Source organism: Pseudomonas sp. LS-2 (assembly GCF_003605735.1).
GTDB lineage: Bacteria > Pseudomonadota > Gammaproteobacteria > Pseudomonadales > Pseudomonadaceae > Aquipseudomonas.
Map to the genome: position 1 here is coordinate 3,352 of NZ_QXTJ01000022.1, position 115,343 is coordinate 118,694.

Consider the following 115,343-nt stretch of genomic DNA (forward strand, 5'->3'; position numbering starts at 1 on the left):
CGTGTGATGAGCCGGGTGACCACCGCGCCGGGTTTGAACGCGCTCGGCGCGTTGCCGGTGACGTCGATGATCTGCGCCGGGGCCAGAATGGCACTGCTGCTGAAACCACTCAGGCGGGTGCGGTCGTTGAGGTAAAGCTCGTGACGCAGACGGGCATAGAAGTAGCCGCTTTCGCTTTCGAGTTTTTCGTACTGATTGAATTTGTCGCCGAGCACGGTGTAGAGCTCGGCGTAGTGATAGGCCTCGCCGTAGGTTGTCGTCGAGCCCCGGCTCTGATCGACGTTGCTGTCCAGTCTGGCGGCAGCGTTGCGCGGGTCGTAGGCGCGAAAATGGATGTTCTTCTCCACCACCTGATGGCTGACCTGCAAGCCCCACACCGCGTCCTCGCCGGTGCTCGCCAGCCCCGATTGCGCCAGGTGCGGCATCTTCATGCCGGGGTTGAGGTAGTGACGCTGATCGTCGTTGAACTCGACCACCTCGAACAGCCCACTCTCGTTGGTCCTGAAGCGAAACCAGATGCCGACCTCGGCGAGAATCCGGGTGATGAACGCCAGGTCGCTTTCACCGTACTGCATCACCTGTTCGCGGCGTGGGTATTCGCGCAGCAGGTTGAACGAGAATTCATAGCCCTCGAATTCGTGCCGGCTGCGCAAAATTCTTGCGACGATCTCCGGCACCGACTGGTGCTGGTAAATGCGGTACTGGCGCCCGCGATCGAGCAGCGCCAGACGCGGCTGCATCACCACCGAATAGTGCGCCTCGTCCCGCGAGGCAGACAGCCGCTTGAACGCGGTGATCCTGCCGCACAGCGTGCGCAGCGGTTTGACCTCGGGCACCGGCAGGCCGCGATAGACCTTGGGCAGCAGATGGGCCGCGACATGCAGGGTAAAACTGGCGTCGCGGGCGAGCATCTGCTCTGGGCCGATGTCCAGATCGGACGAGGTGAATTCCACGCTGTAGCGAAATGGCTGGTTGAGTTGTTCGTCACCCTCGAAGGCGAGGACGTCGATAGGGGAATCGCAGCCGTCGATGTGCAGCTTGTGGCGGCTGTGGTCGAAGAAGGTCACGAGTCTGTCGAGCATCAGCAGACCTCCGGAAGCGTGGTGGTGTCGCTGGCGTCGCAGGCATCACCGAACTCGATGATGACGCCCTCCTCGTCGCTGTAGCCGAGGGTCACATCGCGGGTGTGCACGCGGGCGGCCTGGCGCTCCAGCAATTGCTGGCTGAGCACCGGAAGAATCTGTTGATTCAACAGACTGTCGATGTTGCGTGCGCCGCTGTCGGGCAACAGGCAGGCGGTGACCAGCGCATCGTGCAAGCCTTCATCGATTCGGCACTCAAGGGCGTAATGTCGCCTCAGGCGCTGCACCACCTTGTGCAGTTTGAGCACGACAATGCGCTTGAGCGCCGTGGCGTTTAGCGGGCGATAGATCAGGGTCTGGAAGCGCGCCAGCAGCGCGGGCTGGAAGTGCTCGCGAAGCACCGGTCGCAGACGTTCTTGCAGCGTGCTGTCCGGGGCATTGGGCTCTGTCTGCAGATGGCTTTGCAGCAGGTCGCTGCCCAGGTTGGAAGTCATGACGATGACGGTGTTGCGGAAGTCGATTTCACGACCTTCACCGTCGCGCATGAAGCCACGGTCGAAGACCTGGTAAAACAGGTTCAGCACATCGCGGTGGGCTTTTTCCACTTCATCGAGCAGCACGACACTGTAGGGCCGTTGCCGCACCGCTTCGGTCAGCACACCGCCCTGGCCATACCCGACGTAACCCGGTGGCGAGCCCTTGAGCTGGCTGACGGTGTGGGCTTCCTGATACTCGGACAGGTTGAGGGTGATCAGCGACTTTTCGCCACCGAACAGAATGTCTGCCAGGGCCAGCGCGGTTTCGGTTTTACCGATGCCGCTGCTACCGACTAACAGGAATACGCCCAACGGTGCAGCGTCGTCGGTCAGACCGGCGCTGGCTGCGCGCAATCGCTGCGCCAGGGCGTCCAGCGCCTGGTCCTGACCGATGACCCGATCGGTCAGACGGCGCTCCAGGGTCAACAGGCTGGTCTGTTCATCCTTGAGCAGGCTGCCCAACGGAACGCCCGTCCAGTCGGCGATCACTTCGGCGACACTGCGAGCGGTCACGTCGAGGCAAAGCAGCGGGCTGTCCCCTTGAACCTCATCCAGGCGCTGTTGCAGCGGTGCGCAGGATTGCACCGCACACGCCTGCATCTGACGGGCGTCGAACAGTTGCCGAATCAGATCCTGCTCACGGGTGTATTGCTGCTGCAACTGCGTCAGTTCGCGGTCCAGCGCGGCCTGTTGTACCGCGATCATCGACAGGCGTTCATCGGCGCCTCTGCCGCTGACCCGTGCGTCGTGCTCCAGCGCCTCCCTTTCCAGTGCCAACCCTGCTTGCCGAGCCTTGAGCCGCACCAGTGCCTGGGGCTCGCAATCGAGACTCATGCGAACCCGGGCGCTGGCGGTGTCGAGCAGGTCGACGGCCTTGTCCGGCAATTGCCGGCCGGGCAAGTAGCGACGCGACAGCAGCACGGCGGCCTGGATCGCCGCATCGTGAATATGCACGCCGTGATGACGGGCGTAACGGGCTTTCAGGCCACGCAGCATGAGCGTTGCGCTGGCGTCGTCAGGCTCCTGGACCTTGATCATCTGAAAGCGTCGTTCGAGCGCCGCATCGCGCTCGAAATACTGTTTGTATTCGCTCCAGGTGGTGGCGGCGATGGTGCGCAGTTCGCCTCGGGCCAGGGCCGGTTTGAGCAGGTTCGCCGCATCGGCGCCGCCTGCCTGGTTGCCGGCACCGATCAGGGTATGGGCTTCATCGATGAACAGCAGAATCGGGGGCTGGGCGTTCTGCACCGCCTCGATGATTTTTTTCAGGCGCTGTTCGAACTCGCCCTTCACTCCCGCGCCCGCCTGCAAGAGTCCCAGATCCAGGGTGCGCACACTGACCGGTTTGAGACTGTCCGGCACGTTGCCCTGGACGATACGCAGCGCCAGACCTTCGACCAGCGCGGTCTTGCCGACACCCGGTTCACCGACCAGGATCGGGTTGTTCTTGCGGCGACGACTGAGCACGTCGATGACCTGACGGATCTCGTCGTCGCGTCCGAAGACAGGATCGATTTCGCCCCGTCGGGCCTTGGCGGTCATGTCGTGTGTGAACGGGTCCAGCAGCGCATCGGAGGATCGATCGGCAACTGTCTCGCCCACCGCCACGCCCTCCTCATTTGGCGCTGAGGGTTGAAATTCGTATTCGCGATCTTGCGCGTCGGGGCGCTCGTCGGAGTGTTGATCGAGCAGAGAAAACAATGGCTGCAACTGCGCGTCACTCAGGCTGAGCAACGGCCAGGCCGCCTCGCACACCAGCAGTTCGGGGGTGTCAATCAGCGCCGCGAGCACATGGGCCGAGCGCAGGTGCTGAACGTCCCCGTCGAGCGAGGCGCGCAGCCAGGCGTTCTTGATCAGTCGCTGCAAGCGGTCACACAACTGCGGCTTGCTTTGCACGGTTCTGGGCAGGCTGTCCAGGTGGCTCAGCAGTCCGTTCCACAGCGCGTCCATGTCCCACTCGTAACGGCGCACGATATGCACCAGGTCGCCCTCGCCCTGCCCCAGCAGTTTGAGGAGCCAGTGCTCGATGCTGATCTTCCCGTGGCCCCGACTCTGACACAGCGACGCCGCTGCGCTGAGCGCCTGCGCACAGTAGGGGTTGAGACGGCGGAGCAAACGCGAGGCGTTCTGTGCCATTGGAATTCGTCCTTGTCGTTGCTGGCTGTGAGCAATCGCCACAGCCAGCATCAGGTTGAAATGCGCTGCATCGGTCCGGGGCTTGTTGAAGCGAGCCCGGCCCGGCGCAGCGGAAACCGGCAGGCGAACACGCGCCTGCCGGTGATGGCCTATCAGGCCGTCTGGCGTTCGTTCCAGGCGTCGGAGTGGATGATGTTGCCGTCCTTGTAGGTCCAGGTGATCTTCTCGTAGCGCAGTTCGACGGTTTCCAGGTGGTTGTGCTTCTCCTTGGTCGGGTCCTTGACGTCATGCATCTTCGGTGCGACGCGAACCACCTTCACGTTCTCGAGCAGCGTGTTGAAGTACTCGACCTCCTGCCCGGCGTCGTCGATGCGGTACCACTTGAACTCCGCACTCTTGAGGGTCTGCCCGGTGCCCACCGCCTTGTAGAGGTACGGGCTGCTGGCATCGATTTCCTTGGTGAACAGGAACGGCGTATGCACCCGCGCGCCCGTCAACTTGCCGGTGTTGTTGTCGGTGGGGATGTAGACGCTGTGGTCCTGAGCGACCACCTCGACGCTGCCCTCGCGGGACTGCACATTGACCGAACCCTTGATGTCCGCACCGCCGTCATCTTTCAGCCACAGGTAAACGGGAATTGCCATTTGAAGCTCCTTTTTCACGGTTGAGTGGTCGCCAAAGGCGCCACAGGTTGTCTGTCCGGCGCGGAGAAAAGCAGCTCGCACGCGCCCTCTTCCCGCACCAGACGGATATCGACGCGACGGTTGGCCGCGCGTCCTTGAAGGGTTTCGTTACTGGCGACCGGTTGACTGGCACCCAGGCCCTGCACGGCAAAGCAGCTGTCGGGAATGCCTCCCATGCGTTGCATCCAGTCGCGCACCGCTTCGGCACGCGCACGGGACAGGGCCAGATTGCGGACTGGATTGCCGGTGGCGTCGGTGTGACCGGTGATCACGATCAACCAGCCGGCACGCACCTTGATGTTGACCAGCGCGTCGATCAGCACCCTGGCGGCGTCCGGCTTGAAGTCGGCCCGGCCGGAATGAAACAGCGACAGGCTGTCCAGGCGCACCGGTCGTGAAGGTTCCGCAACCGGCTCCGGGGTCGGCGGGCTGTATCCAGTGATCGCCTCCCAGACCGGCGCTCGCAGTCGTTCTGCGCGGTACAGCCCCAAGGCCATCGACAGCGGCTCGCCGTGGCGGTAGTGATCGTCCAGACGCCGAGCGTCCTCGCGCAGCGCCGCCAGCGCGTCTTCGAGCAAAGCCAGTTGAGGGGGATTGCGGTCGCTCAGCGAGTACACCGAGGCGTAGCGGCTCAGATCGTCACTGACCTCGCGCATCAGCCGCGTGTTCTGCCAGGCCGAATTGATCAGCGCGACCACTGCCGCCGCCGTGAACATCCACAGGGCGATGATCCCGGCGCGCCGCCTGGCCGTGTCACCGCCGTGCCTGGGCAGCAGCGCCAGGACGGGGTCTGGAAACGGCACTGGCGTGACGTTGTCGGGCGCTCGCCCACCGCCGGCCAGTACACCGGTTCTGTCGATCAGCCAACGTTCCCAGAGGCTGCCCGCGTGACTGTCGCCCATCGCCGGAACCAGGGTGATCGCCCACGAGACGGGAAGGTCAATGCGATGTCGCCCCGGCATCGTCAGGTGCGATACCACCGCCAGGTTCAACCAGCTCACCAGACTTCTGAGCTGAACAATGGTCTGCAGGCGTCGCGCCCGATCCGCGCCATTACCCGCCTGCTCTTGCCATGCCTCGACGCTGAGAACTTCGCCGTTGAGTCGCACGTTCGGCGCGGGCCCGGCGGTCTCCCAACTGAACCAGACGCTTTCGCTGCACTGGGTTTGCAGGTAACTGATCAGGACCAGCGGCAGCGACAGAGCCCGCCGGCGGGCCAGGATCAGTTGGTGGTACAGCGCACGCAGTTGTCCTGCCAGAACGGCCTGGTCCGAATGCTGCTGCGGATCGACGATGAGCATCACGCTCAGCTGTCGCCCCCAATCCGGCCGAAGGGTGAGCAGACTGGCGACCATGTCCGGCAGACGCTGCACCTCCGCCACGCGGACATAACACCCCTGACGGGTCACTCGCAGCGCTGCCTGCCCAACCGCGCGTTCATCGAACAACCCGGGGGGCACCACCCCACAGACCAGAATCACGGGTCGACGGTAGCCTGGCGCCGGCAGCGCGGCGAAACCGGACAACGGCAAGGACTGTTGCCGACGCCGCACACGTCGCTTCACCGACCGCCCTGCAACAGCGATCACTGCCACGACCATGACCATCGTGCCCAGCCGTATCGGCGTGGGCAGCGCGAGCAACGCCAGCAGCGCCAACGCCAAGGTGCCGCCCCACAGGACAAGCCCGTAAATCAGTCTGGCTGTCATCGGCCCGTCACCCCTGACCTGTCGCGAGGGCGGCGATCTGCCGCGCCAGCAGCTGGTCGAGCCCCCACCAGACCAGGGTCAGCACCAGTACGGCGATGACGCTGTGCATGGCGAACGAGCGCCAGATCGGGTTGTGCTGTCCGGTCCGAGCTGCCGTTGGCAAGGCCTGATCGACGCTCAACGGGGCCACTCGCGCACTGAGTTCGCTCAGCAGTTGCTGGCGCTCCGGGTGATCGAGGTCCTTGTACCGACCGCGAAAGCCCAGCATCAGCAACCGGTGATAGACCGTGAGCACATGAGGATCAGGGGACGGTTCACGCAGGACCTGGCGCATCTCTTCATACAGAAACTCGCCCGCCTGATGGCGGCTGAAATAGCGCGCCTGCAGCGGTTCTGTCGCCCACAGGGCGCGAGCGTCCGGCCCGCCATGAAGCAGCACGGTTTCGTCGAGCAGCGCGCATTGGGCGTGACTGATCAGGGCAACGCTTTGCGAACTGGCATGGGCGCCCTCAAGTTGTTTGCGCACGCGGTTGATCTGCTCGATGCACAGGTCCTGGAGCGTCTGGCTGTCGATGACCCGGCCACCCTGTTTCAACCCGATGACCAACAGGTAGGTGTCCTGCAGCAGCAGGTCGGGCTCGACGTCCACGGCCTTGATTGGCGTTTCGTTGAACAGGCTCATGTGCGCAGCACCGCGAACAGTTCAAGGCTGATGTCCGGCAGCGTGGCGGGTACATAGAACGCACAGACCCCTTGCGCCAGGACCGCCTGACCCTGAGGATCGCGCAGGTCGAGCACGAAATACTGGTTTTCCAGACGCAGCGGGATCGCGGCAGGAACGTGGCTGAGCGGTCGCAACGGCACGCCGTCGAGGGCAACGTTGATGAGGTGGTCGACATCGTCGGGCGTGCCGACCTTGCACAGACGCGGGAACTGGGCCTGCAACTGCGCCGCCGACTCGCGGCTGCGCACCGACAGATAGAAATCGGCCGAATCAGGCTCGCGCAATCGCGGGTCGTTCAGCGAAACCTTCCAGCGATTGCGACCGGTTTCTTCCAGTTCAAGTGCGATGACACGCGATGGCAGGCTGGCCTCCAGCAAGATCGATATCAGCCGGAACAGGGGTGGAAAAACGTCCTCCAGAGCGTTATGTCGATAGACCGGGATGCTCTCGGCGTCGTGCTCCAGCGAGAAGGTCAGGAGAGCCCCGGCAAACCTGACCATCTCCAGATAGACCTGTTCTGGGTGCCGCGCCGGGTGATCGATGAGATCGGCCAGCACCGGCTGATAGGTGTTCAGGGCGTTGAGCAGCCAGAACAAGGACACATCCGCCACCGCGAAGTCGGCCATGCGCTGGTTGCTTTCGCGGCGCATGCCCATGAGGCGTTGACGCTTGGCCATCAGTTGGGTCAGTAGATTATCGAGGTGCGTGAGCAGGCCAGGGTGCCCGGCAAAACTCAGCAGTGGCGCAACGTACCCGGCGTCCAGCGTCCAGATGCCCTGCCCGTCACGCAGCAGACGCGCAATCGGACAGGTGACGAAATTGGCGTTGTCGTCGCGGTCCAGACGAAGGCTGAGCACGTGCTCCAGCACCGCCACCGATTGCTCCTCGTCGCCCATCAGGTCCGGCACCGAGCGCCAGTCCCGGCGATAGCGCACGGGCCTGTCGCCTTCGGCAACGTCGAACAGGCAGTTGTTGCCGTTGGCGTGCTCGAGCGGCAGCGCCAGCAATACGGTCAAGCCCTGCCCCGCCTCCAGCGGCAACGCGTCCAGTTCCAGCGCCAAAGGCAGGCGGTCGACCTGATCGGTGTCGATCAGCGTACCGTCAGGCAGGCGCAGGCGAATGAGCGACGCCTTGAGTTTGCCCAGGCGCAAGGCCTGAGCATCGAAAGTCACTGCACGCACACCCCACGGATGCACCAGTGAAAGGTAAGACAGACAGTCGTCGCTCCACGCCTCCCAGCGCGACTGCTGCTGGAATTGCTGCTGAGACAACACTGCGCCGGCGGCCCACAGAGGGCGGTCGATTTTCATGATCGGAGCACCTTTGTCGGACGTCAGGCCTTGGCCTTGGGCATCTGGGAAACCAGCGAAAGATTCACGTCCATGCCTTCCACCTGAAAATGCGGCACGGCGTAGAGGGTGCTGCGGAAGAACCCCGGATTGTCGTCAATGTCCTCGACCACCACCTTGCCGTCCCGCAGCGGGTGCGAGGCCTGCAAGTCGTCGCCGGGGTCGGTCATCTCGGTGACCAGCCCGCTGATCCACTTGTTCAGCTCCAGCTCCAGCAGGCGACGATCCTTGGTAGTGCCGATGTTTTCCCGCTGGATCAGCTTCAGGTAGTGGGCGATCCGCGACAGCAGGAAGATGTACGGCAGGCGCGAATTGATCCGGCTGTTGGCCGTGGCCTCGGGGGTGTCGTACAAGGCGGGCTTCTGCGCCGAGTTGGCAGAGAAGAAGCAGCCGTAGTCGCGATTTTTGTAATACGAAAGGGGGATGAATCCGAGGTTGGCGAACTCGAATTCACGGGTCTCGGAAATCAGTACCTCCGAAGGAATCTTGACCTGGCTGCCGGTGCCCAGGTCATACAGGTGGATCGGCAGATCGGTTACCGCGCCGCCCGATTGCGGGCCGCGGATCTGCACGCACCAGCCGTTGGCGATAAAGCTTTTGACCATGTTCGCGGCGAAGGCGAAAGACGCGTTGGTCCACAGGTATTTGCCGTGGTCGGGGCCCTTGACGCTTTCGACGTAATTGAAGCTGCGCACCGGGATGGTGTCCGGCCCATAGGGCAGGCGCCCCAGCACACGGGGCATGGTGAGGCCGATGTAGCGGGCATCGTCGGTGTCGCGGAAGGCTTTCCATTTGAGGTATTCGGCGCGGTCGAAGTAATTGCCGATGTCCTTGATCGCCGCCACCTCTTCCATTGATTCCTTGCCGAAGAAAGCAGGCCCCACCGAGCCGATGAACGGCATGTGCGCGGCGGCCGCCACCTTCGAGATGCTGCGCAGCAGGGCAATGTCCTGCGGACTGCGGTCGAATTCGAAATTGGAAATGGCAGCAGCGATCGGCTCGCCACCGGGGGTGTCGTACTCTTGGGTGTAGGTGTGGATATACAGACCGCTCTGGGATATTTCAGGCGCGTCCTCGAAATCCTGCACCAGGTGATCCTTGCTGATATCCAGTAACTCAATGCGCACGTTCTGTCGAAAATCGGTCTGATCGATCACAGACTTCACGCCCCGCCAAGTGGACTCGACACGTTGAAACTCGGGGTGATGCATGACCGCATCCAGTTGACGGCTGATCTGCGCATCAATTGACGCGATGTGTTCGTCGAGCAATGTTTTATCCAGCCGCTCGACGGTACGTGAAGACTGTTTTAGCAGATCAAGGAATACGCTGACCGCTGCGGTCACGCGTTCATCCGCCGACGTCTCGGATAATGTTTCGTTATTTTGAAATGCTTCAATATCCCCGAGTGCCGCTACCGGACTGAGGTTTATTTTGTTAAACAATGCGCTGTATACACTCTGGTGTGTTTCGGGCAATACAGTGCCGCCGTCCGACACTGCGGAAGTTTGTTTAAATGACATATTGAAAACCTGCTTTAAATAAACGGGACGTTTAAATAGTGTCGCGGGACGACAGCCCTGCCAGTTCGTTGCGAAGTGCGTTACTGAGCCCTTCATCCTTGAGAATGCGCTCCAGTTCCTGACGGAACGTGGCGTTGTCGAGCAGGTTGGACTTGAGGTCGCGCAGCAGGTTGCGGGTGGCCAGAAGCGCCCGTAATTCTGGGATCTGCCGCGCCACCTGTTCGGGTTCGAAGTCCTTCATCTGCTGGAAGTCCAGCGCAACCGAGGTGTCCGAGCCTTCGGGGTCGAAGGTGTTTTCGACGGTCAATTTCAGCGAGGGGGAAAATTCGGAAAGCACACTGTCGAAGTTTTGCTTGTTGACATTGACCTTGCGCCGCTCGGACAGCGAACGCTGTTCGCGGCCGTTGCTGTAATCGCCCATCACCATCAATTTCAACGGAAGTTCGACCTGCTGCTGCGCACCGCCGGTGTGCAAATCGAGTTTTATATTGACTCGGGCCTTGGGCACTTCATTCTGAAAGCTGTTTGAAGCCATAACTCCTCCACGGGCAACACTTGCAATGACGCATTGGGGAAAGGTTCTGGATTGCCGAACCTTTTTATCAGACAAGGGACACTGGCCCAAGCGGCCAAACATCAATAATTGTAAGCACGAATACGGGGCTGAACATTCAAATGAAGTTCAATGAGCGGCAAGCCTAATGGCCTGGAGTTCAAATCGCCAGCCACTGGAGACAGGACAGGAAGTTTCTTACTTTTTTCGAGAAGGGTCTTACAAAATGAGCCTTGTGTGGAACTCATTGAAGAAGGCAGGACCCCGGAAGTTAGAGCGATCCGGGGATTTTCATGCAGATGTTCACGCAAATGATGACAGATGCCACGAGCGAGCCCCGATAAGCGAGGACCTGCCTCAGGCGCGGCCCACGCCCTCGAATGCCACGTCGACGAGCAGTGCAGGATCGAGGCTGCGAATGCGCTGTTCGATATGGTAGGCCCCGGCTTCGGCATAGCGCAGGTAAGCGCGGTTGCAGACCACGCACACCCAGAGTCTGCAGCGGTTGTAGGGGAAGAACTGGGCAGCGATGGGGGCGTCGACCGACCAATAGGACGTGCCCGAAGGATGGTATTCATCCAGGGTCAGGTCCTCTTCCTCGGCGGCGATCAGAGAACCGACTTCCTTCAGTTGGCTTTCCTTGAGCGACACCGGCAGCCCTTCCCAACCGGCAAACGATCTGGACATGCAGGTACAGGGCTGGGTGACGGTGCTGGAGCGATGGGCGTATTGCTGCAGTTGCGCAAACGTGAGCGGCGTGAACATGGGCGGCACTCTTGGCAGATGGAAGCTTCAGACTGGGCATTGTGCAGCGCCGCCGAATTTCTGCCTACCGCAAAACCGCCGTTGTTTACGCCGAATTCAACGCATGACCCGGCGGGTCATATGCCCGCCGGCAAACGGATAGGAAACATACAGGCCCGAGTCGACCTGCGCCCGTGAAGCCTGGGCTGTGGCGCGGACCTTCGCCGACGCGTCCAGCAACTGCTGTCGCGCCAATCGACCGCCCTCGACCGCATCGACGATCGCCTGCGCAATGTCATCCAGCCCGGCATCGCTCGACACCAATAAAAGATGGGCGCCAGCGCGCAATGCCGTGACCGCGGTGTCAGCGATGCTGTTCCCGCGCAGGATCGACACCGCGTCCAGATCGTCAGACACGATCAACCCGTCGAACGCCAGGGTATCGCGCAGCAAGCCGATAATCGTTTGCGAAGTGCTCGCGGACTGATGTGGATCCAGCGCCGGGAACACCGCAGGGCCCGGCATGATGGCCTGCACGCCAGCGGCGATGACTTGACGGAACACCCCCAAGCCATCTTCCAGTGCTTCTGCAGGTCCAGGCACATGGGCGCACGCCACGGCGGGGTCGTGCTCGGTCTGGTAATGGCCGGGGAAATGCTTGGCAGTGGCGATCACGCCTGCCCGTTGCACACCACGAATGAACGCGCAGGCGATGCGCGACACCTCAGCGGGGTCGGGCCCCAGATTGCGGTTGTGCAGCCATGGATTGACGCCGGTCACCACATCGACGATGGGCGCCAGAAACAGGTTGATGCCCATGACTCTCGCCGAACTGGCCATTTCGTAGCTGTGAGCTTCGATTTGCGTGGCACTCAGATCCTTGAGCGCCGAGGCCGTCGGCATGCCGGGGACCAGCTGATGCAAGCGCTGAATGCCGCCCAACTCCTGATCCACGGCCACCAATACCGGCGCGCCCGCACACGCGGCCGCTTGCTCGGCGATCCCCATGAAGTGCGTCTGATTTTCGGAGCGACGGCGTTCGAAACTCATGTGACGGGCGAGGTATTCGTCACGGGTTTCGCCCAACAGGATCGATACCCCGCCCCGGTTCAGACAACGGCGCACGGTTTCGTCGAGCTCCAGCCCGGCGAACGCCGGCAAAAGCACAGAATAGGCGGCCCGCTGCAGTTCGTTCGACATTCGTCACCTCGTGCTCGGTTGATGGCATTTGCGTCCGATAATGAGGGATATCGCGACACCAATGCTCGTTTACGCTCACTTTAATCATTAACCGAGCAAAGTCAACGCTCGTTTCACGCAGGCAGCTCGATCGAAACGAGCACAACAAGGCAATTTCATACGGGTATGGGTCTCACGGCCGTTGGCCAGAGTCGAAAGCCTATAGCGGTCCCGCGTGCCGGCAGCGGCGTCATCAACAGGTTTGGACCACGCGCAGATCCGGCAACGAAAAACGGCCGCCCTCAGGGGCGGCCGTTTTTATTTGCGGGCCTGCTTCACGTCGGACAGCCGACTGCTCCATCATTCAGGTTCTGCTTGTAGTTCTCGTAGTGCAACGTGGCCTTGCCGTTGACCCACTTCAGGGTCAGCACCAGTACCGAGTCGAAGTCGTCGCCCGTCCAGTCCCTGACCAGCTTGAGATCCTTGCCGGAAGCTTCTTTGGCCACTTTGTTGATCAGCTCCGGCAGGTAGCCATGGGACCAGGCGGTGTAGACCGTGGCGTTGTGGTATTTGTCGCGCATCAACTCGTCCGCCAGGTCGCTGGTGTCGTTGGCCGCAAAGTCGATATTGACCGGCAGACCCAGTTTGATGGCGCTCGGGCCCACGGTCATCAATGGACGCAAGTAGCTGTAGGAATGGTCGCCCTCACCCTCCTCCACGTGACGGCTTGGGTTGGCAGCGAAGATGAAGTCGGCATTGCCGAAGGTTTTCGGCAGCACCGTGGACAGGTCGATCGCACGGTTCAGCCCTTGGCAATTCAATTGGCCCAGACCCATGTCGGGCTTTTCCGCGTGGCGCAGAAACACCAGGGTCTGCGTGCCATTCTTTGGTTCCGCATGCACGCCCTTTCCGACGGTGAACCAGAACACTGCGGAACAGATCAACAGGATCGGCAAAAGGAAATAAGCGAAACGCTGCAACGCGGCGGAGAAAAACGGGGATTTGAGAAAGGTCATGATGGCCTGGATTCTTATGGTGCATGAAGGGCTGTGCGCCCTGTGCAACGTCCCTGTTAACTGGCGATCGGCTGGCCAGTGCAGGCTAACGAAGCATTGTGTCCGTATGAAGAATGACCATCAGAGGGGAAATCGCTTCAGAGGTTGCACGCAAACCCCTGATTTTCGGTATTTTTCGCCGAACGGTATGTAAGAGGATGTATCCAGCGGATCTACGCGACGGCCTCACGCGCCTTGTAACGGCTGCAGACCACCGCGCTGACCACCACCGCCAGCCCCGCCAGGCTGTACACCCACGACGGTGACGCGATGGGCAGCAAAACCCCGGCCAGCAGCGGCCCGACCCCGGCACCGACGTCGCGCCAGACAGCGTTGCCGGCCAGCGCCTGCACCCGCCCGGCGCCCGGATTGCGCTCGGCGACCAGGGTGGTCACCAACGGCAATTGCAAGGCCCGCAAGATCAACACACTGCCCGCGCCGATGATCAGCCAGTGGAAGCCAAAGGCGGTGAGCGCCAGGGTCGTCAGCGCCGAGAAGAACACCAGCATGCGCACCGCGCCGAAACTGGCGGCAGCGCGTCCACCCAGCGGGCTCAGGAGCATTTCCGACGCATAGCGCAGCGCGAGCAGAACGCCTGCGATGAACACCGCGTTGCCGCCCAGTACCGACTGCGCCTGCAACGACAGACCGAAAATGAACAGCCCGTCCAGCGCGACACCTTCGATGAAGGACCACATGGCAATGCTGTCCGGCGCCTTGAATCGACGGCCTCCGGCGCTCGGCATGGCGTGAGGAATCTTGGGCAAACCCTTGGCGACCCACAGCGCGGCGAGCGAAAAGAAAGCGAGAATCAAGAAAATCAGACGTGGCCCGAAATGCAGGCTGATCAGTGCGCCGATGGGCAGTGCCAGCATCGGCCCAATGGCAATGATCGCGCGGGACGTGCCCGCTCGCCGTGCAGCGCCCCCCGCCTCGGACGTCGCCAACGCCTGGGTGGACAGATTCAGCGCACCGAAGGTCAGGCCCCATCCAAGGCGCAGGATCAATAACCACCAGAAACCGGTGAAGAACGAATTGCCGAACGCACAGAGTGCTGACACCAGCGCCGCCAGCATCACCGTAGGGCGGTCGCCGTGCCGAGCATAGAAACGCACCACATAGCTGTAGCCGAAGATCCGCACCAGGCGGTTCGCCGCCAGCAAAACCCCAGCCTCGGCCAGGCTGATACCGAAGGCATCGGCGTTCATGGGCAGTAACAAGTAGAGCAGGACATCGCTGGGCAAGCACAGACTGAGGACGGTCGCCGCACGACGGGAAGCGGAATCGGCATCTCGGGCAGGGGCAGACATGCGCAGAAAGGTCCTGTAACACAATTGAATTCGCAGCATGCAGACCGTGGCTATGCCTGACAACCTTTGATTCGGTTTTTTTAGCCCTCGGATGCCGGCTTCCACCTCTGAAGCAGCACCGCTCACCGTCGACAGCGATCATTGCCCAGGCCACCGCCGCCAAGCCGGGCCGCGCCAGCGTGTGCAAACCCCGAGCCCGTGGCCTGAGATCACCTTTCATCCGATCCCGAGTTGACGACGCGCGCGCTTTGGTGTTTCCTGAAACCGGTTTCAGAGCGATGCGCTCTTGGTAAAAGCCTGCTGATAAATCCAAAAAAGGGTCAGGCCTTGAACAACATGTCAAACCCGACGCGTGCCCGCGTCACCATGAATGACGTCGCCGACATGGCGGGCGTTTCGAAGGCCAGCGTCTCGCGCTTCATCGGCGAAGACCGGCAATTGCTGTCCGAAGCCATTGCCCGGCGCATCGAACACGCCATCGACACCCTCGGTTATCGCCCCAATCAAATGGCACGTGGCCTCAAGCGCGGTCGTACGCGCCTGATCGGCATGCTGGTGGCCGACATCCGCAACCCCTATTCCATTGCCGTCATGCACGGCGTCGAAACCGCCTGCCGCAAACACGGCTACAGCCTGGTGGTGTGCAACACCGATCGCGACGACGAGCAGGAACGCCTGCATCTGGCCGCGCTGCGCTCGTACAACATCGAAGGCCTGATCGTGAACACCCTCGGCCATCATCTGGATGAGCTGCGCGAACTGCACACCGAGCTGCCGATGGTGTTGGTGGACCGCAAGGTCGATCAATTGCAAAGCGACCTGGTCGGGCTGAACAACATCGCCGCCGTCGAGCAGGCCATGGATCACCTTTACCAGTCGGGTTATCGCGACATCCTCATGGTCACCGAACCGCAGGACGGCACCAGTTCGCGGATCGAACGTGTCGATGCCTTCAAGGCCGGGGTCGCCCACCGCTCCGGAATGCGCGGCCAGGTGCGCGAAACCGGCGACAACCTGCGCGATCATCTGCGCGACTTCCTCGCGGACAGTGGCCACGGTCACAAGGCGCTGTTCACCGGCAACGGCGTGGCGACCCTGAGCAGCACCCGCCAGTTGCACGAACTGGGTTGTCATCTGTTCGACGACATCGGTCTGATCGCCCTCGACGAACTGGACTGGTACCCCCTGGTCGGCAGCGGCATCACCTCTCTGGCGCAACCGACCCACGACATCGGCGTGACCGCATTCGAGTGCCTGCTCGAACGCCTGCGCGGCGATCAGGAACCGGTCAAGACCTACGATTTCCCGGCTCAACTGATCGTGCGTGGCTCTACGCGGCCGCGATCCTGAATCCCCCTTTTCGTACCGCAGGTCTTCGGGCCTGATTATTTGCAGAACTTTCTTCGAGGCCGTTGTCTCGAACAAAAATGAAACCGGTTTCAGAGGACAATAACAATGAAGCGATTCCCCGTTGCCATCAGCCTGGGCGCCTTCGGTGCCGATCTTGTTCGCGAACGCGGACAGGCGAGTTTCATCCCCCTTCTGGTCAAGGCTGGCGTCAGCCGCATGGAACTGCGCGAAGAACTGTTCACCGGGCGTGAGGATCTGCCGGCCCTTGGTCAAGCCATTCGCGCACAAGGTCTGGAATGCCTGTATTCGGCGCCGCTGGAACTGTGGTGCGAAGGCGAGCATCAGCCCAACCCTGAACTTGAACCGACCCTGAAGCAGGCGTCTGCCTGCGGTGCGGCATGGCTTAAAGTCTCCCTGGGCCATCTGACTGAAGACAGCGACGTGGCCGCCCTCGCCGACCGCCTCGCCCGCTACGACGTACACCTGTTGGTCGAGAACGACCAGACCCCGCAAGGCGGTCGTATCGAGCCGTTCACTGAGTTTTTTGCCCGGGTGGACGCGTTGCAGATGCCCATCGGCATGACCTTCGACATCGGCAACTGGATGTGGCAGGAACAGTCGGCCACACGCGCCGCCCGCGAGCTGGGCCGCTACGTCGAATACGTGCATTGCAAAGCCGTAGTGCGCAATCCGGCCGGCAAACTGATCGCAATTCCACCCGAAGCGAGCGACCTGCAGCAGTGGGAGCAATTGCTCACGCACATGGCCCCAGGCCTGCCCCGCGCCGTCGAATACCCGCTGCAAGGGGAAGACCTGCTGACGGTGACTCGCGTTCAGGTCGATGCCCTTGCCCGGCTCGGCCAGGCGTGCGCTTCAGTGTCGACGTCCGTTCAACGTTCCGCCGAGGTCGCGAGCCATGTCTGATATCGATATCCTTTCGTTCGGCGAAACCATGACCATGCTGGTCGCCGAACAGACCGGCGATCTGGCCCAGGTGCGTCATTTCGAAAAACGCATCGCTGGCGCCGACAGCAACGTCGCCATCGGCCTGTCCCGTCTGGGGTTCAAGGTCGCGTGGCTGAGCCGGGTCGGCAACGATTCCATGGGCCGCTTCGTGACCGACAGCCTGCAACAGGAAGGTGTCGATTGCCGCCATGTCGCCGTCGACTCCGCTCATCCCACTGGCTTTCAGTTCAAGTCACTGGAGCTCGAAGGCGCCGACCCCGTGGTCGAGTATTTCCGTCGCGGGTCGGCGGCCAGCCACCTGTCGGTCAACGACATCGTGCCCGAACTGCTCAAGGCCCGACACCTGCACGCCACCGGCATTCCTGCTGCACTCTCGGACACCTGCCGCGAGTTGTCTCATGTGCTGATGACGCAGATGCGCGACGCCGGACGTAGCGTGTCGTTCGACCCGAATCTGCGGCCTTCGCTGTGGTCCAGCCAGACGACGATGATCCGCGAGGTCAACCGTCTGGCGAGTCTGGCCCACTGGGTAATGCCCGGCATGGCCGAAGGTGAATTGCTCACCGGCTACGACACCCCGGCCGACATCGCGAAGTTCTACCTGGACATGGGCGTAGAAGCCGTGGTGATCAAGCTCGGTCCCAAGGGCGCGTATTACCGCACCCAATTGACCGAAGCCTTCGTGCCCGGCGTGCCGGTGGCCAAGGTCATCGATACCGTGGGCGCGGGCGACGGCTTTGCGGTGGGGGTGATCAGCGCGCTGCTGGACAACCTCGGTTTCGCCCAGGCCACCGCGCGCGGCAACTGGGTCGGCAGTCAGGCCGTGCAAAGCCGGGGCGACATGGAAGGTCTGCCCACCCGCGCCGCCTTGCAGGCCGCCGACCTGCACGAATCACCACGACGACAGACCGCCTGATCACCCGTTATGCGTGCACACCCGTACCCCTTCACCTGCTGCGACAAAAACAACATGCTCAGGGAGCCCTGATATGGAAAAGCTACTCGAAACCGTCAAGCACGCCGGCCTCAAACGCCGCTGGCTGCTGATCATGCCGATCGTCTTCATTACCTACAGCCTGGCTTATCTGGACCGTGCCAACTACGGCTTCGCTGCCGCTTCGGGCATGGCCGAAGACCTGCATATCACCCCCGGCATGTCGTCGTTGCTGGGGGCGTTGTTCTTCCTTGGCTACTTCTTCTTTCAAGTGCCTGGCGCGATCTACGCACAGAAGAAGAGCGTCAAGAAGCTGATCTTCGTCAGCCTGATTCTGTGGGGCGGCCTTGCGACTCTGACCGGGATCGTGTCCAACGCCTACATGCTGATCGGCATCCGCTTCATGCTTGGCGTGGTCGAAGCGGCGGTGATGCCAGCGATGCTGGTGTACCTGTGCTACTGGTTCACCAAGGCCGAACGGTCGCGAGCCAACACCGTGCTGATCCTCGGCAATCCGGTGACGATGCTCTGGATGTCGGTGGTGTCGGGCTATCTGGTGGCGCATTTCAGCTGGCGCTGGATGTTCATCGTCGAAGGGCTGCCCGCGGTGATCTGGGCCTTTATCTGGTGGCGTCTGGTGGATGAGCGTCCGGCTCAGGCCAAATGGCTGACTGCTGAAGAGAAGACCGAGCTGCAAAAACGTCTGGACGCTGAACAGGTCGGCATCAAACCGGTGAAGAACTACGCCGAAGCCTTCCGTTCGCCAAAAGTCCTGCTGCTCGCCGCGCAGTATTTCTGCTGGAGCATCGGCGTCTATGGCTTCGTGCTGTGGCTGCCGACCATTATCAAGAAAGGCATGCAGATGGACATGGTCGAGGCCGGCTGGCTCTCGGCGCTGCCTTATCTGGCGGCCGTGATCGGGATGGTCGTGGTGTCCTGGGCCTCGGACAAACTGCAGAAACGCAAACTGTTCGTCTGGCCGCCCCTGCTGCTGGCCGCGATCGCGTTCTACGGTTCCTACGCGCTGGGCACCGAGCATTTCTGGTGGTCCTACACGCTGCTGGTGATCGCCGGCGCCTGCATGTATGCGCCGTACGGTCCGTTCTTCGCCATCGTTCCGGAAATCCTGCCGTCCAACGTCGCTGGCGGTGCCATGGCACTGATCAACAGCCTCGGTGCTTTGGGCTCGTTTGCCGGTTCCTATCTGGTGGGCTACCTCAACGGCGTCACCGGCACCTTGAGCGCGTCTTACCTGTTCATGAGCGGCGCGCTGCTGGTTTCGGTGGTGCTGACGCTGCTGCTCAAGCCGGACAACTCCGCAAAGCCGGTGCGCGATGAGACGAATGTTCGTCGCACGCCTGCGCATCCCTGATCTGGAAATCATTCGATGAACAAGCACGTCATTCTGTACAAGAAACTCTCGGCACCCCTGATGGAGCGCTTACAGGCGCAGGCCGAGGTCACGCTGATCGAAGACCCGAAGACACCTGACGGCCTGGCCCGTCTGCGTGATGCGCTGCCGCACGCCGACGGTTTGCTCGGCGCCAGCCTCAAGCTCGACGCACAACTGCTGGATCTGGCGCCGAGGCTCAAGGTGGTTTCCAGCGTGTCGGTCGGTGTCGACAACTACGACATCGACTACCTCACCGGTCGCGGCATCCTGCTGAGCAACACCCCGGACGTCTTGACCGAAACCACCGCCGACACCGGGTTCGCGCTGATCATGGCCACCGCCAGGCGGGTAGTGGAACTGGCGAGCATGGTGCGTGACGGCCAGTGGACGCAGAACATCGGGCCTGCGCACTTCGGCACTGACGTGCATGGCAAGAAGCTCGGCATCATCGGCATGGGGCGGATTGGCGAGGCCGTCGCGCAGCGGGGCCATTTCGGCTTTGGCATGCCGGTCCTTTACCACAGCCATTCGCGCAAGCCGGCAGTGGAAGCCCGGTTCGACGCGCAATACCGAAGCCTTGACGCGCTGCTCCAGGAAGCCGACTTCGTCTGCCTGACCCTGCCGCTGACCGCAGAAACCGAAGGCCTGATCGGCGCCGAACAATTTGCATTGATGCGCCCGGAGACGATCTTCATCAACATCGCGCGCGGCAAAGTGGTGGACGAACAGGCCATGATCGAGGCACTGAAGAACCGGCAGATCCGTGCGGCCGGGCTCGATGTGTTCGAGCGTGAGCCCTTGCCTGCGGACTCTGCGTTGTTGCAACTGGATAACGTGGTGGCAACGCCGCACATGGGCTCGGCCACTCACGAGACGCGGGAAGCGATGGCGCGGTGTGCCGTCGACAACCTGCTCAGTGCGCTGGCCGGGGAACGGCCGAAGGACTTGGTGAATGAAAAGGCCTGGTCTTCCCGTCAGGCTTGAAAGATGTGCGGAACTGTGAGAGCTGGCTGGCGAATGCGGTGCATCATTACAACATGGGTGACTGGCCCACCGCCTTCGCCAGCAAGCTGGCTCCCACAGCCTTCGCCCAGAATCAAATGCTCAAACCACACCGCTATCTCGCTTCTGCCCGGAGGGCGTGGGAGCCAGACTTGTCGGCGATCTGCCGGGTACCGGCAGTAAGATCATCCACCTCGGTGCATCAGGCACACCGCATGCGCAGGTTTTGCTGCCGTTGCGCGCCAGATCGCCGAAAAGGTGGAGCGCCACCCCGGTGGCTCCCACGCCCTTCGGGCAGAAGCCGTTCGGTGTGTCTGCCTGCATCACTGCAGCGTGTGGCCTACCGGGCTTCTGTGCTGAGCCCCAAACATCTTAAGAGCGCGCTCGCCCGCGCCGGCCCCCACGGCTTTCGGCCAGAATCAAAAGCTCAAACCACACCGTAATCCTGCTTCTGCCCGGAGGGCGTGGGAGCCACCGGGGTGGCGCTCCACCTTGTCGGCGATCTGCCGGGTACCGGCAGTAAGATCAGCCAGCTCGGTGCATCAGGCACACCGCACACGCAGGTTTTGCTGCCGCTGCGCGCCAGATCGCCGACAAGGTGGAGCGCCAACCCGGCGACTTCCCACGCCCTCCGGGCAGAAGCCGTTCGGTGCGTCTGCCTGCATCATTGCAGCGTGTGGCCTACCGGGATTCTGTGCTGAGCCCCAAACATCGTGACGACCTTACGCATTCGCCAGCAAGCCAGCTCCCACAATTTCAATCCGTGCACAGCCGGATCTCCTCGTCAAATCACAAACCGCGTGACCATCGCCTTCAGGTCCACCGCCAGACGCGACAGTTCGTGACTGGCGGCGCTGGTCTGGTTGGCACCTGCCGCCGTCTGCGCCGCCAGATCGCGGATGTTCACCAGATTGCGATCCACTTCCCGCGAGACCTGCGCCTGCTCCTCCGAGGCGCTGGCGATCACCAGATTGCGTTCGTTGATCTGCGAGATGGCTTCGGTAATGAGCTCCAGCGCATCCCCGGCCGAACTGGCCAGGCTCAAGGTGCTGCGGGTGCTGTCGGTGTTGCGTGACATCGACTGAACGGCATCGCCGGTGCGTGTCTGGATCCCGGCCACCATCTGCTCGATTTCCGTAGTCGACTGCGCCGTGCGATGCGCCAGTGCGCGGACCTCGTCAGCCACCACCGCGAAACCACGCCCGGCCTCCCCGGCCCGCGCCGCCTCGATGGCCGCGTTCAGCGCCAGCAGATTGGTCTGTTCGGCGATGGAACGGATCACGTCCAGCACCTTGCCGATGTCTCGGCCCTGTTCCGCCAGCCCCTCCACCAAGCCGGTGGCCGCTTGAATCTGCTGGGTCATGTCCTGAATCGACTTGAACGTCTCGATCACCCGATCACGACCGTGACGCGCGGTCTGATTGGACTGCTGCGACGCTTCGGAGGTCGACACCGCGTTGCGTGCCACTTCCTCGACCGCGGCGGTCATCTCGTTGACGGCAGTTGCGGCCTGTTCGATTTCATTGTTCTGCTGTTGCAGCCCGCGAGACGATTCTTCAGTAACCGCACTGAGTTCTTCTGCGGCAGAGGCCAGTTGCGTGGCCGAACCGGAGATCAACTCGATGGTCTTGCGCAAGTTCTGCTGCATGGTTGCCAACGACTTCAACAATTGCGTGGCTTCGTCCTTGCCATCCACTTCTATGGGGCGGGTCAGATCGCCAGCGGCAATTTCCTCGGCGACACGCACCGCTCTAGATAGCGGGTTCACGATACTTTTAGTCAACAGCCACGCCAGTAAGATAGTCATTAAAGCGGCAATGACCGAGACCGATATAACCCCCACGTTCGCGCCGTCGTATTGCTGTTTCGACACCAGGGTCGCGTCAGCCGCGTTGTCCTTGTTAATGGTGATGAGTTGGTTGATCTGGACACCCATGAGGTCGGTGGCGTCCTTCATTCGGGTATTGATCAGGTTGCGCATGTCTTCGGTCTTTTCCTGACGGGACAAGTCCAGCACTTGCGCCTGTACGTCGAGAAAGGTCGCCAGCGTGGCTTCGAACTGACGAAACACCGCCAACTCTTCGCCCTCGGCCGGCAAGGCCGCGTAACGCTTCGTGGCGTCCTGCAATTTGCCGATCAGCTCGGCGATACGGCTTTCCGTTTCCCGCAGCGCCGCAGGCTCACGATTGACCAGCGTGCGGAACGAGGTGATGCGCAGACGCAGGGTGTTCTCCAGCATGTTGCCCAGGAAACCGACGCTGGGGAGCTGGTTGGTTTCCATGTCTGTGGTGGCCTGTCGAATCACGGCCATGCGATTGAGCGCGAAAAAGCCCAGTCCGATCACCAGTACGGCGATGAACGCGAACCCCAGGAATGCACGCGGTGCGATGTTCATGTTTCTTATCGACATGGAATGTCTCTCTTCAAAGATCCGGCTGAGTGCATCCGTGCGTCGATCAAACACCAGAAACTTCTTTTCGTCTCTTTGGTAAATGATGGCCACAATCTGAACTGCCGTTTGAGGCAATTACGTTGCGCCTTCCGTGCTATCGGCAATGACCCGCTATTTATTCAGTGGGCTTTAGTGTTTTTTTTAAACAGCTGTTTTGCGGGATCCAATACTGCAAAAGAAAACGTTTGCGCAGTTTCGCCAAGACGTTAGTTCCACTTAGTGCCCTTTCATGTGTTTTTCACATCGGATCGTTATGATTGGCAGCGGCCAAAAAGCAGCATTAGATGATGGCTCTATGCCTTATTTGGAAATAACGATTCAGCAGCAGTTGAAAGCCATCTGTCGCTATAAAGGAATATGACCGCGCGCAAGGAAGTGTAAATTTTTTCTTTCTGTAGGATTTTTTTCCTGTTGATGTCAGTAGTCGGTGCTACCTTTACCTGACTCAACAACCCTGGATCCACGCTTCGATAAACGTCAGACCAGAAAAATGCAACGCGGCGCTCTGGCTCACGTGTTGACCGTTACCGAAGCGAGCGTAAAGAAACCGTTTCCTGCCCTGCGGAGCTTTTAGAATTGCCCGATTGAACGAGGTGGGCCCCATGAACAAAGTCACGTTTCCCAACGCCTGCCAGCTCATGCGCTGGCATTTTCATCCCGTCGGTTTCGAAGCCAACATGGACGCCCCCAGCAGCATGGTCGCGCGCCTGTTCGATCGCGCCAGCGGCGAAACGGTGATCGCCATTGCAGGCATTCCCTGTCAGACGGTGATGAACGCGATGGACGTGGAGCGCATCATCGAGGCGATTGAGCTGGAGCTTGAGACCTTCGTGCCGCATCAGGGGCTTTATCTGAATCGGGCTTGAGTTCACCAGCCGACGCCTCGTCACCCTCTTCCTCATCACGCCCTTCCTGGAAACGCCCTTGTAGCAGTCCGGCTTGCCGGCGGCGGGTTCCTTGGGCTCGCCACCGGCGGCAAGCCGTGCTGCTACAGAGTTATTCTCGCGACGCCTGTGCAACACCGCGCAAATCCTCGAAGAACGGCTTGTCTGCGGTAATCCGCGCCGAGGCCTTCGCAATCGCGGCGTCATCATTGCCCGCCGCATCGATGAACCAGTAACAGTGACGCACCGCTCGGGTGATCGCGACATAGGCCAGGCGCAACACCTCATCCTTCTGCGCGTTGTCGAACGCCTCCAGATCACCCTCTTTGCCCAGTTCGGCCATCTGGTACACCTGATTCTTGTACGGCGATTGCGTCAGGTGCTGACAGTCGCCCAGTAGGAAGACCGCGTCGGCCTGCAATCCCTTGGAACTGTGATACGTCAGTTGCTTGAGGCGTCGCTCCCCAGGCGGTAACGCGTAGTCGGCATTGACCATGGCTTGCAGCGATTCCGGCAATTTGCTGCGTTCACTGCCCTTGCGGTAGAGCAACAGCACCGAATCACCGGCGTTGTAATGCTCGATCAGACTCGCCACCAGGCGATCGTCATCGCGGTCCAGCACCGTCACCGGCAGCAACTCCTGCACCGGCCCGCTGGCCCTGGCCTTCTTGCCGCTGATGGCCGGGGCGGCACGCACGATGTGCTCGGCGGCGTCGATGATGTGCTGATGACTGCGGAAGTTGTCGCTGAGCATGACCTTGGTGGTGCCCGGCGACGGAAACTCCTTGGGGAATTCCATGAAGAATTTCGGCGAACTGCCGCGCCAGCCGTAGATCGACTGCCAGTCATCCCCCACACACAGCAAAGAAGAACGCTGTGCGCCCCGGCCCACATGCATGGCGGGGCCACGGCTGCGGATTTCCCGGAGGCTGGCACGGATCCACGAGACGATCTGCGGCGAGACGTCCTGGAACTCGTCGATCATCAGGTGCGACAGCGGGCGCAGGCCCTCATCGCTGACCAGCTTGAGGTTCTCCGGCGTGTTTTCGCCGAACAGCGAGAACATGCGGTTGTAAGTCATCACCGGCGGGGTCTGTTCCAGCAGGTGATCCTCGAAGGCCTTCCAGAACAGGCTCAAACCCTCGAAGAAAAACCGGTCGGGGTCCTGATCGGAAAAGCTCATCTGCGACACCGCATCGGGAACGTCCAGCCCCAGGTTTTCGATGAACCCGGCAGCCGCCACGAAGCAATCGAGCAACGGCGCCGCGCTCAGCTCGCCCTTGACCTTGTAATCGAAGCCCGGCCCCGCCACGGCCGCACCGGACAGCGACTGCATCATGCCGCGGGACGCTTCGTAGCTCTCCAGCCAGATCACCGGTTTGCGGCAGAACGCCTGGAACAGCGTGCGCTTGATCACCCACTCTGCCCAGACCGGCAGCTTGGCGTCCGGACGACGCAGCTGTTGGTCCTCGCTTGGATCGAACCCGAGCACGATCCAGGCATCCAGTTCGGCGGCATAGCCGTGAACATGGAAGGTCAGGCCGCTGACTTCGACGGTCTGGCGCATCGGCTCGACCCCCTGGATCGGCCAGGCGCCGGCGCGAATCCACAGGTCCTCGATCACGTCGCACAACTCTTCATCGCGCTTGGAGGACAGGCCCATTACCGTAATGCGCTTCTGCACGTCCGGGTGATCGCGGTCCAGCTCCTTGAGCTGCAACGAATGGCGATACAAAGGCGCCATGACTTCGCGAAACCGTTGATTGGCCGCGTAGAGATCGCGGTAGCAAAGGTTCATCTGCTGGCGCTGGGCGTCGTTGATCCGCAGATCGAAGGGGTTGCTGTCTGCCCCGTCGTCCAGCGCCGCGCCAGCGAACAGGTTGCCGCTCTGACTGCTGAGGTTCTCGAACGCCTGCAACTGTTCGAAACCCGGCAAGCTGCGCACCAGCGGCAGAATCCGCGAATGGAAGGTGCGCACCACATCGCGGGCCTGACGCAACGACAGGTCGTGGCCCCACAGCCCCATGATTTCGATCAGCTTGTTGATGAAGTCCTTGCGCGACTCGCGGGTGAAGGTCACCACGGTCATCGAATCCAGCTCGAAACCCAGGTAGTGATTGAGCAACAGGACGCGCAACACCAGCGAGGTCGACTTGCCCGCGCCGGCGCCAGCGATGACGTAGGTCGAAGGCGTGTCGCTGAAGATCATTTTCCATTGCGCCGTGGTCGGTTGCGCATGGGCCGGCAGTTTCTCGGCGACGTCGGCCTTGATGCGCTTTTTCAGCTCATTGCCAAGCGGCAGGCGCCAGTCGTCGAACAGATGGTCGTCGACCCGCGGGCCGCGGTGTTCCTGCGGACGGGTATCGCGAATCACCAGCACCTGCCGGCCTTCTTCGACCCCATCCAGACGCCCTTCGGCGTAGCCTTCGCTCATGCCTTCGACGTGGCCATTGAGGAAACCGTCGGCATGGCCCTGGGTCCACGACGGCACATGCTGGGCCTGCATCCGTGACAAACCACGGCCGATCATCCGCGCCAGCAGCCGTTTGAAGAACGGCAGACGCTCGGGTACAGACAAATCGGGGGGCAGCTGGTGAGGTGGCTCGGTGGGAAAATCGTGCGGCACGCGGGCTCCGGATATCAGCGTTGAACGAGAAGGCGCCTATGGTCGCCCCATTCGCCCGCAAGCTCCAGCGAAATGCTTTCTGGTCATGGGGTTAGCCGATCAAGTGCAGGCAGTGCGATAAAAGGTGATGTCCAGATCATATTTATTATTTCGATTGTTATGACGCAATTCTTCCGCTTTTTATCGATAAATAATTGATAGATGATTGCTCCATCGACTGAAGAGTCATCACCAGCGGCGCTGCTGCCTAGGCCGGCCCTGCTAATGGAGGAACTGATCATGCTGCAACTTCGACCTTTCAAATCCCTTGGCGGCGCCGACCACGGCTGGCTGAACGCTCACCACCACTTTTCGTTCGCCAACTACTACGACCCAAGCCGTATGGCCTGGGGTCAACTGCGCGTCTGGAACGACGACGTGATCGAGGCCGGCACCGGCTTCCCGCGTCACCCACACCGCGACATGGAGATCATCACTTACGTTCGTGAAGGCGCGATCACCCACGAAGACAGCCTGGGCAACCGGGGCCGTACCGAAGCGGGCGACGTACAGGTGATGAGCGCAGGCACTGGCGTGGCCCACAGCGAGTACAACCTGGAATCGAAGGAAACCCGCATTTTCCAGATCTGGATCATGCCGGACGAGGTCGGTGCTCCCCCTTCCTGGGGCGCCAAACCTTTCCCGAAAGCCAATCGCGAAGGCTTCGTGACCCTGGCCAGCGGCAAGGCGGATGACGATATCGAGCTGCGCATTCGTGCCAACGCTGGGTTGGTCGCCGCGAACCTGAAGGCCGGTGAATCCGCCGAGTACGCGCTGGACGAAGGCCGCCGCGCCTACCTGGTGCCGGCAACCGGCATCATCGAAGTCAACGGCCTGCGCGCTGAAGCCCGCGATGGCGTCGCCGTTGCAGACGAGCGAGTGCTGCGAGTGACCGCCCTGGAAGACAGCGAAATCGTGCTGGTGGACGTGGCGTGATTCAAGGCTGGTACTGAAAGACAAAAGCCCCGGATTCATGAGATTCCGGGGCTTTTTCATGCCCTGCCGCTGTCGTCTGCCATTCTCTGTTGCACGAACAGCCTTGCCTGACGGGTCATCTGATCGAGGTGGCGGTCGCGCTGTTTCTCGGCGTCGGTCATCGCGCGCTTGCCGTGCTGTTTGAGCAGGTAGGCGTGAATCTGCCGCACTTCCACCGAGTGGTAGATCGGTGCCACATCCAGCACGGCCAGCAGGCCCTCGGTCTGGTGATCGCGGGTATTCATGACCACCTGCGGACCGCGGGCACTCAACACCTGAAAACCCATGGCCTGGAAGTACGGGACCTTCGCGACGAAGCACGCCAGTTCGGCATGGGGATAGCGCTCGGTCATTTTCTGCAGCATCGCCCGGGCAATGCCCCGTCGACGCTGATCGCTGCGCACCGCCATGTACGCCACCGCACACGCCTGGGGGTCGTCCTGCACCGGCAGGTACAAGAGGAACCCTGCGACCACGGACGGATCGTCATCGTCCAGCGCCACGATCAGCTCGACGGCAAAGCCCCGGGAGCCGTCCATGGCTTGCAGATATTGATGCACCTCATGCCCGACCCCGTATTGATACAGCGGGTACAGCGGATTGCTCGGCGCGATGCCGACCATGCTGATGTCACTCACGTAGTCGACGACCATCTGCATGATCTGGCTGTCGATGGATTCGGGCGGGGTGCTTTCAAGGCGGGTGATGATCGGCATGGGGTTCCTGACTCGGGTAAATGCGGCGCAGCGGTGCGCATCATACCGTGTTCTTCTCCACGCCTCGCGGGGCTCACCACAAGAGTGAGGGCATTTCGAGTAAGGTAACCGACGTTGCCGTGCTGTATGCGCGCCCCGAGGAAGCCCAGGTGGTCGCCCGTCACCTCGCCGACCTGCCCTTTTCTCTCTACGCCAGCGAACGTTATCTGGCTTGCCATGAGCGCGAGGACTTTGTGTTCATCGGTTACGACCAGAGCATGGAGCATTCCGAGCAACAGCAGTGGCTGCGCTCGCACCTGTCTGGCCGGGCGCTGGCGATCTCCAGCAATGATCTGCGGGTTCAGGCGCAAGCGGCGGCCGGTGACGGCGGGCTGGTGCTGTTGCCTGCGTTTCTGGCCCGGGAGTACCGGCTCAGACGCGCCCCCACCTGCGACACGGCGTTGAGTCTGCCGGTCTGGCTGGCCTATCACGAAGACCTGCGCAACGCGGGCAAGATTCGGGTGGTGCTGGATTTCCTCATCGAATGCCTGGAGTCGCCGGACGAACTGTGAATTTTTTCACATGCCGTATGCGCGCCCAGCCAATTCTCTGCCCTCTCCCGGCTCTCTATCCTCGGCGGTAATAGAGAAATCGATGAGAGGGTCCAACCATGAACGATCATTCCCAAGGCGTCAGTACGCTGCCGATTTTCAAGGCAGCCTGGATCGTCACGGCGGTGTTCATTCTGTCCAACGCTGCCACTCCGCTGTACGCCCACTGGCAACAGAGCCTGGGCTTTGCCTCGGGAACGCTGACGCTGATTTTCGGCTGCTACATCCTTGGCCTGCTACTGACGCTGGCCGTGGCCGGGCAACTGGCTGACCACTTTGGCCGCAAGGCTTTGCTGCTTCCGGGCATCGGCATCGCGATCATCGCGGCATTGCTGTTCGAGCACGCCGGCAGCGTAGCAATGCTCATGATCGCCCGCGTGCTCAGCGGCATTTCGGTGGGCATCGTGGTCTCGGCCGGGATGGCGAATGTGGTCGAACAGGCCAGCGAACAGCGCAAGCCCTTCGCCTCGCTGATCGCGTCGGTGTCCATGGTGCTGGGGGCCGGAACCGGGCCGCTGTTGGCCGGCGTGATCGCGCAGTATCTGCCTGAGCCGGTGACGATGGTGTTCAACGTTGAAATCGGCTTGTTGGTGCTGGCACTGCTGGTGGTGCTGGGCATGCCTCAGCGCAGGCTCGGCAGCGGTCCTTTTCGTCCGCATCTGCCATCGGTTGCCCGAAAACACTTGGGCGTGGTCGCGCTGGGCGTGTCGTTCTTCGGCCCGGGCCTGACGGCCACGTGTTTCGTGCTGGCCCTCGGACCGAAGCTGCTGGCGACCCTGCTCCAGGCCAACAGCCCGCTGATCGCAGGTTCCATGGCGTTCGTGATGTTCCTCACGGCGGTCGGCGTGCAATTGGCCGCGAAGAAACGCGCGATGAACCTGATCTTCATCCTCAGCGGCCTTGCGACCATTGCCGCGATGGCGAGTCTGTGGGGGGCGCTGCAGTCAGGTTCCGCTGCATTGTTGGTGGTCGCGGCGATGCTCGCCGGTGCTGGACAGGGCCTCGGCCAACTGGGCGGTCTGACCCTGATCGCCAACAACATCGCACCCCAGCGTCGCGCTGAAGCCAATGGCATTTTCAACATGGGCGGTTACGTCCCGGCGGGGATCATTCCGGTGGTCACGGGTTACCTGATCGACCTGTTCGGCCTTCAGCGGGCGATCGGCGTCCTGACGGCAGTCATCGCGACGCTGGCGCTGGTGGCCCTGTCCATGCTGCTGCGCAATCACAGTAAGCACCTGTCACCTCAAACCCCGCGCCATTCCGCGCATCTGTAGTCGTGGCGCGATGCTCGTTCCCACGCTCCGCGTGGTAACGCTGCGATTGACGCTCCGCGTCAGAGGGGACGCGGAGCGTCCTGCAAGGCATTCCCACGCTGGAGCGTGGGAACGATCATGAACGGTCACAGACTCTCGTTACAACACGCGTCCCTCTGTAGCAGTCCGGCTTGCCGGCGGTGGCGTATTCGGAACCGCTACCGCCGGCAAGCCGGACTGCTACAGGTCGGTAGACCTTGTGGGCGCCCCCGCGGCGGGTTTACACCACCTTACGCCCTTCGATCGGATACCCCGGATCAGTGTACCCCGGTGTCGAGGCATGACCCGGCACGACCAGGCTGTCCACCAGCTTCTCATCTTCGGGACCGAGTTCCAGGGTCAGCGCGTCAAGGTAGCTGTCCCACTGTGCCTCAGTGCGCGGCCCTGCAATGGCCGAGCTGATCAGCGTGTTCTTCAACACCCACGCCAGCGCGAACGCAATGGAAGTCGTGCCGCGTTCGGCCGCATGGGCTGCAATGGTTTGCGCGATCTTCAACGACTCGGGACGCCATTCAGTCTGCTGTAGGCGCTTGTCGCCACGGCCTGCGCGGCTGTCGGCAGCGGGCGGCGCATCGACTGCATATTTGCCACTGAGCACACCGCGGGCCAGCGGGCTGTACGGCACCACACCCAAGCCATAGTTCGCCGCAGCCGGCAGTTGCTCGACCTCGGCAGTGCGGTCGACGATGTTATACAGCGGCTCACTGACCACCGGACGCTCGATCCCCAACTGGTCAGCAATGCGCACCACTTCAGCAATGCGCCAGCCACGGAAATTCGACACGCCGTAATAACGGATCTTGCCCTGACGAATCAGATCGCCCACGGTGCGCATCGCTTCTTCCAGGGGCGCATCGGCCAGAGCGCGATGGAAATACAAAACGTCGATGTAGTCGGTGCCCAGGTTCCTGAGGCTGTTCTCCACCGTCTGGATAATCCACTTGCGCGACTGACCCTGCTCGTTGGGACGTTGCTGCATCGTGGCCGGGTGGGTGGGATAACCGAACTTGGTGGCGACCACCCAGGCATCGCGTTGCTGGGCAATCGCCCGCCCCACCACTTGCTCGGATCGCCCGCCATGATAGGCATCGGCAGTGTCCAGGAAGTTGACGCCTTGTTCGAACGCCTTGTCGATGATGCGTTTGGAAGTCGCCTCGTCGGCCTCGCCGCCAAACATCATGGCGCCCAGACACAGGGGCGACACTTTCAGGGCGCTGCGACCCAGATACCGGTAATCCATGGAGAGTCTCTCTTTTGCGGATGAAGACATCGTCAGCGGAGCGTGAATCAAGGTCCTGCTCGACGGCTGAGACCATCCTAACGAACGAGTCTGCCCGGATTAAGACCCTGCGAAGGGATGCAGTTATGAAGTCTCTTCATGAATGCATCTGAGCGGATTGCGCCCATTTGCGCACCGCATCGGCGAACAACTTCAACGCCATCGGCGGATGCCGGTTCGCCGGGTAGTACAGGCAGACGCCCGGATAGGTCGGGCTCCATTCCTGCAACAGATGCACCAGGCGCCCCTCGCGCAAGTGGTCTTCGATTTGCGCCAGCGGCACCCAGGCGATGCCGATGCCGCTCAACGCGGCCTCGATCATCATGTTGATGTTGTCCAGGGTCATCGGACCGGGAACGTCGATGCTGGTGCTCTGCCCGAGGTACTCGAAGTCCCAGCGAAACAGCGCGCCACTGGCGAATTTGAAACGGATGCAACGGTGGTCCTTGAGGTCGTGAGGCAATTGCGGGGACGAATGACGCAGCAGGTAATCCGGCGAGGCGACAGCGGCGAAATGAATGTCCTGACCGAAGCGCACGGCAATCATGTCCTTGGGCACGTCGTCGAAAATCCGCACGCCGGCATCGAAACCGTCGCCCACGATATCGACCAACCGACTGTCGGCGATCAGCTCGATATGAATCTGCGGATAGTCCGCCAAAAACCCTGGCACCACGTTGCGAAGCAGCAGCCGGATCGACGACTCAGAGGCGCTGATCCGAATCGACCCCGATGGTGTGTTGCGTGCCGAGGTCACTTCATTGACCACATGGGTCAGATCATTGAGCAACGGGCGCACGCCGTGCAGCAGTTGCTCACCGGCCTCGGTCAACGCCACCGAGCGCGTGGTGCGGTTGAACAGACGCATCTCCAGGCGGGCTTCCAGATTGCGCATCGAATGGCTCAACGCTGACGGCGAGACTCCCAGCACACGGGCCGCACCGCTGAAACTCTGGTGCTCGGCAATGGCGATGAACGCCGTCAGTTCCGGCAGATCGGCGCGAATCATTAATGAATAACCCTCATGTAGCGCAGCGGCGTAAAGCAGATTGCTGAATAGGATACAGCGATAAGCGCGTTTTCCGTGCCAGGTCTTTCGACCCGATTAGTGAGTGGGGCTCATGACTCCATCCCGTTTATCCGTCTTATGCACAACAGCCCACTTGTTTAGTATCGCTTTATCGTCGACACGGCGTCACTGAACAGGACCTACGCCCATGAAACTGATCGCCACTGCACTGGCCAGCGTGTTTTTCTCAGCGCTGGTGGGTGCCGAAGAAGGCAAGCCAAGACCCGATCCCAAGCCCTCGCCGGATGTGCTGGACGTCACCCCGCAACTCTATGCCTACACCACTGAGCTGTTATTCGGCGAAGTCTGGAAACGTCCGGATCTGGTCCCCCGTGATCGCAGCCTGATTACCCTTTCGGCCTTGCTCGCCAGCGGGCAGACCCCGCAGATGACCAGCCACATCAAGCTGGCGCTGGACAACGGCGTCAAGCCCAGCGAGATCACGGGTCTGATTACCCATCTGGCGTTCTACAGTGGCTGGCCCAATGCGATGTCGGCGGTCAGCGTCGCCAAACAGGTCTTCGCAGAACGCGGGCTGGATCCGGAACAGATCACCCCGCCGCCGAGCGAGCCCCTGAAACTCGATGAAGAAAGCGAGCGCAAACGCCGCGCTGCGGTTGACGGCTCGGTGGGTGCAACCGCGCCGGAACTGGCGCGCTACACCAACGACGTGCTGTTCGGCGACCTGTGGCGGCGCACCGATCTGACACCTCGCGACCGCAGTCTGATCACCGTCGCCGCACTGATCACCCAGAACCAGTCGGCACAACTGGCCTTCCATCTCAACCGCACCATGGACAACGGCCTGACCCGCGAACAGGCCGCCGAGGTTGTCACCCACCTGGCGTTCTACGTCGGCTGGCCGAAAGCGATGTCGGCGGTACCGGTGCTCAAGGAAGTGTTCGCATCGCGCAGTGCCCACTGAAAAAATGCCCGGATCGCGGCGAACATCGTTCATATGATGTCATTCGCCGCGAAGCCGGGCATCGCCAGGCGGGTGCCGCCAGGCTTGACGCTCAAGCTCACGAAGCTGGTCCAGCAACTGAACGTCCCGCCCTTTCGCCGCCACGACCTGCAACCCGACGGGAAGCCCGTTGACCTGCCCTGCCGGAATATTGATGGCGGGAAGGCCGGTGAGATTCCATGCGCTGGTCAGGCTGAGCACCGCTTCTCGAACGCTGACGGCCTCGCCCCCCAATTTGACTTCACGCTGTTCCAGTGCCGGAGCCGTGAGGGGCAGCGTCGGCATGAGCAGCAGATCGACCTCCTCGAACACCGCTGCCATGTGGGCCATCAGTGCATCACGCGCCTTCATGGCGTGGATGTATTCCCAGCCACGGACCTCGGCTGACATCTGCAGCCGCTCCAGCACTTCAGGGTCGAACAGCTGCGGATTGTCGGCCACGCGTTCGTTGTGCACTTCATACGCCTCCGCGCGCTGAATCGCCGCCATGGCCTTGCGCAGTCCAGGCATCACCCTATCGAAACCCTGCAGCCGTTCGAGCGGCTGCTTGAAAAACGTTTCTGCAAATCGGTAAATGGTTTGGGTCACCACAGGGTCGGCGGCGCCGAAGGCGTGCACGTCAATCCAGGCGACGCGGGGCGCGTGCTCTGATTTGAAGGGCTGCGCGTTGAAAGGCTGTGAGCCCAGAGGGTTCAACCCGCTTGGCGCACTGATGGCCGCGAACACCAGCGCGGCATCTTCCGCACTGTTGGCGATGGGTCCGACGTGGTCCAGGGTCTTGGACAGCGGGAAGATCCCTTGCATCGGCACCACGTCGAACCCCGGTTTGAAACCCACTGCGCCGCACAGACCGGTCGGAATTCTGATCGATCCCCCGGTGTCCGTGCCCAGCGCCAGCGGCACCATGCCCGATGCCACCGCAGCCGCGCTCCCGGCACTCGATCCTCCCGTCATGCGAGTGGTGTCCCACGGGTTTTTCGATGCGCCCTGAAGTGAGCGGTCGCCAGTCGGGCCGTAGGCGAACTCGTGGGTCAGGGTTTTTCCGAGGATCACTGCGCCGGCGTCCCGCAGGCGGCGAACGCACAGTGCATCCTCCAGCGGCTGATGCTCGGCAAAGTGCGCCGACCCGTAGGTCGTGGGCATGTCGAAGGTGTCGATGTTGTCCTTGATCGAGACGGGAATGCCGTGCAGCGGACCGGCATCCTGGCCTGCCGCGAGGGCCGCATCGGCCAGTACCGCCTGGGCCAGCGCGCCTTCTGCGTTGACGTGAACGAAGGCGTTGATCACAGGGTTCAAGCGCTCGATGCTCTCGAGCGCCGCGTGTGTCAGCGCCACGGACGTCAACTGGCCGTTGCGCAAACGCTGGCCGAGTTCAACGACCGAGGCACCGAAGAAGTCGCCAGGGGAATGGGGAAGTACGGGGGTCATGATCGCCTTACTCTGTGATGATTCGTGCGGACATCGGCGCGCTCTGCCGAACGCCGGGGCGGACCAGCAGCATGGCCGTCATGCCGATTCCGGTGGCCACGGCGGCGGCCATGAACATCGCCGAATAACCGTAGGCGACCGTCAGGGAGCCGGTGAGCATCGGCGCAATGAACGACGCAGTGTTGGCGATGAAATGGGTCAGGCCGCTGTAAGTGCCGATGCGGTTGGTCGGCGAGCTGTCGATGACCACCGCCCAGTAGACCGAGTTGGGCAGCGCATTGAATGCGTTGGCCAGCGTCATCAAGGCAATCACGGCAAACACGCTGTGGGCCTGGGAAACCATGACGAAGCACGCGGTGGTCAACAGCAGGCAGCCAGCGGCCAGGCAACTGCGGGCGATGACAAGACTGCCGGTGCGGCGCAGCAGCCAGTCGGACAGCTTGCCGCCGAGCAGCACCGTGAAACAGGCGCCGACCCAAGGGATCATGCCCATGTACCACAGCGACGACAGGTTGTAGTGAAACTCGTCCTGCAGATACTTCGGCGTCCAGCTAAGCAACAGGAAGGTCACGTAAACGAACGAGAAATAGCCGATGGCGTTGAGGATCAGGTTCCTGTTCTGGAAGAAGCTCCACCATGGCAGCCTGGGTTCCAAGGCGCTGTCAGCACGGGCCTGACCGCCACGCTCCTGGCGCAGATAGTCGCGCTCGGCCTGGCTGACCCGAGGGTTGTCGTCCGGGTGATCAGTGAAACGGCGCATGAAGAACAGCAGCAACAACAGACTTGCCACCCCGAGGATGATGAACATGCTGCGCCAGTCGCCGGTCAGCGTCTGGAGGCCCACGGCAATCGGGGCGGTCAGCAGCGCGCCCAATGGCGTACTCAGCAGTCCGACCGACACGACGAAGCCACGCTCTTTAGGCGTCGCCCAGTTGCCGACGCTCTTGTTGATCACCGAATAGGCAGGGCCTTCGGAAAAGCCGAACAAGACGCGAATGGTGGCGAAACCCGCCAGCGCAGACCCGCCCAGCATCGCCAGCCCCATGTCCCCGGCGAATGCGGTGCCGATCTCGAATACCGACCAGGCGCCCCCCGCGATCAGCCATACCCGCTTGGGACCGAAACGATCCGCCAGTATCCCGCCACACAGCGCGCCAACGATGTAGCCGTAGCCAAAGTAGCCAAGCAACGAACCCCAATCCGCTTTGTTGAATCCGTATTCGGGGAGGATGCTTGCCGCTGCGTAGGAAATCGCCCCGCGATCGATGTAGTTGAGCAAGGCCATCAGCATGATCAGGAAGAAAATGCGGTAGCGGTAGTTGTTGGGTTGACGGTTCATGTGCGCCCCTGGAGTAGGTAACGGCAGATGTCAAAAGCCGACTGAAGAAGCCGGAAAGCACGCTATTTTTTTATATTCTGGTTGCGACCCAAACGTTTGGGTTGACCGGAATCTACCAGCGGCAATTTTTTTAGTCAAACGTTTGGGTAACGGGATTTCTTGCTAATCCCTGATGAAATATGTAAAAAAATCGCTCTGAATAGCGACTGACATCCTTTCCTATGCCCCGCTCATCCAAACCTGCGTCGAAACCGCCCACCCTCAAGTCGATGGCAGCGGAACTTGGCATCCATGTGTCCACGCTGTCGCGGGTCCTCAACGGTGATGCCGACGCCGTCGCCCGCGCCGCCTCCCCCGACGTGGTCGCCCGCATCCGACAGTTGGCCGCGGAGCGCAATTACACGCCGAACCTCCAGGCCACGGCGTTGCGCATGCAGCGCAGTCAGGAAGTCGGTGTGTTGATGCCGAGGATTTCCGACCTGGTGATGGCGACGCTGTATGAGGGCATCGACACGGCCGCCGACGCGGCCGGTTACATGGCGTTCGTGTCGAACACCTTCGACGAGCCGGATCGGCAGCGAGCGCTGGCGGAACGTTCATTACGACGACAGGTGGCCGGGATCATCATTGGCGACTCCCACCTGGGGGACAGCCAGTTATTGAGCCACCTGGCCGACAGAAAAGTGCCCTATGTGCTGATCAGTCGCCGGCAACCCGGCCACCCCGGCGTGGCCTGCGATGATTTTCTCGGCGGACGACTGGCCGCCGAACATCTGTTCCAGATCGGTTGCAGGAACGTCGCGGTGCTGGCGGGTGAAACCTTCGCTTCGACCGGAGCGGACAGAACGAGCGGGTTCATCGATTACTTTCGCGAGTACGGCATCGACATCCCCCCCGCCCGAGTATTGACCGGGCACTTCGACTCACGGGAAGGCTACGCCCAAGGCCAGCGCCTGTTGCAGGCCGACCGGACCATCGACGGCGTATTTGCGGTCAATGACTTCCTGGCGATTGGCCTGATGGGCGCTGTCCGGGAGGCACAGCTGAACCTGGGGACCGACATCGCGGTGGTTGGCTACAATGACACGCCACTGGCCGCCGTGCTGCCCGTGCCATTGACCAGTATCCGACTGCCCTTGCACGCGATGGGCGAAATGGCTTTCCGGGCGTTGCTGGGCAAGATCGACGGCTCCCCGACTGACGATGTCCTCGTCCAACCGCAACTCATCGTTCGGGAAAGCTCTGCGCTGTTTGCGCGGTCGTCCTGAGAAACACGTTACAGAGACTGAAACTGCCATCCGAGAACCCGAAACGCACCGGCGATTTCAGCCGTGCACTGACACAGGAGTCCACTCATGGCTTATCTGTCGCCCAAGCTCAAGGGCAAGTCGTCCGGCGTGTTTGAGCTCGAAACCAGCGACACCACCGGCTATGCCGTGGACTGGCATGCCCATGACTGCCATATGTTGCTGTTGCCACGTCAGGGCGGGCTGTTTCTGTCGACCGAATGCAGTCCGACCTCACACCTTTCGCGCCAATCGTTTTCCTTCGTGCCTGCGGATTTCGCTCACGCCACCCAAGCGGCGCCGGGCCGGGAAAAACACATGACCCTGTACGTGGACCCCGCCTACGTCAAACACCAGGGATACCTCCACGGTTACTGCGGTTTCGCCCGGCAGATCGATCGCTCGGGAATCTGGCACGGCACTGAAACACTGGACAGCATTCTCACGCTGCACGATCAACTGCACAGGAGTGCATCGCCCCAAGCCTTCCAGCGCCAGTTGCCGCATCTCAATCACCTGCTGTTCGAGGAGTGCGCCCGGGTGATCGCGTCGCAGCCCACGCTGCCGCAGGTCAGCGAACACCAGCACAGTGCCCTGCTGGTACGGGACATCCAGCGCTACGTGCGGGAGAACCTCGACGCCGACCTGAGCATCGAGTCCATCGGGCATCAGTTCCACCTGTCGCGACGGCATCTGACCCGCCTATTCAAGCTCGTCGCGAATGAAACCCTGGTGGACTTCACCAATCGCACACGCGTCGAGACCGCAGCCCGGCTGGTCTCGGGCACCTCGCTGTCGATCCTGGAAGTCAGCCATGCGGTCGGCCTGGACTCCGCCTCCTACCTTGCCCGCCTGTTCAAGCGCTACCTGGGCCTGACCCCGAGCGCACTGCGTAAAGGCGGCTGACGCAATGGCCCAATAGGACGCTTGCGCGGCCCGATCAGGCGCTTGCCCTGAAGAGGGGGTGCCCACAATAGACCTCGTCTCCAGAATTCAGAGGTCACCGATGCGCGACGCAGGCGCTCCAGAAGTCATCAAGTCCACCCCGGGCGGCGGCAAACCGACTCCCGTCCTGATCGAACCCGAAGGCCTCGGTGCTGACAGGATCATGACCCTCGCCCGCGCTTACCTGAGACTGCTGGAAATCAACCGCGTACGGGCGGGGCTCAGTGCGTGGCAGGAGCGAACCGCCAAACGGCTCATGATGGAACATCTGGTGTCCGGCATTCAGGTGGCGACCGTCGCCAGGGAGTGCGCCCTGTCCCGAAGCCATTTTTCACGGGCCTTCAAGAACAGCACGGGACTCGCCCCGCGAGACTGGTTTCAACTGGCGCGACTGACCCGCGCCAAAGCGCTGCTGGAACAGACGCAGCTGTCCATTTCTCAAGTGAGCTCCGAGTGCGGATTCGCTGACCAGTCTCACTTCACCCGGATGTTTTCGAAGAAGTTCGGAAAGACGCCGGGGAAGTGGCGGCTCTGACCACGCCTGTGGTGAAGAAAGGCAACTGGGCGCCGGCGCTCGTTGCCCAAATGCCGCGAGTCTGAACCCAGGCGGGGCGTCCTCAGGAACCCCCCGCCCGCCTCTTCACTCATGGCAGCGTGGGTCCTTACTTCGGCTCCTCGGCATGGGCCCAGCGGTAATCCAGACGCGGCGCGCGGACCTTGATCTTGCGCTTGATCTTGATGAGGATCGGTTCGTGCACCGGCTCCGGGTCCTGGAGGAAGGCGGTCATCACCGCGCTCAGGGCATACAGGCCAGAGAACGCCATGACCACGCCTTCCAGCCCGAAACGGTCGTGGAAGATCGCAACCACTGCCGGACCGACCCAGGTCGATGCGCCAGCGCCCAGGCTCAGCACTGACAGCGCGGCGGCCTTGTTCTGCGGCGCCAGCGCCGGTGCCAGCGCCGAGAGTGGCACGAAGCAGGCCAGGGTCAGGCCGTAGAACGCACCGAACACCGAGGCGATGAGGAAGTTGTCGGGAAACATCTGCGGCATGAAGAAGAACAGCGGCGTGCTGATCGTGCTGCCTACCGCGCCCAGCCAGAGGATGGTGTTGCGATAGCCGATCCGGGTGCTGATCACGCTGGACGTCAGGTTGCCGATGATGTTGAACACGAAGACGATCGTCAGCAGGCGCAACCATTGTTCGAGGGTGAACCCGACGGTGTGCATGAAGAACCCCGGCATCACCACCAGGAAGCCGAACATCGACGAGGTGTTGATCACCCGCACCAGCCCTGCGAGCGACACTTTCGGACGCGTCCACATGATGGTGATGTTCTTGGCCATCGACACCATCGGCTTCTCGCCTTCGGGGGCCAGGCGTCGCATGCCGGCCGCATCACGCATGCCGATCAGACCGATGGCCCCGCCGATGACCACCAGCGCGAACGACAGCCAGAACGTTTGCAGCGCGCCGATCAGGGGAATACTGATGCTCGCCACCAACGACCCCAAAGTCGGCAGGCCTGCGGCGTAGGCCACCCAGAACCAGCCGACAGCCAGACCCATCTTGCGCGGCGGTGTGGCAGCGGCGATCCAGACCAGGAAGCCATAGGCGAACAGCGGGTAACCGAAGCCGCGCAGGCCATACGTCAGAAGGATCATCGGGTAGCTGAGTTTCTGCAGACCGTAGACGAGGAACAGCACCTCGAACACGCTCCAGATGACCAGACCGAGAAACATGACCCGCTTCGGGCCCCAGATGTTGGACAGTGCGCCGGCGAGCCAGGACGAGATGCCGACCGTGACGCCGTAGAGGGTGAACACCATGGCGATTTCATCGCCGGGCATGCCGCGCTGGCTGAGGAAGGGTGAGAGGTATCCGAGTTCGACACCGTCGCCGATCATGAAGATCAACAGGCCGACGAAGCCCCAGAACATGGGGTAAGGGATACCGATTTTGTCGCAGAGTCTGGCAAGTGAAGAGTTCGGAATTGATTGATCGCTCAATGGTCCGTTCCTTGTGTGCAGCACGGCGTTTGGGCACGCCGAATGAATGGCCTCTATGAGGTTGAAGGGCAGGCTGGTTAGCGCTGATATCTGCTCGGGGCAGCGGCATCGACGGGCATGGTATTGTCAAATGCGGGTCGTTTTGGCACGAGGCTTTTCATCGACCCGACACCCATGTTTCTCTGGGTTTTGCAGCCCGAAGCCTTTTCTTTTATGCCAGTTGAAACGGTTCAGTACAACCGTTGCCGGCCAGCGCGCCTGCGACAACCTGCCCGGTTGCCATGGCGCTAGCGCACGTGTTCCGGGGGCAGACCGGCTGACGAAACATGATGAAAAAAAGTTTGCAAAAACAGTGCGACCACTCGGTTTAACGGTCGAGATCGTCTTGCCCGCTTCGCTTGAGCAAGTAGGTGTCCATGATCCAGCCATTCGCTTCACGGGCGGCCTTGCGCACCCGTTCGATCTCCTGCGCCACGTCCCGCAACTTCCCGGCAATCAGAATCTCATCGGGCGTTCCCAGATACGCGCCCCAGTAGACATCGAGGTCGTGATCCTGCAGCGACGTGTAGGTGTTTTTGGCATCCAGCATCACGACAACGCTGTCGGCATTTTCCGGAAAACCTTCGGCCAGGCGCCGGCCCGTGGTGATCTGCACCGAGCGTCCGATGTGATTGAGCGACGTTCTGTGCCGGGCCGTCAGCGCCTGAACGCTGGTGATCCCCGGAATCACCTCGTACTGAAGCTCGTGACGCCCGCCTTCGATGATCGCCTCCAGAATCCGCATCGTGCTGTCGTACAGTGACGGGTCGCCCCAGACCAGAAAAGCCCCGCATTCGCCCTCGGCCAGCTCCTCTGCAATCAGGCGTTCGAAGGTCTGCTGCTTTTCACTGTTCAGGTTGTCCACGGCCTGCCGATAAGCAACGCCCTCGCGCTGGCGTTCAGGGTTCAACGCCTCGACGATTCGGTAGTGTCGATCCGTGATGTAGCGCTCACAGATGTCCTTGCGCAGACGATTGAGCGCGTCCTTGTCCGAGCCCTTGTCCATCAGGAAAAACACATCCACCCGATTCAGCGCCTTCACCGCCTGCACGGTGATGTACTCGGGATTCCCCGCGCCGATGCCGATGACCAGGATCGTTTTCATGAGAGCCATTCCAGACGTTCTGAGGTGCGCGATGCACGGATGAAGGTGGATGGACTATAGCGTCATCCGGAGTTCGGCTGGCGGTGGGGCGCTGGCGAACAGCTCCACGGCGCGCAGATAGACGAGAAGCGGCCGTCCGGCGTACGACCTTGGTACCGGCCCAGCGCTACTTTCTGCATATTTCGTTGCCCGATGAGCCTTCCTATGCTGGCGCTACCTGCCAGGGAGTCGCTCATGCACCGGTTTTATCGTCCAGGCCTGCCCGTCTTGATCTGCCTCTGGGGGCTGCTGACCCTGAACACCAGCGCGGCCGACGAGCCGCTGCAGGTGCCCATCGGCTATCTGGCGTTCATCCCCCACACCGGGCCGATCCTTTCCAATGTCATCCCCGAACCGACGGACGCCGGGCTGCGTGGCGCACAGCTTGCCATCGTCGACAGCAACAGCACCGGGCGTTTTCTCAAACACCGTTACAGCCTGATCAGCGCCAGTGCCGACAGCTCCGGGGCGTTGCTGGAGCAAGCCAGCGTTCAGCACGACCAAGGTGTGCGGCTGTTCGTGGTCAACGCGCCGGTCGACACGTTGCGTCAACTCAGCCTGGCGATGCCCGACAGTCTGCTGTTCAATGCAGGCAGCCCCGATGACAGCCTGCGCAGCACGTCGTGCCTGCATAACGTTCTGCATACCCTGCCCAGCCGGGCGATGCTGGCCGATGCGCTGGCGCAATTCCTCGCCGTTCGGCGCTGGAAACGCTGGCTGTTGATCGTCGGTCAGACGCCCGAGGATCAGGCCTACGCCAGTGCCCTGCGCCGGGCGGCAAAACGCTTTGGCCACACCATCGTCGCCGAGAAGACCTTTAGCTTCGATAACGACCAGCGCCGCAGCGCCCAGGCCGACCTGCCACTGTTTACCCAGACCGCCGAATACGACGTGGTGCTGGTGGCCGACGAGCGCGGTGATTTCGGCGAGTACGTGCCCTACCAGACCTGGTATCCGCGCCCGGTGGCGGGTACCCAAGGCCTGACCCCCACCGGCTGGCACAAGACCGTCGAGACCTATGGTGCGGCACAGCTGCAGAAGCGCTTCGAAGCCGTTGCCGGGCGCTGGATGAACGACCGCGACTTTGCGGCCTGGATGGCCGTGCGCAGCATTGCCAGCGCCGTTACGCGCCTGCGCGGCACTGACGCCATGCAGATTCGCGAACTGGAACTGGGCGACAACCTGCCGCTGGACGGTTTCAAGGGCAGCAAGCTCAGTTACCGGTCCTGGAATGGCCAGTTGCGCCAGCCGATTCCAGTGGTGCAGCCGCGTGCATTGGTCACCACCTCGCCCCAGGACGGTTTTCTGCACCCCGGCACGGAACTCGACAGCCTCGGTTACGACAAGCCGGAGGTGACGTGCAATTTCTGACTGCTTTTTTTCCTTTAGCAACCCGAGTCAGTACGTATTCCAGACAATGCCAACAACAAGGATCGCACCATGCGCCGCACTCTGATTGCCACTGCTCTGCTTATCGTCGCGGGGCCAAGCCTGGCCGCCACCGCGTTCGTCTCCAACGAGAAGGACAACAACCTGAGCCTGATCGACATGGACACGCTGCAGGTCACCCAGACCCTGCCCGTCGGCATGCGCCCCCGGGGCCTGCTGCTGTCCCACGACGGCAAGCTTTTGTACATCTGCGCCAGCGACTCGGACCGGGTGCAGGTGATGGACGTTGCCACGCACACGATCATCAAGGAACTGCCCTCCGGCAAGGACCCCGAGCAGTTCGCCCTGCACCCCAACAATCGCTGGCTGTACGTCTCCAACGAAGACGACTCGCTGGTGACCGTGATCGACACCGAAACCTCGAAAGTGCTGGCGCAGGTAGACGTGGGCGTCGAGCCGGAGGGCATGGCGGTCAGTCCCGATGGCAAGTGGGCAGTCAACACCAGTGAAACCACCAACATGCTGCACTGGATCGACACCCGCACTCAGACCCTGGCTGATAACACCCTGGTGGATCAGCGGCCGCGTTTCGTCGAGTTCAACAAGGATGGCTCGCAGCTGTGGTCGTCGGCGGAAATCGGCGGCACGGTGAGCGTAATCGATGTCGCCAGCCGCAAGATCCTCAAGACCCTGAAGTTCGAGATCAAAGGCGTACACCCGGACAAGGTGCAACCGGTGGGGATCAAACTCAGCGACGACGGCAAATACGCCTTCGTGGCGCTCGGGCCGGCGAACCATGTGGCGGTCATCGACGCCAGAACCCTTGAAGTCGTCGATTACCTGCTGGTCGGGCGCAGGGTCTGGCAGTTGTCGTTCACGCCGGACCAGAAGCAATTGCTGGCGACCAACGGGGTCAGCGGCGATGTGTCGGTGATCGACGTTGCGAGTCTCAAGGTGCTCAAATCGATCAAGGTCGGGCGTTATCCGTGGGGTGTGGTGGTGGCGCCATGAGCGCCTTGCAGGTGAGCGAGTTGAGTTTCGCCTATGGCGCGCAAGAGGCATTGCGTCAGGTTTCATTCGCCCTCGCCCCTGGCCGGTTCGCGGCGCTGCTGGGACCCAATGGTGCGGGGAAATCGACGCTGATTGCGCTGTTGACCCGGCTTTACGACCTGCAAAAAGGCGAGATCCGCATGGGCGAGCATTCTTTGCGCCAGGCGCCGCGGCCGGCGTTGCGGCAGATGGGCGTGGTCTTTCAGCAGAGCACGCTGGACCTGGATTTGAGCGTGGAACAGAACCTGCGTTATCACGCCGCGCTGCATGGGTTGCAAAGGCGGGAAGTCAGCGAGCGGGTGGAACGGGAGCTGGCCCGCCAAGGGCTCATCGAGCGACGCCGCGAGCGGGTCCGTGAACTCAATGGCGGCCATCGGCGTCGGGTGGAAATCGCACGAGCGCTGTTGCACCAGCCGCGTCTGCTGTTGCTGGACGAGGCCAGCGTCGGGCTCGATCCGGCCAGTCGCCTGGCGCTCAATCAACACGTGCGCAGCCTGTGTCGCGAGCAAGGCATCAGTGTGCTGTGGACCACTCACCTGCTCGATGAAGTCCACAACGATGATGACCTGCTGATTCTGCATCAGGGCCGGCTGGTCGCCAGCGGTCAGGCGTGCGACGTCAGTGCCGAACATGGCGGCGAATTGGATACGGCCTTCACCCGCTTGACCGCTTCATCCGGAGCCCGCCAATGAGCGCTTACTGGCAGTGTTTCAGCGGCATCGTCCTGCGCGAGTGGCTGCGTTTCGTCCTGCAGCGCACGCGGTTTCTCAGTGCTCTGGTGCGTCCGCTGTTGTGGCTGCTGGTGTTCGCCGCCGGGTTTCGCGCGGCGCTGGGCATCGCCATCATCGAGCCTTATGACACCTACATTCCCTACGAGGTGTACATCATTCCGGGATTGGCCTGCATGATCCTGCTGTTCAATGGCATGCAGGGTTCGTTGTCGATGGTGTACGACCGCGAGATGGGCAGCATGCGCGTGCTGCTTACCAGTCCCCTGCCCCGCACTTTTCTGCTGGTGAGCAAGCTGTTGGCGACCTCGCTGATTTCCCTGTTGCAGGTCTACGCGTTTCTTGCGGTGGCTTGGATTTACGGCGTGCGACCGCCCGCGTTTGGCCTGTTCGCCGCGTTGCCCGCCTTGCTGCTGGTGGCGTTGATGCTCAGCGCCCTGGGCTTGCTGCTGTCTAACGCCATTCGCCAGCTGGAGAACTTTGCCGGGGTGATGAATTTCGTGATCTTCCCGCTGTTCTTCCTGTCGTCGGCGCTGTACCCGCTGTGGAAAATGCGCGAGGCCAGCCAATGGTTGTACGGGTTGTGCGCGGTCAACCCGTTCAGTCATGCAGTGGAGCTGGTGCGTTACGCGCTGTATGAACGGCTCAATCCGCTGGCGCTGGCGGTGTGTCTGGTCTTGACGCTGTTGTTCGCCTGGCTCGCGGTGCTGACGTTCAACCCGCAGCATGCGGCGGTGCGCAAGGCAGGTTAAGCACCGCGATGTGCCTGGATGTAGTGATGCCGGTGCGGGAACCGGCTTGCTGGCGAAAGCGTCATGTCTGTGCAGGCTGACATGACCGACACCCCGCTTTCGCCAAAAGATGCGTCTTTGAGGTGTGATCCGCGCGTCGGAAATTACGACTTTGGTACGGGTTTTCCTCTCTATGGTCGCATTCCCAAAGCAGCGGGACTGGCTTGTAATGCAAGGCATAGAACAAGGAATGCTCACCCTGCGGCGTGCGTTGTCATTCGCCGGGTAGAACCTGCTCAACCCGAACCCTTGCGCTGAACGGCATCAACAATAAGAACGGTGAAAAACCATGTACAAGATCCTGATCGCCGACGATCACCCGCTGTTTCGCGAAGCGATTCACAACGTCATCAGCGACGGCTTCCCCGGCAGCGAAGTGATGGAAACCGAAGACCTCGACAGCGCCCTGGCCCTGACGCGCAACCATGACGATCTGGACCTGATTCTGCTGGACCTGAACATGCCGGGGATGCACGGTCTCAACGGCCTGATGAACCTGCGCAACGAAGCGCCGACCATTCCCGTGGTGATCGTGTCCGCCGAGCAGGACAAACAGGTGGTGTTGCAGGCGATCACCTATGGCGCGGTGGGGTTCATCACCAAATCCTCGCCGCGAAAGCAGATGACCGAGGCCATCGAGCAGATTCTCAATGGCAACGTGTACTTGCCCTCGGACATCATCCGTAGCCATAAGAGTACGACCCGGCGCAGTGGCTACGACGCGCCGCACTTTGCGCCGGAGCTGCTGCAGGCGCTGACTCGCAAGCAATTGCTGGTGCTGGAACGCATGACCAAAGGCGACTCCAACAAACAGATCGCCTACAGCCTGGCGATCGCCGAAACCACGGTGAAGGCCCACGTGTCGGCCATTCTGCGCAAGCTCAACGTGCACAACCGGGTGCAGGCGATCCTGAGTGCCGGGGATATCGATTTTGCGGCGTATTTGCGCAGGTAGCGGCTTCCATTATCTGCCCGGCCGGACTGCTACAGATATCTGGGAAGCCAAGACAATCATTCTCCAGCCAGAATCAAAAACAGCCCGTCACCCCTGCTGCGCCAGCGTCTCGAATGCTTCTTCGATGTAACTCACTTTGGTCGGGCGCACCAATCGCGCGACTTCCTGGCCGTCGCGCATGAACACCAGCGTCGGCCACAACTTCACGCCAAACGAACGTCCCAGCCGCCTGCCACTGCCGTCTTCNCCAATCATTGGCTGGGCCGCGGTGCAGTGACCGCACCAGTTGGTGCCGAACTCGATGACACTCGCCCCCTCCAGCGCATCCACTTCAGCGCGAGTCAGGGTTTCGGGGACGTAAGGCTCATTGGTCATGTGAAATCTCCCATCACGATCCTGGGAGTGTAGCGGCCTGCCAAAGCCCGGCGCAAAACCCCGGCTATCACTCCCATTAAAATAGTGACTTGCATAATGAAAGTCACAAGCTTAAATTACGACCATCATTTCTCAGCAGCCTTCGCTCTGGAGATCCGGTCATGAAGAAGAAAAGCTTCGCCGACATGCCCTGCCCGATTGCTCACAGCCTCGAGCACGTCGGTGATTGGTGGAACATCCTGATCCTGCGCGACATGTCCTATGGACTGAGCCGTTTCGACGAATTCCAGAAAAGCCTGGGCATCGCTTCCAACACCCTGACTCGCCGTTTGAGCGGTCTGATCGAGTCCGGTCTGGTGGAAAAGCACACCTACACCGACAAACCTCCGCGTTACGACTACGTGCTGACCGAAAGCGGCCGTGACTTCCGTCCGGTGGTGCTGACCCTGATGAAATGGGGCAGCAAACACTTTTCACCCAACGGTTCGAACATCGAACTGATCGACGTAACCAGTGGCCAGCCAGTCGACCTGGTGCTGGCCGACGCCAACACCGGCAAGCGCATCAACATGCGTGAGCACGGCCTTCGCTACAACGGCCCGACCGAGAGCCTTTCGGCATGGCGTCTGGAGGCTGGCCGTGCCCGCCGCAATGCCTACCGCGACTCGCTTCCCCCTTCCCAACCACTGCAGCTCAACAGGTAATTCGCGATGAACAACCCCCAAACCGTCACCGAGCCCGCCGTTGCCGTGGCATCGCCGAAACCCGCTCGGGGCAAGCGTCTGATCCTGATGTTGCTTGCCGCCGTCATCGTGGTCGGCGCGGTGATCGTTGGCATGCACTGGTGGACCGTCGGCCGTTTTCTGGAATCCACCGACGACGCTTATGTCGGGGGTGACGTGACCGTCATCGGCCCGAAAGTGCCGGGGTACATCACTGAACTGAAAGTGGTCGATAACCAGTTCGTGCACGCCGGCGATCTGCTGGTGAAGATCGATGATCGCGATTACGTTGCCGCGCTGAACAAGGCAGAAGGCGCCGTTGCGGCGGAACAAGCCCTGCTGGCGAACCTCGACGCCACCGAGCAGCTGCAACACGCGGTGGTCAGTCAGGCGAAAGCGGGAATCGATGCGGCGAACGCCGAAACCGTGCGCTCGCGGGACGATCAGGTGCGTTATCAAGTGTTGTCCGGTCGCTCGGCGGTCTCGGTTGAAAGCTTCCAGCGCGCCGATGCCACCTACAAAACCGCGCAGGCCAACGGTGCCAAGGCGCAGGCTTCGATGCTCGCCTCACAACGCCAGCTCGATGTGATCTCGACGCAGAAACAACAGGCTCGCGCCGCGCTGGAACAAGCCAAAGCCGAACGCGACATGGCCCGCCTCAACGTCGGCTACACCGAATTGCGCGCGCCGGTCGACGGCGTGATCGGCAACCGTCGGGCACGGGTCGGCGCTTATGCCGCCGCAGGCACTCAGTTGCTGTCGGTCGTCCCCGCCACCGGCCTGTGGGTCGATGCCAACTTCAAGGAAGACCAGTTGCAGCACATGCACCCCGGCCAGGCCGTGACCATCGAAGCCGACGTGCTGCCAGGCCAGGTGTTCCACGGTCATCTGGACAGCCTCGCCCCGGCGACCGGCTCGCAATTCAGCGTGCTGCCGCCGGAAAACGCGACGGGCAACTTCACCAAGATCGTGCAGCGGGTTCCGGTCCGCGTGTATCTGGACGGCGAAGACGGTCACCTCGGCAAACTGCGTCCGGGGCTCTCGGTCGTCGCTGAAGTCGATACCAAAGCCGACGCGTCACAACCGGTTCACGTCGCCAGCGCTGCTGACGGGAAGTCAGCGCCATGAGTGCCGCCACCGCCAATGCCGGCGCATTTGCGGCAAAACCCAAAGGCCCGGTAGACGCCGCGTCGATGGCAACAGTCGCCAAGGTTTTCGCCTTCGCCAGCATGTGTCTGGGGATGTTCATCGCCTTGCTCGACATCCAGATCGTTTCCGCTTCACTGCGTGACATTGGCGGTGGCCTGTCTGCCGGTTCCGACGAAACCGCCTGGGTTCAGACCAGCTACCTGATCGCCGAAATCGTGGTGATTCCCCTGTCCGGCTGGCTCGCCCGGGTGTTCTCCACCCGCTGGCTGTTTTGTGCATCGGCGGTCGGTTTCACCCTCGCCAGCCTGTTGTGCGGTCTGGCCTGGAACATCCAGAGCATGATCGCCTTTCGTGCCCTGCAAGGCTTTCTCGGCGGTTCGATGATCCCGATGGTGTTCACCTCGGCCTTCATGTTCTTCACCGGCAAACAGCGGGTCATCGCCGCCTCGACCATCGGTGCCATTGCCTCGTTGGCGCCGACGCTGGGTCCGGTGATCGGCGGCTGGATCACCGACGTGTCGTCCTGGCACTGGCTGTTCTACATCAACCTGGTGCCGGGGATTTTCGTTGCCATCGCGGTACCGATTCTGGTCAACATCGACTCAGCCGATTTGAAGCTGCTCAAAGGCGCGGATTACGTCAGCATGGTGTTTCTCGCACTGTTCCTCGGTTGCCTGGAGTACACCCTGGAAGAAGGCCCGCGCTGGAACTGGTTCAGCGACCAGACCATCCTCACCACTGCCTGGGTTTCGGGCGTCTCGGGCGTTGCGTTCATCACCCGCACGCTGATGGTGAGCAACCCGGTGGTGGACCTGCGCGCCCTCAAGGACCGCAACTTCGCCCTTGGCTGTTTCTTTTCTTTTGTCACCGGCATTGGCCTGTTTGCCACGATTTACCTGACGCCGCTGTTTCTGGGCCGGGTGCGCGGCTACAGCGCACTGGAGATTGGCGAAGCGATCTTTTCCACCGGTGTGTTTCAGTTGCTGGCGATTCCGGTGTACGGCTTTCTCGCCAATCGCGTCGACCTGCGCTGGATCATGATGTTCGGCCTGTCGCTGTTCGCCCTGTCGATGTGGGACTTTTCGCCGATCACCCACGATTGGGGCGGCCATGAGCTGTTGCTTCCGCAAGCCATTCGCGGTTTCGCTCAACAGATGGCGGTGCCGCCGACCGTGACCCTGACCCTGGGTGGCTTGCATCCTTCACGGCTCAAGCAGGCGTCGGGGCTGTTCAACCTGATGCGTAACCTGGGTGGCGCCATCGGCATCGCGGCCTGTGCCACGATCCTCAACGACCGCACCAACCTGCATTTCACCCACTTGGCCGAGCATCTGAACGACAGCAACGAAGCCATGAACAACTGGCTGTCGACGGTCACCGGCAACTTCGCAAGCCTGGGCCAGAACGCCGCAGACGCAAGCAACTCGGCGCTGCACCAACTGTGGCTGTTGACCTATCGCGAGGCGCAGACCCAGACCTACTCCGACGCATTCCTGGCGATCATGGTCTGTTTCATCATCGCCGTGGCCATGGTCCCGCTGATGCGCAAGGTCGAACCCCCGAAGGCCCCTTCGGCCGACGCGCATTGAGACCGACATGAATGCTCTTTTCTCATTTTCAGCACCCCGCTTCGAGGACAGCCCCATGAACACCCTGGCGTCTCGTTTCAAACGCACTGGCCTCTTTGCCTTCAGCACGCTGTTCATTGCGCTGGCCGGTTGCACCGTCGGCCCTGATTACCATAAGCCGGAAAACACCCTGACCGCGACCTACCAGAACCAGTCCCTGTTGCAGCAACGCGTGGGCGATACCCCCGCCCCTGCGCTGGACACCTGGTGGACCGGTTTTAATGACCCGGAACTGACCCGCATCATCCAGCGCGTGCTGGATCAGAATCTGGACCTGGCGAAATCCTTCGCCCGCGTCGAACAGGCGCGCGCCGTGGCGCAACAGGCCGGTGCGATTCGCTTGCCGCAGGGTGCGCTGGATGCCAGGGCGGTCCGTCAGCGTCAATCCACCGAGAGCTCACAGGGTCAGGTCGGCAGTACCTTTCCCGGTTACGACCGCAATCAGACGCTGGAAACCATTGGCGTCGGCGCCAGTTGGGAGGCCGACCTTGCAGGAGGCCTGAAACGTGGCGAGGAAGCTGCGGTAGACGAAGCGCAGGCGGCGGAAGCGAGCCATGTCGGCGTGCGGATTTCGGTGGCGTCCGAGGCCGCCGATGCCTACTTTCGCATTCGCGGCGCTCAGCAACGGCTGGCGGTGGCCGAGGATCAGGTCAAGACCCAGAACGGGTTGCTCGATCTGATCAAGGACCGCATGGGCAGCGGCCTGGCAACCAATCGCGAACAGGCGCAGGCCCAGGCGCTGGTCTTGCAGGCGCGGGCGACCATCCCGCCGTTGCGCACTGAACTGGCAACCCAGTTGAACCGACTGGACGTGCTGATGGGCGCACAACCTGGCACGTATTCCCAGGAACTGAAAAACAGCTCGCCACAGTACAGCGTGCCGACCATCAGTGACTCCGAAGGCCCTGCTGAGTTACTGCGTCGTCGACCGGATGTGATCGCTGCCGAGCGCAAACTGGCGGCGTCCAATGCGCGAATCGGCGCGGCGATTTCCGAGTATTACCCCAAGGTTTCGCTGTCCGGTCTGTTGGGCTTCGACACCGCTCACAGCGGGCAACTGTTCACCTCGTCAGCGTTCCAGCCGCAAGCGATTCTTGGCCTTCACTGGCGCCTGTTCGACTTCGGTCGCGTCGACGCCGAAGTGGCCCAGGCCAAAGGCGCCAACGCCGAAGCCCTGGCCGAGTACCGTCAGGTGATGTTGAAAGCCACCGAAGATGTCGAGAACGCCATCGTCACGCTGGTCGAACTGGAATCGCAGCGCCTGGAAGTCGATCAAGAGGTCGCCGCCCACCAGACCGCCCGCGACGCTGCGCAAGACGCCTACAAAGGCGGCGCGATCAGTCTGGTGGAGGTGCTGGATGAGGATCGCCAGTTGCTGGTCTCAAGGGATCAACTGGCGCAACTGCACGCCGACGGTGCCCGCGCTGCCGTCTCCACCTTTCGCGCTTTGGGCGGCGGCTGGCCGCAGGCAACGAAGGAGAACGTGGCCAAGCGGTGATTGCATCTCATCGAGTTACGTAGCCTTACGACTGCTGCGCAGCCGATCGCCGACAAGGTGGAGCGCCACCCCGGCGACCTCCCACGCCCTTCGGGCAGAATCAAAGCCATGCGACCCACACAACACTGCCTCTGCCGAAGGCGTGGGAGGCCGGCTTGCCGACGATGCTTCTGACGGAGGCGTAGGAGGCCGGCTTGCCGACGATGCTTCTGCCGAAGGCGTAGGAAGCCGGCTTGCCGACGATGCTTCTGCCGAAGGCGTAGGAGGCCGGCTTGCCGACGATGCTTCTGCCGAAGGCGTAGGAGGCCGGCTTGCCGACGATCTGGCGCGAAGCGGCAGCAAATACTGGGCATGTGGTGAGTCAGACAGACGCGCCGGGCATCCGTAACTTCAGGGTAGCCAGATCGCGTCCCACAATGGGTAGTCGCCGATTCGCTTGACCAATCCCGCACGTAGTGGGTTGGCGACTACGTAACGCGCGATCCCTTTGATATCTTCCTCAGATCTGAGCGCGCGATCATGAAACCCCTTTTGCCAGACCTGACACTGCCTACCCAGAGCATGATTGATGCTGTGAGCACTGCGAGACTTCGCGCGTCGCATCAGTGCCGATAACGAGCTGTCGCGCAGTTCGATGAGCCAATGAAAATGATCAGGCATCACCACCCAAGCCAACGAATGAGCGGCGCCTTCTGCTTCGGCGAGTCTGAACTGGTCTACCACCAACCTTCCCATGCGCCAGTCTGCGAAGAGTGGGGAGCGGCAGTGAACGGTGGTGGTGAGTAGGTAAAGTTGGTGATGGCCGGAATATCGGCCGGTGCGTAGCTGGCGAGAGTGGGGCGTTGATTTCAGCATTCCTTTGCCTCTGGCGATAACTGTCCAGGCAAAGATTAGAAGGCAGTGACGATCATTCGTGCAGGGGATTTTTGCTTGGTATTTCAAGTGAATAAGCGCAAGGGGGAGCTTTTTGGCAAGCGGCTTGCCAGAGACAATCCAGTTGTCTGATTCTACGACTGCTGCGCAGCCGATCGCCGACAAGTCAGGCTCCCACGCCCTCCGGGCAGAATCAAAAGCCATCAGCCCAGCACCGCATTGCCTCTGTCTAAGGCATGGGGTGCCAGCTTGCCGACGATGCTTCTGCCGAGGGCGTGGGAGGCCGGCTTGCCGACGATGCTTCTGCCGAAGGCGTGGGAGGCCGGCTTGCCGACGATGCTTCTGCCGAAGGCGTGGGAGGCCGGCTTGCCGACGATGCTTCTGCCGAAGGCGTGGGAGGCCGGCGTGCCGACGATGCTTCTGCCGAAGGCGTGGGAGGCCGGCTTGCCGACGATGCTTCTGCCGAAGGCGTGGGAGGCCGGCTTGCCGACGATCTGGCGCGAAGCGGCAGCAAATACTGGGCATGCGGTGAGTCAGGAGGAATGAGTTGTCTGATTCTACGACTGCTGCGCAGCCGATCGCCGACAAGGTGGAGCGCCACCCCGGCGACCTCCCACGCCCTTCGGGCAGAATCAAAAGCCATGAGCCCAGCACCGCATTGCCTCTGTCTAAGGCATGGGGTGCCGGCTTGCCGACGATGCTTCTGCCAAAGGCATGGGGTGCCAGTTTGCCGACGATGCTTCTGCCGAGGGTGTGGGTCCCATTCTGACCTGAGATATCTTCTGCCGAAGGCGTACAAGTCCGCCGGTAAGGCGTTCACCGCGGGACAAGGAGACGCACAAATCAGCCCTTGATGAACCCCAACAATATCTTGTTGATCTCATCCGGCTGCACGGTGCACATGCCGTGAGCGCCGCCCTTGACCACGTGCAACGTCGAGCCTTTCACCAACTCGTGACTCTTGTAACCAGCCGCAACGATCGGCACGATCTGGTCGTCATCGCCATGCAGGATGAGGGTTGGAACGTCGATCTTTTTCAGGTCTTCGGTGAAGTCGGTTTCCGAGAAGGCCTTGATGCAGTCGAACTCGCCCTTGACGCTGCCAAGCATGCCAATGGACCAGAACGAGTCGATGGCGCCCTGGGAGGTTTTCGTGCCGTCGCGGTTGAAGCCGAAGAACGGCACGGCAAGGTCCTTGAAGAACTGCGAGCGGTCGGCGGTGAAGCCTGCGCGGATGCCATCGAACACCTCGATCGGCAGGCCTTCAGGGTTAGCATCGGTTTTCAGCATGATTGGCGGAACCGCGCCAATCAGCACCGCCCTGGCGACCCGCGAGGTGCCGTGACGGCCGATGTAACGCGCCACTTCGCCACCGCCAGTGGAGTGACCGATCATGATCACGTCCTTGAGGTCCAGCGCTTCGAACAGCTGCGCCAGGTCATCGGCGTAGGTGTCCATGTCGTTGCCGTCCCAGGTCTGACCCGAGCGACCATGGCCACGGCGGTCATGAGCGATGACGCGATAGCCGTTCTGACCGAGGAACAGCATCTGCGCATCCCAGGCATCGCCATCGAGCGGCCAGCCATGGGAGAACACGATGGGCTGACCGGTGCCCCAGTCTTTGTAGAAAAACTCGGTGCCGTCTTTCAGGGTCAAGATAGACATGGGACGCAATCCTCGGGAAGTGAGCAGGGAAGATTGAGCGTAGTCCGGGATTGTGAATGTGCCTTGAAGGTATGTGCTTGTTTGATCCGTTGCACCTGCAGAAATGCTCGGCCCGGGGACGCTGTGCCTGATAAAACCCGGTGAATGATGACCGGCCGACGTCATGCCGGGCCGGTCGTTGATCCCTACCTTGCAGACCCACCCGCTACGGCTTCGTCGGGGTGACGTTCGTTGCGATGTAGCTATCCTCTGCATCAGGTTTCTCGGGGTCGCGCTTGCGGTCGAACGTCACCTCTGTGCCGACCTTGGGAAGCTCATCGCGCCTATCGCCCCAGAAAAAGTAAATCTCGTCATCATCGGCTTCGTTATCCGGCTCGTACTTGATCCAGCCGAACCTTTGATCGACGTTTAGCTTTACCACTGTCCCTGTGAACACACTCATGATCATCACCTGTCGTTTCGTGGATGCAGCCGATGTGAAATTCCCGACAGCAATGGCCGCTGACTTGCCGTCGTCCGAGAACGGCAACGGGCTCAGCCGCTCAGCCCCTGTGCCGCCCAGAGATCGTATCGAGGCTTGATATCACGCGGCTTGTAAGGGTTATCGCCGCGAAGCGTGGCGCGTGCCCGCGAGCTGATGGATGAAGAATCATCCCCCTGCGCCAGCGCCTGTGATGACTCTCCTGTCCCCCGCAAGAGATTGCTCTCGATGACCAACCCTTCGATTTCATTGACCCTTGAGGCGAACCGTGACCGGTTGGCCAGCTCGTACAGCCTGGCTGGCCGTCCAGTCAGGTTGAGCGGGTCAGGCCCATCCCAAAAGCTTCTCAGCTTACCGACCCAACCACTGCTGTCGTAGGTGGGCATCGGCTGAAGCGGTGCGGCAGGGGCGTCCATGTAATCGCCCACCTTGCGCATGGTTCCGCGCAGGCGCATCCGCCAGGGCAGGCGCATAGACCCCAGTTGAGCTTTGTAGAGTCGGGTGAGGCCGCCCTGGCCTTTGAGGAATCGGCCAAGACTTCGACCGAGCGCTTTTGCCCCGCGCCCCATGAGCCGCACCGTACGTCCAGCCGCGTTGATCGTCTGCCGGAGCAGACTGACGCCCGCCTTGATGGCCCCCATGAAACAGGCCGCAGACAGCACGCCTACAGCCATCGAGGCAATACCCAAGGCCTTGGACAGTTTCGGATTCGACTCTGCAGTCAATACCGAAGCCACCTCCAGTCCGAACGAAGCGACACTCAGCGCCGTCAGAACACCAAACAGCAACATGGAGGCCGTGCCACCGGAAAATACCGTTGCAACGACGCCTACAACCGTCAACACCAACGACAAAGCGAGCCCTCGCCATCTGCCGCCGACCTCCATGGCCCGGGTTTCCTGGAGCTCTTGGTCGAGGTTCTGTAAAACCTGATTCTGCTCCCAGCGGCTGAGCATGATGGCGCCACTGGGATCATGCAGATTGACCGGATCCGGGCAGTGCTGATAAGGGTTCACACCGCCCTCTCCCACCGGTGCCAGCCAATCCGGCTGGACGTAACGGCACAACATCGGGTCATAACTGCGGTAGCCATTGCCGGCATGGTACTGGCCGGTCACCGGATCACGGCGCATGCCGTTGTAGCCGAGGACCACTTCCTCGAGCGCTGCGCCTTCGCCAAACGGCAACAGGGGCGCCAGGGTCAGTTCACCCTCCTTGAACTGCCCGGCGATCCCGACCTGCGGATCGTCGATCAGCCAACGCACCTGATTCTCGTCATATTCGGCAAGCCCGGCCGAAATGCTCGTGCGACGGGTCACGGCCCTGTTCTTGTCGAACCGGATCTCACCAATCAACTCATCGCCGTCGTAGCGCAGTTCCCGAACGCTCTCATCGGCCTTGACGTACTGCGCCGCCAGGCGTTGATAGCCGTCGTACTCATAGCGCGCCAGCAGCCCGTCATCGACATCCCTGACCTTGCTCAACTGGCCAAAGGCGTTGTACGCGAATGAGCGGCCTGGGGTTCGAGCGGCGTTCAGGTAGCCATTGTCGCTCCAGGTCAGGGCTTGAGAGTCGGCGCCGAGCTCGACCGCAGTCATGCGCACTGGATCGGTGCTATCACCGTAACTGAACGCCAGGGTCGCGTCGGAATCATCGAACTTGGTGGTCACGCAACTGACGAGGTTGTCGAGTGAATCCCAACTGAAGACTTGCGCCTTGACCGCGTTGCCCTGGGCGTCCTTCGGACAATGCGCAGCATCGACGGCATCGCAGGTATAGCGTGCCAGTCGATCCAGTTTGTCGTAGCTGAAGCGTTCGGTAGACGTCAGCGCGCCTCCCGCGTAACTCGCCTTGCTCACCAGCCGGCCGTCCCCGCGCCAGGTCATGCGTTGCTCGAAGCGAGGGGCTCCGTTGTGCAAGAAGGTTCGCGTCACTTCCCGACCAAAGCCATCGTGATCGCTAAGCACCTGCCATTGCTCGCCAGCCCTCAATGCCTGCACCTTGCGCGATTGCAGTTGCCCCCTTGGATCGTAACGGTAGGCCACGTCCTCATGCTCCTGGCAGGTACGCAGTACACGTCCTTCATGGTCGGCGAACGCACGTTGCCAGTGGCCGTCGGCGCGCAGCGCAGCCACGGGGGCGCCTCGCAGGCTATGCCACTCGACACTGTGCGATCCGCTGCGCGCAGAGGTCTGCGTCTCCTTGACGCGGCCAGGCAGGCTCGTTGGGGTAAAACTGTGCTTCCACATGTCGTTGGCCGCACCGCCCGACGCCACGGTGGTGACCCCTTCGTTGCGCGTCAGGCTGGCGATGAGGCTGTCGCCTGCGCCCCATTGAACGCCCGTGGCGTCGACACGCGTGTGCAAGCGCGTCTTGTCGGGCAGGGTCACGGTGTCGTCGTCGAAGGTGTAGGTGCGACCCCCGACCGTGCGTGATTGCAAGGTGGAATCGTTGACCATGTGCTGCGTGACCACCACCTTGCCATCCACCCTGAGTTCGGTGATCTGGTCGCTGAAGCCGTGATAGGTCCGTTCGACGAGCGTGCCGTCTGGTCGCGTTATCCGGATGGCTCGACCCAGTGCGTCGCGTTCGATTGTGGATAGGTACGTTTGGTCGCCGACGACACGCTCGCGGCTGACGACGCGGCCGTTCGTGTCCAGACACTGAATCAGTTTCAGTCGCGGCTGACCGGTACCGTCCGACAGGATCTGCGTGCGTACGAAGGTGCCGTCTGTTTTGGTGAGATATTCGGTGGTGCGTTGGGAGAGGCGTTGTTGATCCAGGCCCTGTTCATCGATCAGCGAGGTTTTTGTGTCGCGAACGGCATCTGGCGTTGCTATGCGTGCTATGGGCGACAGGAGAAAGCTCGCCTTTGCCTTCCTGGCTGAGCCAGGATCGAGGAAAGTTTCAAAATCCAAAAGTTCAACATGTTCCATATCAGGTTCAGTCTTCGATTTTCCAGAGTCGAAATAGACCTCATTGTGCACAACACTTCCGTCATCTAAAACGTCATATCCACTGTTGCCACTATTGGAAATGAATGTAACTCCACTGCGCCCTGCCAAACCTTGGGCAAACTTTATAAACATCTGCTCATCGAAAGTGCCCCGGTCAAAAACTCTGCGTCCCGATTTAACAGCTGAATCAATAAGGTCGATAGCGGGATCCCAGTTGGTCTTGATACTGTCCAACCTCTTACCTCGCAATTGCCTTAGTTTCACCAAATCATCAAAAAACGCTTCTGCCTGTTTTGGGCTTTCGCCGCCGAAGCCCCTAAAACAGACCTCATCGGCTTCTTCATCCTGACTCTGCGCCGTAGGAGTTTCACCCGTGACCACATCCCCCACATCGGCAACCCCGCGCGCTGTCCCCCAAGGCTGACGCCCCCGCTGCAGCTGCACCTGGGCCCTCTCGATCACCGCCTGACCACCCGGCAAATAATCCCACTCCCAACTGCCCATAACGTGCGACTCATCCAGCCCTTGCAACGCACATTCATACAGCGGCAGGTAACCCCCAGAGTCCGCCTTTCGCCAATCACTGCGCCATGTCCGTTGCAAGCCGTCCAGATAGGCTCGATTTTCATCGCGGTTGCGATGGACTTGGGTCGCCAGCTTGCCATCCGTAGAGTATTGAGTCTGGGTGTGTTCAGCTGCAAACTGGCCAACGGCCGTGGTTTTACCTGGCTCGAGTCGATAGTGCACCTCGAGGACCACGCGCCCGGCAGCGTCGTAATCCCAGGTCGTCTCGATCCCCTGTTCGACGCGCGACCGGCAACGCTGACTGTAACGTGAACACCGCTCGGTACTGATCACCTGGGTGCCAGCCTGGGTCTTCGAAACCGTGCGCACTGTAATGAACGGATTATTCGGGTTGTCTTGGCAGAGGCGCGTGGTTTCCAGCGAGAAGGTCTCAGTGCCCAGATGAGTCAACTGTTTATCGCTGAGGCTCCACTCCCTGACCTTGCTCGCACCGCCCGGCGTGGTCTTGGCGGTAACGGGCGAAACGCTGGTGATGCGCTGACGCCAAAGCACTTCATCGGCAGTCTTGACCCACGGCGTACTGCTGGAAAGCTGTCCGCCGAATGCCCCCTCTACGCCTATACCTTCAATGACGATCTGCTGCTCAAGCTCAAGGAACGTCCTGCCGTCACGTTCAACTGCGCGATAGCCAAAGAGTTTCAAACCCAGCGAATGGCCGAAGTCATCACATTGATACTCGGCCATCAGCGGGGGCACGGCGTACTCAGGCAGTTTGGGGCAGCTTAATGGCGGCACCCCCGATACGCCGTTCAGGCCATTCAGGGTCGCGGCACGGACGATGTTCTCCCCGCCATCCGCTGAATAGTAAGCACTGTGAAGGGTGTGCTGACCCTGCGTGACGAGTTTTACTGGCAGGCCAGCGTCGCCTTGTTCGATGATCAGCTTGTCGACGCCCTTGCCCAGTGCCGAACGCCCCGCCGCCGGGCTGACGTGCAGCATTGACTCGATAGAACGGATCAAGCGCGTCCGGCCTCGCCGACCGTAGCGCCAGAGGATCTCGATGATATCCTTCTGATGCTTGACCCGAGACTCGCCCAGGAGCAGCACCGCCTTGTCACGTCTCACGCCCAGCTTGATCTGTCCGATGGACGCGACCAGATCATCCCCGTATCCCGTGTAGCGAATGACTTCGGTTTTGCCCGCTAGCCGTGACTTGAACTCCAGCCACTGGCTGTCGGACGAGGCCGAGCCCGTCAGCAGTTCCTGACGCTGTGCCTGATCGTCAAGACCGAGCACCTGTAGATGGTGCTCCCGTGCCCCATGGGCTCCGCGCTCGCCCTCGACGATGTACAACTGCTCGGAAGTGTCCAGCAGACGCCCGGTGTAGCGGTAGGTATTCACCTGGTTTTCTTGCCCATCACCCGGAATCACCGCATGCAGCACGGCCTGCGGCCAAAGCGGCTTACCGCGTCCCCGTATGCCCGGGCTGTAATGAACGCACTCGACCGACCCGTCGAGCTCGGTCAACCGGCACAGCACCCGATCCAGGGTCGGATCGTCGGCATAGCCACAAACGACCTCCTGCAGGATCTGCGGTGGTAAGTCGCCAGTTTCGTGAGTACGCGTGAGCGTGCGTAATAAACAGTTTTGCAATTGCAGGTGGACCGCGAAGCATTCAACGCTCTTTGGCCAGACCTGCATGTGGACCTGAGCATTGGTTTTTTCCGGATTACTGTATTCCGCGGTGAACAGCGCTTCCTCCCCGCTCTTGATGCTCAGGAGCTGAAATTGCCCCTTCTGGCGCTTCCACTCCAGCTCCACTGTTTCGCCGTACAACGAGACGATGCGTGAGGGCAGCAATTGCACGAAGGGCCGTTGGTAGTAAGCGATACGCTCGTCCAGTTCCTTGGTGCTGCCGTGTTCCGCCCAGGCGATGACGGCTTCGGTGTAATCCAGGTCCGCGGCCATGTAATACCCCTGAGGTGATAGGCCGAAAAGCACCCATTGGGTCCAGTGCGAAGGGACTGCGGGAAAGTCGGGCTTGCGTTTTTGTTTGATGGCCTCGAGCATCTGGACGATTTTAGCGACGAATTCGGCATTGGGCTCCTCCTCGTCGCTGCCTGCCGCGGCGGGTTTGCTCAGTACCTCCCGGCGACCACTCGGCAGGTCGAGGGTGAACTCGCTGTAATCCTTGCTGGATTGCACCACGCAGTTTCTTTTCTTCAGCGACTTGGCGTCGCCGAGCATCTCCCACTCCTCGAGCGTGAATGTGATCCGCGTGCCATCGGCCAGTGTCAGGCAACGCTCACGCACATCCAGGCTGGAGAATCGCCAGGCCCAGCCATCCCCAAGCCCCGCTTCGTTGCCGCGCAAGGCCGAGTAATGCAAGGTCAGATCACAGATCGGGCCGCGTCCGTTCAGGCCTTGCAAGGTGGCAACCGGGTAATGGGCGTGGAACAAACCGGTGCGTGGGTCGACGCCGCTCTCTCCCTGACCGAGGGTGTCGAAGATTTCCGAGCGCTCGGTATTGCCGTAATCCTCGCACAGGGGACTGATCGGTGAGTAAGGCTCCAACCGTTTGGGCGGGGTGTACAAGACGGGTTGAGGGGCTTGCCAGAATTGCGTCTGCGCGGAGGCACCGATATGGCCGACGATTTGTTCTTGCTCGCCGTGCAGGCTCTCCGGGCAATCCAGGCTGACCTCATAGGTGCATGGCCGGGTCAGTGCGCCCCACGTGATTCGGTCCGCCGTCACGGAAATCGGCCAGGGCACCTCTTCACCCGCCCCCTCACCCGACATTACCGGCACACAGGCGGCTATACGCATGCCTTTTTTGAAAGTAGCGTGGTTCAAACGAAACTCAAGCTCACCGGCATGCACACCGGCGGTTAGCCGCAATGAGCCAATACCCGATTCCAGCGTCACCGTGGGCAGGCCCGTAGCGGCAATCGCTGCAGACTCAAGGCCAGTGGCGACCGGGTCGAGATCGACTTGCAGCTCGCAAAAGCGCGGCATCCAGACGTTGGAAACACCCTCAGCCTCGCTTGCCAGCTGTATTTGCAGCTCAGGCCAAGCCTGCTCTTTGAGGAACCCGACGAGTGCCTCACGCCAGACGCGTTGATCACACACCCACTCATCGGGTGCGGCAGGTTCGAATACCGCTTCACGCAGCACCTGGCCGCTGTAAGGATGGCGCACCGTCACCCGGATCGGGTCAGAGGATTGCAATCCTTGCGGTATGTCCAGTCCAAGCCCCACCGAGCGGTTCCCCGTGTCTGGCAGGGAGGTGAAAATGCGTAACCCGTCGCCCCGGTGCCAGAGCCCAAGGCCCCGCGTCGCCGTGACTTTAAGGCCCGCTTCAGCGGGGCTGCCAACAGCGGCCTGCAGGTACGCCGACACCGCTGACGTATTCAATGCACTGGCCCACGGTGCCAGCCATTTTCCGCCAGCTCTCTGGGCGGCACTCGGGGTCCATTCATGCTGAGCCAGCAGGCGGTGGGAAAACGCGTCGTAGACCCAGGCGTGCAGGGTGGTGCCTTCGTCCAGGGCCTGTGAGCCCTCTACTTTTCGGCTTTCCCACCAGCCCGCCAGTGTCAGCGTAACGCTCAGTTCGGCGCATTGCGGCCCCCAGAACGCATTGCCCTTGTCAGCGGGCACCACAGAGCAACCACTGCCCAGCACACCCGCTCGCAGAAGACGGCTGTCTTGATNCAGCCTGGTAAAAATGCTGTTCGAAGAGCGCTTGCGTCTTCAGATCCCGTACCTGGAGGCAGAGCGTCTGTCCGGCGGCCAACGGGAAGTCGTCATTGCAGGCGAGCACCTGGACCTGATTGGCAGAGAACGGTGCGTTGGTGAACGCACGGTATCTGGCATGGCACCAAAGCCGCAAAGGCGTTGTTGCGGTCGAGAAGGTATCGCCCTCGACCCAAGCCCCGGCTGTCATCGCAGCGCCCTGGCCTGCAATGAATTGCGCGAATGCCTCAGGCCACTGCTCGCTTGCGCGTGCTCTCGGCTGCGCAACGTAGTCGAACCGGCTGATCTCGCCGTCGCGACGATTGACCAGAAATGCACTCAGCACCTCACCATCGTCCAGTGATCGGTCGGCCTTGATCGGCACGGTGCTGTACCAGCCATCGTCGACGCTGCCCGCACGCTCCAGGGTGAAATCCTGCATGTCGGGCAGGTAGCCGTCAGGCTGGGTGGTTATCAGGTAGGGGACGGCATACGGTGCGACTGTCTCCGGAGTGACTGTCTGCGGAGTGACCGCAGGCACAGGTTTCTGCTCATTTTGCCCGGCAGGAAGATGTTCCCTATCAGTTACGCCAATCGGAGAACCGGCTGGCGCATAGGACAACTTGACGGAATCGACGTCGCGCAAGGCGTAAATATTGTCCACAGTGGAAAGGTAGAGGGTGTCATTGCCATCAGCCGCTGTCACGCGACGGGCCGACGCCAGCATCGGCAAGGCGAGCGAAATGGCGTCATAGACAGCGCTGCTTTCTTCAGCTGCCGTCAGATCAAGATAGACGAACTCTAGATTGAATTCGTATCTGTACACTCTCCGGACCTGCTTCGCATACCCGTAAATATAATGTCCATCGTTCTGTTCTATGAGAATCGGGCCGACACCCGCATCGAGTGCATCCCAATCCGCCCGCGCAACAACGACGCCTCCTGCATCAACAAGCAAGGCCAACTGCGTGGCCAGTTCACGCTTGCGCTCGTCAATCTTCGGTACTTGATTCACGTCCTTGAAAGCAACCAGTATCTCTTTTCCTCCCCGGTTCAAGCTGAGCTCAACATGATCTGCGACACACCCGGTTGCTCTTACATAAACGTAGCGTTGACCATTGAGTTCAACCGATTCACCGCGTTTTAAGTACTTTTCAAAATCACTTTGTGTGTAGGCCATCCTGGCATTCCTCTGAAACGTTGTGGCTATCCATTTGTTGCCGGATCGTCGCGCGCAGTGATGCATCCAGGTCGCAGTCAAATCGCTGAACTGCAGCCTCAGACGGGTCGGACGATCTTCAGAAAACATTGCACGCATTGCCTCGAAGCAACGGGCAAAACTGATGGGTGCGCAGAGCCGATAAAAACCGCCCTGTCAGGAAAAAGTGTAGTTGCGGAATTTGATGCGCAAGCCATAAACACCGCTGCGGTGACAAGCGGTCCGATTGCATTGCGCAACCCACTGACGATCGAATATCCAGACCGGTGCGCGTCTCACCCCCACACCCTCTGTGACAGCACGGTCGAGTTGGGGGCTAGATTTCCATCCCGTCCCGCGCAACCAGCACATGGCCCGGCAACTCATCCCCATGCTCGATCAACCATGCATCCAGCGTGTGCCCTACGTGGGTCAGCACGCCCCTCTCCGGCTTCAATTCCTCGATGATCGTTAACGCCAGATTCAAGTCGTTGTGATTACGCGGCGCTTGCGGCTGCGGCGGCAGAGAGCAGTCAAGTACAAGCACGTCCAGTGGCTGTTTTTGCAAATAAGCGGAAGTATCTTCCGGTAGCCCGACGGTATCGGTCAGATAAGCCACACGCCGCCCGCCCCCTTCCAGCAAATAACCCAGCGTCGGTTTTGAATGCAGCAACGGCAGCGCCGTCACCTGAAGCTCACCCAACGAGCGCGTTTCAAACGCCGCGAACGGCTGGCTGAAATCCAGAATCCCCGGATGTTTGTACAGGTCCGACAACCCTTCCGGGTCGGCCGGGCCGTGCACCTGAATCACCAGCCCCTGCCCCCAGCGCAGATGCAACAAGCCCTGCGCATGATCGGCGTGGTAATGGGTCTGGAGAATGCCGCTGAAGCTGCGCGGCGGAAAACGTTCGGTGAGGTCCGGCAGGCCGCTGTCGATCAACCAGCGCTGGTCTCCCAGTTCGACCAGCGCCGAACACGGTCGTCGGCGCAGGCGCGGATCGGCGTAAGCCGCCTGACACCCCTGACACTGACAACCGTAAACCGGCACCTGCCGCGCGTCGCCCGTCCCCAGCAAGGTCAGGCGCATGCGTGCTCCCGGTCGATGCGTTGCAGCAAACGGCTGACGGTCTGTGCCAGCTCACCGGAGTTGTCCAGCAGAATCACCGAAGGGGCCTTTGTCGCAGGCGCGGCCAGCAGTTCATCGGCAAATTGCGCATTGCGCGCCAGACGTGCCTCGATCTCCTGCGCCGACTCCCTGCCCCGCGCCAGCAAACGCTGACGCAAGACCGCCTGATCGACGCTGAGCAACACCACCAGCAGGTCCGGGTATCGCGCCTGCGCCTGGGGCAGATGCCCGCGCGAACCGTTGACCAGCACGTCGTGCCCGCCCGCCAGCCATTGATCGATCTCATCGGGAATGCCGTAATGCAGGCCGTTGGCAGACCAGCTCAGGGCAAATGCACCCTGCGCCTGCATCTGATCGAAACGTTCGACGCTGACCGCCTGCGCCGCCTCGCCCTTGGCTTCGGCCGAGCGGGTGATGACCCGGCGCACGATCCGGCAGCCGCGAGCGGCCATCGGTTCGCGCGCGGCATCCAGCAGGCTGTCCTTGCCGGAACCGGACGGCCCGATGAGATAGATCAACCTGCCTGCCATCAGAAAACCCTCTTCGCTTGTCGCCAGACCTGCTGAATTACCGGCAGGGCGCCCACGGCGCGGGCATGGATCAGATCGGCGCGCAGGCCGACGCGGATTTCACCGCGATCATGCAAGCCTGCCGAGACCGCAGGTGCCCGGCTCACGGTGGCGACCGCTCTCGCCAGCCCTGCCCCGGGCACCTGTTGATGTTCGTCCAGCTGCACACCGAGCGTGAACGCCGCCTGCAACAGACTGGCCGGATAATAATCGCTGGAGAGAATATCCAGTAGCCCTTCTTTGGCCAGGGTCGCCGCCGCGATGTTGCCTGAGTGCGAGCCACCGCGAACGATGTTCGGCGCGCCCATCAACACGCTCATCTCCAGGCGCCGACAGGCTTGCGCCGCTTCCAGCGTGGTCGGAAACTCGGCGATGGTCATGCCGTAACCCGCCGATTCCTCGACGTGGGCGACCGTCGCATCGTCATGGCTGGCCACCGACAGCCCGCGATCCAGGCAGATGTCGACGATAGCGCGGCGATAACGGTCGCTGTAGACCTTCGAATTGGCGACCTGCTCGACGATGAACGCGTCCATCTGCTCGGTGCTCAGGTGGTATTTACCCATGTAGTACTCACGGTACTTCGATTCAAGGGCGAACTGGCGCTGACCCGGCGAATGGTCCATTACGGACACAAGCTGCACCAGCGGTTGCTCCACCAGGTCGCGGAACACGCTGAGCGTGTCCGGATGGCAGACTTCGCAGCGCAGGTGCAGTCGGTGCTCGGCGCGGGTCATGTCGGCGGCGTTCGCCGTGGCGATGGCCTCGACCATGCCCGGCAGTTGCTGCATGCGCTTGCCTTTGGGGTTGACGTCGCCAATGGACAGCGCGTCGAACACCGTGGTGATGCCCGCCGCGATGATCTGCGCATCGTGGCTCATAACCGCCGAGGCGGACGGCCAGTCCACGCCAGGACGCGGGCTCAGGTGTTTTTCCAGATTGTCGGTGTGCAGTTCCACCAGGCCGGGCAACAGGTAATCGCCGCCCAGATTCTGCGCCTGCGGCAGGGAACTGACGCCGGTTTCGACTTCGCTGATCAGGCCATCGCGCAGGACCACGGTGCCGGTGAACACCTGATCGGCAGTGACGATACGGGCGTTGGTCAGGATCTGTTCGTTCAGCATGCCAGTAACTCCTTGGCGGTCAGGTCCAGCGGGGTCATGTCCAGATGGCGGTCGGACACCGCCTCGCGCGCCAGCCGGTCATGGAAGATGCCGATCACGGCGGCACCGGCGCGTTTCGCTTCATTGATCAGTTCCAGCACGACCTGGCGGTTGCTGTCGTCCAGCGACGCGGTGGGTTCGTCCAGCAACATCACCGGCCACGGCACCATGAAACCGCGAGCGATGTTGACGCGCTGTTGCTCTCCACCCGAAAAGGTCCCCGGCGCCAGCTGCCAGAGGCGTTGCGGGATGTTCAGGCGGCTCAGCAGTTGCTCGGCGCGCGCTTGCGCCGCCTCGCGGTTCCAGCCACGAGCCAATGCCGGTTCCATCACCACGTCCAGCGTCGCCACCCGGGGAATCACCCGCAGAAACTGACTGACGTAGCCCAGTGTCTGCTGACGCACCGCCAGCACATCGCGGGGCTCGGCGCCCACCAGTTCCAGCCATCGGCCCTCATGCTGCACACGAATGCTGCCGCCCGCGGGCAGATAGTTGCCGTAAAGCGTGCGCAGCAACGTGCTTTTACCCGCGCCGGAATGACCGTGCAACACGAGACACTCGCCACCGTGCACCGAAAAACTCAAACCGCGCAACACATTCAACACCACCCCGTTCTGCTGATGCAGGGTGAAGGTTTTCGAGAGGTCACGGACCTCGATCAGCGTGTTCATCAGGACACCTTGAAAAAGTCAGGGATCAGGGCTGCAGCACCGAAGACACCAACAGCTGCGAATACGGGTGTTGCGGGTCGTCAAGGATCTGATCGGTCAACCCGGTTTCCACCACATGGGAGCGACGCATGACCATCAGGCGGTCGGCCAGCAGCCGGGCCACGGCCAAGTCGTGGGTGACGATCACCACGGCCAGATCCAGCTCACGCACCAGGCCGCGCATCAGGTCCAGCAGACGCGCCTGCACCGAGACGTCGAGGCCGCCTGTGGGTTCGTCCATGAAGACCAGTCGCGGGCCGGAAACCAGATTGCGGGCAATCTGCAGACGCTGTTGCATGCCGCCGGAAAAGGTCCGTGGCAGGTCGTCGATGCGCGCCGGGTCGATCTCCACCTGATTGAGCCAGTCGAGCCCTGCCGCACGCAGTTGCTGATAGTTGCGCACGCCCTGAGCCATCAAGCGCTCGCCGATATTGGCCCCTGCCGAAACCGCCATGCGCAGGCCGTCCCGAGGGTTCTGCTCGACGAAGCCCCATTCTGTGCGCAGCAAGGTGCGCCGTTCGGCTTCGCTGGCGCTGTACAGGTCGAGCCAGTTGCCTTGAACGCCGCGGTAGTCGATGACACCACGATCGGGTGGGCAACGGCCGCTGAGCAACGAGAGCAGGGTCGATTTTCCCGAGCCGGACTCGCCGACGATGCCCAGCACTTCACCGGGGTACAGCTCGAAACTGACGTCCTGGCAGCCCTTTTCGGGGCCGTAGAGTTTGGTCAGTCCGTTGACCTTGAGCAGCGGTTGTGCACGATTGGCCTCAACATCCTGAGGTAGCGTTTGAGCGGCGATCATTGGGCAGCCCTCCCCTCGTTGACCCGCTGGGCGCAGTAATCGGTGTCCGAGCAGACGAAGCTCTGGGTGCCCTGGTCGTCGAGGATCAACTCGTCGAGGAACGAGTCATGGCTGCCGCAGATCGCACAATGGTGCTCCCACTTCTGCACCTCGAACCGATGGTCTTCGAAGTCCAGGCTGCTGACTCGGGTGAACGGCGGCACCGCGTACAAACGTTTCTCGCGACCGGCACCGAACAGCATCAGCGCCGGGCTCATGTCCAGTTTCGGGTTGTCGAATTTCGGGATCGGCGACGGGTCCATTACGTAGCGCTCGTTGACGGTCACCGGATAGGCATAGGCCGTGGCGATATGGCCGAAGGTGGCGATGTCTTCGTAGAGTTTCACGTGCATCACGCCATAGTCGTTCAATGCGTGCATGGTCCGGGTTTCGGTTTCCGACGGCTCGATGAAACGCAGCGGCTCGGGAATCGGCACCTGATAGACCATGATCTGGTCGGCGTGCAGCGGTGTTTCCGGGATGCGGTGTCGGGTCTGGATGATTGTTGCGTCAGGGGTGCGCTCGGTGGTTTCCACGCCGGCGGTGCGGGCGAAGAAGCGGCGGATCGACACTGCGTTGGTGGTGTCGTCGGCACCCTGGTCAATAACCTTGAGCACGTCTTCAGCGCCCAGAATCGCGGCGGTCAGCTGCATGCCGCCGGTGCCCCAACCATAGGGCAGCGGCATTTCACGGCCGCCGAACGGTACCTGATAACCGGGGATCGCCACGGCCTTGAGCAAGCCACGCCGGATCATGCGTTTGGTCTGTTCGTCCAGATAAGCGAAGTTGTACGCCTCGTCGCGCGATTCTCGGGGTACGCGCCGGGGTTGTGTGGCGGCGTTCATAGGGCCTGCTCCTTGGAAGGCTTGCGCAGTTTACGAATCAGTTCCAGCTCGGCCTGGAAGTCGACGTAATGCGGCAGTTTGAGGTGCGAGACGAAACCCGAGGCTTCGACGTTGTCGCAGTGAGCGAGGACGAATTCTTCCTGCTGCGCTGGCGAGACGATTTCCTCGGCGTACTCGCCCGCACGCAGCGAACGATCCACCAGCGCCATGCCCATGGCCTTGCGCTCGGCATGCCCGAACGCCAGGCCATAACCGCGGGTGAATTGCGGCAGCTCCGTGGCAGAGCCGACGAACTGGTTAACCATCTCGCACTCGGTGACTTCGATGGCGCCGATGGAGATCGGGAAGCCCAACTCTTCAGGCTCGATCCAGACCTCGACTTCACCCACGCGTATTTCCCCGGCGAACGGGTGATTGCGGCCATAACCGCGCTGCGTGGAATAACCCAGCGCCAACAGAAAACCTTCGTCGCCACGGGCCAGCGCTTGCAGGCGCTCGGCGCGGCTGGCCGGGTACTCCAGCGGCTCGCGAGTGATGTCAGCGACCGGCGCGCCGGTGTCGGCCTCTTCCTTGATCAAGCCCTCTTTGGCCAGTAACCCGAGCACCCGCGGGCAGGCCTCGACCGTCGCCTCGGGTTTGCCCTGCGGCCCCGGAAATTCGCCTTCGGCCAGCAAGGTGAAATCCAGCAGACGGTGGGTGTAGTCGAAGGTCGGACCCAGCAATTGCCCGCCTGGAACGTCCTTGAAGGTCGCCGACAGACGACGATTGAGCTGCATCGCCGAGGTGTCGATCGGCAGGCTGGCGCTGAAACGCGGCAACGTGGTGCGGTAGGCGCGCAGCAGGAAGATCGCTTCGACCAGGTCCCCCGCCGCTTGCTTGATCGCCAGCGCGGCGAGTTCTTCGTCGTACAGCGAGCCTTCGGTCATCACCCGGGCGACCGCCAGCGGCAATTGCTGACGAATCTGCTCGACGGCCAGCTCGGCGACCGAGGTGTCGCCACGGCGCTTCTTGGCCAGCAGCTTGTGGGCGTTGTCGATGGCCTGCTCGCCCCCTTTGACGGCAACGTACATCAGGCACCTCCTTTGGTCAGCATCGGTTTGAACGCCACTTGCGTACTGCGCGGCAGGCCCATCAATTCACTGCCGGCGAGAAAAAACACATCGATGCCACGGGGAAAATCATTGCGCGATTCGCGCTCTTCCCAGAACGCTTCTTGCAGCGGCAGGCTGACGTGGTTTTTCGTCTCGATGCCCGGTCCCTGGAAAGCAACCTGACGTCCGCCTTGCAGGCTCGGCAGTTGAATCAACAAGGTGCAGGACTGATCGGGGTAACGGTCGTTGCCCAGATCGAAACCGCTGAGGTCGTGCAGTTGACTGTCGTCCAGCAAGGCGAATCGCGCATTCTGGCGATCACTGACAATCGGGCAGCCGCAATGAAAGGTCAGGTTGGCGCGAATCGCCTGGGTGTCGAACTTTGGCGCCAGCCACAACGGTGTGTCGATATCCAGCAACGCCAGGCACAGCGCATGGCTGGCCGAGGCCAGTCCTTCGAGATGCGGCGGGATCTGCGCCGACAACAGGCTTTGGGCGACACCGGGTCCGGCCAGGGCCTTGAGCGCGGCGCGGAAACTGCGCTGGGCATCCAGCACCGGATCAGCGAAAGCAGGCTGCAGCAAATTCGCGCTCGAAGCGGTTGCGCTTACAGAAGTCGTGCTCATCAGTTTTCTCCTCTGACCAACGTGAAGAAGTCCACCTTGGTCGCGGCGGTTTCGGCTTGTTGTCTGGACCGGCTCGCGGCTTGCGCCTGTGCCAGCGGTTCGATCAGCTCACGCATCCAGTGAGCCTGTTGTGCGCCTTGCAAATGCGCGTCGGCCAGCGCGGCCAGTTCGGCGTGGGCCTTGTCGCGCCCGGCCAGATAGCTGTAACCGGTGCGGCCATCGGCAAGGCGCACCACGCAACGGGTGACGCTCATTTCGCCGACATTGAATGGCGCGCCACTGCCGCCCATGCGGCCACGGACCAGGGTCATGCCGATTTCCGGGGCGCGGATCAGCTGGTATTCGGCGTCGCGCAGGGCGGGTTCGTGCGTCAGCAGATCAGCGCGGCGAGTGCGCGAGAGCACCCCGATCCAGTGTTGGCGGGCGGCGTGTTCCGGGCGTGAAGACAGTGCGGATGTGGCAGTCATCGAGGGGATCTCCATCAGGTGACGATCTGATACTGGAAGCGGTCGGAGCGGCTGGTGGAATGGGCTATCTCCACCGGGTTTCCGTCCGCGTCGCGGGAAAGGGTGAGCACGGTCAGCGCCGGTAGATGGCGTGGCATCAACAACACGCTGGCTTCTTCACGGCTCGGCAAACGCGCGCCGATCAGGCTGAACGTGCGGGTCAACGGCAGGTCGCGGGCGGACAGAAACTGGCGCACCGAGCCGCTTTTGTAGTCGGCCAGCAGGTCGCTGCGGCTGGCGCAATAGCGGTGACGAATCAGGCTCACCGGCTGACCGTCGAGACGCCGCAGGGTTTGCAGTTCGATCAGCGGCGCGTGTTCTTCAAGGCCCAGATGCTCGGCCTCTTCGCGGGTGGCGGTGCAGTGGCGGCGTTGCAGCAGCAGCGCTTCGACGCCATGACCTTGAGCCGACAACGACTGGCTGTAGGCGCTCTCGGCGGCGACCGGGTACACCAGCGGACGGCCCAGCACTTGCGTGCCCTTGCCCTGGCGGCGCAGCAGGCTGCCTTCGCGCACCAGCTCGTCGATGGCTCGACGCACGGTGTGACGGTTGACGTCGAAGCGCGCCGCCAGCCGGGTTTCGGCAGGCAGGAATTCGCCGGCGGTGTAGTGACTCATTTCGCGGCGTAACGTGTCCGCCAGTTCGCGGTACATCGGTTCCCGATGCGTGGGCTCTGATTGTCTAGACAACTGCATGGCTAAAAAAAGGGTTCGCACCCTCTCCTGTCGATTCGTTAGATGAACTGCTTGCGCAGACGCTGGGAGAAGATGTCGATGACGCTGACCACCACGATGATCACCAGCAACACCGAGCAGGTCTGGGTGAACTGGAAGGCGCGGATGTTTTCCCAGAGGATCACGCCGATGCCGCCCGCGCCGACCATGCCCACCACCGTCGCCGAGCGAACGTTGGATTCGAAGCGGTACAAGGCATAGGAAATCCACAGCGGCATGACTTGCGGGATGACGCCGAAGATCACTTCCTGCAAGGCGCTGGCACCGGTGGCTCGCACGCCCTCGACAGGCCCCGGGTCGATGGCTTCCACCGCTTCGGCGAACAGCTTGGCGAGTACGCCAGTGGTGCTGATCCACAACGCCAGGACACCGGCGAACGGGCCCAGACCGACGGCCACCACGAACAGCATCGCGAAGACCATTTCATTGATCGAGCGGAAGGCGTCCATCACCCGACGCAGCGGCTGGTGAATCCACCACGGTGTGATGTTGTCGGCGCAGAGCACGCCCAGCGGCACCGAACAGACGATCGCCAGCAAGGTGCCCCACAGCGCGATGTGCACGGTGGTGACCATTTCCTTGAGGTAGGAACGCCATTCGTGGAAGTCCGGCGGAAAGAAATCGGCGGCGAAAGTCGCCATGTTGCCGGAGTCGCGGTACAGCGTCAGCGGGTTCATCTCGGCGCCGTGCCAGGCCCAGGCCATCAGCGCCAGGAACACGCCCCAGCCCAGGTATTGCGGCCAACTGCGCTTGCCGGCGATTTCAACGTAAGCAGCGTGAGTGGTCATAAGGTTTCCCGATTACTCATACATGAACAGCGGTGACTGATGCGGCGCCCGTGCAGGTCAGGCGCCCATCGGTTGCCTCAACCCGCCTTGGCGGTGCTCTGCTTTTCCAGTTCCGAGATGCGGTCCTGAAGCTTGGTCAGGCCGGCATCGATCTCTTTGAGGCGGGTGGCTTTTTCGTCGGCGCTGAGGCTGGTGCTGGCGGTGGTTTCGGTCTTCTGCTTGAACAGCTCCAGCTGGCGGATGGTCAGCAACTGGTCGTCCGAAGACTTGAGGAACTTGCCCATCTGCATGTTCTTCAGCACGGCCTTTTCTTCGTCGGTGTCGCCGTAGTGGGCGAAGAAATCGCGGATCTTGTTCTTGGTGGCATCGGCCATGCCTTTGCGCCAGACCATCGGGTCGGCCGGAATGATCGGCGACTTCCAGATCACCTTGAGCTTGGCGGCGCTCTCCGGCTGGGTGACTTCCAGGCGGTCCATGCTTTCGGTGTTGAAAGTGGCCACGTCCAGCTGGCCCTTGGCAACGCTGAGCGCGTTGACCTCGTGGCTGGAGTTCAGCGTGCGTTTGAAGGCAGTGGCGGCATCGACGTTGTTCTTGGCGAACACGTAATAGCCCGGCACCAGATAGCCCGATGTGGAGTTCGGGTCACCGTTGCCGAAGGTCAGTTCCTTGGCGTGCTTAAACATGTCGTCAATGGAATTGATCGAGCTGTCCTTGCGCGCAATGATCAGGCTCCAGTAACCCGGTGCGCCGTTGGCGGCTGCGGTCTGGGCGAAGATCTCGCCGCCGGAACGGTCAACGGCTTCCATCGCCGCCTTGTTGCCCAGCCAGGCCACGTCGACCTTGTTGAAACGCATGCCCTGAATCAGGCCGGCATAGTCGGAGGCGAAGGTGGCGTTGACTTTCAGCCCGGTCTTTTTCGACATGTCGTCGAGGAACGGCTGCCACACGCTTTTCAGGTTCTGCGAGGACTCGGTGGACATGATGCCGAAGTTGATGGCGCTGTCGTCGGCTTGCGCGTTGCCCATCAGGCAACCGGCGAGCACAGCGGCAGACGCGAACACGCGACCGATACGGTTCAACATGGAAAGCTCCTGGAACGAGGTTGTGGTGTTTTTCGGGTTGTTCGGGCGAAGCGCCAGCGGCGGCGCTTTCACGCCTGGGCCAGCACCAGCTGTGGCGGGCGACCGGCGTTGCGGCCCTTGTCGGCGAACATCAGGCTGGCGTCGGCGTCGGCGCCGTAAAGGTCATTGAGGAACTGGCCGCTGAGGTCGGCACCGTTGCCGTCGAAGTGAATGCGCCCGCCTTTGAGCGCAACGGCACGGGGGCAATAACGCACGGCATAGTCCACTTGATGCAAGGTCACGACCACGGTCTTGCCGTCCCGGCGATTGATGTCGGCAAGAATTTCCATGACCTTGCGGGCCGATTCGGGGTCCAGCGAAGCGATGGGTTCGTCGGCCAGAATGACTTCGGCCTGTTGCGTCAGGGTGCGGGCAATGGCGACCCGTTGCTGCTGACCGCCGGACAAGGTCGAAGCGCGCTGCTGAGCCAGATCCGCCAGACCGACGCGATCCAGATTGGCCATGGCGCGGGCCTTCTCCTCGGCATTGAACAGGCCCAGGCTGCCACGCCAGCGCGGCATGCGCCCCAGGCAACCGAGCAGTACGTTGTCGAGCACGCTCAGGCGGTTGACCAGGTTGAACTGCTGGAAGATGTAGCCGATGTCGGCGCGCAGTCGACGTACCTTGCTATTGAGTCGGCCCGAGGCCTGCACTTCACGGCCCAGTACGCGGACGCTGCCGCCGTTGTTGCGGTCGCAGCACGCAAGGCCGGCCAGATGGCGCAACAGCGTGGACTTTCCTGAGCCGGAAGCGCCGATCAGCGCTACCATTTCTCCGGGTTGTATAGACAATGCAAGGTCAACCAGTGCGGTCTTGCGAGCAAACGTCTTGTTCAAGCGGTCGACATGGATAGCTGCGTTCATGGGCTTCTCTTGTCTTGTGGTTCGGGCGTCCTGCCGAGGTGGATGTTCAAACGTTCAGCCAGTCCCTGGCCGTGTTCGGTGCGAGTGACATTAGAGAGAGCGTGTGGCAGTTCCATGAACCGACGATGAACGCCAGATAACAGTTCGTTGACTGTTTGATGCCCCTGCATTCGCGTATTTTGTCGACATGTCTGGCAAAAACGGCGGGCTGGCCGGGGCGCTGGCTAGACAACCCGACACGGGCTGCGGGCCACGACAAGACAGGCGAATCGATGAAAGGAATGAAATATTTTGCGTTCGTTGTGCTGGCCCTCGTGGCCATCATTGCCCACGCTGAACTCCAGGAGACCCCCACATTGGCTGCAACCGGCTCTGCCCATTACCGTTTCGAACGCTTGAACATCGACTCCCCGGACGCCCAGCGTCATTACCGTCTGGACATCGGCATCCCCGAGAATCCACCGCCTGCTGCCGGCTATCCGGTGATGTACCTGCTCGATGGCAATAACGCGCTGGCCGAGTTGCGTGACGACTGGCTGGGTGAACTGGCCGCAGGCACCCCACCGCTGCTGGTGATGATCGGGTATGACATCGACGGCACCTACGACGGCGAGCAACGCACCCGTGATTACACCGGAACCACGTCGAAGGCGTTTCTGGACACGCTGGAGACGAGGATCAAACCGCAGATCAAGGCGCGCCATTCAGTGGACCTGAGCCGGGAGACACTGTGGGGCCATTCATTCGGCGGGCTGTTCGTGCTGTATGCGTTGCTGGAAAAACCCGATGCCTTCCAGACCTGGATCGCCGCCAGCCCGTCGCTGTGGTATCAGCCGATGACGTTCGAGAACGGGATGGCGCTTGAACGGTTTCCCGAAGGCACCACGCGCACCGTTCGGCTGGTCAAGGGAGAAAGGGAAGGCAAGCCGCCCATCGCGCAGTTCGATGGCGGCTCGCCGGAAAGAAGGAAGCAAATGCAGGCCGTGCCCAGCGACGCCAATCGCCTGCTGGCAGAGCATCTGGCGACATTGCCCGGCACCGAGGCCAGCTACCAGCAGTTCAACGGCCGCAACCACGGCCAGATGTTCACCACGGCATTGCACCTGGGCCTGCGCCGCGCTGCCGGATTGCCCGAACAGCCCTGAAACGCCAGCACCGCCCCGCGCATCTGTAGCAGGCCGGCCGGGCGGCTACAGGATGGGTGTGGGGTCAGATGCTTCGAGTGGCGGACCCATCTTTATATACGGAACGTCCCCACCAGATGCTGCAACCGCGCGGCCTGGTGCTCTAGGTGGGTGCAGGCGTCCAGCGTCGACTTGAGGTTGTCGACGCCTTCCTGGTTCAGGGTGTTGATCTCGGTGATGTCGACGTTGATCGACTCCACCACGGCGGTCTGCTCTTCGGTCGCGGTGGCCACAGACTGGTTCATGCCGTCGATTTCGCCGATGCGGCGGGTCACGCTGTTGAGGCGCTCGCCGGCCTGGTTGGCGATGGTCACGCTGCTTTCGCTCTGGCGCTGGCTTTCGGTCATGTTGACCACGGCATTGCGGGCACCGACCTGCAATTCCTCGATCATGCCCTGGACCTGCTGCGCGGAATCCTGCGTGCGGTGCGCCAGATTGCGTACCTCATCGGCAACCACGGCAAACCCGCGCCCTGCTTCCCCGGCACGTGCAGCTTCAATTGCCGCGTTCAAGGCCAACAGGTTGGTCTGCTGGGAAATGCCGGTGATCACTTCGAGAATCTGGCCGATGTTGGCGGTCTTGTCGTTCAGCGTTTCGATGTTGGCGCACGATTCACTGATCTTCTCCGACAACTGATTCATCGCCTTGATGGTCTGGCTGACCACGCCCTGCCCTTCACTGGCCAGCTGCGTCGCCTCGCTGGAGTGCTGCGATGCCAGTGCGGCGTTCTGAGCGATTTCCTGCGCAGCGGCGCCAAGCTGGTTGATCGCGGCGGCCACGCTGCTGGTGCGGCTGGCCTGTTGATCAGAGTTGCCCATAGACGAGTTGGAAGCGCCCACCACCCGCGCGGCCACTTCACCCAGCTGCCCGGCGGTGGACGCCACTTCGCGGATCGAGCCGTGAATACGCTCCACGAATCGGTTGAACGACTGCGCCAGTGCACCGAACTCGTCTTGCGAGACGATCTCCAGACGCTTGGTCAGGTCACCCTCACCATCGGCAATGTCCTGCATGGCGCGGCCCATGTGGTGCAGCGGCTGCATCAGCACACGAATCAACAGACCCAACAGCACCATGATGATCGCCACGGCGATGACCATCGCGGTAAACGCCGAAGCGCGAAACTCGCTGAGCATCGAGTACGCTGCATCGCGGTCCAGCACCAGCGCCACATACCAGTTGGCCGAAGACAGGCCCTCGACTTTGGTGAAAGAGATGAACTGCGCCTTGCCGCCGGATTCGATTTCGTGCACCCCCGGCGCGATGTTCGGCGCACCGTTCGGGTAGGCCTCGCTGACGGTCTTGAGGATCAGTTTGTTGTCCGGGTGAATCAGGATCTTGCCGTCGGCGCTGACGATATAGGCATAACCGTGTCCACCGAAATTCAGTGAGTTGATGGTCTTGCTGATGGCGTCCAGCGAAATGTCCGCGCCCGCCACGCCGATCATCTGGCCCTGCTGACGAACCGGGGTCGCCAACGTCACCACCAGCTTGCCCGACGACGCGGCAATGTAAGGCTCCGTGACGATAGTGCCCTGCGCGGCATCGGCCGCCTTGTACCAGCCACGGGCGCGGGGGTCGTAGTCCGCCGCGCGGTTGCCGGCCGGCACCGAGAACATCAGCCCGTCCTTGCCACCGAAGTAGCTGAGCTGGAAATTCTCCGGGTACACCGGCAGGCCGATGATGCGCTGCAGGCTGGCGGGCGCCGGGCCATCGGCTGCGATCTGCTGGCCCATGGAGTAAAGCAGTTGCGTACGGCTTTCCAGCCAGGTCTGAATGTTCTGTGTGGTCAGACTACCCAACTGTTGCAGTTCGGCGTCAACGCTGTTTTTCAATGTTTGCCGCTGGCGATAATCGTTAACCAGAATGAAACACGAGAAGGCAACAACAACTATCAGTGCAGCGGCCAGCAGGATCTTTCTGCTGAAGCCCAGACTTTTGATCATACGATTGTGTCCATAACCAAGAATGACAGCGACGGGAATGCGCAGCCGATCAGGCGCGCGCTGCGCTTTTTACGGGGTCAAGCGGAGAAAGGGAAGACGCGGCCTGAAATATAGTTCGGCCGCCAGAGGGCGGAGTTTAGACCGGTCGTCGACGAAGTTATTTAGCGATGTTTAACGCCGGGTCAGAACGGACAGTTGTTTAAACAAGCATCTAAGTGAGGGTGAATCGGGATCCAATAGTTGTTGGTTTTCAATTCATGGCTGACCCACTGTTGGAGCGAATTCATTCGCCAGGCCATAGTGAATTCAATGCATCGCTATCGCCTGGCCTACTTTTCGCGAATGAATGTGCTCCCACAGAGGACTCGGGGCGAGCGGTGATTGGTCAAACCGACTGCAAATGACACCTGACCCACTCGCCTCCCGCTGCATCCCTGGCGGGCAAAAGCTGTTGCGGCTTGTCACACCCCACGGTCGCCTTCGGGCAGCGATCCCTGAAAAAGCACCCGGTAGGCAAGTTGCGATTGCCCGGTAATTCAGTCGGTGCTGAAACCTGCGCATCGTCCACGGCCACCCCCAGTCGGGGTACGGCATCGAGCAGCAGTTGAGTATACGGATGCCGCGGCCGTTCCAGCACCTCGGCGGCGCTGCCCAGTTCGACGATCTGCCCCAGGTACATCACCGCCACCCGGTCGGCCATGTGCCGCACCACCGAGACGTTGTGCNAGTTTAGGATTTGCGCCTGCACCGAAATGTCCAGCGCCGAGGTCGGTTCGTCGAGCACAATGATGTCCGGGTTCGACGACAACGCTCTGGCAATGGCGATGCGTTGACGCTGGCCGCCGGAGAACTGATGGGGAAAACGGTCCATGTACTCGGTCCGAATACCCACCTGAGACGCCACTTTCGCAGCGATGTCGCGCATGTCCCGACGCGGGGCGGAACGTTGGACGAACAAGGGTTCGGTGATCACCTTCCACACCGGCAGTCGCGGATCGAGGGACGACTGCGGGTCCTGAAACACGATCTGCACGTTGCTGCTGCGTTCCTTGGCATTGTTGTAGATCCATTCCAGCGTGCCCGAAGTCGGCTTGATCAGACCCATCAGCAATTGCGCCAGGGTGCTCTTGCCGCAACCGGATTCCCCCACCACGCCCAGGGTTTCCCCGGCGCGCACCTGCAGGTCGATACCGTTCAGGGCGTGGGCCACCGCTTTGGGGCGACCGAGCCAGTCCTTGCCCATGGGGTAATGCACGTGCACATCTTCCAGACCGAGAATGGTCGGGGTCGGCTGCGCATCGGGCAGCGTTTTCGAGGCTACGCGACTCATGACAGTTTCTCCTGTGCAGACGCCATGGACGGTTCGCTCAACCAACAGGCGCTCTTGCGATCGGCAGCCGCATCGATGATCTGCATGGGCGGGCGTTGCAGGCATTTGGGCATGGCGAAGGCACAGCGATCCCGAAAAGTACAGCCTTCGGGCAGCGCCGATAGATTCGGAACCTGACCGGGGATGGTCATCAGGTCCTGACCCGGTTCGACCTGTTCCGGCAAACCGCTGAGCAAGCCTTGGGTGTAGGGATGACGGGGATCGGCCATGACCTGGGAGGTGCCGCCCTGCTCCACCACTGCGCCGGTGTACATCACATAGACCCGGTCGCAGAACTGCGAGACCAGCGCCATGTCATGGGTGATCAGCAGAATCGCAGTGCCGCGCTGGCGTGCTTTCTCGCGCAACAGCAACAGCACCTGCCGCTGCACCGTGACGTCCAGCGCCGTGGTCGGCTCGTCGGCGATCAACAACTGCGGATCGCAAGAAAACGCCAGAGCGATCATCACTCGCTGACGCATGCCCCCGGAAAGCTCGAACGGGTAGCTGTTCATGACCTGTTCGGGGTCGGCGATGTGCATATCGCGCAGCAACGCGATGGCCTTGGCGTGCGCGTCGGCCTTGCTCAATTGCTGGTGATGAATGATCACATCGAGCATCTGTCGGCCAATGCGGCGCGTGGGATTGAGCGCGGTCATCGGTTCCTGAAAGATCATTGCCGCATCACGACCGCGGACTTTGAGCAGGTCCTTCTCCCTGGCCGTGAGCATGTTGCGACCGAGGATGTTCAGACTCCCGCTTTTGACCTGATACGCCCGCTCGGGCAACAGACGCAGGCTGAGCATCGCGGTCACCGATTTGCCGGAACCGGACTCGCCGATCACCCCGACAATTTCGCCGGGATTGACGTGCAGCGACACGCCGTTCAGGGCTTTGACTGTGCTCTTGTACGCCGGAAACTCGATGCTCAGGTTGTCGATGGTCAACACCGGTGCATTGCCGATCAGGGGTTTGGAGACTTCTGCGTGCATGGTCATTTCCCCTGCTGCCGTGGGTCGAGCAGGTCGCGTACGCCGTCGCCCAAGAGGTTGAAACCGGTGGCGGTAATCAGAATCGCCACGCCGGGAAAGGTCGAATACCACCACTGATCGAGAATGTAGTTGCGCCCGGTGGCGACCATCGCCCCCCACTCGGCGGTCGGCTGTTGTGCACCCAGGCCGATGAAGCCTAGGGCGGAAGCCATGAGAATCGCGCTGCCGATGTCCAGGCTCAGCTGCACCAGCAACGGCGGCATGGCGTTGCGCGCCACGTGCCAGAGCACCATGTGCCAGCGTCCGGCGCCGAAGGTTTCGGCGGCCTTGACGTAGCCCATCTGGCGAATGCTCAAGGCCTGCCCGCGGGCGAGGCGCACATAGAATGGAATCCGCACCAAAGTGATCGCCAGCATCGCGTTGAACAGGCTCGGGCCCAGTGCAGCGGCCAGCGCCATGATCAGCACGAGCGACGGCACCGACAGCATGATGTCCATCAGGCGCATGATCAGGCTGTCGAAACGCCCGCCGATGATTCCCGACATGCAGCCCAGCAAGCCGCCGGCAAAACACGAAGCGAACGCCACGAACAGGCCGACGCCCACCGATTGCCGGCTGCCGTACAACACGCGGCTGAACAGGTCGCGGCCCACTTCATCGGTGCCGAACCAGTGCGCGGCAGACGGCGCCCCCAGACGCTGAGTCAGGTTCAGCGCGTTGGGATCATGGGACGCCAGCCACGGCGCAAAGATCATGCACAACAGGACCATCAATGTGATCAGCAAGCCGGCCATGGTCAGCGGACTGCGCCGAACCTGATGCGCCAGGTAGGCGAATTTATCCTGCCAGCGCGAGACTTTCGGCAGCGGCGCCACGGCTGGCGCAAGGATTGGAGTGGACATCTCAGTTAACCTCGCCGATGCGGGGATCGATCAGGCGGTACAGCAGATCGATCGCCATGTTCAGCAGCACATAAATGAAGGACACCAGAATCGCGAAGCCCATGACCGCGGGAAAATCCAGCGACTGGATCGACTTGACCACGTAAGCGCCCATGCCCGGCCAGGCGAATACGGTTTCGGTGAGCACCGCGCCATACAGCAAGTCGCCAAGGGTGAGGCCGAGCACGGTCACCGAAGGGATCAGCGCATTGGGCAAGGCGTGGCGCAGAATCACCGCCCACTTCGACAGGCCATAGGCCCGAGCGGTGCGAATGTAGTCTTCGCCCAGTTGATCGAGCATCGCCGAACGGATCTGCCGCGCCACCACGCCGAGGTTGACGAAGCCCAATGTGATTGCGGGCAGGATCAGGTGCTGAACAGCGTTGAAGAACAGCCCGGTGTCCCCTGCCAGCAGCGTATCGATCAGGTAAAAACCAGTGACCGTCGGCGGTGGATCGAGGCCCTCATCCAGCCGTCCACTTCCAGGCAGCCAGTTCAAATGGCCGTAGAACAACACGATCAAGCCCAGCCCGAGCCAGAACGCCGGCGTCGAAATCCCGGTCACCGCCAGTGTGCGCGCCACCTGATCGATGAAGCGGTTGTGATACACCGCCGACAACACGCCCAGCGGCACCCCCACCAGAATCGACAGGGTCAATGCCGCCAGCGCCAGTTCCAGGGTCGCCGGGAAGAAGGCTTGCAAGTCTTCGAGCACCGGGCGATGGGTGCGGATCGATGTGCCCAGATCACCGTGCAGCAGGTCGAGCATGTAGCGGCCGTATTGTTGATACAGCGGCAGGTCCAGCCCCAGTTGATGACGAATGTTCTCGACAATCGCGTCAGTGGCACGGTCGCCGGCGATCAGCCGCGCCGGATCACCCGGAATCAGGTGGGAAATGGAAAAGGTAATCAGGGAAACGCCGAACACCACCAGCAGCAGGCCGCCCAGACGTTTACGCAGAATATTCAGGAAGGCCATCAGGCACCTCGGTCACGCATTCAATCGACAACGCGAAACAGTTCGCGGACACAGCCTTCACACGGCCTCGTTTTTGATCCGGGGCCGTGTGAAGCAATAGCGCTTTACTTGGTGATCGTGCCGACGTTGAACACCTGTTCCAGCATCGGGTTGAACACGTAGCCTTTGACCTTGTCGCTCATCGGCAAGGTATAGGCCTTCTGGTACAGGTAGGCGTAAACGCTGTCGTTGAGCACGACCTTCTGTGCCTGTTGGTACAGCTCGGTACGCTTGGCCATGTCGTTGGTGGTGGCCGATTCGCGGATCAGCTTGTCCACCGCCGGGTTGTCGTAGAACGAACGGTTACCCGCCAGCCCCTTGAGCTTCGAGTCGAAGAAGAAGTTCATGAACATGTAGGGGTCGGCGAAGTCCGGGCTCCAGGAGCCAATGGCGACGTCGAAGTCACCGGTGCCCAGACGTTCACGCATGCTGGCGTTGGCGAGTTTTTCCATCTTCAGGTTCACACCCAACGACTGCAGGCCGGCTTGCAGGGTCAGGCCGATCGGCTCCCAGTTAGGGTCCTTGTCGGAGTACATGAACGTCAGGTTGCTGATCTTCGGCGAAACCTTGGCCAGGTCTTCCTTGGCTTTGGCCATGTCCTGCTTGAAGGCCGGCTGCTTCTCGTCGTACGCCCACATGCCCTGCGGGATCGGACCGTTCAGTGGTTTGGCCTTGCCTTTGAGAATGCCGTTAATGATGCCGTCGTAGTCCAGCGACTCGACGATGGCGCGACGGGCATCAGGGTTGTTCATCGGCGCTTTCTGGGTGTTCAGATAAAGCAGGGTCACCCGCAGCGACGGGTAATCGCCAACGACGATTCCGGACTTCTTGGCCAGCGCTTCGAGCTGGTCTTCGGGCATGTCTTCAATGATGTCCAGATCGCCGTGCTCAAGTTGCAGACGACGCACCGAGGCCTCACTGATGATCTTGACCACGACCTTTTTCAGGGTCGGTTTGGGGCCGGCATAATAGCTGTTCTGTTCCATGGTCAGGGTCTGACCCCTCTGCCAGTTGACCAGCTTGAACGCACCGGAGCCGGCGGTGTGGTTCGACAGATACGCCTCGGCCCCTTCGGTTTTCTTCGCCACGTCCGGGTTGATGATCGCCGCGCCGTTGTGCGCCAGCGTCGAGAGAAACGGCGCATACGGCGNACCGTCATGTCATCCGGGAATGCCCCGGACGGCCCTTGCTTGAGCTTCATCACGCGATCAAAGGAAAACTTCACGGCCTCGGCATTCACGTCGGCGCCGTCATCGAATTTGTTGCCGGGCTTGAGTTTGAATTCCCAGGTCAGGTTGTCCGCCGAAGTCGACCAACTACTGGCCAGTTCACCCTGCACTTCGGTGCTGCCCTTGCCGTTTTCGACTTTGTAGGTCACCAGTCGCTGATAGGCCGGGTAGGTCACGGTCCAGTCGTTGTTGTCGATGGTCACGGCCGGATCGAGGGTCTGGGGATCGGAGGGTTTGCCGATCATCAGGGTGTCTTGCGGTACGGCTGCGCTGACCGACTGCCAGGCACCCAGGCCCATCGCGGTGCAAAGGACTGCCATCGCCAGTTTGCGAGGGAATGCACGTGGGGTAACGATTGATTTCATGCCGGTTCCTTGATCGTTCGATGTATGGAAGTTCGTCAGGTTTGTTATTGAAGCTATACCGGGCAGTCAAAGCTCACAGACCTCAGGTCTGCGAAATGGCGCACCCTGCTCTGTCGAGATCAGGTGATTGCCAGATTCAGCCGGGATTCATGTACGTCCCGGTCAGGTGTCACGGTCTTGCGTGTGTCGGTGCTGCGTGTGTCGGGCCTGCGTGTCTCGATCAACTGGCCGGGCGGATCGAGGCGTCGTCGATCAGCGGATAGGCTTCGGCACCGGGCAACTCGTAGTGCCACCACTCGCTGTCGATGTAGGTGAAGCCGGCGGCCAGCATGATCCCCAGCAGCAACAGGCGATTGCGCTGGACACTGGCCGGCAGATCACTGAAGAACTGGTGCGAGTGCTCGCGCATGTCGTCAAAGCCGGTGCCCATGTCCAGTGGCTGCCCATGGCCATCGATTAGCGTCAGATCAACGGCCACACCACGGGTGTGATGCGAACCCAGGCCCGGATCACGCACGTATTCGGGATTGGGCAACGCTTGCCACAGCAGGTACTGCGCGTACGGCGGTCGATAGGCATCGAAGATGCGCAGGGTCAGGCCTGCCTGACGCGCGAGCAGGCTCGCTTTGCGCAGGCAGACTTCGGCGTCGCGGTGCAGCAGGCAGCGCGGATCCTGGTAAATCTGCTTGCCGGCCAGATTGTCGACACCGGCGTAAATCAGGTCGATTTCGACCTGCAGCGCCTGAGCGTCGACTTCGACGAGGGGGCTATTCACGTAAAACACTCCAGATCAGCTCGTACAGGTTCCGTGCGCCCGAGGGCGCGGGTGTCGCCCGGGCTATTCGAACTGCCCGAACAGTTGTTGCAGTTCGCGGTTCTTCGTCAGGCGTTGGTCGAGTCGGTCGCCGTATTTTTCGGCCACCGCCGAGACCATCAGGTTGAACAGGCACGGCAGCGGCGCCAGTGAGGGCCAGAACTGGCCGACATCGGAGTTCAGTTGCAGCAGATCGGTGGGGTAGTCCCGGGCCCATGGGCAATGGAAATCGGTGATGAAGGCCAGGGGCAAGCCCTGCTGGTGCGCGACCTCGCAGAAGGTCCGGGCCACCGCCGAGTAGCTGCGAAAGTCGGCGATGACAGCGTAAGGGTTGTCGAACTGCGAGTTAAGCGATTCGGCATAGGTGCCGGACAGGCCATCGACGTAATAGACCTTGGGCCGGATGTATTCCAGGTGCGAGAAGAAGGCGTTGAGTATGCCGCGTGTGGTCTGGATACCGACGATGAACACGGCATCGGCGCTGTACAGGCGCTCGACGATCCGGGCGAAGGTGTCGCTGCGGGCCAGGCCGTAGACCCGTTGAATGGCCTCCAGCTCCCGGTTCATCGAACGCTCCAGTGCATCGCCCTGGGTGTTCTCTTCGCGAAAAGCGCCCAGGCGGTCGGTAATCACCCAAGGGCTTGCGCTGTCACCGCGCAGGCTTTGTTTGACGTCGTCAAGGTTGCGGTAACCGAGCGAACGCAGAAAGCGCCCGACTGAAATGCCGGTGGTGCCGGTCTGCTGAGCGATGCTGTCGGCAGTCTCGAACGGCAGCTTCTGTGGGTTCGCCAACAGGTACCCGGCGATACGTTTGCCGGTTGGCGTCAAGTCGCTGAACCGCTGCTCCAGCGTATCGAGGAAAAGACTCTTGGCCATGAAAAATCCGCTTGAGACCGGCATTGACGACAGCCGAGAAATGTTATCGAAGAGTCATTTCTCGACAGGATGTTACCAACATAACATCGGTTTTCAAGGTGGCACAATGCTTTTTTTCAGGAGATTTCAGGGGAGGATTTCCGTGTTTCAGGGTGGTGCGCGGCGGATGAGAAATGCACGTTTAGCGGGCAAAAAAATGCAGGAAAACTTGCGAGGAATGATCGTTACTTCTTGATCATTCCCACGCTTCGCGTGGGAATGCGGCAGGACGCTCTGCGTCCACTGACGCGGAGCGTCAATCACTGCGTTACCACGCGGAGCGTGGGAACGATCAAAACGATGGCGTGATGACCTTGCGAAGAGCCACCTTGTAGGAGCGCGCTTGCCCGCGAATCGGTCGTGTCAGGCGACTGAACAGTGGCTGATGTACCGCAATCGCGGGCAAGCGCGCTCCTATAGCGGCAGCATGCCCTAGCGGAGATTGGTCTTCGCCAGTTCCAGTACCTGATCAGCCTTGCCGTTCATCACCGCCTTCAACATGAACAGGCTGAAGCCCTTGGCCTGGGCCAGTTTGATCTTCGGCGGCAGGCCCAATTCCTGTTTCGCCGTGACCACATCCACCAGCACCGGGCCCGGGTGTTCGAAGGCTTTTTTCAGGGCGTTGGGCAGGTCCGCCGAATCCTCGACGCGAATCCCCAGAATCCCCGCCCCAATGGCGATATTGGCGAAGCTGGTGCTGTGCAGGTCGGTGTCATGGGGCACGTAACCGCTGGCCTGCATTTCCATTGCAACGAAACCCAGCGAGCTGTTGTTGAACACCACCATCTTGATCGGCAGGTTGAGTTGGCGAATGGTCAGCAGATCGCCCATCAGCATCGACAACCCGCCATCGCCACACAGCGCCACCACCTGACGCTGCGGGAACGCAGCTTTGGCACCGAGCGCCTGGGGCATGGCGTTGGCCATGGAGCCGTGATTGAACGAACCCAGCAGCGAGCGCTGCCCGTTCATGGTCAGGTAGCGCGCCGCCCACAAGGTCGGGGTACCGACATCGACGGTGAAAATCGCGTCAGGGTCGGCGTAGGCGTCGACCATGCGCGTCAGGTATTGCGGATGGATCGGCTCGCCATGGGCAGACGGCGTTGCCAGTTCGTCCAGTTCTTCCCGGGCCTTGGCGTAATGGTCCAGCGCCTTGTCGAGGAACTTGCGGTCGGTGTGGGGTTTGAGACGCGGCAACAAGGCGACGAGGGTTTCCGCGATGCCACCGGCCAGCCCCAGGGTCAGCGGCACGCGACGGCCCAGCGCGGCGGGGTCAATGTCGATCTGGATGATCTTGGCTTTTTCCGGGTAAAAATTGCGATAGGGAAAACTGCTCCCCAGAATCAGCAGCGTGTCGCAGGCCATCATCGCGTGATAACCGGAGCTGAAGCCGATCAGCCCGGTCATGCCCACGTCGAAGGGGTTGGCGTATTCGATGTATTGCTTGCCGCGCAGCGCATGGACCACCGGCGCCGACAGTTTTTCCGCCAGCGCCACGACCTGATCGTGGGCCTCGGCGCAGCCTGCGCCGGCCAGAATGGTCACCGCTTTGGATTTATCGAGCATCGCCACCAGGCGCTGCAGATCCTGCTCGGTGGGAATCACATGCGGGGGTTCATGATCGACCCAGGCCGGGGTGGCGTCCGGGGCGGGACTCAGGGCAACGTCGCCGGGAATCACGATCACGGCCACGCCGCGCTGACTGATCGCCGCCCGCATGGCACGCTCCAGCACGCGGGGGAACTGCTCGGCACTGCTCACCGCCTCGACGAAGTGGCTGCACTCCTTGAACAGGTCGGTGGGGTGGGTTTCCTGAAAGTAGTTCAAGCCGATTTCGGACGAGGGAATCTGCGCGGCGATCGCCAGCACCGGTACGCGACTGCGATGGCAGTCATACAGGCCGTTGATCAGATGCAGGTTGCCCGGACCGCAACTGCCGGCACACACCGCCAGCGTGCCGGTAGACGCCGCCTCGGCGCCGGCAGCGAAGACAGCGACCTCCTCGTGCCGGGTGTGCATCCACTTGATCTTGCCCAGGCGCTCCAGGCTGTCGGTCAGCCCGTTCAGGCTGTCGCCACTGACGCCCCAGATTTTCGAGACGCCTGCTGCGGCGAGGGTTTGCGCGAGGTAGTCGGCGGTGGTTCTGCTGGACATGGGGCAGGTTCCTTGTCGAGTCGAAGATTGCGCGCGTTGTCGAAGCGGACAGCGTGCGTCGTTTCAAATCGACCTGTACCACCGGTCACAGTTCAGTGCTTGTACCGATGTGCTGGCTCGAACGCGTCGAGCCCTGCTCGACCTGGCGGGCGCTGGCTGGCTAGCGCAAACGCGGACCCAACCAGTCGGTCAGCCTGCACGCCTTACTGCGCAAAAAAAAACGCTGCAGCGAGTGCAGCGTTTCTGTTTGTCGTTTGAAGCATACATCTCAACCCGATCAATTAGCCGTTCTGACGGCCGTAACCCATGGTGGTGTATTCCAGGCTGTGGGTGACACCCGAGCCATCGACGTAAGTCATGGTCGATTTAACCAGGCCATCGACCTTTTCTGGGTCTTGGGCGGTTTTAACGCTGGTGACCCTGGCGACGTCAATGCCTTTGTGACGGTTGTATTGCTCGACTTGAGTCAGCGGTTGTGCGCTGGACTGTTCGTCAGCCAGCACGTTGGCAGAGGCCATTACAGTGAGTACCGAAAGTGCAGCGAAGGCTAAGGTTTTCATTTTTTAAATCTCCAGAATCATGGGATAAGTAGTCAGTAAGCAACGCGTCTGTTTGTTTGCTTCTGGAACCGATTCTGGTGGATTGTTCTCGCGAAGGTAAATATTTAACGTCGATAGGACACATTAGCGGCAGTGATACCAGCGTATTGTTTCACTGCCTGCAACAGACTCTTGCCTGGAAAGTTGGTTGGCCGCAAAAGTTGTCGACAGGCTTAAATCGCGGGCAAAAAAAAACAACCCTCTCGACGTTTCTCGAGAGGGTCGTTTCATCCGCTAGTTACTTGGTCAGTCTTTCGTAATCCATTTCGCCTGCCAGTTCACGGAAGTTCATATGATCCAATGGCTTGGCCGCCATGCGCGAGGCACCGGTCTTGTCGGAACCATCGGACGCCAGCCCACGTTCAGGCTGGCTGTTGGCTGCAACCGAGTTTGCACCGACATGGTCCGCGCCGTCAGCCGCTACACGGTTGGCACCCACTCGATCTGCGCCATCAGCCGCCACAGCATTGGCACCGACATGATCCGCGCCGTCAGCCGCCACACGGTTGGCACCCACTCGATCTGCGCCATCAGCCGCCACCGCATTGGCACCGACATGATCCGCGCCATCAGCCGCTACACGGTTGGCACCCACTCGATCTGCGCCATCAGCCGCCACAGCATTGGCACCGACATGATCCGCGCCATCAGCCGCTACACGGTTGGCACCCACTCGATCCGCGCCATCAGCCGCTACACGGTTGGCACCGACACGATCCGAGCCATCAGCCGCTACACGGTTGGAACCTACTCGATCCGAGCCATCAGCAGCCACTGCATTGGCACCGACATGATCCGCACCGTCCGCCGCCACACGGTTGGCGCCCACACGGTCTGCGCCGTCCGCCGCCAGCTTGTTGGCCCCGACATGGTCCGAACCATCAGCCGCCGTGGCATTGGCACCAACATGGTCAGCGCCATCGGACGCCGTTCGATTCGGGCCGACCTTTTCCGAGCCGTACTCGGCAACGGTCTTGTCCTCTTTCTTCACCTCAGAAGCTGCGTACGCGGTGGAAACACTCAAGGCCAGCACGGAAACCGTCAGGCCCCAAATCAATTGCTTCTTCATAACCGATTGCTCCAAGTGTCATGTCGGTCGATGCGAGCAAGGTGCTCGAACGGTGCCTGCCTCGACAATAAATAAGTCACTCTTCAAACAAAGAACGACGGTTATTCCTGATCTGCACGTTTGGTTGAAAACAGACAGCGGAACGCGTTAGGAATGAACACAGCGAACGCGCGCGTCTTTTCAGAATAGTCCTCACCGGGGTTTTGCGCCCGTCTGATAACGGCGATCCGCCAGATGGCGGTTCAATGGGCCACTGACGGATTCGAGTGAAGACGCTTTCAATAGTTCGCCAGCCTTGCATAAAAACACGATCCGGCAACTTTACCCAATAACACTTAGGTATAGAACTTCATCGTTAGTCTGATTCAAGTCCTCTCACTGCGCCCCAAATGCGTGCACTCAAAGACCACACTTACTTGAGGAACATCATGAACAACGGCCAAGTAGTTGATTCTGCGAAGGTCCGGTTTGCGGGCTGTGGGCGATTGCATGCCCTCCCCCGGGGCGCCGGAGCAGCGTTCATTGCTCCGGGCACCCGTGGTCAGCGATCAGCCCGGCAGTTGCCCCTGCCCGCTTTCTATGATTTTTGCGAAGTTCATGACGTTGTCCACGTACTTGGGATCGCCGACACCGCCCGCATCGGAGAGGTTGCCGCTGACCTTGTCAGGTCCTGAGTTATAGGCGCGCAACGCAGAACCCCAGTCGCCGAACGCCTTCTGTTGATCGCGCATGTACAGCGCGCCGGCCATGATGTTGTCGTGGGCATTGTTCACGTCGGCGTTGCCCAGTAGATCAGGGTTCTCCTTCTTCAGCCCCGCGAAGGTATCGGCGTTGACCTGCATCAGGCCGGCATCGGTCTTGCCATTGACGTTGGTGGTGTCCTGACCCAACTGCCCGCGAGACTCGGCCCAGATCTGTCCGGCCAGAATGCTGGGCGGGACGCCGGTGGCCCTGGACGCGTCCATGATGTCGGCGCGGTAGGGTTCCAGTTGCTTGGGCAGGTGCAGGTCGCCGGAGCCGGAAAGCGCGGGGTCTGCGGACACCGCGCTGGCCGAGCTGCTGGCCGGCGCACCCACACCACCGCCTTCGCCGACCGGGCCGCCACCGCCCTGGCCTGTGCCGCCCGCATCGTCCACACCGCCACCCCCGCCGCCACCTCCAGCGTTCTGCGCCGCCAGGTTCTGGGTGTCTGGCTGATTGGGGTTGTTCTGCATGAGCATCTGCATCAACTCCATCAGCAGGCTCATGATCTGTTGCACCATGCTCATCTGGTTGTTGCCTGAAGCGGGATTGGCCGCATTGGTTGGTGAATCCTGACTGTTGGGCGGCGCGAAGTTGACCTGGGACTGCATGGGGTTGTTGAACAGCAGCGTGCTCGGATCAATGGCCTGATTGCCACCGCCACCGCCGCCACCGCCCAGCGCGTTGTGTTGTCCATGTTTGCCACTCAGGGACGAAAAGTCCGTGGGCAGGGCGTTGGGGTCGTGCAATGGGCGAAGCGACGAAACACCGATACTCATGATCGTTTACCTCTTTCAGGTCAGGGGAAATCAAAGACGGGGGTCAATGCGCCTTGGGAATGCCAAACTGGTCCAGGACCGGGTCGACGTTGTGATCGAAGGCTTTCTGCGCCTTGTGTTTCTTCACTGCTTCGATGATGGCGGAGATGCCGAACCCCAGGCTCATCGCGGCATCGGCGATCCAGCCGACCACCGGAATCGAAGCGCCGATCGCCGCACCCGCGGCCATTCCGGCAGCTTCACCGACGACCATTCCCGCGACGCGGCCGCCAACCTTGGCCGCGACCTCGCCCAAACCTGCGCGGCCGGCGGATTTAGCCACGGCGTCGTAGCCATCCTTGGCGGCTGAAAGCCCGGACTTGGTGTCGTCGTAAATGGTTTTGGCAGTGTCAGCCTTGCTCTTGTGGGGCTGGTCGTTGGCGGCACCGCTTTCGTTGCGGCTGCGCTCGTAGGCGTCCTGAATCCGGCCCTGCAAGTCAGGCCGGGTACCGAGAATCTGGTCGGTGGTGGGGACGTTGGCATTGTCGCCCAAGAGGTCTTTCTGCATCTGCAACTGCGCTGACAGGCCACCGATGGCGTTGCTGTAATCGGGGTTGGAGTTGTCTTTCTTGACAGCTTTGTCTGCGTTGGCCATGTCGCTCTGCAAGGCCTGACCGCTGTTAACCCTCTGCATCTGCTCGTTGACCGCTTGCTGCAATTGCGGCGTGCTGCTGACCAACGTGCGGGACTGCTGCGGGATCTGCTGGTCGAGAAACGCTTGTACGTCGGGATCGGCCTGCAACTGGGCAATTTTGTCGTTAAGCGCATCTTCGGTTTTTTCAGTCTTGCGCAGGTCGTGGCCGGCGACCACGCTTTGCTGGGTCTGCTGTAACTTGACCATCACGGCGGCTTTCTGCTCGCCGCTGTAGTTGGACGGGTTCTCGAAGACGTCCTTGCCCAGCTTGCTGATGTCGGTGTTAGCAACCGAGTTGAGGGTCGCCGCATCGCTGAGCACACTGGCGAACTCGCCGCCATTGGTAGGTGCCTGTTTCTTGATCCAGTCACTGATATTGCTGGCGCTGAACAGTTTGTCCGGGCTGTGGGCCGCCAGCGAGCGGCCTTGCAGGCCACCCTGATCGATCTGCGTGAGGAACCCCGGTTGCGACCAGGTTTTGGCCGACTGTTTGAGCGCCCCGGCCAGTCCCGGGTTGCCGTCCTGAATCGCCTTCAGGCCGTCGGCGCTGGTCAGGCCGTCGACCTTGGTCTCGCCGTCCGCGCCCAGCGCGTGTTTGGGGTCGGCAGCCTTGGTCAGCGGTTCGTTGGCGCGCATCAGTGCGGCGCTGCGCACCATTTCCAGCGACTGTGGGTCGGCGTCAGGATGATCCTTCTGATAATTGGCAACGTCCTTGTCGGCGCTGTCCGCCGCTTTTTGCATGTTCTTGGCGAACGCCTTGAGGTCGCCATCGGTAATCTTGCCGTCAGCCTTGCCGCCATGTTTGCCGGTATCGACAGCGGTCTTCAACGCCGGGTTGGCATTGATGAAATCCATGGCCTTGGCAGCATCCGGGCCTTTTTCGGCGGCCATGCGCGCAGCGGCGATGGGGCGGTTGAGCTCCTTGGCGGCCTGCTCGCGCTGCTCCGGCGGCAGGTTCGCAACCATCGGCGCCCAGCGTTCCAGCTCTTTGGGCGATGAGTATTTCGAGTCGTCTAGAAAGCTGGCTTCGCTGCCATTGACCGGGTCGGCGGGTTTGCTGGCTTGAGTTGGCGCAGCCGTGCCAACGTCGACGGTCGCGGTGGTTTTGGCGGCGGGCGTCGCACCCGAGGTTGCCGTGCCTGGCGCCAGGGTTTGACCGCCCGACACGCCCGGCTCGGGCTGGGCCTGCGCGTTGCCCTTGAACAATTGCAGCAACAGCGCCAGGAGCTGTTTTTCCGGGGACTCGGCGCCGGACGCCGGCTGCTCGGTAGCGGGGCCGAATTTCACATCGGGATTGGCCGCTGCCCCCTGGGCAAGCAGCATTTTGGGGGCGTTGAGTGCCGCATTGCCGAGCGACGATTGCCGGGTCGAATCCTCACTGTCGGGTTGAGGCGCGATACCGCTGTAGGGACTGTTCGAAATACGCATGGAAGTCGCCATCCGGGAATGAAGGATGGCAACTGTGTGGTTCGAAACGCAGCTCGGTTCCGCGCTTTTACCGGCAGACCTGCACGCTCGACCCGCTGCAAGGTCTGTAGCCCGCCGGCGAACTGTTTCCATCTTTCGGTCGTAATCGGCTAGTTTTCGCTCTGCGCATTGCAAAAAGCGGTCACGCCACTGCAACCTCCACTGATTGTTTGGCTCAGACTATTTCGACACAGGCAAAATCGCGCATCATGGCCGCAGTCCGTTCAAGGGAGATTTTCATGCGCTTCACTTCATTCATCATGCCTCTGGCGGCCTTTTCCTGGCTGCTGATGCTGACCGGGACGGCGCAGGCCAGTGAAGAAACGCAACTGGTTCAATCGATCAATGCGTTTCGCAGTCAGGCGCAACCGTGCGCGAACATCGTGTCTCAGGAGCTTCCTCCGCTGACCGACGACCCACGCCTGAACCTGCCCGCCACCGGCAGTGTCGACCTCCAGCAAGTGCTGGCGCGGGCCTCGTATCCCATGGTGACGGTGCAGGCGATCTCGCTGTCCGGCCCCCGTGACGCGCAATCGGCGATGAAAGCCATTCAGGAGAGTTTCTGCCAGGTGGTGCTGGACCCGCAGTTCGTCGATGTGGGGGTCAGTCGCAACGATCGCGACTGGCGCATCGTACTGGCGCGGCCACTGCTGGCTGGCGGGCTTGGCAATTCACAGGCCGAAGGGCAGAAAATGCTTGGCCTGATCAATGCTGCCCGCAGTGTGCCTCATCAATGTGGCGGCCAACCGTACCCCGCCGCCTTGCCACTGGCCTGGAACGACACCCTGGCCAGTGCCGCCGAAGGTCACACGCGCTCCATGGCCAACAACAACTATTTCGACCACAAGGGTCGCAACGGCGGCACACCGGGCGATCGCGCCGAGCTCGCGGGCTACATCGGCCAGCAGATTGGCGAGAACATCGCTGCCGGGCAGGACAGCGCGCGCAAAGTGGTAGAAGGCTGGCTGGCCAGCCCCGGTCACTGCGCCAATCTGATGAACGCGGCGTACCGCGATCTGGGTGCGGCCTATGCGACCGACCCGAAAAGCGATGCCGGGATTTACTGGACGGCGATGTTCGGAGTGAAGCAGTAAACCGGCACCTGCGGATGTCACCCGCCCACCCGCTCAATGATCTCAACGTTGATCGTTCCCGCGCTCCGCGTGGGAATGCCTCCCAGAACGCTCTGCGTCCAAGGCGACGCGGAGCGTCGATCACTGCTTACCACGCAGAGCGTGGGAACAATCGACAACTATTGGGGCGTGGTCCCCCTTGTGGGAACAAGCGATGCAGTGCTCTGCCACGCTGTCTACTTCGCCTTCCCGTCCTGTGGCTTGTAGAACAGAAATTTCCCGGTCTCGGCCGTCCTGATGTATTCGCTCGCCCATGCAGGTCTGACGTTGCGATCATGGAAATACATCGCGCCCTTGGTGCGGTCGGTCAGTTGCTGATTAAGCGCCTTGCGCGCGATCTCCTTGGACGCCGCGTAGCGATCATCTTCCTTCACCTGGTCTGAACGCCCATCGCACCACCACGAAAACTGGCAAGCCTTCTTCTCCACCCCCTGCTTGACCACTCCGCAGATGGTGTCCGGGTAGCCATCGTGGCCCAACCGGTTGAGCACCACGTTGGCCACCGCCTCCATATCTGCATCAGTCCCGCCTTTGGCTTCCCAATAGATGGTCCGCGACAGGCAGACAATGGCATCGTCCACTGACGCGGCTCCCACCGGGTCCACGGCCTGGGCCTCGGATTTAGTGATGATCGCGCTCTTGGGCACCGCAGGCGTCGGGCCGTCTTTCTCGGCGGCCTTTTCTTCCAGCACTTGAGCTTTGGTAATCACCGCTTCAGGTGCCGGTGTGGCATCGGCGGCAAACGTCTGGCCCGCGAATGTCGCAGCCAGCAGACAGACAAAAAAAGAGAGGGGACGCATCGTCGAACCTTTTGCGTAGGGCCGATCGGTCCTGCACCCGAATCACGCCTGCGGGCCATTCCAAGCGCGCCAGCCGGTGGTGAAGCGGAACATCGCAAGCTGTCGTCGACACGTTTCTGGGGTATTTTTTTGGGAGACGCCGAGGCACAAAAGCGATTGGAGGATCGCTCGCTCGCAGCAGCATAGTGGCGTCTTAACTTTATGCAAATACTGACAGCATTTGATCGTTTACCCATCGCGTAAACGTCTAAGGGATATGAGGAAATACTCTAAATAAGCAGCTTATTTGATGACAAAATTTGTATAGCCCGCTGACACGTCATGGGAGGATTTCTTTCATTCCCATACAGCCGCTAGTGCACGAGCTCTGAACCACCGCGTTTCTACTGAATATGGAGATTCCTATGAAAGCCCAACTACGTACCCCGCCGCCTATTCCTGAAAACGTCGAAAACTACGTCTGGGGATGGGTAAACCGGCGCGCCGACAGGATTGTGTCTTCCATGGCCGATGGCGCTATTTATGTCGACAGACCGCACCCGATCATCCCCAAGACCGCTATGAAGGATCACCTGGAGACCGTTGCGTGGGTGAACTTTCCGGATATGACATTTGACACGCTGAATCTGTTTGGCTGTGACAAGACGCAGGTTTATGCGTGGGAGTGGGCACTCAGTGCTTCGCAGTGCGCAGTGATAGTGGGGTTGCAAGAAGATCGAAAAATTTACTGCGAAGGAGTTGACATACTGACACTCAACTCAGAAGGTCGGATTATCAAATCAGTTTGTCATATCGACAGAAAAGCCCTCTGGGATTCAGTTGTCAGTTAAAGCCTTTATCAGGTACATCGGTGAAAACGGTGTCATCTGTTTCAACGCCTCCCAACCACAACCTTCGATGCTCGCCAGATGCATCAGGAGTCGGAAGGTTTATTCCTGTGGCACCCGTTCAATCTGGCAGAAGCGGCATCGGAGAGGGAGTGATCACTCCGTAGCAGCACGGCTTGCCGGCGGTAGCGATCGCAAGAACATCAACGCCGGCAAGCCGGACTGCTACGGCCTTCGGCCAGAATCAAAAGCCTGAATGCGATATCACTCCGTAGCAGCACGACTTCGCCCTCGCAAACGGGCGAATCGGCAGAAGCCATGGCTGCCCTGCCGTGCCGACTGCGGCCGCTCGGCCGGTGATCGACACATTGAAGGACGGCCAGTTGGTGTTTATCTACTACCCCGACGCGCAGTGGCTGAACACTTCGTCGTATCTCCACTGCACGTCGAAAGCGTCGGCTCGCTAACCGTGAGACAGCGGGCGCAAGGCCGGCAGTGGCCCGACAGCGGGTGACGGGTTCAGCGGTGACTTCTCGACCGATTGAGTCTGCACCTTCTCCGGTTCAGGTTCACCATTGAGTGCCCTGTTCATCTTCTCGGTGTCCAGCGCCCCCACCCATTTGGCGATGGCCATGGTGCCGACGCCGTTGCCAATGGTGTTGGTGATCGCCCGCGCCTCGGACATGAAGCGGTCGACCCCCAGCAGCAGCACCATCCCCGCTACCGGAATGGTGCCCAGCGAGGCCAGCGTCGCGGCAAGAATGATGAAACCGGACCCGGTCACACCCGCCGACCCCTTGGAGGTGAACATCAACACCGCCAGCACGATCAACTGATCGGTCAGGGTCAGCGGGGTATTGGTGGCCTGGGCGATGAAGATCGCAGCGATGGTGTAGTAGATCGCCTGACCGTCCGGATTGAAGGTCAGTCCCGAGGGAATGATCATCCCCGCCACCGGTTTCGACACACCGGCCTTTTCCATCTTGGAAATCATCTGCGGCAGCACTGATTCCGAGGAACTGGTGCCCAGCACGGTGAACAACTCTTCCTTGATGAAGCGCAGAAACTTCCACAGGCTGAAACCGCTGTAACGGCAGATCGGCCCCAGCACGAAAATCACGAATACCGCGCAGGTCAGGTACACGCAGGCCATCAACTTGCCGAGGGAGAACAGCGAGCCGAACCCATACTTGCCGATGGTGAACGCGATAGCGCCAAAGGCACCGATGGGCGCAAGGCGCATGACCATGTTGACGATGCGAAACATGCCCTGCATCAAGCTGTCCAGCGCATCCACGAACACCTTGCCGCGAGGTCCGACCTGCGCCAGGGCAACGCCAAGCAGAATGGAGAACAGCAGAATCTGCAGCACATTGCCCTTGGCGAATGCATCGACGATGGTGTCGGGAATGATGTTCATGATGAAATCCATGAACGAGGCGTGTTTGGCAGCGGTTGTGTAGGTCGCCAGACTTGCAGTGTCGAGCGTCGCGACATCGATGTTCATGCCGGCACCGGGCTTGAACACATCGACCACGATCAGGCCGACCACCAGCGCTAGGGTCGACACCACTTCGAAATACAACAGGGCGCGAAACCCGACGCGGCCCAGCTCTTTCATGCTTTCCATGCGTGCAATGCCCGAGACGACGGTGAGGAAAATCACCGGAGCCAGCAGCATCTTGATCAGTTTGATGAACGCGTCACCCAGGGGTTTGAGCGCGGTGGCGGTTTCCGGAACGAACACGCCGACGATGGCGCCGAGTATCACCGCGATAAGGACTTGCACGTATAACTTGCCAAGTATTCTTTTCATGACAGGGCCCTGATTTTTTATTGTTGTCAGGAAATACCGAAGGGGTCAGGGAAAGCCCTGCCCCTCGGCGATAACTGCACTACTTTGAATCAATGTGCCGACTCAGCGGTTGATCAGCGCCAGCACTGCGTCGGTGATCTGCCGCGTGGTGGCCGTACCGCCCAGATCCGGAGTGTGCAGGCCGCTCTCAGTGACGGCTTCGATGGCCGACATCAACTGCTTGGCGGCCGCCGCTTCACCAAGGTGTTCGAGCATCATGGCGGCAGTCCAGAAGGTGGCAACAGGGTTGGCGACGCCTTTGCCGGTGATGTCGAATGCCGAGCCGTGAATCGGTTCGAACATCGACGGAAATTTGCGCGACGGGTTGAGGTTGGCGGTGGGCGCGATGCCCAGGCTTCCGGACAGAGCGGCCGCCAGGTCCGAGAGAATATCGGCGTGCAGGTTGGTGGCGACGATCACGTCCAGTGTTCCTGGCTTGAGCACCATGCGTGTGGTCACGGCGTCCACCAACTCCTTGTCGATCTTCACATCGGGGAAGTCTCTGGCGACTTCGTAAAAGATCTCATCCCACAGGACCATGCCGTGACGCTGGGCGTTGGATTTGGTGACCATGGTCAGGTGCTTGCGAGGGCGGCTTTGCGCCAATTCAAAGGCGAAACGATGAATGCGTTCGACACCGGCGCGGGTGAAGACCGACACCTCGGTGGCGACTTCTTCGGGCAGGCCACGGTGGACCCGGCCGCCGTTGCCGGAATATTCGCCTTCAGAGTTCTCGCGCACCACCACCCAGTCGATCTGCTCACCGTTGTGCAGCGGGCTCTTCACGCCGGGCAGCACGCGCGCCGGACGCACGTTGGCGTACTGGTCGAAGCCTTGACAGATCGGCAGACGCAGCCCCCAAAGGGAGATGTGATCCGGCACGTTGAGTGCACCGACCGCGCCGAAGAAGATGGCGTCGAACGTCTTGAGTTCAGCCAAGCCGCCCTCGGGAATGTAATAGCCGTTTTTCAGGTAATTGTCCGAGTTCCAGTCGAAGTGTTTGAAATCCAGCTCGAAGCCGGATTTCTTCGACAGGGCCTGCAGCACTTCAACGCCGGCCGCGATGACTTCGACGCCGATGCCGTCGCCTGGGATCGCTGCAATTCTGTATGCGCTCATGATCAACTCCACTCTCGTAACGTTTTTGTTTTTGCCTCTTGAACCGGACTGTTCAAGCAGGGTGTGAGCGGAGTATATGTAGTGAGCGCAACGCAGTGAGTGACTCCAAATCACTACATCCATAACTTTGAGTTACGAATGAATCAGTCTCTGGACCTCCAGTTTTTTCACCTCCTTGCCAAGCAAGGCAGCCTCGCCGCGACCGCCCGTGAACTGGGGGTGACGCCACCGGCGATCAGCAAGCGCCTGAGCGCGCTTGAGGCGCGACTGGGCATTCGTCTGGTCAATCGCACCACGCGGTCCATGAGCCTGACCACTGAAGGTGAGCTGTATTTTTCCCATGCCGCGCGCATCCTCACTCAGATCGAGGAAGTCGAGCAGTTGGTCAGCAGCAGCCGCGCCACACCCAAGGGGCTGATTCGGGTCAATGCGTCACTGGGGTTTGGTCGGCGCTATATCGGTCCGGCGTTGGCCGCGTTTTTTGCGCGTTATCCGGAGGTGGAGATCCAACTGGAGATCAGCGATCACCCACTGGACCTGACCGCCCATGGTTTCGATCTGGGCATTCGTTTCGGCACGCTGGCGGACGCTGCGTTTCATGCACGCAAGATCGCTTCCAACCGCCGCCTGTTGTGTGCCTCGCCCCTGTATCTGGAAAAATATGGCGTGCCAACGCGGCTGAGCGATCTGCAGAATCACAACTGCATCTTCCTGCGCCAGAACGAAACGCCTTATGGGGTGTGGAGTTTCACCAACGGCGGCAAGACGCAGAACATCAAGGTGCGCGGGGCGCTGGGCTGCAACGATGGTGAAGTGGCCCTGAACTGGGCGCTGGAGGGGTTCGGGATTCTGCTGCGTGCCGAATGGGATATCGCCCGCTATGTGCGCAGCGGCCGATTGCGACTGGTGCTGGAAGACCAGACCCCGACGCGGGCCGACGTCTACGCGGTCTACCCGCAGCAACTGCACCTGTCCGCGCGGGTACGCAGCCTCATCGACTTTCTGGTGGAGCGCTTCAAGCACATCGACAATCTGGGCGAAGCGGCTTCTGAGATGGAGTGATTACTTTGTAGCCGCACGGCTTGTTGGCGGTGGGGATGCCAAGGGCGGCACCGCCGGCAAGCCGGACTGCTAAAGGGGATGACATTCATGCCTGCCGGTTGATTACAGCCCGTCAGCGGCGTGCAGGGTGCGCAGTTGCAGATCAGCCGAGCTCTTCTTCTGCCATACCGGCCAGTACTCAACGCGCTTGGCTTCGACGCTGGTCTTGTTGCTTTCAAACCAGTTCAGCGATTTCGGTGAATTGGCGACCAGTTTGGTGTCGCCGATCCAGTCCTTGAAGTCCTTGGATTGCAGGCTGTATTCGGCCTTGGGATCGCGAGAAACCGGCCACATGGAGAAGCGTGCTTTCCACATGCCCATGCGCGGGGTGACCATGGAGTAATAGGTCTTGCCCGGCGCAAGGTCGGCTTCCAGAAAGTCGGCAGCTTCGGAAACCACCATGAAGGTGCGATGACCCGGTGCGGTTGGGTAAGCGATCTTGGTGCCGTTGGACAGAATGCCCACGAATTGAGTCTTGCCATCGGTGACGTCATACAGGGAGGCGTCGATCGCCTTGGCGGTGAACGCGCTGCGCATGAACACGACTTGGGCGCCATCCTGCGTGCTTGGCTGCACCACCTGATTGTCGACAGGTTGCATGAGGGATGAACAGCCGGTCAGCAACAATGTGCCCGCCAACATCAAAACACTGGTAATGCGCATCTACAGCTCCTGGGTTTAAATATCCGATCCGACAACGCATCGGACCAAGGGCTGTATCGGCGCAATTGGCCATCACTGAAGAAAAAACATGAAAACCGCTCTGGACTGATCGTTTCAGCCAAGCCGGCCGAGCGACCGCTAGCCCGCCACCGCCGCAGAACCGGGTAATTGCGCGGCCTCCTCAGCGGCCCGGTCGGTGTAGTGCACGCGATGGGGTAGCGCCTGCCCTTGCGCATTGAACAGGTGACAACGCCCTCCGGACACACCGATCGACAATTGCTGGCCGGCTTTCACCTGGGACATGCCATCGCCCTTGATCATCAAGTCGGCGCCATCGGCGGTTTCGGCGTGGGTAAAGGTTTCTCCGCCCAGATGCTCGACTACCAGCGCTTTGGCCGGAATCTGCGCCTCGCCCTGACCCAGCTCGGACAGGTGCTCCGGCCGCAGACCCAACGTCAGGGCATCCCCGGCCTTGACCCCATCGCCATTGACCGGCACCCGCAAACGCCCGCCACCGGGCAGGATCACCTCGACCCCCTCTGTGCTGACGGAAGCCGCCGAGACTTGCAAAAAGCTCATCTGCGGCGAGCCGATGAAGCCTGCCACAAAGCGATTTCGGGGGTGGTGATACAGCTCCAGTGGCGAGCCGACCTGTTCGATGCAGCCCTTGTTGAGCACCACGATCTTGTCGGCCAGGGTCATCGCTTCGACCTGGTCATGGGTCACGTAGACCATGGTGGCCTGAAGATCGGCGTGCAGCTTGGCGATCTCGATGCGCATCTGCACCCGCAGCGAGGCGTCGAGGTTGGACAGCGGTTCGTCGAACAGAAAGATTTCCGGCTCATGGACGATGGCCCGGCCAATGGCGACCCGTTGCCGCTGCCCGCCGGACAGCGCCTTGGGTTTGCGATCCAGCAGAGGCTCGAGCTGCAGAATGCGCGCTGCGTTTTGCACCTTCGCCTGGATCTGCTCCTTGGGGAGTTTCTGCATTTTCAGGCCAAAGGCGATGTTGTCGTAGACCGACATGTGCGGGTACAGCGCGTAGGACTGGAAGACCATCGCCACGCCACGGTCGGCGGGTTCCAGATACGTCACGTCGCGGTTGCCGATGCGGATCTGGCCCTGAGTGATGCTCTCCAGGCCCGCGATGCAGCGCAGCAGGGTCGACTTGCCGCAGCCGGACGGTCCAACGAAGACCACGAATTCGCGGCTTTCGATACTCAGGTGGATGTCATGCAACACCTTGATGTCGCCATAGGCTTTCTCGACGCCACTCAAATTGAGCTCAGTCAAAATCGTATCCCCTGAAATTATTGTTGTTGTTTCAGACCTGCAACGCGCTGCGATGTGTAGGAGCGCGCTTGCCCGCGAAAGCGGTAGACCAGATGCATTCGTGTGTTGCGACATTACGCCTTCGCGGGCAAGCGCGCTCCTACGGGAATGTCTCGTGTACAAACTTGACAGCCAAACATTTCGTCCTACGATCATTTGTAATTCTAAAAATACAAATGTCAAGGAGCGCACCGAATGCGGGCTGCCTACATCCATGGCATCCGGGACATCCGCATTGGCGAAAAGCCGGTGCCCGTGCCGGTTGGCGACGAAGTCTTGCTGCGGGTCAGCGCTGTCGGGGTCTGCGGCAGTGACTTGCATTACTACAAGGAAGGCGCCATCGGTCATGCGCGGATCACCCAACCGTTCATCGCCGGTCATGAGTTTGCCGCCCGTGTGGTCGAGGATCAGCCAGCGCTCGGACTCAAGGCCGGACACCTGGTGGCAGTCGACCCGGCCAAACCCTGCGGCCAGTGCGAATGGTGCCATCGCGGTCATGTGAACCTGTGCCCCCATGTGCAATTCCTCGGTTCACCGCCCCACACCCACGGCGCGATGACCGAATACATCGCGGTCTCGCCCAGCCAGATCTACCCGGTCCCCGATCACTTCACCCCCGTGCAGGCGGTCATGCTCGAACCCTTGGGCGTGGCGATTCATGCCATGGACCTGGCGGGCACGAAAAAACTCTTCGAAACCGTGGCAATCATCGGCTGCGGTCCCATCGGGCTGTGCCTGCTGCAGCTGGCGCGGATGATGTGCAAAAAAGCCATTTACGCCATCGACCCGATCAACTATCGCACCGAAAAAGCCCGTCAGTTGGGCGCCGATGAAGTGGCGGCCGATCACGCCGCCATCGCCGAGTGGACCCATGGTCGAGGCGTCGATCTGGTGCTGGAAGCGACCAACTCGCCCGAAGGTTTTCAGATCGCTGCGCAGTCCGCGCGCATCGGCGGTCGCGTGGTGCTGGTGGGCATTCCCGATGGCGATCAATACGCGCCGTTGAGTGCTTCACTGCTGCGGCGCAAGGGTCTGGACATCCGCATGTCCCGGCGCATGGGCCATGTCTATGACCGGGCCATTGAACTGGTCGCCCAAGGCGCGGTGGACGTGGATTGCCTGGTCACCCACCGCTTCGACCTGCAACAGGCCACCGAAGCCTTCAGCTACCCGTCGGAGTTTCTCGACGGCGCGCTGAAGACCATCGTGCTGCCCAACCCGGAATGAAAATGCTGTAACTCCCGAGGCGCGTGAGCGCTGACAACGCGTAATCCTCACCCACAATAATAAAGAGGTCACGTCATGAAGAAGCTGGTATGGAACGCCCTCGCCCTGTCCGTCGCGCTGGGCTCTGTCCTGGGGTCTGGCGCTGCGCAGGCCTGGACACTGGAAGAGGCCGGCGCGCCCTACAAGGGCACCGAAATCAAGGCGATTTTCCTCGACCGCCCCGGTTATGCTGCCGCGATCAAACTGCTGCCGCAATTCGAGAAGAAGACCGGCATCAAGGTCAGCTACGAAACCATCCCCTACGAGAACAGCCGCGAGCGCCAGGTGTTGAGTTTCACCTCCGGCGAGCAACTCGACGTGGTGCTGACTGACGTGGTGTGGATCGGGGAATTCGCCGGTAACGGCTGGCTGGAGCCGATCACAACGTTCACCAAGGACCCCAAACTCGCGGACCCTGACCTCAAGCTCGACGGGTTCTTCCCGATTCTGCTGGAGTCCTTCGGCAGCTGGGACAAGCAGACGTACGGACTGCCGTTCGATAACTATTCGGGGCTGCTGTTCTACAACAAGTGCATGCTCAAGGACGCCGGGTTCGACAAGCCGCCAGCGACGTGGGACGAGCTGCTCAAAGACTACGCGCCCAAGCTCACCGACAAGTCCAGGGACCGCTACGCCTATGCCTTGCAGTCGCGGCGCGGCGAGACCCAGTCGGCGGACAGTTTCATGCGCTTCCTCTGGCCGTTCGGTGGCTCGCTGCTGGACGCCAACTTCAAGTCCAACCTCAATTCCAAAGCTTCTCAGGAAGGTCTGCAGTTCCGTCAGGAGCTGATGAAGTTCATGCCGCCGGGCATCGTCGACTACGACCACAACGAAGCGGTCAACGCGCTGGCCCAGGGCAAAGTGGCGATGATTACCGAGTGGTCGGCGTTCTACAGCACCCTGGCCGACCCCGGAAAATCGAAGATCACCGATTGCCTGGCCGTGGCGACCGAACCCAAGGGGCCAGCGGGGCTCAAGCCGGCATTGGGCGGCTTCTCGCTGGGCGTGAATGCGCACTCCGATGACAAACAGAAAGCGGCGGCGTGGCTGTTCATTCAATGGGTCACCTCCGAAGCCATGGCCAGGCCGTATCTGGATGCCGGTGGCGTGAGCGGCCGGATGTCGGTCTACAAAGACCCCGAGGTGCAGAAGAAATACCCGTTCGTGGTGCCGATGGTGACTTCATGGGACGGCGGCGTGCCCGACTATCGCCCGCGCTTCCCGCAGTGGCCTGAGATCTCCGAAGTGGTCGGTGAAAATGGCACCGCGATCATGCTCGGCAAGAGCAGTGTGCAAGACGGCGCCAAGGCCATCGGCAGCAAGATGGAGGACATCCTGAAGAAAGCGGGCTACTACGACGGCAAGGTCAAGTTGCTGAAATAGAAAAACCTGGAGGAGCGCGCTTGTCCGCGATGGCGTCACTTCATGCGTCGCGAGGGTGACAGTCAAATCGCAATCGCGGGCAAGCGCGCTCCTGCGCCTTCGGCAGAAACAGCTGTGCTGAGAATGTGATATGTCCAACAACAAAAAACCGGTGTTCCCGACTTTGTGGAACAACACCCGGGCAGCGTTTTCCTTCCTCGCGCCCGCCACCGTCGCCCTGGCCTTGATCGGGATCTTTCCGACGGTGTTTGCGCTGGTCAATTCGTTCCGCCAGTACAACCTGGCGCGCCCGAAAGACCCGACGCCCTTTATCGGCTTCGACAACTACCTCAACGTGCTCAACGACGCCTCGTTCTGGGCGGCGCTGGGGCGGACCGGGTTGTTTCTCATCACCGTGGTGCCGATCCAGCTTGCGCTGGGGCTGATCATCGCGTTGCTGCTACACAAGCCCGGGCTGTCGGGCTTCAAGTTGCTGGCGCGGATGAGCCTGGTGATCCCGCTCGCCACGGCCCCCGCCGTTGCCGGCCTGATCGGACGGCTGGTGTTCAACCGCGACTTCGGCGTCGCCAATGCCCTGCTGGCGATGCTCAACGCAGGCCCCGTCGAATGGCTGGGCGACACCACCAACGCCTTCATCGCCGTTGCGCTGATGGACATCTGGCAATGGACGCCTTTCTGCGCACTGGTGCTGTTGGCCGGATTGACCATGGTGCCCAACGAGATCGAAGAAGCCGCGCGTCTGGAAACCCGCAGCCGTTGGCAAATCGTGCGTTACGTGCAACTGCCCTTCCTACTGCCCAGCGCCACGGTGATTCTGATCCTGCGCACCGCCGACATCCTCAAGATGTTCGACACCGTGTTCACCATGACCCGTGGCGGACCGGGTGCGGCGACCGAGCTGGTCAGTGTCTACATCCAGCGCATCGGCTTTCGGGTGTTCGACCAGGGCGTGGCCTCGGCGCAGGCGATTCTGCTGCTGATCCTGACCATCGTACTGGCGCGCCTGTACATCAAATTCGTCTACCGGGAGATCTGACATGGCGACCGTTCCTGCCGCTGACATCGTGGCCACCCCCGAGCGGATCAGGCCCAGGATGAAGGTCAACGCCTGGCATCTGGTGGGATTGCTGGCGATCTTCCTGTTCGCCGTGTTTCCCTTCTACTGGATGGTCGCCACCAGCCTCAAGACCCAGGCCGAAGCGCTGGCTTCGCCCCCCATCTGGGCCTTCACGCCGCATCTGGATAACTACGTCAAAGTGTTGTTCGAGCGCGACGTGCTGCACAGCCTCGGCAACTCGCTTATTGTCGCGGTCTGCACCACTGTGCTCGCCGTCGGCCTGGGAACCCCGGCCGCTTATGCGCTGGCCCGCTTCGAGTTCAAAGGCAAGGAAGACCTGTGGTTCTGGTTCATCACCAATCGCATGCTCAGCCCCATCGTCGTGGCGCTGCCGATCTTTCTCATGGCGCGCAATCTGGGGCTGATCGACACTCACCTGGTGCTGATTCTGATCTACCTGACTTTCAATCTGCCGATCGTGGTGTGGATCTGCACCGACCAGTTTCGCGGCGTGCCCAAGGACCTGGACGAAGCGGCGCGGTTGTCCGGCGCCTCGCGTTTCACCATTTTCTGGCGCATCGCCCTGCCGCTGGCGATGCCGGGGGTGGCGGTGTCGGCAATTTTCTCGTTCATCTTCTCCTGGAACGAACTGCTGTATGCGCTGGTGCTGACCCGCAACGTCGCGCGCACCGCGCCGGTGACCGCCACCAGTTTCATGAGCGGTTACGACTTGCCTTGGGGCGAGATCATGGCCACCGGCACGCTGATCGTGTTTCCGGTGATCATTTTCGCATTGATGGTTTCCAGGCATCTGGTACAAGGTCTGACCATGGGCGCCGTGAAATAAGCGCCCCGCTTTTCAGGCTCTCCCAAGGACACTGCCGTGCAGAATCGCTATTCGGAACTGACCGCCGACCCGGAAACGGCAAGCGCGGAGGATCAACTGAACATCCGCATCGCCTGGGACTACTACGTCAACAGCATGACCCAGCAGCAGATCGCCGACCGGGTGGGCACCACGCGAGTACGGGTCAACAAGGCGCTGGCGACCTGTCGCGAGACCGGGGTGGTGCAGATTCGCATCAATTCGCCGCTGGCCTCCTGTATCGCACTGGAAGACCTGATTCAGGAGCGCTTCGGACTGGAGCGGGTGACCGTGGTGCCCTCGCCGGAGGACCCCTCGACGATCTTCCGTGTGTTGGGCGTTGGCGTGGCACCGAGGATCGAAGACCACTTGACCGATGGCTGCATCATCGCAGTGGGCTGGGGCCGGACCTTGCGTCAGGCGGTGCGCGAACTGCCTGGCCGTGCATTGCCGAACATGACCGTTTTGTCGCTGTTGGGAGGCCTGCATTACGGCTCGGCCAACAACACGGTCGAGATCGCATCGAGCCTCGCCGGGCTGTTCGGCGGTTCCTACTACTACCTCGCCGCGCCGGTGTTCGCGCCGTCGGAACCGTACCGCGACATGATCCTCGAAGAGGCTTCGGTGCAGGACGTGCTGGGCAAGGCGCGACAGGCCGACCTGGCGCTGCTCACCGTCGGCGATCTCAGCGAGCGCTCGTTGATGCTGGAGTTGGGGCTGGTCAATCCCGAGGACGCACGATCCCTGCGCGCGGCCGGCGCGGTGGGCGATCTGCTCGGGCGCTGGCTGGATCGCGACGGTATCGAGGTCAATCATCCGCTCAACCGACGCGCCATTTCGCTGGACCTGGAAGACCTGCGCAAGATCAAGAAAGTGGTGCTGGTGTCCGGTGGTCCGTACAAGGCCGAAATCATTCGTGCGGTGCTGTTGCGCAACGTGGTCCATGAACTGGTGATCGACGAAAGCGCCGCGCAGCAACTGCTCGATCAAAGCTGAATCGCCCCTTTCGGAGAACGGCCATGGCCACCCGCGACTTCATCGGCAAACGGATTCTGGTCACCGGTGCCGGCAAAGGCATTGGCCGCGAGACCGTGCAATGGCTGTCCCGTTGTGGCGCCGAAGTGATCGCTCTGGGGCGCAATGCCGCGGATCTTTCCTATTGCGCAGAGACGCTGGTGGTGGACCTGGCCGATGTCACGGCGACCCAGGCCGCCGTGGCGACGATGCTGCCGATCGATCTGCTGGTCAACTGCGCGGGTGTGGTGGAGCTGGAGTCGTTTCTCGATACGTCGGTGCAGACATTCGACCACTTGATGGCAGTCAACACCCGCGCGCCGATGGTGGTGGCGCAAGTGATTGCGCGGGACCTGATCGCCCGGGGGGTACCAGGGGCCATCGTCAACGTTTCAAGCCTGGCTGCAGCCGTGGGCACTCGCGATCATCTGGCCTATTGCGCCTCCAAGGCGGCGCTGGATGCGATGACCCGGGTCATGGCCGTGGAGCTTGGGCCGCACGGGATTCGGGTCAACAGCGTCAACCCGGTGGTGACGCTGACCCCCATGGCCGACAAGGCCTGGAGCGATCCGGTAAAGGCCGCGTCGATGCTGTCGCGCATTCCGCTGGGGCGATTCGTGCAACCCAGTGAAATCGCCTCGACCATCGCCTTTCTGCTCAGCGATGACGCCGCAATGATCAACGGCGTGACCTTGACCGTCGACGGCGGCTTCAGCGCCGGTTGAGTTGCGCCAGACGCGGGTACAGGTCACGTAACCGCGGATAGAGTTCGCTGTAGAGCGCCAGCAACTGCTGATGAAACTCACGCAACGCCGGGTTGGGCAGGAAGCTTTCGCCGTCCTGAGTCATCACCTGCGCGGCACTGGCGAAATCCTCGTACCAGCCCGCACCGACAGCCGCTGCAATGCCGGCGCCAAGACTGGACGCTTCCTGGGTCGCGGCGCGAATCACCGGTCTGTCGGTGATGTCGGCGATAATCTGGCACCACAGGCGACTGGCCGCCCCGCCACCAATGGCAACGAAGGTATTCACTGGCTCGCCGGTGGCCTGGACCATGCGCCGGGTCGCCAGCGCCTGTTCCAGCGCGATGCCTTCGAGCACCGCTCGATAGATTTGTGCACGGCCGTGGTCCGGCGACAAACCCAACAGACATCCCCGCGCATCCTGATCCCAATAGGGATTCATCACGCCGTTCCAGTACGGCAACAGGATCAGACCGGCACTGCCCGGCGCCACGCGGGATGCTTCGATTTCCAGACGGATCAGGCTCTCGGGCTGGGACACCACATCGATCTCGAAGAACTGTCGCAGCAGGCTGTTGATCAGCAGGGTGCCGGAGCGCAGCGACGTTTCCAGCACATAGCCCTGACGGTCGATGGCGCACAGGGTGCGAAACGCGTCATCGACCCTCGGGCTGTCGGCGTAGACACCGGAGACGATGGCCGTGCCCAGGTTCAGATACGCCGTGCCGGGGCTGACCACGCCAATGCCCAGCCCACCGGCCTGGCCGTCTCCGCCGCCTGCGACTACCCGCGTGCCGGCGGGCAGACCGGTCAGGGCCTGAGCGTTACGCGTGACGCTGCCGAGCAGCGTGCCCGGCGCCGATGCTGCGGGGAAACAGTCAGCGCTCAACGGGATCGGCAGCGCCTCGAGCACGTCTTGCGCCCATTCGTGTCGATGAATATCGAACGCGCCGATGGGATCGGCGCTGGCCCAACTGGTGACGAACTGGCCGGTCAGCTTGCGCACCAGCCAGGCGTGGGGTTCGTAGACATGACGTATCTGTGTGAATAGCCCAGGCTCCGCGTCCGCCATCCACGCCAGGCTGTAAATCGCTGGCGCCCAGTCATGGGGCTTACCGGTGATCGCGTGCAACCGCGCGTGACCGACCCGTTCGCAGAGCGCTGCGACCTCATCCTTGCGCCGCTCATCGAGCCAGAGAATGGCCGGGCGTAACAGACGATCCTCGGCATCGGTGACCGCGACGGTTTCTCGCTGATTGACCACCGACACGGCGGCGATGGCCTTGCCCTCGATCATCGACAGCAGGCTTTTCAACGCAAATTGCGTGGCCCGCCACCAGTCTTCCGGGTCCTGCTCATACGCATTCGGTGCCGGTCGCAACAGCGTCAACGGCGCCCGAGCCTGCGCCACCAGCACCCCCCGCGCATCCCAGGCAATGGCCTTGCACGTCGTCGTGCTCAGGTCGATACCGATCACCAGTTCCTGCATGCCTGCTCCTGCTCCCGCGCCGTCTGCCAGCGTCCGTGACAACTGCCGAATCGAAGAGCAAGCCTAGCTGAGAATGCGACTGGACGATGGCGCACCTTCCGGTAACGTCCCGCTCGAGCCCTTCGTTCCTCGCGCAAGTCACACAAGGATCAAGCGTCCCTAGAATAGAAACAATGAGTCTCGATTTAGCCTAATTGTCTCAACAAGGACTTATCCGTACATTTGCTTCCAAGCCAGCCACCAGACAGCTCGACGAGCGAAAGCGGCGACCCACTAAAGACCATTAGCGACATCCAAGGATCGAGAGAACTCATCATGACCCATTTCAAGAAAGCCCTGACCGCCACCCTCCTCGCCCTGTCCATCGGCAACGCCTTCGCCGCCGAAACCGCAGCAGTGCCAGAACACCAGACCCAGGCCTTCCTCAATGCGTTGGCCGCCGGCGGTGGCCGTCCACTGGAACAGATGAGCCCCAAGGATGCCCGTGCGGTGCTGACCGGTGCGCAGAACTCGGTAAAAGTGGACATGTCCGGCATCGAGGTCAGCGAGAAGACCATCAAGGCCGACAACCAGAACATCAAACTGACCATCGTGCGTCCGGCTGGGGTCAAGGGTCAACTGCCGGTGTTCATGTATTTCCACGGCGGCGGCTGGGTGCTCGGTGACTACCCGACCCACGCCCGACTGATTCGCGATCTGGTGGTGGGCTCCGGGGCCGTCGCTGTCTACGTCGACTACACGCCATCGCCGGAAGCGCACTACCCCACCGCCATCAATCAAGCGTATGCGGCGACCCGGTGGGTGGCCGAGCACGGCAAAGAGATCAATGTCGACAGCTCGCGTCTGGCAGTGGCCGGCAACAGCGTCGGCGGCAACATGGCGGCCGTGGTGGCGTTGATGGCCAAGGAACAGAACACGCCGAAACTGCGCTTTCAGCTGTTGCTGTGGCCGGTGACCGACGCTCGCTTCGACACCGAGTCGTATCAGACCTACGCCCAGGGGCACTTCCTGACCAAAAACATGATGACCTGGTTCTGGGACAGCTACACCACCGACGCGAAACAGCGCGCCGAGATCCACGCCTCGCCGCTGCGGGCCACCACCGAGCGACTCACGGGCCTGCCACCGGCGCTGGTGCAGACCGCTGGCCTGGACGTATTGCGCGACGAAGGCGAGGCCTATGCCCGCAAGCTGGACGCCGCCGGTGTCCAGGTCACGGCCGTGCGCTATAACGGCATGGTCCACGACTACGGCCTGCTTAACCCGCTGAGCAACATTCCCGAGGTCAAGGCCGCGATGCGTCAGGCCGCCGGCGAACTCAAGGCGCACCTGAACTGATCAAGCGTGCGACACGTCCGCTCACATCGGCCATGACCCTGGCCGGTGTGAGTTTTGCGAATCCATCAAGGGAAACGCCCATGCCTCCGATCCATCGCTCCATGGCCCCGGCCCTCAGCTTCAACGGCGGATTCGTCGACACCATCGGCTTTCTGGCGCTGCAAGGTCTGTTCACCGCGCATGTGACCGGTAACTTCGTGACGCTGGGCGTGAGTATCGTCCACGGCACCTCGGGCGCCCTGGCCAAATTGCTGGCATTGCCGGTGTTCGCGCTGGTGGTCGGTCTGAGCCACATCGCCGCCGTTTCGATCAACCGTCGCGGCCTGACCCCGCTACGCCCCCTGCTCATCCTGCACACCCTGTTGCTGGCAGTATTCGCAGGTCTGGCAATCTGGCTGGGGCCGTTCACCGATGGCGACAGCAACGCGGCCCTGCTCACCGGCATGATCGGCGTCTCGGCCATGGCGATTCAGAATGCGATTTCCCGCCAACACCTCAGAGGGGCACCGCCGACCACCCTGATGACCGGCAACGTGACCCAGGGCGCCATCGACGTGTTCGCGCTGATCGGCTTGCGTGACGCTGAACAGCGCACGGCGATCATCCAGCGGCTGAAGCCGATCGGCCTCAATCTGCTGGGCTTCACGGTGGGGTGCGTTGGCGCGGCGCTGCTGTATCTGGCGATGGGGCTGTGGTGTCTGACGGTACCGGTGCTGGTCGCGATCTGGACCTGCATCCGGACCTTCGGCAGCGACGAAGCCCTGGTTTGATCCGTATCGCCAACGCCAACGCCCCCTTTTTTCGGGGGGCCTTGGCGGCTCAACGGATCACTCAGAGAAATCTATAGGTGTAGTTGAAGATCAGCCGGGTCTGATCCTGATCCTCGATGGACGTGCCCCCGCCCCGGTAGGTCCCATGCCGCAAGGTGGTGCCGAAACCCTTGAGCGGTCCGTCCTGTACAACGTAATCGACGCGCATGTCGGTTTCCCATTCATGGGTGTCCGGGCCGCTGCCGTTGACGGCCTTGGCATCTTCGCCATGCAGGTAGCCGATCGACGCCTTCAGACCGGATACGCCTAACCCGGCAAAGTCATAGGTGTATTGACCGAAGGTCGTGTTTTCCCCGGCCCGGGCAAAGTTGCCGACGATGGCGTCGGTGAAGGAATAGAACGAAATCCCGCCCTCACCTTCGTTGCGCCCGCGGCCATTGACCACGTTGGCCTGACTCAGCCAGACCAGGCCGCCGTCATCCGAAACGCGTTGATGGCCCAGCATCAGGCTGTGGCTTCTGAAGGTGTAGGTGAACATCGCGATGGCCGTGCTGTTGTCGACCTCTCCGGGGTTCTTCGCATAGCCACCGTTGTTGTTGAAGCGATAGCCAGGGTCACCGTTGGCGCCGTCGGAGGTGCTTCTGAAGTAACGCAGGTCGGTCTTGAAACTCTGGTTCTCACTGAGCGGCTGCACATGAATCAGGCCGAAGAAGTGTTGCTTGTAGAAATCTTCGAGATTGGCGTAGTAATACTGCAACGTCAGCTGTTTAGTCGCCTTCCAGTCGGCCCCGGCAAAGGTGAATTTGTTGCTCTCCTCCGTCGCCCCGGACACCGACAAGCCGGTGCTGTTGGTCGACGCGCGGCCTTTGGCATGACCCAATTGCCCGCCGGTGATCGTCAGGTTATCGATCTCTCTGGAGGTGAACATCCCGCCCTCGTAGGTCTGCGGTTGCAGGCGACCGTCGTTGGCGATCAGGATCGGCAGGCTGGGCGTCAGGGTATTGCCGTAGCGAAGCTCGGTCTGCGAAAAACGCGCTTTGGCGGTCGCCCCACCACTGCTCCACTCATGGGTCGCCGAGCCGTCGCTGTCACTGGGGGTGAAACTGTTGCTGTCCGGGTGATGCCCCCTGCCGCCGTCCAGATGCACGCCCACCAGCGCTTGCAGATCGACGCCGAATCCCACGGTGCCTTCGGTGAACCCGGACAGGTAATCGAGCTTGAACGACTGCGCCCACTCACGCTGGTCCGCGCCGCCGTCACGGTTGTCCGCGTCGTAATAGAAATTGCGCAGGCCCAGGGTCATTTTGCTGTCTTCGACAAATCCGGCATGGGCCAGTTGGGCAACACCGATCGCCGAACCTGCAATCATCATGTTGAAGGAAACGCTGACTTTCTTACTCACGTTTTGAGGTCACTCTTATAGTGCGTTGCTGGCAGGAAGTTGAAGACTTGGCTTTGTCGTTTCTACGAGGCGCGGGCAGGACCTGGTGCCACTGACCCAGCAGTGTCGGTCAGCAGCGCAGGTGTCAAGACCGGCACTCCCACGGAGGTTAAGTGACTGTACCCGGTGAACATATGGGGGTTATGGAAAAAGACTTTCTTCAAAACATGCAGTAATCACACCCCGATTAGTTGATGAAGGGGCGATTGACTGAAGCCATGGCGCTCAGTATTAACGCGGGTTATCGCCGACTGGCATTGCACCCCCTGCGCAGCGGCCGAATCAGCGCGGCGGCGCGAACCGGTCAGCTTCGATTCGGCTAGAATCGGCGTTTCAGCCATCAAGGAGCGTGGGCAATGCAGATTTCCGGTGCCATACCGTTGATTCGGATTTTTTGCGAAGACAAGGCCAGGGAGTTCTATGTCGACTTTCTGGGTTTCAGTATCGATTGGGAGCACCGGTTCGGTGACAACTTCCCCCTTTATCAGCAGGCCCGTCGAGGGGATCTGGTGGTCCATCTGACCGGCCACCATGGCGATGCGACGCCGGGATCGACGCTGTTTGTGCCAGTGGTCGGGATCGTGGCGTTGTGCGAGGAATTGAACGCCCGGGACTATGCCTTCGCCAAACCGGGAATTCAGGAGATGGACTGGGGAAAGGTCATGGAAATTGCGGACCCATTCGGCAACCGGATCCGGTTTTGTGAGCAGGATTAGCGCGGCACGGCTTGCCAGCGGCGGCGTTCGTGAAATCGCCACTGCCGGCAAGCCGGGCTGCTACGGGCAGGAGATCCGCAGCAACCGGTGCGCCGAGTAGACCTCAGGCCGTTCTCAATGCATCGAACCGTGGTCGTGGCCCATGTCCATCGAGTCCATCATTCCCCGGGCCGGTGCCTTCACTTCAATAGCCTCGCGCACGCCTTTGGCGTTCTCCACGGTCAGGGTCAGTGGCACCTGATCGCCTTCCTTGATCTGCCCGTTCAGCCCCATCAGCATCACGTGATAACCGTCCGGGTCCAGCGCAACTGTCTTGCCAGCCGGCAGCGGCACCGAATCCACCGGCCCCATGTGCATGACGTCGTTGGTCATGCTCATCTGATGAATCTGCACGTTGTTGGCAACCGACGAACTGACGCTCAGCAGTTTGCTGTCGGTGTCCGCCGTGATGCGCATGAACGCGCCGGACGCTGGCTGCCCCGGTACCGTAGTGCGGACCCAGGCATCGTCCACGCGAGTCTCTGCGAGGGCGCAAAAGCTTACGCCCGCCAGAAGTGAAAGCGCCAGAAACCGGGCGGCGTTGGTCAACAGAGCGGTCATCAGCAGACCTCCATGACAGTGGTCAGATCCACCGCGCATTGCTTGGCGGAAAGGGATGGCGACAGGCCCAGGCGCAGGTTGCCGCGCGAGTCGAATACGAAACTGGTCGCCGNCTCCTTGGCCACGTGCTGTGTCTGTTCCAGCGTGCCGCGCAAGGCCACGAAGCTGGGGTCGAACTGTTTGACATAGGCGTCGAGGATCTGCGGCGTGTCGCGCTCGGGGTCGACGGTGATGAAAATCACCTGCAGGGTCTTGCCGTCCTCCCCCATGATCTTCTTGATCTGCGCAGCGCGGGCCAGCGCGGTCGGGCACACCGACGGGCACTGGGTGAAACCGAAGAACACCATCGGCATCAGGCCGCGATAGCTGGACAGCGTCTTGACCTCACCCTGGGTGTCGGTGAGTTTGAAGGTACGGCCCATGATCTTGTTGCTCAGATCCTTACCGTATTTGAAATCCAGCGCGGTGGTCGAACCATCGCAGCCTGCAAGCAGGCCCAGGCCCAGCAGGCCCATGCCGGTGACCACCTGACGGCGGGTCAGTAACTCATTCATCGTTCGAACTCTCTGAAGCAGCGACCGGTGTACAACCGGTCCTTACTCGTCCACGAAGGACGACGCCAAACAGCATCCGGACAACGCAGCCTCAGGGGGCCTGTGGCGACCATCCGGGAAAGACGCGTCGCGGCGGTTTGCGCAATAGGTAGTCGGAACGGGGGACGGGCTTGCGCTTGATGCGTGCCAGCCAGCCCAGGCCGATGAAGAACACCAGCGACAACGCCAGGGTGCCGGCGAAGGCGCAATCGGTCATGGACAGTTTCATGAGCTGGGCATGATCGCCCATCTGCGCCATGTCCATCTGACTCGGCACGCCGTGGTGATCGTTGCAGACGGCGGATTCGCTGAACTGATTGAACGCCCGCAACATCTGCCCATGACTCAGGCTGCACACCAATCCACTGAACAGCACGATGCCGTACAGCATCCAGGCGATGAGCGATTGATGGGTTCGGACGAATTTCATGGGGCGCAATTCTACATCGTTGCGCCCCATGACAGGTTTCAGGGCCAGACTGCCGGGTGCGACAAAACCGCGCAGGGCGTTATGTCTTCCTCGGGCAAATCCTGTTGCAGTCCGGCCGGACTGCTACAAGTGGCGTGCGGACGAAATAACCTAAGCCGACTGCCGCGCGCCTTTTACAGCCTCCTGCTGTAACTCCCGCTCATGGCCCTGACGCAAACGCAGCGCGGCGATGGCCGCTACCACCAGCACCACGGCAATGACTTTCATGCCGTTCATGGCATTGCCGGTGCTCTGCTCGATCAGCCCCATCACCGATGGCCCGACGAAACCGCCCAACAGGCCCAGGCAATTGACGAATCCCAGCCCGCCAGCCAGGGCCGCGCCTTTGAGCCGTGAAGCCGGGTAAAGAAAGATGATCGACTGCACGACGAAGAACATTACCGCTGAAATGCAGAACCCCAGCAGGCTGATCACCGGCCCCGCCAGCGACGCGATCACCAACCCCGCCGCCATAGTCAGCAAGCCGGTC

Annotated in this window: 98 protein-coding genes and 9 pseudogenes (1 of these 107 running past the window's edge); 38 read left to right on the top strand and 69 right to left on the bottom strand. The window is 61.3% G+C overall.

Features of this window, described 5'->3' with window-relative positions:
• From D3M70_RS31955 to D3M70_RS12685, 12 genes are all read right to left on the bottom strand, one after another.
• On the bottom strand, positions 1–1,082 hold a 1,082-nt coding region (locus tag D3M70_RS31955), incomplete at its 3' end, for a type VI secretion system Vgr family protein (protein WP_165869793.1).
• On the bottom strand, positions 1,082–3,751 hold the full coding sequence (tssH, locus tag D3M70_RS12635) for a type VI secretion system ATPase TssH (RefSeq protein ID WP_120126093.1): 2,670 nt from the start codon (positions 3,749–3,751) through the stop codon (positions 1,082–1,084). The genes tssH and D3M70_RS31955, both read right to left, overlap by 1 nt.
• A gap of 152 nt (positions 3,752–3,903) precedes the next feature.
• Positions 3,904–4,395, bottom strand: a complete 492-nt coding sequence (locus D3M70_RS12640) for an Hcp family type VI secretion system effector (protein ID WP_120126094.1) — start codon at positions 4,393–4,395, stop codon at positions 3,904–3,906.
• 14 nt (positions 4,396–4,409) lie between these two features.
• Positions 4,410–6,143, bottom strand: coding sequence for an OmpA family protein (locus tag D3M70_RS12645; protein ID WP_120126095.1), 1,734 nt, complete (start codon positions 6,141–6,143; stop codon positions 4,410–4,412).
• A 7-nt stretch (positions 6,144–6,150) separates the two neighbouring features.
• Positions 6,151–6,825: a type VI secretion system protein TssL, short form gene (gene tssL, locus D3M70_RS12650; RefSeq protein ID WP_120126096.1), complete on the bottom strand. Its 675-nt coding sequence runs from the start codon at positions 6,823–6,825 to the stop codon at positions 6,151–6,153.
• The gene (gene tssK / locus D3M70_RS12655) at positions 6,822–8,177 is read right to left on the bottom strand and encodes a type VI secretion system baseplate subunit TssK (RefSeq protein ID WP_120126097.1); all 1,356 of its coding nucleotides are present in this window, start codon (positions 8,175–8,177) and stop codon (positions 6,822–6,824) included. The genes tssL and tssK overlap by 4 nt, the downstream gene beginning before the upstream one ends.
• A gap of 23 nt (positions 8,178–8,200) precedes the next feature.
• On the bottom strand, positions 8,201–9,739 hold the full coding sequence (gene tssC, locus D3M70_RS12660; RefSeq protein WP_120126098.1) for a type VI secretion system contractile sheath large subunit: 1,539 nt from the start codon (positions 9,737–9,739) through the stop codon (positions 8,201–8,203).
• 31 nt (positions 9,740–9,770) lie between these two features.
• The gene (gene tssB, locus D3M70_RS12665) at positions 9,771–10,274 is read right to left on the bottom strand and encodes a type VI secretion system contractile sheath small subunit (RefSeq protein WP_120126099.1); all 504 of its coding nucleotides are present in this window, start codon (positions 10,272–10,274) and stop codon (positions 9,771–9,773) included.
• A 375-nt stretch (positions 10,275–10,649) separates the two neighbouring features.
• Positions 10,650–11,057 carry a hypothetical protein gene (locus D3M70_RS12670; RefSeq protein ID WP_120126100.1) on the bottom strand — a complete coding sequence of 136 codons (408 nt, stop codon included), beginning with the start codon at positions 11,055–11,057 and terminating at the stop codon, positions 10,650–10,652.
• A 96-nt stretch (positions 11,058–11,153) separates the two neighbouring features.
• Positions 11,154–12,236 carry a glycoside hydrolase family 3 N-terminal domain-containing protein gene (locus tag D3M70_RS12675; RefSeq protein WP_120126101.1) on the bottom strand — a complete coding sequence of 361 codons (1,083 nt, stop codon included), beginning with the start codon at positions 12,234–12,236 and terminating at the stop codon, positions 11,154–11,156.
• A 314-nt stretch (positions 12,237–12,550) separates the two neighbouring features.
• Positions 12,551–13,231, bottom strand: coding sequence for a hypothetical protein (locus D3M70_RS12680; RefSeq protein WP_120126102.1), 681 nt, complete (start codon positions 13,229–13,231; stop codon positions 12,551–12,553).
• Positions 13,232–13,443: 212 nt separating this feature from the next.
• Entirely contained in the window at positions 13,444–14,580 is a 1,137-nt protein-coding gene (locus tag D3M70_RS12685) for an MFS transporter (RefSeq protein WP_120126103.1), read from the bottom strand.
• A gap of 336 nt (positions 14,581–14,916) precedes the next feature.
• On the opposite strand from D3M70_RS12685, the gene D3M70_RS12690 reads away from it, so the two are divergent.
• From D3M70_RS12690 to D3M70_RS12710, 5 genes are all read left to right on the top strand, one after another.
• Positions 14,917–15,930, top strand: a complete 1,014-nt coding sequence (locus tag D3M70_RS12690; protein WP_218568418.1) for a LacI family DNA-binding transcriptional regulator — start codon at positions 14,917–14,919, stop codon at positions 15,928–15,930.
• Between the two features lie 105 nt (positions 15,931–16,035).
• Complete coding sequence (locus D3M70_RS12695) at positions 16,036–16,854, top strand: sugar phosphate isomerase/epimerase (RefSeq protein ID WP_120126105.1); 819 nt, start codon at positions 16,036–16,038, stop codon at positions 16,852–16,854.
• Complete coding sequence (locus D3M70_RS12700; RefSeq protein ID WP_120126106.1) at positions 16,847–17,812, top strand: sugar kinase; 966 nt, start codon at positions 16,847–16,849, stop codon at positions 17,810–17,812. Before D3M70_RS12695 ends, D3M70_RS12700 begins: the two co-directional genes overlap by 8 nt.
• Before the next feature lie 73 nt (positions 17,813–17,885).
• A complete protein-coding gene (locus tag D3M70_RS12705) occupies positions 17,886–19,202 on the top strand; it encodes an MFS transporter (protein ID WP_120126107.1) in 1,317 nt (438 codons plus the stop codon).
• A gap of 15 nt (positions 19,203–19,217) precedes the next feature.
• Positions 19,218–20,207, top strand: a complete 990-nt coding sequence (locus D3M70_RS12710) for a D-glycerate dehydrogenase (RefSeq protein ID WP_120126108.1) — start codon at positions 19,218–19,220, stop codon at positions 20,205–20,207.
• Positions 20,208–21,009: 802 nt separating this feature from the next.
• On the opposite strand, the gene D3M70_RS34180 is transcribed toward D3M70_RS12710, so the two are convergent.
• Together D3M70_RS34180 and D3M70_RS34185 are read right to left on the bottom strand one after the other, a co-directional pair.
• Entirely contained in the window at positions 21,010–21,873 is an 864-nt protein-coding gene (locus tag D3M70_RS34180) for a methyl-accepting chemotaxis protein (RefSeq protein WP_375232968.1), read from the bottom strand.
• A pseudogene (locus tag D3M70_RS34185) lies at positions 21,868–22,635 on the bottom strand (MCP four helix bundle domain-containing protein); the annotation flags it as partial. The gene D3M70_RS34180 and the pseudogene D3M70_RS34185, both read right to left, overlap by 6 nt.
• A 626-nt stretch (positions 22,636–23,261) precedes the next feature.
• Between D3M70_RS34185 and D3M70_RS12720 the strand changes: the two are divergent.
• Complete coding sequence (locus tag D3M70_RS12720; RefSeq protein ID WP_120126109.1) at positions 23,262–23,543, top strand: DUF1652 domain-containing protein; 282 nt, start codon at positions 23,262–23,264, stop codon at positions 23,541–23,543.
• A 130-nt stretch (positions 23,544–23,673) separates the two neighbouring features.
• Here the strand turns inward: D3M70_RS12720 and D3M70_RS12725 are convergent, their stop codons facing one another.
• Complete coding sequence (locus tag D3M70_RS12725) at positions 23,674–26,187, bottom strand: UvrD-helicase domain-containing protein (protein ID WP_165869794.1); 2,514 nt, start codon at positions 26,185–26,187, stop codon at positions 23,674–23,676.
• A gap of 279 nt (positions 26,188–26,466) precedes the next feature.
• On the opposite strand from D3M70_RS12725, the gene D3M70_RS12730 reads away from it, so the two are divergent.
• On the top strand, positions 26,467–27,162 hold the full coding sequence (locus D3M70_RS12730) for a pirin family protein (RefSeq protein ID WP_120126289.1): 696 nt from the start codon (positions 26,467–26,469) through the stop codon (positions 27,160–27,162).
• 56 nt (positions 27,163–27,218) lie between these two features.
• On the opposite strand, the gene D3M70_RS12735 is transcribed toward D3M70_RS12730, so the two are convergent.
• Entirely contained in the window at positions 27,219–27,917 is a 699-nt protein-coding gene (locus D3M70_RS12735) for a GNAT family N-acetyltransferase (RefSeq protein WP_120126110.1), read from the bottom strand.
• Between the two features lie 20 nt (positions 27,918–27,937).
• On the opposite strand from D3M70_RS12735, the gene D3M70_RS12740 reads away from it, so the two are divergent.
• On the top strand, positions 27,938–28,468 hold the full coding sequence (locus tag D3M70_RS12740; protein WP_120126111.1) for a LysR substrate-binding domain-containing protein: 531 nt from the start codon (positions 27,938–27,940) through the stop codon (positions 28,466–28,468).
• Between the two features lie 98 nt (positions 28,469–28,566).
• Positions 28,567–29,784 carry an MFS transporter gene (locus D3M70_RS12745; RefSeq protein ID WP_120126112.1) on the top strand — a complete coding sequence of 406 codons (1,218 nt, stop codon included), beginning with the start codon at positions 28,567–28,569 and terminating at the stop codon, positions 29,782–29,784.
• 259 nt (positions 29,785–30,043) lie between these two features.
• Here D3M70_RS12745 and D3M70_RS12750 read toward each other — a convergent pair whose 3' ends face one another.
• Positions 30,044–31,063, bottom strand: a complete 1,020-nt coding sequence (locus D3M70_RS12750; RefSeq protein ID WP_120126113.1) for an aldo/keto reductase — start codon at positions 31,061–31,063, stop codon at positions 30,044–30,046.
• A 136-nt stretch (positions 31,064–31,199) separates the two neighbouring features.
• On the bottom strand, positions 31,200–32,111 hold the full coding sequence (locus tag D3M70_RS12755; protein WP_120126114.1) for a LysR family transcriptional regulator: 912 nt from the start codon (positions 32,109–32,111) through the stop codon (positions 31,200–31,202).
• A 208-nt stretch (positions 32,112–32,319) separates the two neighbouring features.
• Between D3M70_RS12755 and D3M70_RS12760 the strand changes: the two genes are divergently transcribed.
• Positions 32,320–33,096, top strand: coding sequence for a carboxymuconolactone decarboxylase family protein (locus D3M70_RS12760; RefSeq protein ID WP_120126115.1), 777 nt, complete (start codon positions 32,320–32,322; stop codon positions 33,094–33,096).
• Positions 33,097–33,135: 39 nt separating this feature from the next.
• Here D3M70_RS12760 and D3M70_RS12765 read toward each other — a convergent pair whose 3' ends face one another.
• Positions 33,136–34,563, bottom strand: a complete 1,428-nt coding sequence (locus tag D3M70_RS12765) for an amidase (RefSeq protein WP_120126116.1) — start codon at positions 34,561–34,563, stop codon at positions 33,136–33,138.
• 7 nt (positions 34,564–34,570) lie between these two features.
• On the bottom strand, positions 34,571–35,902 hold the full coding sequence (locus D3M70_RS12770; RefSeq protein WP_120126117.1) for an MFS transporter: 1,332 nt from the start codon (positions 35,900–35,902) through the stop codon (positions 34,571–34,573).
• A gap of 221 nt (positions 35,903–36,123) precedes the next feature.
• Between D3M70_RS12770 and D3M70_RS12775 the strand changes: the two genes are divergently transcribed.
• The 3 genes from D3M70_RS12775 to D3M70_RS12785 all read left to right on the top strand — a co-directional run bounded on the left by D3M70_RS12775 (position 36,124) and on the right by D3M70_RS12785 (position 38,668).
• Positions 36,124–37,170 carry a LacI family DNA-binding transcriptional regulator gene (locus D3M70_RS12775; RefSeq protein WP_120126118.1) on the top strand — a complete coding sequence of 349 codons (1,047 nt, stop codon included), beginning with the start codon at positions 36,124–36,126 and terminating at the stop codon, positions 37,168–37,170.
• An 87-nt stretch (positions 37,171–37,257) separates the two neighbouring features.
• Complete coding sequence (locus tag D3M70_RS12780; RefSeq protein ID WP_120126119.1) at positions 37,258–38,094, top strand: AraC family transcriptional regulator; 837 nt, start codon at positions 37,258–37,260, stop codon at positions 38,092–38,094.
• Between the two features lie 100 nt (positions 38,095–38,194).
• Positions 38,195–38,668, top strand: a complete 474-nt coding sequence (locus D3M70_RS12785) for an AraC family transcriptional regulator (RefSeq protein ID WP_120126120.1) — start codon at positions 38,195–38,197, stop codon at positions 38,666–38,668.
• Positions 38,669–38,795: 127 nt separating this feature from the next.
• On the opposite strand, the gene D3M70_RS12790 is transcribed toward D3M70_RS12785, so the two are convergent.
• Positions 38,796–40,142 carry an MFS transporter gene (locus D3M70_RS12790; protein WP_120126121.1) on the bottom strand — a complete coding sequence of 449 codons (1,347 nt, stop codon included), beginning with the start codon at positions 40,140–40,142 and terminating at the stop codon, positions 38,796–38,798.
• Between the two features lie 367 nt (positions 40,143–40,509).
• On the bottom strand, positions 40,510–41,286 hold the full coding sequence (cobF, locus tag D3M70_RS12795; RefSeq protein ID WP_120126122.1) for a precorrin-6A synthase (deacetylating): 777 nt from the start codon (positions 41,284–41,286) through the stop codon (positions 40,510–40,512).
• A 204-nt stretch (positions 41,287–41,490) separates the two neighbouring features.
• Here cobF and D3M70_RS12800 point away from each other — a divergent pair, with 204 nt between their 5' ends.
• The 5 genes from D3M70_RS12800 to D3M70_RS12820 all read left to right on the top strand — a co-directional run bounded on the left by D3M70_RS12800 (position 41,491) and on the right by D3M70_RS12820 (position 46,238).
• Complete coding sequence (locus D3M70_RS12800) at positions 41,491–42,696, top strand: ABC transporter substrate-binding protein (protein WP_120126123.1); 1,206 nt, start codon at positions 41,491–41,493, stop codon at positions 42,694–42,696.
• A gap of 69 nt (positions 42,697–42,765) precedes the next feature.
• Complete coding sequence (locus D3M70_RS12805) at positions 42,766–43,725, top strand: YVTN family beta-propeller repeat protein (protein ID WP_120126124.1); 960 nt, start codon at positions 42,766–42,768, stop codon at positions 43,723–43,725.
• Positions 43,722–44,456, top strand: coding sequence for an ABC transporter ATP-binding protein (locus D3M70_RS12810; RefSeq protein ID WP_120126125.1), 735 nt, complete (start codon positions 43,722–43,724; stop codon positions 44,454–44,456). The genes D3M70_RS12805 and D3M70_RS12810 overlap by 4 nt, the downstream gene beginning before the upstream one ends.
• Positions 44,453–45,244, top strand: coding sequence for an ABC transporter permease (locus D3M70_RS12815; protein WP_120126126.1), 792 nt, complete (start codon positions 44,453–44,455; stop codon positions 45,242–45,244). Before D3M70_RS12810 ends, D3M70_RS12815 begins: the two co-directional genes overlap by 4 nt.
• A gap of 328 nt (positions 45,245–45,572) precedes the next feature.
• A complete protein-coding gene (locus D3M70_RS12820; RefSeq protein ID WP_120126127.1) occupies positions 45,573–46,238 on the top strand; it encodes a response regulator transcription factor in 666 nt (221 codons plus the stop codon).
• A gap of 87 nt (positions 46,239–46,325) precedes the next feature.
• Here the strand turns inward: D3M70_RS12820 and D3M70_RS33125 are convergent.
• The coding region (locus D3M70_RS33125; RefSeq protein ID WP_256659840.1) for a thioredoxin family protein at positions 46,326–46,484 on the bottom strand (159 nt) is incomplete at its 5' end.
• Between the two features lies 1 nt (position 46,485).
• A pseudogene (locus tag D3M70_RS33130) lies at positions 46,486–46,613 on the bottom strand (thioredoxin); the annotation flags it as partial.
• Positions 46,614–46,774: 161 nt separating this feature from the next.
• Between D3M70_RS33130 and D3M70_RS12830 the strand changes: the two are divergent.
• The 4 genes from D3M70_RS12830 to D3M70_RS12845 are packed head-to-tail and all read left to right on the top strand — an operon-like array spanning position 46,775 to position 51,610.
• The gene (locus D3M70_RS12830; protein WP_120126129.1) at positions 46,775–47,317 is read left to right on the top strand and encodes a helix-turn-helix domain-containing protein; all 543 of its coding nucleotides are present in this window, start codon (positions 46,775–46,777) and stop codon (positions 47,315–47,317) included.
• A 6-nt stretch (positions 47,318–47,323) separates the two neighbouring features.
• Entirely contained in the window at positions 47,324–48,463 is a 1,140-nt protein-coding gene (locus D3M70_RS12835) for an HlyD family secretion protein (protein ID WP_120126130.1), read from the top strand.
• Positions 48,460–50,073, top strand: a complete 1,614-nt coding sequence (locus D3M70_RS12840; protein ID WP_120126131.1) for a DHA2 family efflux MFS transporter permease subunit — start codon at positions 48,460–48,462, stop codon at positions 50,071–50,073. The genes D3M70_RS12835 and D3M70_RS12840 overlap by 4 nt, the downstream gene beginning before the upstream one ends.
• 55 nt (positions 50,074–50,128) lie before the next feature.
• Positions 50,129–51,610, top strand: coding sequence for an efflux transporter outer membrane subunit (locus D3M70_RS12845; protein WP_120126132.1), 1,482 nt, complete (start codon positions 50,129–50,131; stop codon positions 51,608–51,610).
• A gap of 390 nt (positions 51,611–52,000) precedes the next feature.
• Here the strand turns inward: D3M70_RS12845 and D3M70_RS12850 are convergent, their stop codons facing one another.
• Positions 52,001–52,462 carry a transposase gene (locus D3M70_RS12850; protein WP_120126290.1) on the bottom strand — a complete coding sequence of 154 codons (462 nt, stop codon included), beginning with the start codon at positions 52,460–52,462 and terminating at the stop codon, positions 52,001–52,003.
• Positions 52,463–52,771: 309 nt separating this feature from the next.
• Here D3M70_RS12850 and D3M70_RS12855 point away from each other — a divergent pair, with 309 nt between their 5' ends.
• Positions 52,772–53,029, top strand: a complete 258-nt coding sequence (locus D3M70_RS12855; protein WP_133306463.1) for a hypothetical protein — start codon at positions 52,772–52,774, stop codon at positions 53,027–53,029.
• A 297-nt stretch (positions 53,030–53,326) separates the two neighbouring features.
• Here D3M70_RS12855 and D3M70_RS12865 read toward each other — a convergent pair whose 3' ends face one another.
• The 16 genes from D3M70_RS12865 to phnC form a co-directional block, all read right to left on the bottom strand.
• Complete coding sequence (locus D3M70_RS12865; protein WP_120126135.1) at positions 53,327–54,148, bottom strand: alpha/beta fold hydrolase; 822 nt, start codon at positions 54,146–54,148, stop codon at positions 53,327–53,329.
• A 205-nt stretch (positions 54,149–54,353) separates the two neighbouring features.
• Entirely contained in the window at positions 54,354–54,590 is a 237-nt protein-coding gene (locus tag D3M70_RS12870; protein ID WP_133306464.1) for a hypothetical protein, read from the bottom strand.
• A gap of 92 nt (positions 54,591–54,682) precedes the next feature.
• Positions 54,683–61,768 carry an RHS repeat domain-containing protein gene (locus tag D3M70_RS12875; protein WP_133306465.1) on the bottom strand — a complete coding sequence of 2,362 codons (7,086 nt, stop codon included), beginning with the start codon at positions 61,766–61,768 and terminating at the stop codon, positions 54,683–54,685.
• Positions 61,769–63,378: 1,610 nt separating this feature from the next.
• The gene (phnP, locus tag D3M70_RS12885; protein WP_120126139.1) at positions 63,379–64,128 is read right to left on the bottom strand and encodes a phosphonate metabolism protein PhnP; all 750 of its coding nucleotides are present in this window, start codon (positions 64,126–64,128) and stop codon (positions 63,379–63,381) included.
• Entirely contained in the window at positions 64,119–64,697 is a 579-nt protein-coding gene (gene phnN / locus D3M70_RS12890; protein WP_120126140.1) for a phosphonate metabolism protein/1,5-bisphosphokinase (PRPP-forming) PhnN, read from the bottom strand. The genes phnP and phnN overlap by 10 nt, the downstream gene beginning before the upstream one ends.
• Positions 64,697–65,860 carry an alpha-D-ribose 1-methylphosphonate 5-triphosphate diphosphatase gene (locus D3M70_RS12895; RefSeq protein ID WP_120126141.1) on the bottom strand — a complete coding sequence of 388 codons (1,164 nt, stop codon included), beginning with the start codon at positions 65,858–65,860 and terminating at the stop codon, positions 64,697–64,699. Before D3M70_RS12895 ends, phnN begins: the two co-directional genes overlap by 1 nt.
• Complete coding sequence (gene phnL, locus D3M70_RS12900) at positions 65,854–66,570, bottom strand: phosphonate C-P lyase system protein PhnL (RefSeq protein ID WP_120126142.1); 717 nt, start codon at positions 66,568–66,570, stop codon at positions 65,854–65,856. Before phnL ends, D3M70_RS12895 begins: the two co-directional genes overlap by 7 nt.
• A 25-nt stretch (positions 66,571–66,595) precedes the next feature.
• A complete protein-coding gene (phnK, locus tag D3M70_RS12905) occupies positions 66,596–67,411 on the bottom strand; it encodes a phosphonate C-P lyase system protein PhnK (RefSeq protein ID WP_120126143.1) in 816 nt (271 codons plus the stop codon).
• Positions 67,408–68,295, bottom strand: a complete 888-nt coding sequence (locus D3M70_RS12910; RefSeq protein ID WP_120126144.1) for an alpha-D-ribose 1-methylphosphonate 5-phosphate C-P-lyase PhnJ — start codon at positions 68,293–68,295, stop codon at positions 67,408–67,410. The genes phnK and D3M70_RS12910 overlap by 4 nt, the downstream gene beginning before the upstream one ends.
• Positions 68,292–69,365, bottom strand: coding sequence for a carbon-phosphorus lyase complex subunit PhnI (locus D3M70_RS12915; RefSeq protein ID WP_120126145.1), 1,074 nt, complete (start codon positions 69,363–69,365; stop codon positions 68,292–68,294). The genes D3M70_RS12910 and D3M70_RS12915 overlap by 4 nt, the downstream gene beginning before the upstream one ends.
• Positions 69,365–70,012, bottom strand: a complete 648-nt coding sequence (gene phnH / locus D3M70_RS12920) for a phosphonate C-P lyase system protein PhnH (protein WP_120126146.1) — start codon at positions 70,010–70,012, stop codon at positions 69,365–69,367. The genes D3M70_RS12915 and phnH overlap by 1 nt, the downstream gene beginning before the upstream one ends.
• A complete protein-coding gene (gene phnG / locus D3M70_RS12925) occupies positions 70,012–70,479 on the bottom strand; it encodes a phosphonate C-P lyase system protein PhnG (protein WP_375232959.1) in 468 nt (155 codons plus the stop codon). The genes phnH and phnG overlap by 1 nt, the downstream gene beginning before the upstream one ends.
• Before the next feature lie 14 nt (positions 70,480–70,493).
• Positions 70,494–71,213 (bottom strand): phosphonate metabolism transcriptional regulator PhnF, encoded by a 720-nt coding sequence (phnF, locus tag D3M70_RS12930; protein ID WP_165869799.1) that lies wholly within the window; start codon positions 71,211–71,213, stop codon positions 70,494–70,496.
• 38 nt (positions 71,214–71,251) lie between these two features.
• Positions 71,252–72,040, bottom strand: a complete 789-nt coding sequence (gene phnE / locus D3M70_RS12935) for a phosphonate ABC transporter, permease protein PhnE (RefSeq protein WP_120126148.1) — start codon at positions 72,038–72,040, stop codon at positions 71,252–71,254.
• 77 nt (positions 72,041–72,117) lie between these two features.
• Positions 72,118–73,122 carry a phosphonate ABC transporter substrate-binding protein gene (gene phnD / locus D3M70_RS12940; protein WP_120126149.1) on the bottom strand — a complete coding sequence of 335 codons (1,005 nt, stop codon included), beginning with the start codon at positions 73,120–73,122 and terminating at the stop codon, positions 72,118–72,120.
• A 68-nt stretch (positions 73,123–73,190) separates the two neighbouring features.
• Positions 73,191–74,024 (bottom strand): phosphonate ABC transporter ATP-binding protein, encoded by an 834-nt coding sequence (gene phnC / locus D3M70_RS12945; RefSeq protein WP_120126150.1) that lies wholly within the window; start codon positions 74,022–74,024, stop codon positions 73,191–73,193.
• A 272-nt stretch (positions 74,025–74,296) separates the two neighbouring features.
• Between phnC and D3M70_RS12950 the strand changes: the two genes are divergently transcribed.
• On the top strand, positions 74,297–75,169 hold the full coding sequence (locus tag D3M70_RS12950; RefSeq protein ID WP_165869795.1) for an alpha/beta hydrolase: 873 nt from the start codon (positions 74,297–74,299) through the stop codon (positions 75,167–75,169).
• A 92-nt stretch (positions 75,170–75,261) separates the two neighbouring features.
• Here D3M70_RS12950 and D3M70_RS12955 read toward each other — a convergent pair whose 3' ends face one another.
• The 10 genes and pseudogenes from D3M70_RS12955 to D3M70_RS12990 form a co-directional block, all read right to left on the bottom strand.
• The gene (locus D3M70_RS12955; protein WP_165869796.1) at positions 75,262–77,154 is read right to left on the bottom strand and encodes a methyl-accepting chemotaxis protein; all 1,893 of its coding nucleotides are present in this window, start codon (positions 77,152–77,154) and stop codon (positions 75,262–75,264) included.
• 385 nt (positions 77,155–77,539) lie between these two features.
• On the bottom strand, positions 77,540–77,879 hold a 340-nt coding region (locus D3M70_RS33135), incomplete at its 5' end, for an oligopeptide/dipeptide ABC transporter ATP-binding protein (protein ID WP_375232960.1).
• 1 nt (position 77,880) lies between these two features.
• Positions 77,881–78,484, bottom strand: a pseudogene (locus tag D3M70_RS33140) (ATP-binding cassette domain-containing protein); the annotation flags it as partial.
• On the bottom strand, positions 78,481–79,515 hold the full coding sequence (locus D3M70_RS12965) for an ABC transporter ATP-binding protein (protein ID WP_120126153.1): 1,035 nt from the start codon (positions 79,513–79,515) through the stop codon (positions 78,481–78,483). The pseudogene D3M70_RS33140 and the gene D3M70_RS12965, both read right to left, overlap by 4 nt.
• A gap of 2 nt (positions 79,516–79,517) precedes the next feature.
• The gene (ddpC, locus tag D3M70_RS12970; protein WP_120126154.1) at positions 79,518–80,417 is read right to left on the bottom strand and encodes a D,D-dipeptide ABC transporter permease; all 900 of its coding nucleotides are present in this window, start codon (positions 80,415–80,417) and stop codon (positions 79,518–79,520) included.
• A 1-nt stretch (position 80,418) separates the two neighbouring features.
• Complete coding sequence (locus D3M70_RS12975) at positions 80,419–81,435, bottom strand: ABC transporter permease (protein WP_120126155.1); 1,017 nt, start codon at positions 81,433–81,435, stop codon at positions 80,419–80,421.
• 104 nt (positions 81,436–81,539) lie between these two features.
• Positions 81,540–82,624, bottom strand: a 1,085-nt coding sequence (locus D3M70_RS12980; RefSeq protein ID WP_256659832.1) for an ABC transporter substrate-binding protein, incomplete at its 5' end; no start/stop codon positions are given.
• A 1-nt stretch (position 82,625) separates the two neighbouring features.
• Positions 82,626–83,068: pseudogene (locus tag D3M70_RS33145) on the bottom strand (ABC transporter substrate-binding protein); the annotation flags it as partial.
• A gap of 220 nt (positions 83,069–83,288) precedes the next feature.
• The gene (ddpX, locus tag D3M70_RS12985; protein ID WP_120126156.1) at positions 83,289–83,843 is read right to left on the bottom strand and encodes a D-alanyl-D-alanine dipeptidase; all 555 of its coding nucleotides are present in this window, start codon (positions 83,841–83,843) and stop codon (positions 83,289–83,291) included.
• 63 nt (positions 83,844–83,906) lie between these two features.
• Positions 83,907–84,758 carry a MurR/RpiR family transcriptional regulator gene (locus tag D3M70_RS12990; protein ID WP_120126157.1) on the bottom strand — a complete coding sequence of 284 codons (852 nt, stop codon included), beginning with the start codon at positions 84,756–84,758 and terminating at the stop codon, positions 83,907–83,909.
• On the opposite strand from D3M70_RS12990, the gene D3M70_RS12995 reads away from it, so the two are divergent.
• Complete coding sequence (locus D3M70_RS12995; RefSeq protein ID WP_120126158.1) at positions 84,757–84,993, top strand: hypothetical protein; 237 nt, start codon at positions 84,757–84,759, stop codon at positions 84,991–84,993. The two genes, D3M70_RS12990 and D3M70_RS12995, sit on opposite strands and share 2 nt — an antisense overlap.
• 236 nt (positions 84,994–85,229) lie before the next feature.
• Here D3M70_RS12995 and poxB read toward each other — a convergent pair whose 3' ends face one another.
• The 6 genes and pseudogenes from poxB to D3M70_RS13025 form a co-directional block, all read right to left on the bottom strand.
• Positions 85,230–86,951, bottom strand: coding sequence for a ubiquinone-dependent pyruvate dehydrogenase (poxB, locus tag D3M70_RS13000; protein WP_120126159.1), 1,722 nt, complete (start codon positions 86,949–86,951; stop codon positions 85,230–85,232).
• Between the two features lie 281 nt (positions 86,952–87,232).
• Positions 87,233–87,511 carry a DUF2790 domain-containing protein gene (locus D3M70_RS13005; protein ID WP_120126160.1) on the bottom strand — a complete coding sequence of 93 codons (279 nt, stop codon included), beginning with the start codon at positions 87,509–87,511 and terminating at the stop codon, positions 87,233–87,235.
• 505 nt (positions 87,512–88,016) lie between these two features.
• Positions 88,017–88,223: pseudogene (locus D3M70_RS34190) on the bottom strand (hypothetical protein); the annotation flags it as partial.
• 21 nt (positions 88,224–88,244) lie between these two features.
• Positions 88,245–88,619: pseudogene (locus tag D3M70_RS34195) on the bottom strand (hypothetical protein); the annotation flags it as partial.
• A 548-nt stretch (positions 88,620–89,167) separates the two neighbouring features.
• Positions 89,168–89,989: a transglycosylase SLT domain-containing protein gene (locus D3M70_RS13020; protein WP_165869800.1), complete on the bottom strand. Its 822-nt coding sequence runs from the start codon at positions 89,987–89,989 to the stop codon at positions 89,168–89,170.
• A gap of 193 nt (positions 89,990–90,182) precedes the next feature.
• Complete coding sequence (locus D3M70_RS13025; protein WP_375232961.1) at positions 90,183–92,240, bottom strand: type III effector HrpK domain-containing protein; 2,058 nt, start codon at positions 92,238–92,240, stop codon at positions 90,183–90,185.
• 278 nt (positions 92,241–92,518) lie between these two features.
• Between D3M70_RS13025 and D3M70_RS13030 the strand changes: the two genes are divergently transcribed.
• Complete coding sequence (locus D3M70_RS13030) at positions 92,519–93,373, top strand: CAP domain-containing protein (RefSeq protein ID WP_120126163.1); 855 nt, start codon at positions 92,519–92,521, stop codon at positions 93,371–93,373.
• A 215-nt stretch (positions 93,374–93,588) separates the two neighbouring features.
• Here the strand turns inward: D3M70_RS13030 and D3M70_RS13035 are convergent, their stop codons facing one another.
• The gene (locus D3M70_RS13035; RefSeq protein WP_120126164.1) at positions 93,589–94,212 is read right to left on the bottom strand and encodes a cell wall hydrolase; all 624 of its coding nucleotides are present in this window, start codon (positions 94,210–94,212) and stop codon (positions 93,589–93,591) included.
• A gap of 404 nt (positions 94,213–94,616) precedes the next feature.
• On the opposite strand from D3M70_RS13035, the gene D3M70_RS13040 reads away from it, so the two are divergent.
• Positions 94,617–95,042: a nuclear transport factor 2 family protein gene (locus D3M70_RS13040; RefSeq protein WP_120126165.1), complete on the top strand. Its 426-nt coding sequence runs from the start codon at positions 94,617–94,619 to the stop codon at positions 95,040–95,042.
• A 284-nt stretch (positions 95,043–95,326) separates the two neighbouring features.
• Positions 95,327–95,506 (top strand): annotated as a pseudogene (locus D3M70_RS13045) (murein L,D-transpeptidase catalytic domain-containing protein); the annotation flags it as partial.
• On the opposite strand, the gene D3M70_RS13050 reads toward D3M70_RS13045, so the two are convergent.
• Both D3M70_RS13050 and D3M70_RS13055 read right to left on the bottom strand, forming a co-directional pair.
• On the bottom strand, positions 95,503–96,855 hold the full coding sequence (locus tag D3M70_RS13050; protein ID WP_120126167.1) for a dicarboxylate/amino acid:cation symporter: 1,353 nt from the start codon (positions 96,853–96,855) through the stop codon (positions 95,503–95,505). The pseudogene D3M70_RS13045 and the gene D3M70_RS13050 sit on opposite strands and share 4 nt — an antisense overlap.
• A gap of 102 nt (positions 96,856–96,957) precedes the next feature.
• Positions 96,958–98,013 (bottom strand): tartrate dehydrogenase, encoded by a 1,056-nt coding sequence (locus D3M70_RS13055; RefSeq protein ID WP_120126168.1) that lies wholly within the window; start codon positions 98,011–98,013, stop codon positions 96,958–96,960.
• A gap of 138 nt (positions 98,014–98,151) precedes the next feature.
• Between D3M70_RS13055 and D3M70_RS13060 the strand changes: the two genes are divergently transcribed.
• Entirely contained in the window at positions 98,152–99,075 is a 924-nt protein-coding gene (locus D3M70_RS13060) for a LysR family transcriptional regulator (protein ID WP_120126169.1), read from the top strand.
• Between the two features lie 102 nt (positions 99,076–99,177).
• On the opposite strand, the gene D3M70_RS13065 is transcribed toward D3M70_RS13060, so the two are convergent.
• A complete protein-coding gene (locus D3M70_RS13065) occupies positions 99,178–99,777 on the bottom strand; it encodes a hypothetical protein (RefSeq protein WP_120126170.1) in 600 nt (199 codons plus the stop codon).
• A gap of 138 nt (positions 99,778–99,915) precedes the next feature.
• Entirely contained in the window at positions 99,916–101,070 is a 1,155-nt protein-coding gene (locus D3M70_RS13070) for an ABC transporter ATP-binding protein (RefSeq protein WP_256659833.1), read from the bottom strand.
• 234 nt (positions 101,071–101,304) lie between these two features.
• Here D3M70_RS13070 and D3M70_RS13075 point away from each other — a divergent pair, with 234 nt between their 5' ends.
• The 6 genes from D3M70_RS13075 (at position 101,305) to D3M70_RS13100 (ending at position 107,419) form a co-directional block, all read left to right on the top strand.
• Entirely contained in the window at positions 101,305–102,336 is a 1,032-nt protein-coding gene (locus tag D3M70_RS13075) for a zinc-binding dehydrogenase (RefSeq protein WP_120126172.1), read from the top strand.
• Positions 102,337–102,411: 75 nt separating this feature from the next.
• On the top strand, positions 102,412–103,758 hold the full coding sequence (locus D3M70_RS13080; RefSeq protein WP_120126173.1) for a sugar ABC transporter substrate-binding protein: 1,347 nt from the start codon (positions 102,412–102,414) through the stop codon (positions 103,756–103,758).
• 130 nt (positions 103,759–103,888) lie between these two features.
• A complete protein-coding gene (locus D3M70_RS13085; RefSeq protein ID WP_120126174.1) occupies positions 103,889–104,794 on the top strand; it encodes a carbohydrate ABC transporter permease in 906 nt (301 codons plus the stop codon).
• Position 104,795: 1 nt separating this feature from the next.
• Entirely contained in the window at positions 104,796–105,662 is an 867-nt protein-coding gene (locus D3M70_RS13090) for a carbohydrate ABC transporter permease (RefSeq protein WP_218568417.1), read from the top strand.
• Positions 105,663–105,698: 36 nt separating this feature from the next.
• A complete protein-coding gene (locus D3M70_RS13095; RefSeq protein ID WP_120126175.1) occupies positions 105,699–106,676 on the top strand; it encodes a sugar-binding transcriptional regulator in 978 nt (325 codons plus the stop codon).
• A gap of 23 nt (positions 106,677–106,699) precedes the next feature.
• On the top strand, positions 106,700–107,419 hold the full coding sequence (locus D3M70_RS13100; protein ID WP_120126176.1) for an SDR family oxidoreductase: 720 nt from the start codon (positions 106,700–106,702) through the stop codon (positions 107,417–107,419).
• Here D3M70_RS13100 and D3M70_RS13105 read toward each other — a convergent pair.
• Entirely contained in the window at positions 107,406–108,926 is a 1,521-nt protein-coding gene (locus tag D3M70_RS13105) for an FGGY-family carbohydrate kinase (RefSeq protein WP_120126177.1), read from the bottom strand. The genes D3M70_RS13100 and D3M70_RS13105 overlap by 14 nt on opposite strands.
• Positions 108,927–109,241: 315 nt before the next feature.
• Here D3M70_RS13105 and D3M70_RS13110 point away from each other — a divergent pair, with 315 nt between their 5' ends.
• Both D3M70_RS13110 and D3M70_RS13115 read left to right on the top strand, forming a co-directional pair.
• Positions 109,242–110,264 carry an alpha/beta hydrolase gene (locus tag D3M70_RS13110; RefSeq protein WP_120126178.1) on the top strand — a complete coding sequence of 341 codons (1,023 nt, stop codon included), beginning with the start codon at positions 109,242–109,244 and terminating at the stop codon, positions 110,262–110,264.
• An 80-nt stretch (positions 110,265–110,344) separates the two neighbouring features.
• On the top strand, positions 110,345–111,034 hold the full coding sequence (locus tag D3M70_RS13115; RefSeq protein WP_120126179.1) for a YoaK family protein: 690 nt from the start codon (positions 110,345–110,347) through the stop codon (positions 111,032–111,034).
• Between the two features lie 61 nt (positions 111,035–111,095).
• Here the strand turns inward: D3M70_RS13115 and D3M70_RS13120 are convergent, their stop codons facing one another.
• Positions 111,096–112,406: an OprD family porin gene (locus D3M70_RS13120; RefSeq protein WP_120126294.1), complete on the bottom strand. Its 1,311-nt coding sequence runs from the start codon at positions 112,404–112,406 to the stop codon at positions 111,096–111,098.
• A gap of 425 nt (positions 112,407–112,831) precedes the next feature.
• Between D3M70_RS13120 and D3M70_RS13125 the strand changes: the two genes are divergently transcribed.
• Complete coding sequence (locus D3M70_RS13125) at positions 112,832–113,191, top strand: glyoxalase superfamily protein (RefSeq protein WP_120126180.1); 360 nt, start codon at positions 112,832–112,834, stop codon at positions 113,189–113,191.
• A 114-nt stretch (positions 113,192–113,305) separates the two neighbouring features.
• On the opposite strand, the gene D3M70_RS13130 is transcribed toward D3M70_RS13125, so the two are convergent.
• The 5 genes and pseudogenes from D3M70_RS13130 to D3M70_RS13145 form a co-directional block, all read right to left on the bottom strand.
• The gene (locus tag D3M70_RS13130; protein ID WP_120126181.1) at positions 113,306–113,791 is read right to left on the bottom strand and encodes a copper chaperone PCu(A)C; all 486 of its coding nucleotides are present in this window, start codon (positions 113,789–113,791) and stop codon (positions 113,306–113,308) included.
• Positions 113,791–113,903 (bottom strand): annotated as a pseudogene (locus tag D3M70_RS33150) (SCO family protein); the annotation flags it as partial. The gene D3M70_RS13130 and the pseudogene D3M70_RS33150, both read right to left, overlap by 1 nt.
• A 1-nt stretch (position 113,904) precedes the next feature.
• A pseudogene (locus D3M70_RS13135) lies at positions 113,905–114,345 on the bottom strand (SCO family protein); the annotation flags it as partial.
• 91 nt (positions 114,346–114,436) lie between these two features.
• Complete coding sequence (locus tag D3M70_RS13140; protein WP_133306466.1) at positions 114,437–114,814, bottom strand: DUF2946 family protein; 378 nt, start codon at positions 114,812–114,814, stop codon at positions 114,437–114,439.
• Positions 114,815–114,964: 150 nt separating this feature from the next.
• Positions 114,965–115,343 carry the 3' end of an MFS transporter gene (locus D3M70_RS13145; protein ID WP_120126184.1) on the bottom strand. 962 nt of this gene lie beyond the right edge of the window, so 379 of the gene's 1,341 nt are visible here — the last part of the coding sequence; its start codon lies beyond the right edge, outside the window; the stop codon is at positions 114,965–114,967.

What these genes read in the sequence shown, in the direction of transcription:
- tssH (WP_120126093.1), bottom strand. Translation starts at nt 3,751, where the DNA reads ATGGCACAGAACGCCTCGCGTTTGCTCCGCCGTCTCAACCCCTACTGT.
- D3M70_RS12640 (WP_120126094.1), bottom strand. Translation starts at nt 4,395, where the DNA reads ATGGCAATTCCCGTTTACCTGTGGCTGAAAGATGACGGCGGTGCGGAC.
- D3M70_RS12645 (WP_120126095.1), bottom strand. Translation starts at nt 6,143, where the DNA reads ATGACAGCCAGACTGATTTACGGGCTTGTCCTGTGGGGCGGCACCTTG.
- tssL (WP_120126096.1), bottom strand. Translation starts at nt 6,825, where the DNA reads ATGAGCCTGTTCAACGAAACGCCAATCAAGGCCGTGGACGTCGAGCCC.
- tssK (WP_120126097.1), bottom strand. Translation starts at nt 8,177, where the DNA reads ATGAAAATCGACCGCCCTCTGTGGGCCGCCGGCGCAGTGTTGTCTCAG.
- tssC (WP_120126098.1), bottom strand. Translation starts at nt 9,739, where the DNA reads ATGTCATTTAAACAAACTTCCGCAGTGTCGGACGGCGGCACTGTATTG.
- tssB (WP_120126099.1), bottom strand. Translation starts at nt 10,274, where the DNA reads ATGGCTTCAAACAGCTTTCAGAATGAAGTGCCCAAGGCCCGAGTCAAT.
- D3M70_RS12670 (WP_120126100.1), bottom strand. Translation starts at nt 11,057, where the DNA reads ATGTTCACGCCGCTCACGTTTGCGCAACTGCAGCAATACGCCCATCGC.
- D3M70_RS12675 (WP_120126101.1), bottom strand. Translation starts at nt 12,236, where the DNA reads ATGTCGAACGAACTGCAGCGGGCCGCCTATTCTGTGCTTTTGCCGGCG.
- D3M70_RS12680 (WP_120126102.1), bottom strand. Translation starts at nt 13,231, where the DNA reads ATGACCTTTCTCAAATCCCCGTTTTTCTCCGCCGCGTTGCAGCGTTTC.
- D3M70_RS12685 (WP_120126103.1), bottom strand. Translation starts at nt 14,580, where the DNA reads ATGTCTGCCCCTGCCCGAGATGCCGATTCCGCTTCCCGTCGTGCGGCG.
- D3M70_RS12690 (WP_218568418.1), top strand. Translation starts at nt 14,917, where the DNA reads ATGTCAAACCCGACGCGTGCCCGCGTCACCATGAATGACGTCGCCGAC.
- D3M70_RS12695 (WP_120126105.1), top strand. Translation starts at nt 16,036, where the DNA reads ATGAAGCGATTCCCCGTTGCCATCAGCCTGGGCGCCTTCGGTGCCGAT.
- D3M70_RS12700 (WP_120126106.1), top strand. Translation starts at nt 16,847, where the DNA reads ATGTCTGATATCGATATCCTTTCGTTCGGCGAAACCATGACCATGCTG.
- D3M70_RS12705 (WP_120126107.1), top strand. Translation starts at nt 17,886, where the DNA reads ATGGAAAAGCTACTCGAAACCGTCAAGCACGCCGGCCTCAAACGCCGC.
- D3M70_RS12710 (WP_120126108.1), top strand. Translation starts at nt 19,218, where the DNA reads ATGAACAAGCACGTCATTCTGTACAAGAAACTCTCGGCACCCCTGATG.
- D3M70_RS34180 (WP_375232968.1), bottom strand. Translation starts at nt 21,873, where the DNA reads ATGCAGCAGAACTTGCGCAAGACCATCGAGTTGATCTCCGGTTCGGCC.
- D3M70_RS12730 (WP_120126289.1), top strand. Translation starts at nt 26,467, where the DNA reads ATGCTGCAACTTCGACCTTTCAAATCCCTTGGCGGCGCCGACCACGGC.
- D3M70_RS12735 (WP_120126110.1), bottom strand. Translation starts at nt 27,917, where the DNA reads ATGCCGATCATCACCCGCCTTGAAAGCACCCCGCCCGAATCCATCGAC.
- D3M70_RS12740 (WP_120126111.1), top strand. Translation starts at nt 27,938, where the DNA reads ATGCGGCGCAGCGGTGCGCATCATACCGTGTTCTTCTCCACGCCTCGC.
- D3M70_RS12745 (WP_120126112.1), top strand. Translation starts at nt 28,567, where the DNA reads ATGAACGATCATTCCCAAGGCGTCAGTACGCTGCCGATTTTCAAGGCA.
- D3M70_RS12750 (WP_120126113.1), bottom strand. Translation starts at nt 31,063, where the DNA reads ATGGATTACCGGTATCTGGGTCGCAGCGCCCTGAAAGTGTCGCCCCTG.
- D3M70_RS12755 (WP_120126114.1), bottom strand. Translation starts at nt 32,111, where the DNA reads ATGATTCGCGCCGATCTGCCGGAACTGACGGCGTTCATCGCCATTGCC.
- D3M70_RS12760 (WP_120126115.1), top strand. Translation starts at nt 32,320, where the DNA reads ATGAAACTGATCGCCACTGCACTGGCCAGCGTGTTTTTCTCAGCGCTG.
- D3M70_RS12765 (WP_120126116.1), bottom strand. Translation starts at nt 34,563, where the DNA reads ATGACCCCCGTACTTCCCCATTCCCCTGGCGACTTCTTCGGTGCCTCG.
- D3M70_RS12770 (WP_120126117.1), bottom strand. Translation starts at nt 35,902, where the DNA reads ATGAACCGTCAACCCAACAACTACCGCTACCGCATTTTCTTCCTGATC.
- D3M70_RS12775 (WP_120126118.1), top strand. Translation starts at nt 36,124, where the DNA reads ATGCCCCGCTCATCCAAACCTGCGTCGAAACCGCCCACCCTCAAGTCG.
- D3M70_RS12780 (WP_120126119.1), top strand. Translation starts at nt 37,258, where the DNA reads ATGGCTTATCTGTCGCCCAAGCTCAAGGGCAAGTCGTCCGGCGTGTTT.
- D3M70_RS12785 (WP_120126120.1), top strand. Translation starts at nt 38,195, where the DNA reads ATGCGCGACGCAGGCGCTCCAGAAGTCATCAAGTCCACCCCGGGCGGC.
- cobF (WP_120126122.1), bottom strand. Translation starts at nt 41,286, where the DNA reads ATGAAAACGATCCTGGTCATCGGCATCGGCGCGGGGAATCCCGAGTAC.
- D3M70_RS12800 (WP_120126123.1), top strand. Translation starts at nt 41,491, where the DNA reads ATGCTGGCGCTACCTGCCAGGGAGTCGCTCATGCACCGGTTTTATCGT.
- D3M70_RS12805 (WP_120126124.1), top strand. Translation starts at nt 42,766, where the DNA reads ATGCGCCGCACTCTGATTGCCACTGCTCTGCTTATCGTCGCGGGGCCA.
- D3M70_RS12810 (WP_120126125.1), top strand. Translation starts at nt 43,722, where the DNA reads ATGAGCGCCTTGCAGGTGAGCGAGTTGAGTTTCGCCTATGGCGCGCAA.
- D3M70_RS12815 (WP_120126126.1), top strand. Translation starts at nt 44,453, where the DNA reads ATGAGCGCTTACTGGCAGTGTTTCAGCGGCATCGTCCTGCGCGAGTGG.
- D3M70_RS12820 (WP_120126127.1), top strand. Translation starts at nt 45,573, where the DNA reads ATGTACAAGATCCTGATCGCCGACGATCACCCGCTGTTTCGCGAAGCG.
- D3M70_RS12830 (WP_120126129.1), top strand. Translation starts at nt 46,775, where the DNA reads ATGAAGAAGAAAAGCTTCGCCGACATGCCCTGCCCGATTGCTCACAGC.
- D3M70_RS12835 (WP_120126130.1), top strand. Translation starts at nt 47,324, where the DNA reads ATGAACAACCCCCAAACCGTCACCGAGCCCGCCGTTGCCGTGGCATCG.
- D3M70_RS12840 (WP_120126131.1), top strand. Translation starts at nt 48,460, where the DNA reads ATGAGTGCCGCCACCGCCAATGCCGGCGCATTTGCGGCAAAACCCAAA.
- D3M70_RS12845 (WP_120126132.1), top strand. Translation starts at nt 50,129, where the DNA reads ATGAACACCCTGGCGTCTCGTTTCAAACGCACTGGCCTCTTTGCCTTC.
- D3M70_RS12865 (WP_120126135.1), bottom strand. Translation starts at nt 54,148, where the DNA reads ATGTCTATCTTGACCCTGAAAGACGGCACCGAGTTTTTCTACAAAGAC.
- D3M70_RS12870 (WP_133306464.1), bottom strand. Translation starts at nt 54,590, where the DNA reads ATGAGTGTGTTCACAGGGACAGTGGTAAAGCTAAACGTCGATCAAAGG.
- phnP (WP_120126139.1), bottom strand. Translation starts at nt 64,128, where the DNA reads ATGCGCCTGACCTTGCTGGGGACGGGCGACGCGCGGCAGGTGCCGGTT.
- phnN (WP_120126140.1), bottom strand. Translation starts at nt 64,697, where the DNA reads ATGGCAGGCAGGTTGATCTATCTCATCGGGCCGTCCGGTTCCGGCAAG.
- D3M70_RS12895 (WP_120126141.1), bottom strand. Translation starts at nt 65,860, where the DNA reads ATGCTGAACGAACAGATCCTGACCAACGCCCGTATCGTCACTGCCGAT.
- phnL (WP_120126142.1), bottom strand. Translation starts at nt 66,570, where the DNA reads ATGAACACGCTGATCGAGGTCCGTGACCTCTCGAAAACCTTCACCCTG.
- phnK (WP_120126143.1), bottom strand. Translation starts at nt 67,411, where the DNA reads ATGATCGCCGCTCAAACGCTACCTCAGGATGTTGAGGCCAATCGTGCA.
- D3M70_RS12910 (WP_120126144.1), bottom strand. Translation starts at nt 68,295, where the DNA reads ATGAACGCCGCCACACAACCCCGGCGCGTACCCCGAGAATCGCGCGAC.
- D3M70_RS12915 (WP_120126145.1), bottom strand. Translation starts at nt 69,365, where the DNA reads ATGTACGTTGCCGTCAAAGGGGGCGAGCAGGCCATCGACAACGCCCAC.
- phnH (WP_120126146.1), bottom strand. Translation starts at nt 70,012, where the DNA reads ATGAGCACGACTTCTGTAAGCGCAACCGCTTCGAGCGCGAATTTGCTG.
- phnG (WP_375232959.1), bottom strand. Translation starts at nt 70,479, where the DNA reads ATGACTGCCACATCCGCACTGTCTTCACGCCCGGAACACGCCGCCCGC.
- phnF (WP_165869799.1), bottom strand. Translation starts at nt 71,213, where the DNA reads ATGCAGTTGTCTAGACAATCAGAGCCCACGCATCGGGAACCGATGTAC.
- phnE (WP_120126148.1), bottom strand. Translation starts at nt 72,040, where the DNA reads ATGACCACTCACGCTGCTTACGTTGAAATCGCCGGCAAGCGCAGTTGG.
- phnD (WP_120126149.1), bottom strand. Translation starts at nt 73,122, where the DNA reads ATGTTGAACCGTATCGGTCGCGTGTTCGCGTCTGCCGCTGTGCTCGCC.
- phnC (WP_120126150.1), bottom strand. Translation starts at nt 74,024, where the DNA reads ATGAACGCAGCTATCCATGTCGACCGCTTGAACAAGACGTTTGCTCGC.
- D3M70_RS12950 (WP_165869795.1), top strand. Translation starts at nt 74,297, where the DNA reads ATGAAAGGAATGAAATATTTTGCGTTCGTTGTGCTGGCCCTCGTGGCC.
- D3M70_RS12955 (WP_165869796.1), bottom strand. Translation starts at nt 77,154, where the DNA reads ATGATCAAAAGTCTGGGCTTCAGCAGAAAGATCCTGCTGGCCGCTGCA.
- D3M70_RS12965 (WP_120126153.1), bottom strand. Translation starts at nt 79,515, where the DNA reads ATGCACGCAGAAGTCTCCAAACCCCTGATCGGCAATGCACCGGTGTTG.
- ddpC (WP_120126154.1), bottom strand. Translation starts at nt 80,417, where the DNA reads ATGTCCACTCCAATCCTTGCGCCAGCCGTGGCGCCGCTGCCGAAAGTC.
- D3M70_RS12975 (WP_120126155.1), bottom strand. Translation starts at nt 81,435, where the DNA reads ATGGCCTTCCTGAATATTCTGCGTAAACGTCTGGGCGGCCTGCTGCTG.
- D3M70_RS12995 (WP_120126158.1), top strand. Translation starts at nt 84,757, where the DNA reads ATGAAAAATCCGCTTGAGACCGGCATTGACGACAGCCGAGAAATGTTA.
- D3M70_RS12990 (WP_120126157.1), bottom strand. Translation starts at nt 84,758, where the DNA reads ATGGCCAAGAGTCTTTTCCTCGATACGCTGGAGCAGCGGTTCAGCGAC.
- poxB (WP_120126159.1), bottom strand. Translation starts at nt 86,951, where the DNA reads ATGTCCAGCAGAACCACCGCCGACTACCTCGCGCAAACCCTCGCCGCA.
- D3M70_RS13005 (WP_120126160.1), bottom strand. Translation starts at nt 87,511, where the DNA reads ATGAAAACCTTAGCCTTCGCTGCACTTTCGGTACTCACTGTAATGGCC.
- D3M70_RS13025 (WP_375232961.1), bottom strand. Translation starts at nt 92,240, where the DNA reads ATGCGTATTTCGAACAGTCCCTACAGCGGTATCGCGCCTCAACCCGAC.
- D3M70_RS13030 (WP_120126163.1), top strand. Translation starts at nt 92,519, where the DNA reads ATGCGCTTCACTTCATTCATCATGCCTCTGGCGGCCTTTTCCTGGCTG.
- D3M70_RS13035 (WP_120126164.1), bottom strand. Translation starts at nt 94,212, where the DNA reads ATGCGTCCCCTCTCTTTTTTTGTCTGTCTGCTGGCTGCGACATTCGCG.
- D3M70_RS13040 (WP_120126165.1), top strand. Translation starts at nt 94,617, where the DNA reads ATGAAAGCCCAACTACGTACCCCGCCGCCTATTCCTGAAAACGTCGAA.
- D3M70_RS13050 (WP_120126167.1), bottom strand. Translation starts at nt 96,855, where the DNA reads ATGAAAAGAATACTTGGCAAGTTATACGTGCAAGTCCTTATCGCGGTG.
- D3M70_RS13055 (WP_120126168.1), bottom strand. Translation starts at nt 98,013, where the DNA reads ATGAGCGCATACAGAATTGCAGCGATCCCAGGCGACGGCATCGGCGTC.
- D3M70_RS13060 (WP_120126169.1), top strand. Translation starts at nt 98,152, where the DNA reads ATGAATCAGTCTCTGGACCTCCAGTTTTTTCACCTCCTTGCCAAGCAA.
- D3M70_RS13065 (WP_120126170.1), bottom strand. Translation starts at nt 99,777, where the DNA reads ATGCGCATTACCAGTGTTTTGATGTTGGCGGGCACATTGTTGCTGACC.
- D3M70_RS13075 (WP_120126172.1), top strand. Translation starts at nt 101,305, where the DNA reads ATGCGGGCTGCCTACATCCATGGCATCCGGGACATCCGCATTGGCGAA.
- D3M70_RS13080 (WP_120126173.1), top strand. Translation starts at nt 102,412, where the DNA reads ATGAAGAAGCTGGTATGGAACGCCCTCGCCCTGTCCGTCGCGCTGGGC.
- D3M70_RS13085 (WP_120126174.1), top strand. Translation starts at nt 103,889, where the DNA reads ATGTCCAACAACAAAAAACCGGTGTTCCCGACTTTGTGGAACAACACC.
- D3M70_RS13090 (WP_218568417.1), top strand. Translation starts at nt 104,796, where the DNA reads ATGGCGACCGTTCCTGCCGCTGACATCGTGGCCACCCCCGAGCGGATC.
- D3M70_RS13100 (WP_120126176.1), top strand. Translation starts at nt 106,700, where the DNA reads ATGGCCACCCGCGACTTCATCGGCAAACGGATTCTGGTCACCGGTGCC.
- D3M70_RS13105 (WP_120126177.1), bottom strand. Translation starts at nt 108,926, where the DNA reads ATGCAGGAACTGGTGATCGGTATCGACCTGAGCACGACGACGTGCAAG.
- D3M70_RS13110 (WP_120126178.1), top strand. Translation starts at nt 109,242, where the DNA reads ATGACCCATTTCAAGAAAGCCCTGACCGCCACCCTCCTCGCCCTGTCC.
- D3M70_RS13115 (WP_120126179.1), top strand. Translation starts at nt 110,345, where the DNA reads ATGCCTCCGATCCATCGCTCCATGGCCCCGGCCCTCAGCTTCAACGGC.
- D3M70_RS13120 (WP_120126294.1), bottom strand. Translation starts at nt 112,406, where the DNA reads ATGATGATTGCAGGTTCGGCGATCGGTGTTGCCCAACTGGCCCATGCC.
- D3M70_RS13125 (WP_120126180.1), top strand. Translation starts at nt 112,832, where the DNA reads ATGCAGATTTCCGGTGCCATACCGTTGATTCGGATTTTTTGCGAAGAC.
- D3M70_RS13130 (WP_120126181.1), bottom strand. Translation starts at nt 113,791, where the DNA reads ATGACCGCTCTGTTGACCAACGCCGCCCGGTTTCTGGCGCTTTCACTT.
- D3M70_RS13140 (WP_133306466.1), bottom strand. Translation starts at nt 114,814, where the DNA reads ATGAAATTCGTCCGAACCCATCAATCGCTCATCGCCTGGATGCTGTAC.